The organism is Paenibacillus sp. Soil750, assembly GCF_001428045.1.
Classification (GTDB): Bacteria; Bacillota; Bacilli; order Paenibacillales; family NBRC-103111; genus Paenibacillus_E; species Paenibacillus_E allorhizoplanae.
The window spans coordinates 115,343-203,888 of sequence record NZ_LMSD01000009.1 but is presented as its reverse complement, the minus strand read 5'-3'; the positions used below and the strand labels follow the sequence as shown (position 1 = coordinate 203,888).

The 88,546-nt window shown below is 44.8% G+C and carries 68 protein-coding genes (1 of these 68 only partly in view); 27 read left to right on the top strand and 41 right to left on the bottom strand.

Annotated features, from left to right (window positions below; genetic code table 11):
* Nucleotides 1–131: 131 nt before the first annotated feature.
* From ASL11_RS10405 to ASL11_RS10395, 3 genes are all read right to left on the bottom strand, one after another.
* Entirely contained in the window at nucleotides 132–1,091 is a 960-nt protein-coding gene (locus ASL11_RS10405) for a glycosyltransferase family 4 protein (RefSeq protein WP_056613206.1), read from the bottom strand.
* A gap of 33 nt (nucleotides 1,092–1,124) precedes the next feature.
* The gene (locus tag ASL11_RS10400) at nucleotides 1,125–1,964 is read right to left on the bottom strand and encodes a glycosyltransferase family 2 protein (protein ID WP_056613205.1); all 840 of its coding nucleotides are present in this window, start codon (nucleotides 1,962–1,964) and stop codon (nucleotides 1,125–1,127) included.
* Between the two features lie 136 nt (nucleotides 1,965–2,100).
* Nucleotides 2,101–2,940 (bottom strand): phytanoyl-CoA dioxygenase family protein, encoded by an 840-nt coding sequence (locus tag ASL11_RS10395; protein WP_056613203.1) that lies wholly within the window; start codon nucleotides 2,938–2,940, stop codon nucleotides 2,101–2,103.
* A 129-nt stretch (nucleotides 2,941–3,069) separates the two neighbouring features.
* Here ASL11_RS10395 and ASL11_RS10390 point away from each other — a divergent pair, with 129 nt between their 5' ends.
* From ASL11_RS10390 to ASL11_RS10380, 3 genes are all read left to right on the top strand, one after another.
* The gene (locus ASL11_RS10390; protein WP_056613201.1) at nucleotides 3,070–3,867 is read left to right on the top strand and encodes a helix-turn-helix transcriptional regulator; all 798 of its coding nucleotides are present in this window, start codon (nucleotides 3,070–3,072) and stop codon (nucleotides 3,865–3,867) included.
* 88 nt (nucleotides 3,868–3,955) lie between these two features.
* Nucleotides 3,956–5,107 carry an MFS transporter gene (locus ASL11_RS10385; protein WP_056613199.1) on the top strand — a complete coding sequence of 384 codons (1,152 nt, stop codon included), beginning with the start codon at nucleotides 3,956–3,958 and terminating at the stop codon, nucleotides 5,105–5,107.
* Nucleotides 5,108–5,153: 46 nt separating this feature from the next.
* Entirely contained in the window at nucleotides 5,154–5,960 is an 807-nt protein-coding gene (locus ASL11_RS10380; protein WP_082595368.1) for a 3'-5' exonuclease, read from the top strand.
* Between the two features lie 155 nt (nucleotides 5,961–6,115).
* Here the strand turns inward: ASL11_RS10380 and ASL11_RS10375 are convergent, their stop codons facing one another.
* The 6 genes from ASL11_RS10375 to ASL11_RS10350 all read right to left on the bottom strand — a co-directional run bounded on the left by ASL11_RS10375 (nucleotide 6,116) and on the right by ASL11_RS10350 (nucleotide 12,453).
* Nucleotides 6,116–6,490 carry a hypothetical protein gene (locus ASL11_RS10375; protein WP_056613197.1) on the bottom strand — a complete coding sequence of 125 codons (375 nt, stop codon included), beginning with the start codon at nucleotides 6,488–6,490 and terminating at the stop codon, nucleotides 6,116–6,118.
* 129 nt (nucleotides 6,491–6,619) lie between these two features.
* Entirely contained in the window at nucleotides 6,620–7,462 is an 843-nt protein-coding gene (locus tag ASL11_RS10370; protein WP_056613195.1) for a carbohydrate ABC transporter permease, read from the bottom strand.
* Complete coding sequence (locus tag ASL11_RS10365; RefSeq protein WP_056613193.1) at nucleotides 7,452–8,405, bottom strand: carbohydrate ABC transporter permease; 954 nt, start codon at nucleotides 8,403–8,405, stop codon at nucleotides 7,452–7,454. The genes ASL11_RS10370 and ASL11_RS10365 overlap by 11 nt, the downstream gene beginning before the upstream one ends.
* Before the next feature lie 72 nt (nucleotides 8,406–8,477).
* Nucleotides 8,478–9,806, bottom strand: a complete 1,329-nt coding sequence (locus ASL11_RS10360) for an ABC transporter substrate-binding protein (RefSeq protein ID WP_056613191.1) — start codon at nucleotides 9,804–9,806, stop codon at nucleotides 8,478–8,480.
* 140 nt (nucleotides 9,807–9,946) lie between these two features.
* The gene (locus tag ASL11_RS10355; protein ID WP_056613190.1) at nucleotides 9,947–10,687 is read right to left on the bottom strand and encodes a response regulator transcription factor; all 741 of its coding nucleotides are present in this window, start codon (nucleotides 10,685–10,687) and stop codon (nucleotides 9,947–9,949) included.
* A gap of 5 nt (nucleotides 10,688–10,692) precedes the next feature.
* Nucleotides 10,693–12,453 (bottom strand): sensor histidine kinase, encoded by a 1,761-nt coding sequence (locus tag ASL11_RS10350; protein WP_056613188.1) that lies wholly within the window; start codon nucleotides 12,451–12,453, stop codon nucleotides 10,693–10,695.
* Between the two features lie 134 nt (nucleotides 12,454–12,587).
* Between ASL11_RS10350 and ASL11_RS10345 the strand changes: the two genes are divergently transcribed.
* From ASL11_RS10345 to ASL11_RS10335, 3 genes are all read left to right on the top strand, one after another.
* Nucleotides 12,588–14,144, top strand: a complete 1,557-nt coding sequence (locus ASL11_RS10345; protein ID WP_056613186.1) for a hypothetical protein — start codon at nucleotides 12,588–12,590, stop codon at nucleotides 14,142–14,144.
* The gene (locus tag ASL11_RS10340; protein ID WP_056613185.1) at nucleotides 14,141–17,104 is read left to right on the top strand and encodes a DEAD/DEAH box helicase; all 2,964 of its coding nucleotides are present in this window, start codon (nucleotides 14,141–14,143) and stop codon (nucleotides 17,102–17,104) included. Before ASL11_RS10345 ends, ASL11_RS10340 begins: the two co-directional genes overlap by 4 nt.
* A gap of 259 nt (nucleotides 17,105–17,363) precedes the next feature.
* A complete protein-coding gene (locus tag ASL11_RS10335; RefSeq protein ID WP_056613182.1) occupies nucleotides 17,364–18,818 on the top strand; it encodes a stalk domain-containing protein in 1,455 nt (484 codons plus the stop codon).
* Between the two features lie 107 nt (nucleotides 18,819–18,925).
* Here ASL11_RS10335 and ASL11_RS10330 read toward each other — a convergent pair whose 3' ends face one another.
* From ASL11_RS10330 to ASL11_RS10310, 5 genes are all read right to left on the bottom strand, one after another.
* Entirely contained in the window at nucleotides 18,926–19,819 is an 894-nt protein-coding gene (locus tag ASL11_RS10330; RefSeq protein ID WP_056613180.1) for a glycosyltransferase family 2 protein, read from the bottom strand.
* 12 nt (nucleotides 19,820–19,831) lie between these two features.
* Complete coding sequence (locus ASL11_RS10325) at nucleotides 19,832–20,635, bottom strand: hypothetical protein (protein WP_056613178.1); 804 nt, start codon at nucleotides 20,633–20,635, stop codon at nucleotides 19,832–19,834.
* A gap of 15 nt (nucleotides 20,636–20,650) precedes the next feature.
* Nucleotides 20,651–21,226: a glycosyltransferase family A protein gene (locus ASL11_RS10320; protein WP_082595366.1), complete on the bottom strand. Its 576-nt coding sequence runs from the start codon at nucleotides 21,224–21,226 to the stop codon at nucleotides 20,651–20,653.
* A gap of 55 nt (nucleotides 21,227–21,281) precedes the next feature.
* Nucleotides 21,282–21,992: a hypothetical protein gene (locus tag ASL11_RS10315; protein WP_056613176.1), complete on the bottom strand. Its 711-nt coding sequence runs from the start codon at nucleotides 21,990–21,992 to the stop codon at nucleotides 21,282–21,284.
* 269 nt (nucleotides 21,993–22,261) lie between these two features.
* Nucleotides 22,262–23,761, bottom strand: coding sequence for a DHA2 family efflux MFS transporter permease subunit (locus ASL11_RS10310; protein ID WP_056613174.1), 1,500 nt, complete (start codon nucleotides 23,759–23,761; stop codon nucleotides 22,262–22,264).
* Nucleotides 23,762–23,902: 141 nt separating this feature from the next.
* Between ASL11_RS10310 and ASL11_RS10305 the strand changes: the two genes are divergently transcribed.
* A complete protein-coding gene (locus ASL11_RS10305; RefSeq protein WP_056613172.1) occupies nucleotides 23,903–24,553 on the top strand; it encodes a TetR/AcrR family transcriptional regulator in 651 nt (216 codons plus the stop codon).
* 4 nt (nucleotides 24,554–24,557) lie between these two features.
* A complete protein-coding gene (locus ASL11_RS10300; protein WP_056613170.1) occupies nucleotides 24,558–25,397 on the top strand; it encodes an AraC family transcriptional regulator in 840 nt (279 codons plus the stop codon).
* Nucleotides 25,398–25,813: 416 nt separating this feature from the next.
* Here ASL11_RS10300 and ASL11_RS10295 read toward each other — a convergent pair whose 3' ends face one another.
* The 4 genes from ASL11_RS10295 to ASL11_RS10280 form a co-directional block, all read right to left on the bottom strand.
* Nucleotides 25,814–27,247, bottom strand: coding sequence for a HEAT repeat domain-containing protein (locus ASL11_RS10295; protein WP_056613168.1), 1,434 nt, complete (start codon nucleotides 27,245–27,247; stop codon nucleotides 25,814–25,816).
* A 160-nt stretch (nucleotides 27,248–27,407) separates the two neighbouring features.
* The gene (gene trhA / locus ASL11_RS10290) at nucleotides 27,408–28,052 is read right to left on the bottom strand and encodes a PAQR family membrane homeostasis protein TrhA (RefSeq protein ID WP_056613166.1); all 645 of its coding nucleotides are present in this window, start codon (nucleotides 28,050–28,052) and stop codon (nucleotides 27,408–27,410) included.
* Between the two features lie 241 nt (nucleotides 28,053–28,293).
* A complete protein-coding gene (locus tag ASL11_RS10285; protein ID WP_056613164.1) occupies nucleotides 28,294–28,920 on the bottom strand; it encodes a glycerol-3-phosphate acyltransferase in 627 nt (208 codons plus the stop codon).
* Nucleotides 28,917–30,011 carry a glycosyltransferase family 2 protein gene (locus tag ASL11_RS10280; RefSeq protein WP_056613161.1) on the bottom strand — a complete coding sequence of 365 codons (1,095 nt, stop codon included), beginning with the start codon at nucleotides 30,009–30,011 and terminating at the stop codon, nucleotides 28,917–28,919. The genes ASL11_RS10285 and ASL11_RS10280 overlap by 4 nt, the downstream gene beginning before the upstream one ends.
* Before the next feature lie 173 nt (nucleotides 30,012–30,184).
* Between ASL11_RS10280 and ASL11_RS10275 the strand changes: the two genes are divergently transcribed.
* Both ASL11_RS10275 and ASL11_RS10270 read left to right on the top strand, forming a co-directional pair.
* Nucleotides 30,185–30,442, top strand: a complete 258-nt coding sequence (locus tag ASL11_RS10275; RefSeq protein WP_056613159.1) for a hypothetical protein — start codon at nucleotides 30,185–30,187, stop codon at nucleotides 30,440–30,442.
* Nucleotides 30,443–30,479: 37 nt separating this feature from the next.
* Nucleotides 30,480–31,232: a hypothetical protein gene (locus ASL11_RS10270; protein ID WP_056613156.1), complete on the top strand. Its 753-nt coding sequence runs from the start codon at nucleotides 30,480–30,482 to the stop codon at nucleotides 31,230–31,232.
* A 464-nt stretch (nucleotides 31,233–31,696) separates the two neighbouring features.
* On the opposite strand, the gene ASL11_RS10265 is transcribed toward ASL11_RS10270, so the two are convergent.
* Nucleotides 31,697–32,314, bottom strand: a complete 618-nt coding sequence (locus tag ASL11_RS10265; protein WP_056613154.1) for a S1C family serine protease — start codon at nucleotides 32,312–32,314, stop codon at nucleotides 31,697–31,699.
* A gap of 321 nt (nucleotides 32,315–32,635) precedes the next feature.
* On the opposite strand from ASL11_RS10265, the gene ASL11_RS10260 reads away from it, so the two are divergent.
* Nucleotides 32,636–33,490, top strand: a complete 855-nt coding sequence (locus ASL11_RS10260; protein WP_235550438.1) for a helix-turn-helix transcriptional regulator — start codon at nucleotides 32,636–32,638, stop codon at nucleotides 33,488–33,490.
* Between the two features lie 248 nt (nucleotides 33,491–33,738).
* Here the strand turns inward: ASL11_RS10260 and ASL11_RS10255 are convergent, their stop codons facing one another.
* From ASL11_RS10255 to ASL11_RS10210, 11 genes are all read right to left on the bottom strand, one after another.
* Nucleotides 33,739–34,647 carry a phytanoyl-CoA dioxygenase family protein gene (locus ASL11_RS10255; RefSeq protein ID WP_056613152.1) on the bottom strand — a complete coding sequence of 303 codons (909 nt, stop codon included), beginning with the start codon at nucleotides 34,645–34,647 and terminating at the stop codon, nucleotides 33,739–33,741.
* A 62-nt stretch (nucleotides 34,648–34,709) separates the two neighbouring features.
* Nucleotides 34,710–35,507 (bottom strand): response regulator transcription factor, encoded by a 798-nt coding sequence (locus ASL11_RS10250; RefSeq protein WP_056613150.1) that lies wholly within the window; start codon nucleotides 35,505–35,507, stop codon nucleotides 34,710–34,712.
* A gap of 1 nt (nucleotide 35,508) precedes the next feature.
* Entirely contained in the window at nucleotides 35,509–37,290 is a 1,782-nt protein-coding gene (locus ASL11_RS10245; RefSeq protein ID WP_056613148.1) for a sensor histidine kinase, read from the bottom strand.
* Between the two features lie 131 nt (nucleotides 37,291–37,421).
* Nucleotides 37,422–38,249 carry a carbohydrate ABC transporter permease gene (locus ASL11_RS10240; RefSeq protein WP_056613145.1) on the bottom strand — a complete coding sequence of 276 codons (828 nt, stop codon included), beginning with the start codon at nucleotides 38,247–38,249 and terminating at the stop codon, nucleotides 37,422–37,424.
* Nucleotides 38,250–38,253: 4 nt separating this feature from the next.
* Nucleotides 38,254–39,123: a carbohydrate ABC transporter permease gene (locus tag ASL11_RS10235; RefSeq protein ID WP_235550437.1), complete on the bottom strand. Its 870-nt coding sequence runs from the start codon at nucleotides 39,121–39,123 to the stop codon at nucleotides 38,254–38,256.
* Nucleotides 39,124–39,204: 81 nt separating this feature from the next.
* Nucleotides 39,205–40,533: an ABC transporter substrate-binding protein gene (locus ASL11_RS10230; protein ID WP_056613142.1), complete on the bottom strand. Its 1,329-nt coding sequence runs from the start codon at nucleotides 40,531–40,533 to the stop codon at nucleotides 39,205–39,207.
* Nucleotides 40,534–40,680: 147 nt separating this feature from the next.
* A complete protein-coding gene (locus tag ASL11_RS10225) occupies nucleotides 40,681–46,581 on the bottom strand; it encodes an S-layer homology domain-containing protein (protein WP_056613140.1) in 5,901 nt (1,966 codons plus the stop codon).
* Between the two features lie 743 nt (nucleotides 46,582–47,324).
* The gene (locus tag ASL11_RS36370; RefSeq protein WP_157256877.1) at nucleotides 47,325–47,495 is read right to left on the bottom strand and encodes a hypothetical protein; all 171 of its coding nucleotides are present in this window, start codon (nucleotides 47,493–47,495) and stop codon (nucleotides 47,325–47,327) included.
* 67 nt (nucleotides 47,496–47,562) lie between these two features.
* On the bottom strand, nucleotides 47,563–48,399 hold the full coding sequence (locus ASL11_RS10220; RefSeq protein ID WP_056613139.1) for a helix-turn-helix domain-containing protein: 837 nt from the start codon (nucleotides 48,397–48,399) through the stop codon (nucleotides 47,563–47,565).
* 65 nt (nucleotides 48,400–48,464) lie between these two features.
* The gene (locus ASL11_RS10215) at nucleotides 48,465–49,211 is read right to left on the bottom strand and encodes a phytanoyl-CoA dioxygenase family protein (RefSeq protein ID WP_056613137.1); all 747 of its coding nucleotides are present in this window, start codon (nucleotides 49,209–49,211) and stop codon (nucleotides 48,465–48,467) included.
* 116 nt (nucleotides 49,212–49,327) lie between these two features.
* Nucleotides 49,328–49,774, bottom strand: a complete 447-nt coding sequence (locus ASL11_RS10210; protein WP_056613135.1) for a DUF1761 domain-containing protein — start codon at nucleotides 49,772–49,774, stop codon at nucleotides 49,328–49,330.
* Between the two features lie 338 nt (nucleotides 49,775–50,112).
* Here ASL11_RS10210 and ASL11_RS35715 point away from each other — a divergent pair, with 338 nt between their 5' ends.
* Together ASL11_RS35715 and ASL11_RS10200 are read left to right on the top strand one after the other, a co-directional pair.
* Nucleotides 50,113–52,272, top strand: a complete 2,160-nt coding sequence (locus ASL11_RS35715; protein ID WP_082595361.1) for a CotS family spore coat protein — start codon at nucleotides 50,113–50,115, stop codon at nucleotides 52,270–52,272.
* Between the two features lie 19 nt (nucleotides 52,273–52,291).
* On the top strand, nucleotides 52,292–53,434 hold the full coding sequence (locus ASL11_RS10200; protein WP_056613133.1) for a glycosyltransferase family 4 protein: 1,143 nt from the start codon (nucleotides 52,292–52,294) through the stop codon (nucleotides 53,432–53,434).
* A 277-nt stretch (nucleotides 53,435–53,711) separates the two neighbouring features.
* Here the strand turns inward: ASL11_RS10200 and ASL11_RS36365 are convergent, their stop codons facing one another.
* Nucleotides 53,712–54,131, bottom strand: a complete 420-nt coding sequence (locus tag ASL11_RS36365) for a hypothetical protein (RefSeq protein WP_056613132.1) — start codon at nucleotides 54,129–54,131, stop codon at nucleotides 53,712–53,714.
* A 238-nt stretch (nucleotides 54,132–54,369) separates the two neighbouring features.
* Between ASL11_RS36365 and ASL11_RS10190 the strand changes: the two genes are divergently transcribed.
* The 4 genes from ASL11_RS10190 (at nucleotide 54,370) to ASL11_RS10175 (ending at nucleotide 58,609) form a co-directional block, all read left to right on the top strand.
* On the top strand, nucleotides 54,370–55,359 hold the full coding sequence (locus tag ASL11_RS10190; RefSeq protein ID WP_056613130.1) for a sugar phosphate nucleotidyltransferase: 990 nt from the start codon (nucleotides 54,370–54,372) through the stop codon (nucleotides 55,357–55,359).
* The gene (locus ASL11_RS10185) at nucleotides 55,356–56,648 is read left to right on the top strand and encodes a UDP-glucose dehydrogenase family protein (RefSeq protein WP_056613128.1); all 1,293 of its coding nucleotides are present in this window, start codon (nucleotides 55,356–55,358) and stop codon (nucleotides 56,646–56,648) included. The genes ASL11_RS10190 and ASL11_RS10185 overlap by 4 nt, the downstream gene beginning before the upstream one ends.
* Nucleotides 56,649–56,675: 27 nt before the next feature.
* Nucleotides 56,676–57,629 carry an NAD-dependent epimerase/dehydratase family protein gene (locus ASL11_RS10180; protein WP_056613126.1) on the top strand — a complete coding sequence of 318 codons (954 nt, stop codon included), beginning with the start codon at nucleotides 56,676–56,678 and terminating at the stop codon, nucleotides 57,627–57,629.
* Nucleotides 57,630–58,066: 437 nt separating this feature from the next.
* Complete coding sequence (locus ASL11_RS10175; protein WP_056613124.1) at nucleotides 58,067–58,609, top strand: hypothetical protein; 543 nt, start codon at nucleotides 58,067–58,069, stop codon at nucleotides 58,607–58,609.
* A 302-nt stretch (nucleotides 58,610–58,911) separates the two neighbouring features.
* Here ASL11_RS10175 and ASL11_RS10170 read toward each other — a convergent pair whose 3' ends face one another.
* The 3 genes from ASL11_RS10170 to ASL11_RS10160 all read right to left on the bottom strand — a co-directional run bounded on the left by ASL11_RS10170 (nucleotide 58,912) and on the right by ASL11_RS10160 (nucleotide 65,500).
* A complete protein-coding gene (locus ASL11_RS10170; RefSeq protein ID WP_056613122.1) occupies nucleotides 58,912–60,786 on the bottom strand; it encodes an LTA synthase family protein in 1,875 nt (624 codons plus the stop codon).
* Nucleotides 60,787–60,981: 195 nt separating this feature from the next.
* On the bottom strand, nucleotides 60,982–62,022 hold the full coding sequence (locus ASL11_RS10165; protein WP_056613120.1) for an S-layer homology domain-containing protein: 1,041 nt from the start codon (nucleotides 62,020–62,022) through the stop codon (nucleotides 60,982–60,984).
* A gap of 160 nt (nucleotides 62,023–62,182) precedes the next feature.
* Nucleotides 62,183–65,500, bottom strand: a complete 3,318-nt coding sequence (locus ASL11_RS10160) for a discoidin domain-containing protein (protein WP_063795533.1) — start codon at nucleotides 65,498–65,500, stop codon at nucleotides 62,183–62,185.
* A 370-nt stretch (nucleotides 65,501–65,870) separates the two neighbouring features.
* On the opposite strand from ASL11_RS10160, the gene ASL11_RS10155 reads away from it, so the two are divergent.
* From ASL11_RS10155 to ASL11_RS10115, 9 genes are all read left to right on the top strand, one after another.
* Entirely contained in the window at nucleotides 65,871–67,190 is a 1,320-nt protein-coding gene (locus ASL11_RS10155; protein ID WP_056613118.1) for an extracellular solute-binding protein, read from the top strand.
* A gap of 72 nt (nucleotides 67,191–67,262) precedes the next feature.
* On the top strand, nucleotides 67,263–68,138 hold the full coding sequence (locus tag ASL11_RS10150; RefSeq protein ID WP_056613115.1) for a carbohydrate ABC transporter permease: 876 nt from the start codon (nucleotides 67,263–67,265) through the stop codon (nucleotides 68,136–68,138).
* A gap of 19 nt (nucleotides 68,139–68,157) precedes the next feature.
* Nucleotides 68,158–69,033: a carbohydrate ABC transporter permease gene (locus tag ASL11_RS10145; protein ID WP_056613112.1), complete on the top strand. Its 876-nt coding sequence runs from the start codon at nucleotides 68,158–68,160 to the stop codon at nucleotides 69,031–69,033.
* Between the two features lie 40 nt (nucleotides 69,034–69,073).
* Entirely contained in the window at nucleotides 69,074–70,846 is a 1,773-nt protein-coding gene (locus tag ASL11_RS10140) for a sensor histidine kinase (RefSeq protein ID WP_327205096.1), read from the top strand.
* Nucleotides 70,827–72,410 carry a response regulator gene (locus ASL11_RS10135; RefSeq protein ID WP_056613110.1) on the top strand — a complete coding sequence of 528 codons (1,584 nt, stop codon included), beginning with the start codon at nucleotides 70,827–70,829 and terminating at the stop codon, nucleotides 72,408–72,410. The genes ASL11_RS10140 and ASL11_RS10135 overlap by 20 nt, the downstream gene beginning before the upstream one ends.
* Before the next feature lie 31 nt (nucleotides 72,411–72,441).
* On the top strand, nucleotides 72,442–74,952 hold the full coding sequence (locus tag ASL11_RS10130) for a beta-mannosidase (protein WP_056613109.1): 2,511 nt from the start codon (nucleotides 72,442–72,444) through the stop codon (nucleotides 74,950–74,952).
* A 251-nt stretch (nucleotides 74,953–75,203) separates the two neighbouring features.
* A complete protein-coding gene (locus ASL11_RS10125; protein ID WP_056613107.1) occupies nucleotides 75,204–76,292 on the top strand; it encodes a GerAB/ArcD/ProY family transporter in 1,089 nt (362 codons plus the stop codon).
* Nucleotides 76,289–77,761, top strand: a complete 1,473-nt coding sequence (locus tag ASL11_RS10120; protein WP_235550436.1) for a spore germination protein — start codon at nucleotides 76,289–76,291, stop codon at nucleotides 77,759–77,761. The genes ASL11_RS10125 and ASL11_RS10120 overlap by 4 nt, the downstream gene beginning before the upstream one ends.
* Nucleotides 77,758–78,906, top strand: a complete 1,149-nt coding sequence (locus tag ASL11_RS10115; protein ID WP_235550435.1) for a Ger(x)C family spore germination protein — start codon at nucleotides 77,758–77,760, stop codon at nucleotides 78,904–78,906. The genes ASL11_RS10120 and ASL11_RS10115 overlap by 4 nt, the downstream gene beginning before the upstream one ends.
* Nucleotides 78,907–79,006: 100 nt before the next feature.
* On the opposite strand, the gene ASL11_RS10110 is transcribed toward ASL11_RS10115, so the two are convergent.
* The 3 genes from ASL11_RS10110 to ASL11_RS10100 all read right to left on the bottom strand — a co-directional run bounded on the left by ASL11_RS10110 (nucleotide 79,007) and on the right by ASL11_RS10100 (nucleotide 82,908).
* A complete protein-coding gene (locus ASL11_RS10110; protein WP_056613218.1) occupies nucleotides 79,007–80,668 on the bottom strand; it encodes an FAD-binding dehydrogenase in 1,662 nt (553 codons plus the stop codon).
* A gap of 128 nt (nucleotides 80,669–80,796) precedes the next feature.
* Complete coding sequence (locus ASL11_RS10105) at nucleotides 80,797–82,527, bottom strand: AAA family ATPase (protein ID WP_082595360.1); 1,731 nt, start codon at nucleotides 82,525–82,527, stop codon at nucleotides 80,797–80,799.
* 90 nt (nucleotides 82,528–82,617) lie between these two features.
* A complete protein-coding gene (locus ASL11_RS10100) occupies nucleotides 82,618–82,908 on the bottom strand; it encodes a hypothetical protein (protein ID WP_056613105.1) in 291 nt (96 codons plus the stop codon).
* A gap of 527 nt (nucleotides 82,909–83,435) precedes the next feature.
* On the opposite strand from ASL11_RS10100, the gene ASL11_RS10095 reads away from it, so the two are divergent.
* Nucleotides 83,436–85,601, top strand: a complete 2,166-nt coding sequence (locus ASL11_RS10095) for an S-layer homology domain-containing protein (RefSeq protein WP_056613103.1) — start codon at nucleotides 83,436–83,438, stop codon at nucleotides 85,599–85,601.
* Between the two features lie 308 nt (nucleotides 85,602–85,909).
* On the opposite strand, the gene ASL11_RS36360 is transcribed toward ASL11_RS10095, so the two are convergent.
* The 4 genes from ASL11_RS36360 to ASL11_RS10080 all read right to left on the bottom strand — a co-directional run.
* A complete protein-coding gene (locus ASL11_RS36360) occupies nucleotides 85,910–86,098 on the bottom strand; it encodes a hypothetical protein (RefSeq protein ID WP_157256876.1) in 189 nt (62 codons plus the stop codon).
* A 15-nt stretch (nucleotides 86,099–86,113) separates the two neighbouring features.
* Complete coding sequence (locus ASL11_RS10090; protein ID WP_082595359.1) at nucleotides 86,114–87,220, bottom strand: rhamnogalacturonan acetylesterase; 1,107 nt, start codon at nucleotides 87,218–87,220, stop codon at nucleotides 86,114–86,116.
* An 18-nt stretch (nucleotides 87,221–87,238) separates the two neighbouring features.
* A complete protein-coding gene (locus tag ASL11_RS10085; protein WP_157256879.1) occupies nucleotides 87,239–88,435 on the bottom strand; it encodes an FG-GAP-like repeat-containing protein in 1,197 nt (398 codons plus the stop codon).
* A gap of 95 nt (nucleotides 88,436–88,530) precedes the next feature.
* A protein-coding gene (locus ASL11_RS10080; protein WP_056613101.1) for an exo-rhamnogalacturonan lyase family protein crosses the window boundary here: on the bottom strand, nucleotides 88,531–88,546 show its 3' end. Its footprint extends 2,552 nt past the window's final position; only the last 16 of its 2,568 coding nucleotides appear in the window; its start codon lies off the right edge, out of view; it ends in the stop codon at nucleotides 88,531–88,533.

Here is an 88,546-nt window from a genome sequence, read left to right as displayed (position 1 = left end):
TTTCTTCCTCCGCTCCATTCTCATAGTCTGATTAAAACACAAATGACCCGTAAGAGGGCACTTTTTTCAAAGTGTCCATCTTACGGGTCACAGTTCAATTTACGAGGTGCAGCCGCTGTTTATCGTTTAATTCAACTTTCTTCCTCAATAATGCTTTGGTAAATCTCGAGATATTTATCGGTCATCCCACTTGTTGTAAAATGCTCGAGTACATATTCGCGAAGCTCATAAGGGTCGGGAAGCGTCTCATGGATCAATTTATTCGTCATCACTTCGACTGAGCGGCATATCAATTGAGGAAATCCGCTCATTACTTCAGGAACAGATCCATTTGGCAAGGCCAAGACAGGAGTTCCACATGCCATAGCTTCCGTCATGACAAGCCCAAATGGCTCCTCAACCAGTGTCGGAAATAACATGCATCTGGCATGCTTCAATAAATCTTGTCGAGCTTGCCCTCCGACTTCTCCGACATATTGAATAGATGGATTCGATAGGGTCTTGGAGAGAATCTCTTTATGGAAATAGTCATGATCATAGACAGGTCCAGCTATTATTAACTTTTGTCCCGCCCGCTCTGCCGCTTCAATCGCATGATGGACGCCTTTATAAGGAATAATTGCACCAATGAAAAGCAAATAATCACTTTTTTGATCAGAGAATTGAAATTCATCCGGGTTTAATCCGTTATAAACGACGTGATCATGAGGGTTGCCGAACAAGTCCCGATGTCTTTTACTCAAATAGACGGCATGTTTAACCGGATTGGTTAATGGATTATGAATCGTACAAACCGTAGGTACTGCCAGTTTCTTTTGGCCGACAACGGAAAGCTGTGTATGGTCATGAATGATATCAACACCTGGTGGCAAAGTTAGCTTGACAAAACCAGGAATTCGCCACATATCGTGCCCCACATGTAAATAAGGCATTAGCTTTCCTCGAATCTGACTTCCAAAGGGCGCATATAGAATGACTTCATGCCCCCGTTCAACAAGCTCCTCTGCCAGCGTATAAACAACTCGCTCTATGCCGCCGTATTTTACGGGTGGGACAGGAAGATAATCGGGACTTATCAGTGCAATCCTCATTCCTTTTCCTCCTACAAGATTCCCAATGAGATACTACTTCTTATTAATAGGTATATAATGTCGTTCTATTCGGAAAGGCTTCTCTCTCTCTACAAGCTCTGAGGGATTGTATCCGAACTGATCCAGCTCTAAACCCGTTATGCCTAACGACCACTTTTTGGAAAATCGTTCAGCATTCGAGTAGGCGCTTGCTGAATAATTCGTTTTATTCGTTTGAAACGTACTTCCTCCATAGTGATGAACGTAAACGTCATTCGCAACCCACAGAATTTGACCGCTGACGCGGGCTCGCAAACAGAAATCATCATCTTCATAATTCCCTGGGAAAAACCTTTCGTCCAGCCCACCTATTTTGGTAATAAGATCTTTATGAAAAAGCATGCAATGCCCGATTAATTTATGCGGAAAAAAGCCTTGATCTTTATGCTGCAGCGACCAATGGGAGGCAAAAACCTCCATCTCCGCTGAGGACTTATAGGGGACATTGTAGACGAGCTGCGACCAAGCGACATTATTAGAACGTGGCCCAACGATGGCGATATTTGGATTCTTTTGAAGGCATCCCAGTAAACGAATCAACCAACCTTCGGTAACAACGGTATCGTTATTCAGCAAACAAATGTATTCACCGTCAGCTTCCGCGATCCCTTGGTTGTTTCCAGCTGCGAACCCTTTATTATCCTGATTACATATGAGCTTAGAGGAAGGAATTGTTTGTAAGTACTCCACAGTACCATCTGTCGATCCATTGTCTACAAACACGAATTGAATCTCTATGTTGTCATCGGCATGTCGCAAAATACTTTCAACGCATTCTTTCGTAAATTTCAATCCATTCCATGTCAGCATGACTATTGAAATAAGTGAAGGCATCCCATTTCCCCCTTTCAACTCGCCATTTATAAAATGACCATAATATAAGTATTCATTTGATTTTCATATGGTGCAGGCACGTTGGAACATGAAAAAAAGCCCCCTTTCCATCTATCGGAAAGAGGACTCACTTATCCTAGCATTCTGCACCGCTCATCTCATTTGTAAAAAATCGTTTATACTCTTTTGGCGTAAGTTTAATAGCTGATTCGCCTACATAATGGAACTGCAAAGCGCGACGTTTCTTCGTAGAGAGATTATAAGGAGTACCGTGCTTGAGTAACCCGTGGAACAATAGGATACCTCCAGGTAATAGAGGCACAGCAACATCTCTTTCTACCTGTACATGGGCATCACATAACTGCCAATCTCGAATGGCATAATGTGGTGTTGCCCCATCGGCATGCGAACCAGGTATGACATGCATACAGCCATTATCAAGCGCTGCTTCATCTAGTGCGATCCACACACCAACCACGGGTTTCTCATACGCCAAATTCCCATAGGCCATATCTTGATGCCACGGCTTCTCCCCTCCACCATGCGGAGGTTTAAGCAATGCCATATCCTGAACAAGCCGCGGCGTTTCACCCAGAATATCTTGCACGATGGCAAGAATCGCAGGATGCTCTGCAATCCCTCGCAAGCGTTCGTCCACCTTAACGAATTCGTGTACCTTCCTTACCGCTAGTTCCTTTTCTTCGTCCGTTTTCAATTCACTTTTCGGCTTCGAGAATTGGATGATTGCCCCTTTATTATCTTTAAAAATAAGCTCATACAAAGCTTCTTTCGAATTCTGAATATCTTTTTCATCTAATACATGTTCGATCGCCGCGAAGCCATTTCTCAAATAATCGGCGAGAGATGACTCGTTCCAATTTTCCCCACCGTCAATTTTATCTGCAATACGGTCGTAACGGTAAAGCTTTGCCGAAATTTCTTCAGGCGATTGCTCGGTTGGTTCAGTTTTAGGCATAACGGTAACCCCTCCGTTTAAATAATTTAGCCATTTACATCTTTATTATATGAATAGAACATAGTAAAATAAATGCATTCAGACACTATATAATTTGCACTATTTTACATAAAGGAGCTGTGAGCCTTCATGTCCGTTTTCACATCCCAAGCCATTCAGCTTAATCCTTATTTCGGCAAAACGATCTGTGAAGTGAATTGGAAATGGAGCCGCCGCGAGGATGATCCTTTCCAAGACTTCGATTTCTGGTATGTATGGGATGGTGAAGGAGAGGTCACCTTAAATAGCAAACGTTACCATGTAAGTGCTGGCGATTGTTTCTTGTTTAAGCCAGGGGACCTGTCCAGTGCGAAGCATAATCCAGAACGTCCGCTTACCGTTACGTATATCCATTTCTCTGCAGAAGGGGATCATTCGTATCCGATGTCACTGCCTTCTTTCGTACATTTCGATCCCGCTGAGTTCCACGAGAGCTATCTAGATCGTTTCGTTCAAGTACGACACACAGAAACGTATGGACATGAAGAAGAAGCGAAAACGTTGCTAAAGCTCATACTTTTGCTTTTTGAACGTCAAGCACCTGACCATCAACCTCAGGGTGATCCGGCACGGCGCTCGATGAATCGAGTGATGATGGATATCGCGGCTCACATTCGGCAAGATCCTGGGCGGCAGCATAGCATTCAAGATTTAGCCAAAGAGGCGCATCTATCTCCACGTTATTTCTCTCTAAAATTCAAAGAAATCATGGGCCAGACGATTGAATCGTATCTCATTCAGTCCAGAATTGAACGTGCCTCCTATTTGCTCAAACTAGGGATGAATGTCAGTGAAGTCGCTGAAGCGCTGGGTTATCGAAGCATTTATTTCTTTAGCCGCCAATTCAAAAAAGTAACAGGAACGAACCCCTCTCAGCTTCGCTCTTGATAAATTTTTTTTGCAACTTTGGCTGAGCGTGATAAAATGTACATTCATGACAGCATCGCGCTAGTACATCAAGGAAGGTTAGGTCATCATGCATTCATCCAATTTATTACGCTCGTTTAACTTTTTGTATTTCGCATTACTTGCCCTCTTCGTCTCTTTTCTACCCGTCTATTTGGACGCACAGGGACTTTCTACATCACGAATTGGTCTCATCATCGGGACTGGTGGTTTCATCGCCATCTTTTCGCAGCCATTATGGGGCATGATCAGTGATCGTACGAAAACGATCAAAAAAATCATGTTACTTCTTCTCTTCTGTTCCACCATCATCGGGTACTTGCTGTACGATTCCAAGAGTTTTGTTGTACTGCTTCTATTTACTATGCTGCTTTACTTTTTCTTAATGCCGCTGGATCCATTGACAGAAAGCCTTAACTTCCAAACCGCGGAACGCCTTGGCACGAGCTATGGTTCCATCCGTACATTCGGAGCTGTCGGCTACGCAGTGATGTCGTTAATTGTTGGCTATGCGGCGCAGTACTTCGGCATTCATAGCTTGGCCTACCTGTTTGGCGGCATTGGTATATTGAGTTTGATCATATGCTTCGCGTTGCCGGATGCTCCTGTGATTGGGAAACCAATCTCCCTGCGCAGTCTGCGAAATTTTCTAAGTAATAAAGAAACCATTTGGTTCATGGTCTTAATCTTCATTTGTGCAGTCCCGCAGCGGATTAACGATACGTTTCTTGGTGTCTATATCCGTGAATTAGGCGGCAGCAATCATTTGGTCGGGATTGCCTTCTTCTTAGCAGCTGGGAGTGAAATTCTAGTATTCGCGTTAAGCTTCTGGTGGCTTCGAAAAGGTAGAGAATTAGCGCTTATTTCATTCGCTGCCTTCTTCTATTTCTTGCGCTTCTTAGTCAGCGCTTGGGTAACGGATCCGCATGTACTTGTTGCGATTCAGCTCCTCCAGACGTTCACATTCCCTATTTTTTACTCAGCTGCGATTCAGTACTTGTATCAGATCGTTCCTGAAGAATGGCGTGCAACTGGACAGACCGTCCTAGCTATCATCTTCTTCGGGGTCTCGGGTATCGTCGCTTCTTATCTAGGTGGATGGTTCTATCAAGCCTTTGGTGTACACACGTTATTCATCTGGGTGTCGGTCATGTCATTCACTGGATTCATGTTAAGTCTGGTGCTGCGTGCGGTCTATCGTAAACAGAAGCTGGCAACCTAAGCTTTTTCTGCTAAAATGATAGGATAGGATGAAACGGGGGCACATCATGGATTACATTATATTAGATATCGAATTTAACGGCCGCAAGTTTGCCAGTGATTTACCTATGGAAGTGATTGAGATCGGCGCTGTTCGTTTAGATGCTTCTCTGAATCAAGTTGATGAATTCTCAGCCTTGATTAAGCCTGTATATTTCTCTAAATTGAATGCCTTTATTAAGAAAAAAACAGGGATTCCCCAAGAAGATATTGATGAAGCGGCTGGTTTCCGCAAAGTGATTGCCGATTTCTTGACTTGGCTTGGACGGAGTAAAGAATTGTTGCTTGTTACTTGGGGTGGCGAAGATCTCAAGCGGATCGTGTTTGATACGCGGATGCACAAATTAGATGATGCGTATTGGATGGCTGCTCACTATTTCGACTTATTGAAAGGGTTCACCCGCTTCAAAAAAGTAACGAATGACGTCAGTGTCGAAGCCGCGCTTATGGATTTGAACATCGTTGCTGAGGGTACGGCACACAGAGCGTTGGACGATGCGAAGATGACTGCGGAGGTATTCCGCTCGATCTTCAACGATCTTGACTTTGAACGCAAGCAGCAATACGTGGACATGTACACCAATGCCAAGGAACGCAGGCTGATCAAAACAGCTGTAAAAACCATCCATACGCAAAAAGTCGTCCCCACCTGGGAGCTATTTGTTGAAAAGTATTTCGCGGATAAAATAGAGGCAGCTGACGCTAAGAAAGTCTCTGAAATGCAGACCTTATTCGCTGCGGAAGTCGCGAAAGGCGTGCCCGTCGCGAAGCCCGCGGCGAAAACGGCAGCTAAGGAGAACACAGCTTCTCAATAGTGGCGCTATGCTGTCTCAGATCCCTTTCGGAGGGAACGAGGGTTCACGATGTCATACCCCCCACTCCAGCACTGGCAATAACGAAAAAGCCAATCCGACCGATTAACCTTGCTAAGCAAGTTATCGATTAGATTGGCTTTTTATTATTTCAACCATTACAGTTGATCCACACCTAGACGGTTCGCATAGAAACCGGAGAACTCTTTCTCTTTGGTCGTCTTGGATCCGTTAGACTGTAAGGCGAATAAAGTATCGGTTAGCTCCATAAACCACATCTCATCCTTGATGCCAAGAGCAATGTCGATCATACTGCGCACGCCATCTTCTGAATCAAGTCCGCTTATTGGCAGTGCCTTCACACTGGAGAGTTTCACTTCAATTTGATGACCAATAATTTCATCTTGATCGGAAGCAATGACATGAACGAAGGCGATACCATGCTGCCAAGCGATCGCTTCCACATACCCATGAACCATTTCATCTTCACTTGTTGTTGCGACTACCCAATCACCAATTGCAACGTTCAACATACGCCTCGCCACCTTCACTCGAATTGTTACTGCATACTGTAATTATAATGATTACAGTATATAATGTCAAGTGAAGGTTACATAAACAAAAGGCATCCACATTACATGGATACCTCCCTTATTTACAACTTATTTCAAGCCAGTCGTTGCAATCCCATCAATAAATTTCTTCTGTGCGAAGAAGAATACGAGTAAGAGTGGAACGGTAGCCATTACAGATGCTGCCATGAGTAAGTGCCAGTCCGTCCCTGCTGTATCCGTGAATAATTTCATCGCAATCGGTAGTGTGAACAATTTCGACGAGGAGATGTAAATTAACGGATCGAGGAAATCTTCCCAACTGTGTAAAAAGGTGAAAATCGATAGCGTAGCGAATGCTGGTGTTGCCATCGGCACCATGATGCGCCAGAATGTTTGCCAAGGTGTACTCCCATCAATTTCAGCGGCTTCATCCAGATCCTTCGGAATCGTAATGTAAAACTGACGCAGCAAGAACACACCGAAGATTCCGCCTGCCCCTAGCATAGGTGGGATGATTAACGGGAAGTGATTATTTACGAGCCCTAACTTAGAGAACCAGATAAAGTTTGGAATAATTGTAACCTCATTGGGGATCATCATCCCGCTTAAGAGAATAAGGAAGCAAACATTTTTGAATGGAAAATGAATCTTAGCAAAAGCAAATCCAGCTAATGCTCCAAAAATACACGTTCCAACCGTTACGACAATCGCGATGTACAGACTATTCGCATAATGCGTTATAAATAAGGGCTGTGTCGTAAACACTTGCGAATAATTGGACCATACAATCGGACTCGGAATCCACTGGGGAGGAAACGAAAATATTTTCGTTTGATCCTTGAGTGATGTGGTTAACATCCAGACAAACGGCATTAAGATAACAGCGGAGACTATCGTTAGAAACACATACGTTAACACATTACCCAACATTCGGATGGATTTATTGCTCATGATGCACCCACCTTTTTCTGAAGCTCCACTGCACCATGGTAAGTACGAGTACTAAGAAGAAGAGGATAAAGGCAACAGCAGATGCGTAACCAAGATCATAGGTTTTAAAGGCTAGCTTATAGATGTAGTATACGAGTACACTTGTACTATTCCCAGGACCACCATCGGTCATAACACTAATCTGAGAGAACACTTTCAGTGAACCGATTAAGGTTATGATTAATGTTAGAAATAGTGAGGGCGAAATCATCGGTAATGTAATTTTCGTGAACTGTTTCCATTTCGATGCACCATCAATTGTAGCGGCTTCATAATACATTTTGGGTACATCCTGAAGTGCCGCGAGGAAGATGACCATATTCATTCCCACTTTTTTCAAAACACTAACTAGAATAACGACTGGCATCACTAACGTCGTATTGTACATCCAAGCAGGTCCAGTTATGCCGAAGAAATGCAATATTTGATTCACCAGCCCGGCATCCGTTGCGAATACATATTTCCAGACGATCGCCCAAACGATGATAGATGTGACGACCGGAGTAAAGATCGCGGTACGAAAAATGCCAACACCCGGAAGTTTAGTCGACAATAATAAAGCAAGTCCTAAAGCTAGCATGAGATTGAGCGGGATCAGTCCTGCTGAGAAATACAATGTATTCTTTACAGATGACCAGAACAGTTCATCCTTCGTTAATACTTGCACATAGTTATCTGCACCAACAATTTTCGTTGCATGTAGAAGCGAATAATCGGTAAAACTAAGTCCAAACGCACTAATAATCGGTCCTGCCATAAAAATTAAGAACCCAAGCATCATCGGTGCAATAAACAGATACCCATAGATCGCATTTCTGCGTTTAATTTGACTGAAGGCGTTTCGTTTCTTCGTAACTACCGTTGATGTTGACACCTCGATGGGGACCGTTCTATACGTATCCATGGTGTTCGCTTCACTCCTTTGTGAGACAATGGCCAAGCTAATCAGCTTGGCCACAGTTCTAGTCCAATCCGATTATTGCGCTAGAATCGCATTGACATCCGTTTCCAACTTTTTAAAGATATCTGGAACTGTCCCTGCTTGCGTATAGATAGCATCAAAGTGCAGCTTCATTTTGTCATCGATTTTTTGGAAGTTAACGAAACCTTGACGTACACGAGCAGCTGCCATTTGATCCAGTACCGCTGTTTTCATGCTCTCAGGAGATGGACCTTGCTTCAAGAAACCGTTGGAATTAAGAACAGATTTACGGCTTGGCACGAAGAATTGGGACGTGATCGCCATGTTTTCTTTGTTGCTTAAGTACTTAACAAGCTCAATTGCTTCAGCTGTGTTGGCGTTGCCTTTGGGAACCATGTAAGCGGCATAACCAAGCGTTGTTCCTTGACCGCCTGCTGCTTTCGGCATAGGAGCGATATCCCATTCGAAATCTTTGATTGCTTTGGCTTTGCCCATATAGCTAAGCAAATCTTGTTGCATACCGATTTTGCCTGATTCAAACGCTGTTTGGTCTCCTGGCTTCGGATGAACCTTCGTTTTGAACATAGCATCACTGAAGAATTGAAGTGCTTGCTGACCTTGTGGTGTGTTCAAGGCTACTTTCTTACCATCTTTGGTGAAGAAATCAGAACCATATGCCCAAACCAATGTTTGTAGCGACTCGATCCAGCTCCGTCCCCATCCGCCTGGACGAATCAAGTTCATTCCGTAGATCCCTTTATCCGGTTGAGAAATTGCGATAGCCGCTTTATTCATTTCATCATAAGTCCAGTTGCCTTCTTTATAGAGTTCTGTAGGCGTTTTCAAGTTTTTCTCTTTGAATAAATTTTTATTGTAATACATCATATTAGGAGGAGTTGAGAAAGCCACACCGTAAAGTTTATCTGCCTTTGTCACTAAGTCTAATGTAGATGGAATGAGATCGCTTGCATCGTATGCCGTATCAGTTTTGATGGCTGAAATGTCTTCCATTTGCCCTGCTTCAAGAAATTGTGGAATGCCTCTTTCGAGCATCCAGATCACATCTGGTGCTGTTTTGGAAGCAAGCATTACGGACATCTTCTGTAAGTAATCTGCGGATGGAATAATCATGATTTCGACACTGACGTTTGGCTTTGCCTTCCTATAATTCGCGATCATGTCCTCATACATTTTTTTGTGCTCGTCAGTTCCCCAAATGCTGAATGAAAGCTTAACGTCCTTCGCTGGTGCTTTCGTAGCATCTGCTGCTTTGGAGCTGGCTGGTGATGTTGTTGTAGAAGCTGTTTCTTTCGTTGAGCTGCAGCCTGCAATGAAACTACTAACTAACAAAACAGATGTCGTTAAGAGTAGTGCTTTCTTCATCGTATTTAGTCCCCTTTTTTCTTCAAGTGGTGTGAAGCGCTTACATACTCTATTATAAACCGTGCTCATTTATAGAATAACGCCAAAAAATCTATAAAAGGTTCAAAATAGCAAGGTCTTTTGTCTCTAGAACAAACCAACTACTGATCTCGGAACTCGGACGGTGTACATCCCGTATGCTGCTTAAACAGGGAAGCAAAATATTTATGATTGGCTATACCACACATCATCGCGACCTCAGAGACCTTCAGTGTCGTTTCTTTCAACAATTTTCTCGCCTTCTCCATGCGGCGCTCTGTCACGAAGTCAGACAAATTCTGTCCCGTTTCCCGTTTGAACATATTAGACAAATATTTCGGGTTGAGATAGACGCGCTCCGCAAGAAACTGTAATGAAATATCCTGATTTAGATATTCATTGACGAGCTCTCTTACTCTCCGAATTAATAAACGATCCGATTCATCAGGCACGTCGGTCTCTGTAGCTTTGGAGTTAGGCTGCTTGGTCAAATTAAGCTGCACACTAATTTTCTGAAGCACTTGTGCTAACTCCACACGTTCAATGGGTTTCAATAAGTAATCACTTACCCCATAACGCAAGGCATCTCTCGCGTAAGTAAACTCATCATACCCACTGATGACAACGAAAAGGAGATTGGGATGCGACTCCTTCGCTCTTTTGATCAAATCGATCCCGTTCATTTCACTCATGCGAATATCCGTTATGATCAGATCAACCTGATCATGTGTTTTCAGCCAATCCAACGCCTCACGGCCGTTACTTGCTTCCGTAATTCGCAGTTTCGAGGTAATGACATCTTCAATGATTTTCTTAAGTCCTTGCCTGATTTTCAACTCATCTTCGACTAATAAAATATGCATGTAAACTATTCCTCCCACTGAAATGGTATACGAATGCAGAAGGATGTACCTTCAGGACCCGTGTGTGCAATAGACAACCCGTACGACTCGCCATATAAAATCACAAGACGCTGATGAATGTTACGCAGGGCAAAACCTTTTGATTTCTTATCTGAAAGGAAGCCTGATTGTTGACGTTCTGGTTCAATTAAGCGTTGCTCAACGAGTTTCCGGCGCTCTGGATTAATGCCTTTACCGTTATCTGTGACATATACATAGAGATCCTGCCCCTCGGCTTTGGAGGTAATCTGTATCGTAATCGGCTCCTTGCCAAGACCGTGTTCGATCGCATTCTCCACTAAAGGCTGAAGAATAAGCTTCGGTAACATCGCATACTCGTGTGAGAAATCCACAAGGATTTCTGTGCTCAGTTGATCTTCTAGTCGGAAGCTTTGGATATTCAAATAGTTTTGGACAAACGCCAACTCATCCTTCAAATATACGAATCTTTCCTGTTTATCCACTGTATACCTCAGCAGCTTTCCTAAACTCGTGATAACTTGAGATAATTCGTTATTCCGTTCTTTCACCGCGACCATATTGATGGATTCCAATGTATTATAAAGAAAATGAGGATTGATCTGACTTTGCAGCGCACTCAATTCCGAATCCTTCTCCCGTAACCTGAGCTCATACATCTCTTTAATCATGATATCTAGCTGAGAAACCATGCTGTTAAAACCTTCCGTCAAGGAACCAATCTCATCATTTGAATAAACAATAGCTCGTTCTTGAAAATCGCCACCTTGAACACGCCGCATTTTGCGTTGTAAATGATGGACTGGCTTAACCAATCTGTCCGATGTAAACAGTGCGGCAGCAAAAGCAAATACGAGCGAAACGACTGAAATCCATAAGGTGAAGCTCGTCAGCTTGCGCGCATCCGTCAGGAGATCCTCCTTAGGAATCGTACCGATAATCTGCAGGCCACCGTACCCCGTGGTACGCAAGGATGTGATGATATCCGAAGAACTTGTCCCTACAATTTCATCGTAGGAAGGAAGAGGAGCTTCTTTGGTAAAAGGGTAGATCGGTTGCAAACTTTCATTGAAGACGTACAATTTACTGTTTTTTGAAACTTTCACAGAGGATAAAATTTTCTCAAAACCTTTACTCGTCAAATCGACCTTCACATAACCGAGCTCGCGATTCGTAAGTGGATCCTTAATCAATCGCGAAAAAGACAATGCTTCCTTCGGTTTATTCAAATAATAATTCCACGCCACAGGAGGAAGAATAACCAATCCACCGTCCTTCTGCTTGACTTGCTCCATCCAAGCCGAGGTATTAGGCTCCCAGTTTCCCTTGATCGTTTCCATCAGATTGCTGAACAACGTCCCGTCCAAAGCAAAAATGAATACACCTTCTAACTCCGTCCGATCAATTATGATGGAAGCAATGAGCTGACTCATTTTGATCTGCTCTTCAATACTTTTGTAGTTGCCGCTAACTGTAGCGATTTTATGTTTTTCTAAAATTTGCAATAAATTCGCATCATAGTACATCGCAATTGTAATTCGCTCGATATCCTTCACATAACGTTCTAGGTTAATCGACAACTGCTCCACAATTTGATCGGAGTATGTTTTAGCCTCTCGCTCGACATTGGCCGAATACTTCTGATAGGTTAAATAACCACTAAATAAGAATGGTAGCGTTATCATAAAACAAAATAAGACCAGAAATTTCGTCCGTAAGGACACGAACGGCGATTTATTTATCCTCACAAGCTTCCCCCGCTTCAAATGAGTGCTAGTATTGTAGGAAAGTATAAATTGTCCCTGTTAAATTTACAAGTGAGTTCTGACATTTTATAATAGAGACATGTGTTCTTATCGTTGGTATCTAAAGGAGTTTACTAATGTCTTCTACACCCGTTTTAAATGATGCCCAATGGTCGAAATTGCTCGAATATATTGCCGAAACGTATAACGAAGTTACGCTAAGTCGAGGCTTTCATTTTTATAAACAGCAAATGGTAACATCTATGAATATTGCTACAGAGCTTAGGAAGGTTAACGCCGTCGTGGAAGAGTTTGGCGAGAAATGTCAGGTTGCGATTGACCTGAATCAATTGAAAGCCAGCTCTTGTACCTGCCCTGTTAAGACTTCCTGCAAACATGTGGCGGCAACCTTAATGGAAATGGCAGATCGCCAAGGCTATCCAGCCTCGCAAATCATGAATGCCAAGATGGCGTTGAAGCGCGTAGCTGCGCAATCTTCCAACGTGTCCAATTTGGAGCAACTTCCTGGGATGACTGTGGATGGTTGGCACAAGTTCATGGAGCACTACACCTTTCATCTCAAACCCTCTTATGATCAATGGAACTACGTTGAATTACTGCGTGGGCAATTCGCGAATCTCAAGCGAACACCAATTCCGTTCTCTGAAACGGACCTGTTTTACTTCGAATTCCATCAGCGATTGTTTATTTTACGCAAAATCGTGGAACAGAACGCCCAAGCTGGTGTTACCTTTTTCACGGCTGCAACCGTCTATCATTTGAGTGATGAGCTGGATGAGTGGTTAAAAGAAACAGCCAAGACGTTGAATGATGGGCAGCATGAAGGGAGATTAACTCAGACTTCCGCTTATCTTCGCGCGCAAATGGCGATCGAATCGCCAAAGAAGCTGCATCACTTCAGGGTGTTTACGACGTTCTGGGCTTACCATGTCCCAATTGTAGCAAGCCTTATCGCTTCAGAGATAACGGCTTTCGAAGAGATGGAAGCGGCAGATCTCTCCTTTTCCCTATGTGCAGGACGAGCGTATCTGTATCTTCGTCAAGGGAACTCACGTCAGGCCTGGGATACATTAGTATCACACGCAACATTCAAGGAAGCGCCTACTCTTCTGTTCGTACCTTTCCTTGACTACATGAAGCACGCTCATGATTGGCAAGAAATGGTTCAATGGTTGCGAAGATTGAGTTCTTTCTATCAAGGAAAACGACATCTCGAAGTTGACGTCTACGTCTCCTATTGGAAGCTGGTCGTCGCTGAACTGCCTGAAGCCGAAGCTGACATGTGGCAATCGTTAGGAGAGCTTTTGCCAACCACGTACCGTATCATTGAAAACCTCTATTATGAGAAGCGCCAATGGAAGCCGTGGATTGAAATGCAAATTGCGCAGGGCTACGACCCTTTTACACATCGCGTAAATGTATTGCAGCCCATTGAGAAGGAGTCGCCTGAGCTACTACTACCTTATTATCATCAAGCGGTGGAGCACTATATCCGACTCAAAAATCGTCATGACTACAAATCGGCAGTACGGCTCCTGAAACGATTAGAAAAGGTATATAAAAAAATGAAGCAACCCGAACGATGGGAAGCGTTCTTCACCCGATTCGTCAGTCGGTTCAGCAGGCTGCGCGCTTTGCAAGAAGAATTGAAGAAAGGGAAGCTGCTAGAATGAGCACCAAACTGCACGAAATGTCGTTATGCATGTCCCTAACTGATAGCGGAGATGCCTTGCTCTGGGGCTTCAAAGATGGCCGGGATGTCTCTGGCGACCACTTCCGTAAGCTCTTATTCACATGGCATGAGCCTTCGCTCTATGGCACTTTATTAGAAACGCAGCAAGCTGGCGAGCTTGTCGTGACGATTCTCCCTGCTGAGCAGGTACTTGCTTTCTTTGCCGAACCGAATTTCATGGATATTGTAAGCTGGGAAATGGGTACAGAATCTTCAAAGACGATGCTGCGTCTTGCTCCACTTCTCTATGAAGCCGCTCAGAAAGGGCACTATATACCGAGCTATGAGGATTTCCGCAATGGTCAGTTAGTATGGACTTGGGATCGGAATGCGGATAAGCTGGCGGACGTAGATTCACGAATGCTCGAGACCATTGATGACCTTGGCGAGACTGGATTACGTGCTGCCTTTTCGGCTGCAGTGGTAGAGGCTCATTATGCGGATGCTACCGCAATGTCTGATTTACGTCGCGATTATCCGGCTTTATTTGCAACGAATCGGAAGACGAACACAGCGGACGATTCTCCCGCAGCTTTTACGGAAAATGAATGGCTCTCTACCATGGGGTGGCGACCAGACTTAGCACCATTCCGCCCTGCTCTGCAGCTGCTTGAGCCTGATGAGCTTGAAGAAGACTGGCGATTGCGACTCGTCTTGCAAGACAAGCACGACAGCACCCTGCTCACACCGATTCGACTGCATGTGGATGGTACAGCTTCAGGCCAATGGGCGTCGGAATGGACGCCACATGTGGTGGAGCGTGCCCCCGGCTGGGTAACACGCTTATTGGAAGCACTGCCACGTATGGCCGATGACGGGGAACTTCTCGCTCATCCGATGAGCGATGACTCAGCATGGACGTTCCTGACTAAGGATAGCCGCATTTTGCTGGAGGACGGCTGGAACGTTATGCTGCCGGCATGGTGGGAAGCCGCAGCGAAGCGGAAGCCTCGCCTGAGTGCCAAAGTCGCTGCAGAAGCAGGCAGCGGTGCCGGAGGTGGTGGCAAAAGCGAGTCCTTATTCGGCATGAACTCGCTCGTCAATTTCGATTGGCGAATCGCCATCGGGGACTCCGAATTAAGCGAAGCGGAATTCAACAGCCTGCTTACCCGCAACGAACGGCTAGTTCGTTTCCGAGGGCAATGGATCTATCTGGATCCAGCTTTCTTAGAACAAATCCACCGACTCATGGACAGTATCGACCCGGCTGAGGGATTGTCGCTGCAAGATATTTTCCAGCTGCACCTCTTGAGTGAGTTAGAGCGAGATAAGGTGAAATCCTCCTCATGGGACGGGGATCATCTGGATGAGGTTGATCCTGAAGAAGAAGCTCGCTTACAACTTGAGGTTGAACTGAACGGACATCTGCTTAAGTTGGTTCGGCAGCTAGGACAGCCTTCTGATCTTGAGCTCATTCCCGTGCCCCAAGGGCTTCGCGCCGAGTTGCGCGGATATCAGCACCAAGGGTTTACTTGGTTAACCTATCTGCGAAAGTTCGGCCTCGGTGCCTGCTTGGCAGATGATATGGGACTTGGTAAAACTGTCCAATTTATCACGTATCTCCTGCATCACAAGCCGGTTTCTGAGCAGCCAGCGCTGCTCATTTGTCCTACTTCTGTACTAGGTAACTGGCAGAAAGAGCTTGCGCGCTTCGCACCTGAACTGAATGTTATGCTGCACTACGGCAAAGGTCGTTTAGGCGGAGCCGCACTGGATGATGCATTGCAAGGAGTCGATATTGTCCTGACTTCCTACACGACAGCACTAATGGATCAAGAAACACTTCAGCCATACATGTGGAGCTCCCTCTGCTTGGATGAAGCTCAAAATATTAAAAATGCCCAAAACAAGCAGTCTGCCGCCATCCGCTCATTAAACGCTGTTCATCGTATAGCTCTCACGGGTACGCCGATTGAGAATCGTTTATCAGAGCTGTGGTCCATCTATGATTTCCTGAATCCAGGTTATCTCGGGAACCAGCGCGGTTTCCAAGTTCGCTTCGCGAATCCGATCGAGAAACATCAGGATACCGAACGGACTGCGCAGCTTCAACAGTTGGTGAAACCTTTCATGCTGCGCCGCAAAAAGAAAGATCCAGCCATCCAGCTCGATTTGCCGGATAAGCTGGAAATGAAGGTCTACATTAACTTGACGGCCGAGCAAGGCGCGATGTATGAGCAGACCGTCAAGGATTTGATGGAGCGCATGAAGAAGCTCGAGGGCATGGAGCGCAAAGGTGCGATCCTTGGCGCTTTGACACAGCTGAAGCAGCTGTGTGATCATCCTATGCTGCTTACGAAGGAAGCGGAGCTGGCTGAGGAAATGGCTGCCAGCGAGGAAAGCCGCGCTGAGTTGGTGTTGCGCTCGGCGAAGCTAGAGCGGCTTGTAGCGATGGTCGATGAGCTCCGCGATGAGGGCGATTCGTGCTTGATCTTCACGCAGTATGTGGGCATGGGCCGCATGCTGGCAAGTGTGCTCTCCGCGCAGCGCGGAGAGCCGGTGTTCTACCTCAACGGGAGCACGCCTAAGCAGGAGCGCGACCGCATGATTGAGCGGTTCCAAGCCGCTGACGGCGAGGGACCGAGTATTTTCGTGCTGTCGCTGAAAGCCGGCGGCGTCGGGTTGAACTTGACCGCTGCGAACCATGTGTTCCACTTCGACCGCTGGTGGAATCCCGCGGTCGAGAACCAAGCGACCGACCGCGCGTATCGCATGGGCCAAACACGGAACGTGCAGGTCCACAAGTTCATTTCGCTCGGCACACTGGAAGAGCGGATCGACGAGATGCTCGAGAGCAAAATGAGCCTCAGCGACAATGTCATCTCCTCCTCTGAAGGCTGGATTACCGAGCTTTCGAATGATGAGCTGCAGGATTTGTTTACGCTGCGCAAATCTTGGTAATTGGAAGCTGCCGCAAAGCAGTGAAGCACGTCTTAAGGCCGAAATAGGCCTTAACGGCACTTGCTCTAGCACGCGAACGGACAATAGCGCCCCAAAAGGGCGCTATTTCCTTTAGTTCGCTGCCTTTGCGGCGGCAGCCCCCTCTCGCGACTTAGTTCCACCTGCGTCTAAAACACTACAACTCATCCGAATGTTATAATCGACAGTATATATTCCATCAAATTTCGACATTAGCTTTTACTAAAGGAGACCCTACCTTATGTTTCATTTGAAACTTGTTATACCTGCCACTGCTCTGCTCCTAACGGCAGCGCTTCTCTCGGGCGGTGCGTCAGCATCCGCTGCTTACTCCCCATCCGTTAACGCGTCAACGAAACTCGTGTATGCTTCCGGCAAAAACTTCACAGTTAAAACCGTCACGGTTGACCTCACCGATCCAACGCTTGAACTCGTCCCTGCCTTATCCGATGGTGGTATCGGACACGACGACGCCATGCAATCTATTGTGGAGCGAGAGAACGGTGTTGCAGCGATTAACGGGACATTTTTCAACGCCTACGAGTCTGACCCTTATATTCGCTACCCCAACGGGACGCTGCTGAAGTCTGGTGAGCCGATGCATTCTGGGGAAAATCAGACGCTTTTTCTAAACAAAGATAAGGTGCCTGACATACAGTTCGTCAATCTCGACATTGCCATTCGCACTAGCGAGGGCGGCGGTACCTACACCATTAATCCATGGGGTATTAACAAATATTACGGAGACACGAGCACCGACCAGATCGTCTGGTACACGTCGGATTTTGGCCGATGGATCGGCTTCCCCAATGGCACCAAAGTGGTGATCAGCGATGGACTGGTCACACGGATTACGCAGGATTCCGTTTCGGTTCCTGAAGGTGGTTATGTTTTATTCGTCGGCAACAGCGTCAACAATAAGCAGAATGTACTGACCAAGCTGGACGTAGGTGACAGAATCACGAAGGATATTCTTGCAAAAGGTGAAGGCGGGAGCAATCTCGACGCTAAAACCTGGCTGTCCGCGATCGGTGTAGGTCCGAAGCTCGTAACGAACGGCTCCTCGGATATCAACGTGAGTAGAGATGGCTTTACGGATCCGAAAGTCACACAATCCTCCGCGGCTAGAAGTTTTGTTGGGATCGACGGCTCTAATCGTCTAGTCATGGGCACCGTACCAAGTGCTACCTTATCAGAGCTTGCTGCGATTTCAATTGCACTTGGATTAAAAGAAGCGATGAATATGGATGGCGGTTCCAGCTCCGGCCTTTATGCAAATGGTACTATGATGACTTATCCTGGACGGAAACTTAGTAATGTACTTGTCGTCCGCAAGCTGGATAAACCTAAAGTACAAATTGATATTAACGGACAATATATCTCGGAGTTCACCGGTTTCATCGATAAAGAAACAACTGTTGTACCTATTCGTCCTTTTATCACAGCCATGAATGCCAAATTTACCTGGGATGCGTCAACACGAACAGCCACAATTACGAATGCTGGTGTTACGTTGAAGCTGCAGGATGGAAGTTCTGTCGCTACCGTGAACGGCAAATCCGTTTCTGTCCCTGTTCCCTTGCAAATCATGGGCGACAGCCGGATGTATGTCCCGCTTCGCCTCGTTGCCGAGTCGCTCAAAAGCACAGTCGACTGGAATAGCAAGCTATATCGCGCATCGGTGCGTTTGCCTTAATTCCATACTATAGTTACAAAAAAGCTGGTAGTTCAAACATGAGAAAATGTTTGAACTACCAGCTTTTTATTAGGAGATGATCTGGCTCTAATCAGCATTAGAACTCTTCACAAATCGGAGATGATGGCTTCGATCTTTTTCTGTTGTTCGTTGATTTTCGGAACATATTCCGAAAAAGACGGTAACATTTTATCTTCAGCTAGCCTATTCAGTTGTAACTCAAGCGCAGCCTTGTACCGGTCCGAGTCCTGTAAGAAACCTGCCTCTCTTGCAGCTATCGTCAATTCACTCCAATCTGCAAATGAAGATACGCCGAGAGTGCTTTGATTTTGTCCGAAATGAATGCGGAAATAACTGAGGGGCTCAGGTAAATAGACGGCGTTGCCCCGAACAAGAAGCGAGAGCCATGTCGCCAAATCATTGAGGGTCGTAAACTGTCTGCCGGAAAGAATGCCGAACGGTTCTTTTAAATCTTTTTTTCGAAAAAGGACTGTAGTCGGCTCTCCGATCACATTATGTCCGTCACTCAAAATGTCATTGCCAAAATCAATTCCGTTCAACACCGTCGTCTCATTGTACAATCTTCGTGTTGCATATACAGCAGATCTTTCGTTCCCGGATCCATCGATCAATTGGCGGTAAGAAGTAACTAGCGCAACATCCGGTTTCTCTAGATAGCATGCCATCATTCGTTCAATTTTCTCAGGGTGAAACAAATCATCATCCATTAAATAATTCACATATTCACCAGAGGATAGTTCATAACACTTGTTCCAATTTTTCACAAATAGCACCGTGTCGTTTTTAACATACTTGATATGCGGGTATTGTGCCAGATAAGGCTGCATCATAACCCATACGCCCATGTCCGTGCTATCATCACAAATGATAATTTCAATATTCGGATAGGTTTGATGAATGGCACTTTCTAGCGCTAACCTCAAATAATGAGGCCTGTTATATGCAGGGATCAGAATACTGACAAGCGGCTTACTTTCCATATCATTCCTCCATCACTGATTAAATCTGTATTTATGATCCATTTGTTTCGATAACATGCTCATAAATGTAAATGATTCTCCTTTAATTGGATGAATCCAATAATAATGAGGAGCTATTTTTGCCGCCTTCATTTCATCGAAAGTAATAGGTTTTACAGTACGCACGTATTGCAGGCTTTCATCATAATTCCAAGGATACTCCCGGCACTTTCCTCCATATTTCATAGCGAGTGTGGCATAGAGCATTTCTTCCATTGCAAAGGTATCCGTTGCCGCCAACAATTGCTCGAGTTGATGAATATCGGTTTCATCCAGTATTTTCCTAACTATGGAACGGCGATAAACTTGTGCGGGATTAAAAAAGCGTACAAAGTAGTCTGTCTGGAAGAACGGTTGCCAGCGATGCCATTCGTTCCACAGCGTAACCCCCGGATAAAATTGCGGATTATCATGTACGGAATGTTGTATTTGCATATGAGCTCCCATACAGTCAAAGCCTTCCATTACCTCTTCGATGAACGACTCAAAACCGTGCTTGATAAAAAGCACGTCAGAGTCCAGGTTAATGAAGTAGTCGTATTCAATGTTCGTTTCTTCCAGCCAATTCATAACATCATATAGAAATCTACCTAATTTTCCGTATTGTAAGGGCCTGCTGTACGGACAAATTGGAATGCCTTGGCAACTGCCGAAGTCCTTATTTGTCCCTCCGTTGTATAAGACAATCCTGGCATTTGGAATGTAATGTCGAATATTTTTTATTTGCTCCGTTAGTACTCTTTCGTCCTCATGTGCCAATATTGTAAAACAAATCATATAGGATCACATCTTTCAAGATAGATTGAACCAGCTAGATGGTTTGGTAAGATCGCAATCATAATGGTATAAAACAGCTGGAATTCTTATTTGTTTCACAATATCCTCCGATACTCTTCCGCCCCATTCATCATCTTCGCCGCCACTTATATCCTTAAATTTATGACTAGATGCAATTCTTTTGGCATAACACATAAGGTGATTAGGCCTTCTATAGTAGAAAAATTGATCTTGGCCGTTTGAATACTCATTGCCATACTTGCACAGCTTGATAAACTGTCCGTTGAAATACACGGCTACGTCAAAAACGATGCAATCCGCGTCTGGCGTCGATTCGATTTGCGTCAACAAAGTGCTCACATAATCGGGTACCAGACGATCGTCATCATCTACAAAAACGATATATTCGCCCTTTGCTTGTTCGAGCAGCAAATTTCGTTTTGCACCTATGGTGCTTTTTTTATTGTCCATTAATACGAGGATTTCTACAGGTCTACCTTGCGTTTGTTGAGATAACTCTTGGATCATTCGCGATAAAAAATCCATACGTTCGGGTACGGATGGAATCAGGACGGATAAGGTAATATTCATTTCACTTGTCACACCCTTTTTCAATCTTATTAGCGGATTGTCGCTACCATTTGTTTTAAGTAAAATTACGGTGAATGTAGCTGCCGTGTTTATACGTTATTCTTAAATATTGATGGTTCCTCATCCATGAGTCCACCCGTTTCTCGAACAATTCACCACCGTATGCTGGGTACCTTTGCGATGCCGGATGTTTTTCATTGTAGATGCGCGCTCTGAAATCCTCGGTACGAATCAGATAGCATTGATCAGAAAATCCATACCCCAGATAAAAACCATCATTCTCTTCTACAGATTCCTGCTTTGCATACTCGTAGCTAAAGTTCCAGGTCGGATTTGCAACCTTGATTCTGGGGTCATCTTCCATATTCTGAAGCGCTGGCCCCACCCATTCGAGCGGCCCCGCTAGGATCGAGTCACTGGAGAAATGGAGCAAATAATCTGTTCGGCACAAGTAAATAGCGACGAGCTCGGAAATGGAATAATAATAGCCTCCATTAAAGCTGTCCTTATCGATTGAAAAGAAGTCCAGCGCCTCACTTGCATAACGATCAACGAGGGTATAGGAAGTGAGCACGCCGCTTTGAACCAGCTTGTCGGCATAAAAGCTAACCTCTTCTGGATCGTTCACGTTATTGATGTATAAAACTGCTTCCTTGAACTGAAACCGATTGTAGCGAAGATTTGTTTCCAGTCTCGGTGTTTGAAGAAGGTGACGCCAGTCCTTTTCATAGCATTTCGTCTCAAAGGTCACGTTCCACTGTTTCATATAACGCCTCCTTTCTCAGACACCCTATCCCTTTGAAGGACTTCACGTTCTTGGAGCCTAAATCGAATACGAAAACCTTGCTCATAAGATATGCCCTGGCAGGTCCGCCTGCAACGGCTAGAACCCCATAGTTCATCCAATAACTCCCAAGAAGGGGCTTGTCTATACTTACCTGTGCTCCTCGACATAAAAAAGACAGCCTGTAGAGGAATCTACATACAGGCTGTCTTTTGGTATCTAACATATATGGCCTACCCAATCAATCTAGCTTAGTGCAAACCTTCTAAGGCAACGTCTGCTCGTGCTTCTTGATGCGCTTCTGTCTTACCGCGGCGTAGGAAGAGTCCAAGAACAACTCCGCACATCGCGATAATCATCATACATGTGAAAGTATACCCGAATGCATCAGGAGCTACGGATAACATCGACTTTTGCATATCTGCAGGTGAACTCATAGGAAGCTTCTGCTCGGTAATCAACGTTGTCACACGTGAAGTCAGAATGGTCACGACGATCGCAACCCCGAAGGAGCTAATTACTTGCTGCATCGCACTTGTCAACGAAGTAACGCGGCTGACGAGGTCTTGCGGAGCTTTTTTGATCAAATGGGAGTTGATTGGCATCATCATGAGCCCCATACCGGCCCCAGCCATCGCTAGCGGTAGAATGAGATCTGTTCTTTGTGTGGTCAGATCCAAATGAGAATATTGGAAAATCGCCCCTGACACCAGGGTAAGACCGATGACAACTAACCAACGAATACCGATTCTATCAAATAAATAACCGCCAATTGGCATCATAAGTCCAGACGCGATCGCCTGTGGGAACAGGGTCAAACCTGTATCAAATGCACCGTAACCACGGGCTTGCTGCAGGAATTGCGGGAGAAGGAAAATCGCGCCAAACATACAGAATTGGATCACCCATTGAATGAATATACTAAAGGAAAAATCGAATGATTTGAAAACGCGAAGCTCAAGCAATGGAATTTTCGTTCTGAGCTCAACGATGACGAAAGCAATCAATGCAACGGCACCAACGATGATACCGCCAAGCGCTTTATCTGACGTCCACCCTGAAGCACCTTGTGAAATACCATAAGATAACGAAGCGAATGCAATCGGACCCAGAATCATCCCTGGCAGGTCGAATCCGGCAACTTTTTTACGCGCCACAACAGGTAATTTCCATAATCCGAAAATTAAGCTGAAAATACCGACAGGCAAATTAATGAGGAAAATCCAGTGCCACGAATGGTATTCAACTAACCAACCTGATAAGATTGGCCCAATAGCTGGTGCTAATAAAATAGGTACGCCAAGCATACCCATAACTTGCCCAATCTTGTTAGGCGGACTAAGTCTGTATACATACGCCATAGCGACTGGCATCACAAAGCCTCCGCCTAAGCCTTGCAGAATGCGGAAAAAGATCAACATTTCAGCTGTATTTGGCGTCGCACATAAAAGAGATGCAATCGTAAATAAAAATACGGATGTAAGGAAAACATTTTTCGCTCCAAAACGGTCAGATAACCACCCCGCTAATGGAATTACTGCAGCGGATGCCAGCATATAGCCTGTTACCGCCCATTGAATTGTAGGTAGATCAGTTTTGAAGTCAACCACTAACTTCGACAATGCAACGTTCATTGCTGTCGTGTCGAGGATAACCATGAATATGCCTGTGATAATAGCGATTAACGGCACCAGAATGCTCGTAATCTTAAATTCCGGCTCATTTCCACCGGATACAGCCGTTTGACTCATCCTAACTCCTCCTTAGACAATCTCTCTCTTCACGTGTTACAATATAGGGGACAATTGTCCGCTACCTCATATTACGGACAATTGTCCGCAAAGTCAAATAAATTTTTTATGGACGATCTTTCTACCAGGAGGAACGAAAATATGAAACATCCAGATGAACATCAAGGAATCTGTGAACTTATACAAGAAGCCATTCCAGCAAGCAATCGCCGTGGAGAACGCGATACGGAGTATCGTCGTCGCATCCTTTCTGCTGCTCGCATGCTTTTAGAAACGAATGATATAGAATCCGTCACGATGCATCAAATTGCGAAGGAATCCGGAGTTGGCCAAGGAACCTTATACCGCCGCTATACGCATATTGGTGATGTGTGCAGCGATTTGATCAAATCTACGACTAATCGGTTTATTGATATGATGGAGGAGAAGTACCGCATTGCTGGACCTGTAGAATCAGGACTAGCGCAGCTATCCGCTTGTATCCATGATGTCATTGATTTCGTTGACGAGAATGTCAGCCTGTTGTCTGTCATCTCTTCCATGCATGCAGACAAGCGCAACTACAGCATTCACAAAAAGCCTTTTTTTGTCAGACTCCACAATATCCTAGCTCCACTCATCCAATATGCCATTCAAACTGGCGAGATCGAGGACATTGACATCACATTGACGATCAATACGTTGCTCATTTCCCTTTTTCCAGAACAGTACACGTACCATAGAGACGTACTTGGCTATACGAAACAGCAGTTTACTGAAGGCATATGTCGACTCTTTGTAAAAGGAATATAAATCGATGAAATCAGATATGAATGCGAGCCAGCGTACCTTTTGGAAGAAATACATGGCGAAAGCCAGAATCGATGTCGAGTATGCGGCTTATACGAAAGTACCGCGAAGCTGGAACGATGAGATCCCCTCGTGTCCTGTCAATCGGCTGTATTTTATTATGGAAGGCGAAGGTTTTGTTAAAATAGGCAATCAAACCTACAATCCGCGCCCTGGCGAGCTCTACCTTCTTCCTGCGGGCAGTGACCAAGCCTATGGCACAATTAGTGAGGATACCTTCGGCAAGTATTGGTGCCATTTTACCGCGAAAATCGGTGATTTGGATCTCTTTCAGATTTTGCACACGAGCCCGTCAATTGTGGTCAAGGACTCTTTAGCGCTTGGGCAAACGTTCGAGAAGTTGATTGCACATCGTCGAAGTGATGCTTTATCTGCAGAATTCCGGGTAACAGGCATCCTCCATGAACTCATCGCGGATTTCATAGATGGCAATGCTTCCGTGAAGCTGAATTTAGCTACAACCCCAACCCACGAGAAAATGAATGTTGTGCTGCGCTATATGGAACAGCATATGGCGGATCAGGTTTCGATTGAAACGCTTGCCCAGCTCGCTCATTATCATCCGAATTATTTCATCAATGCGTTCAAACAATTCACGGGGTACTCCCCGATCCAATATATGAACCATCTGCGCTCGGAAAAAGCCAAAGATTTGCTCCTGACGACGGAGCTGAATGTCTCTCAAATTGCCGATTCGTTCGGCATGGAATTATCGTATTTCTCCCGAATGTTCAAGGAACAAACGGGATTTAAACCAACGGCGTTCCGCGATTTGCGGCCGCGGTGAGTTGTGGATGTGATTGTAGAGTATAAGCAAGAATAAGAATAAGCGCAAGCCAACACCCGCTCACACCTACTCCTGTTCCTGTTCCTGTTCCTGTTCCTGTTCCTGTTCCTGTTCCTGTTCCTGTTCCAAACCACCGCCCCGACAAATTTAACTGTATATTAGGTAGTTAATTTCTTGTAAAACAAGTTAAGAAGCGAAATAGATGGACAACCTCCATCTATTTTCGAGAGATTTCCCCTTTTCAGATGAAAATGCCTGGATTAGCTGTACTTTTTCCATTTATTTCATTTAAAATGATAATTTCGAGTAAATCAGATGTATGTTTTCCATCTATTGGTGGTGGGAGGCGCACCGCTCCTCCCCATAAAAGAAAGCAGCCCCCATCACATCGATGGGGGCTGCTTCTCGTTAATACCTTACGGATAAAAAGCATTTTTCGCCGTCGTAGTTGGACACCAACGCGCGTTAAGCAGGAACTTAATGAGTGTATCTTTCGCACGCTCCGTGCCAACATAGCGCAAGGATTCCGCCGCATGCGCACGCACGTAGCGGTTCTCATCGTCCAGAGCGCTTTCCAATTGTGGAATCGCTGCTTCTGCGCTTGCCCCTAGTCGGGACAGCGCCAAGCTAGACATGAACCGCACCTGTGCGCTTTCATCCCGCAGCGCATCCCCTAAGCACGCCACTACTTGATCGTGGCCAGCTTCCATAAGACCAAGTGCATCAACAACAGCGCAGCGGATCGTCTCCGACGGATGCTGCATCAAGTTAACAAGTGCAGGTACCGCCTCACTTGCAAGTCCTCTTAATTCACCAAGCGCGAACACAGCATTCGCGATGATTTCCTCGGCATTGGCTTCTGCAGCTTCATTCTCCACTGCCGCCAATGCTGCAACCAACCCGCTAACAGCATCGCTTCCCGCTACGGATAAGCCATATGCAGCAAGTCGCGATACATTTTTATCCTCGCTATGAATGGCTTGAAGCAAAGCGTCTACACCACTTTCACCACTTGCCGCAAGCTCGTAAGCCGCATTTATCGCATCGGGCTCAAAACGGCTCAACCCCGCGCTCAATTCCGCGATCCGTTGCGAATCAGAACTAACCGTGTTCGCGATGCTGCCAACTTGTCCCGACAGCCAATTCCACGTCTCTTCCCACATCAGATCGTGCTGCGCAATAGGCAGTTGTAATGCCTCCGGTTTACGCCATTCGCTCTCTTGGTTGTTCCAGCTTGGCGATAGTGGCAGCTCAGTACGCATAAATTCAAACTTCAACATATAACGGGGCTGACCCAACACATTCGGAGTGGAGCGGTGCCAAATATCATAATGAATCAGCGCAAAAGTTCCCGCTTCCCCACTCGCCAGAACCTCACCCTCTGGTTCATTCCCTTCAAAAGTTCGAGATTCATAGTTTTGCGTACCTGGAAGTACGCCTGTCGGCCCTAATTCCACAGGTGTATCCTGTGGGAAATACATAATCATAGCCCATTGCGGGTGATGATTACGCATCCTTTTATAACCCCAATAGCTATCTTTATGCCAACCACCAGCTACGCTTGAAGCATTGAAATGCCCATGGCGATGCGCATGCATCATATAATTAGGTCCTAACACACTCGTCAACGCACCTGTTACAACCGGATGATCGAAAACTTTGCGCAACTCTCGAATTCGAGGTAATAGATTGTTCCCAGGATTGCCTTCTTCGGTGTAAACCGTGTTCAATTGCTCTACTAAACTTTCATGGAATTCACGTGGAAAATCAGTTTTGAGAATCAGGCAGCCATTCGTAATAAACGATCTCATTTGCTCATCAGTCAATAATAAAGGTGTGTTGCTCTGCATTGTCTCTGCCTCCTTGGCATGTAGGAATGAGTGAACCATGCTTTTATTATATGAATGATGATTCGGACATTAAATAAACAATCTTAATCCGTGCTAGCACAAAATTAAGGTATTATTATCCGCCTTACACTTCGCTGCAATAATCTTAAACTTGGTTAGTTTATAATAACGCTGGCATCACATAGCTATAAACGGCAATAAAGTGGCAGGTACTACCCGCCAGAACGAACAGGTGCCAGATCATATGATGATAGCGCAATTTGTGCCATAGGAAAAAAGGTACACCGCCAAGGTAGCTCACCAATCCGAGCCCCAGCCATGTAAATGCCATATGTGGAAGCCGCACATAAAGTGGCATAATGAAGAGCATCATGAAGGCTCCCATGCCCAGATACATGAGCAGTCCCCAGGGCATAAAACGTTGAATAATAACATGCACATACCTTACGCCGCCGAAGGCTAGCGCCCAAATGACGATGAGCAGCTCAATCGCAACTTGGCTATGCCAGGTAATGAGCAGGAAAGGCGTATAGGAACCCGCCATGGCGATAAAAATTGCTGCGTGATCCAACTTTTCAAAGCGCTTCCCCCACTTGGGTGAGCGTACAGCATGCAGAAGCGTCGAGGACACATAGAGTAGGCAAAAGGAAACTCCGAACACAGCGTTGCTCGCGGTGTACAGCCAATCTTCAAAAAGCACAGACCGCTGTAAGAGCAGAATAAGCCCATAGACGCTTAAACACACGCCAATCCCATGGCTAACCGTGTTTAAACGTTCTACTTTGCGTGCAAGTTGTTCCTCCATGGCTAAGACACTCCTTTCGTGTGTTTGTCCTAGTTTTTCCCATGGAGGTGGCGCGTATGTATGGAATGTGGGGCGGCCAACCGTCTCCCACAAAAATAAAACGCCGCCAACTCCAACATTCAGGAGCTAGCGGCGTGTGCTTCACGCTTTATATATTTGCTTCTTCACAACCAAACTCTAGAACACTTCGCAAAACAGACTTAATTCCCCTCCTGAATAACCCTGTTTTATAACGTATATTTCAAAGCGGAGATCCTTCTTTTTCCTTCTTCTTTTTTAGCAGCAAAGCAGCTAACTCTTTATGATGTTTGAACATAATGAGAAGCGTATTCCCCACCCAGATCCACAGCAGCATCGCCGCCGCATCCCTCACATACAGATAAACGCCTAACAGAAGCATCCCGATCACAACTTGCTGACCATCTGCCTCTGACGATATCGGCTTCCATTTGTGAATCACCTTCATCCCACCAAGCATGACTGCCAAAATAACTGCCAACGCAAGTGACACTTCAAATTGTGTCAATCCACTCCAGACGCCGAAGGTGACAGCAATGGCTTTACCTCCTTTTCCACGCAAAAATGGCGAAAACGCATGCCCAAATATCGGTGCTAATGCGATTGGAATCAATCCATACCCTGACATCCCTCCAACTTCCACCGCCAGTAGAATAATGAGATACCCCTTGATAAAATCGAGTAAAACCCCGGCAACCCCTAGCCGATATCCCGCCGCTTTCCACAAATTAAGGGCACCTGGGTTGCCGTCCCCGACGGTTTTTAGGTTTTTTCGAGCTAACCGACCTAACCAGTAACTAAACATGAGCGCACCGGATACAAAAGCACAAATCGTCCAAACGATGATCATTGCTCTCGCCTGCTTCCTACTTTGACGTGCCGACCTTTCCAGGCCACATGCCCTAGAAATACGACCTGATACATCGAGTACAGCATGACCATAATGAAAAACAACGTCGACACGATGTGTAGCACAGGCGTAACAATGCCGAAAATACCAACGTATTTTACAAAATAAAAGAGCTGTGCCATATACAAGAGATAGCCAATTAAAAGCGGAATGCCCCATGATGTCGTTAGGAAAAATGGAAATGCTGTTGAGAGGATCAGCCCAATCGCCCAAATCGCGGTAAGCGTAAGGGTACCTGCTTTGAGTTTAGACGTGCCTAGGACAGCGCCTTTGCCGAAGCCTTGGATCTGGCTTTTTAACCCCTGTGGATACATTCGAAAAGAAACCTGTCCATAGCCGATAAAATTGTTCACTGGAATGCCTGCTCTTGCATACGTAGCACCGAGATTCAGGTCGTCCAGCATTTCCGATTTGATGCCTTCGTGGCCTTTGATCGATTCGTAATCTTCCCTAGTCGTTAAAATACAAGACCCATAGAGGCCTTTCTGCTTATTATTTTTCTCAAAAGGAGACGTAAACGCAAATACACCGAGCACATTGAAGATGAGCGCTAGTCTCTCTCTTAAATTCTCCGTGTAATGGTAGGGTACGATCGACAGTACTCCACCTAATTTATTCCGTGTTTTTACCAAACATTCTAATGCTCGAGGTGCAAATCGAATATCAGCATCCAGGAAAGCAATCAGATCGCCGGTGGCGTGGGAATAGCCGTTCCATACGGCCCAGTTTTTGCCCGTCCACCCGTCAGGCAGCTTAGGATTGGAAATCACAGTAACGCCGTAATATTCAGCGATTTCCTTCGTGTGATCCTCCGAAAAATCATCCACCACAATGACTTCATAGGGTTCCAAGGTTTGGATTCGCAGGGCATGAAGAAGATGAGGGAGATTGTCCGCTTCATTCCTAGCCGGAATAATAATAGACAACTTAACTGCATTCAGAGCTTGATCGGTGCTGCGCGGTAGTACTTGTCTTCTGAAGATCAAGAAACCAGACAGACACCCTAGGATACATATGACTAGTAACGCCATCCTTGGAACTCCTCCTTCATATCCCACTGTTAACGGATCCTAAGCGAGACATTATTTTGATCCGGGAATACAGGCTATATAGATGTATATGAAAGATCAATCGCTTCTCATGCGAACAATTCACTCGGTATGTTATAATATTGCTTATCACCTTATTGGAGGCATCCTTAATTATGAAAATTTATGTCATCCTCTCTTTTGATGGGGAAACACTTGAGAATGTTTATGTCGGTCCCGACGAGGAAAAAGCGCTTGCTTTTAAACCGGCTGATTTTGAAAATTGCGATGCACTCTTTGTGGAAATTTGGGAAGACGGGGAAAAGACCGATGATTTCCGATTAGAAGAAGAGGAAGAATTTGAAGACGATGATGTAGAAGCTGCGGAAGTGGATCTACTTAACGAAGAAGACAATGAGGAAGAAGTGAAATAAGTTTTCCCTCTATATAGCATAGAAAGGTTGATTACATATGGATTATGCGTTCGCCATTGAACCATCTGCGTTTACTCGTTTTGATGATGAGTCCGAGTTGATCGAGCAATGTAAAGAATGGGGTTTAGTTTCTGAAAAAGCGGTAAAAGCGAAAGCCTTTTTCTACAAAGGGAATAGTCTTAATGTGGCATGCACTATCGTCGGTCTCGTGGATCCTATGACGGCTGTCATTGAATTGGATACGAAGCAGCTGCACTGCATTCATCCCTCCTATTTGAAGGAAATGCAAGCTGCGAACTATAGCCAGCGAGGTGCAGCTCTAGCTGAAGATGCAGCTGTTGCCGACGAATTAGAGACGGCTGAGCCGGAAGAAAAGCCAGCTAAAGCATCAAAATCCGCGAAAGCCGAAGCTATTTCAGAAGATGGACAAGCGGCACCTGCCGAGAAAGCGCCTGCTAAGGAAAAAACGAAAAAAGAGAAAGCTCCTAAACTGGAGCTTCCTGAAGAAAAAGTGAAAATGAAGGCCACGGTTACCGAATTTACAACCGTACCGAACAACTTCTCAGACACCGATGATGAAGTCATCATCTATGAAGCTGTATCCATTCTGGATCCAGCCCTAGACATCGGAACTGCGTGGTCGAGCCACAGCGCAACGCTCAAGAAGTTGGAACTCGCCGTCGGCGACACCGTCACCTTCGAGTGCAAAATCGTTGCGAAGAAGCTGAGCAAACATCCAGTGCCGTATAAGATCAACAATCCGGGGAAGATGCAGAAGGTAACGGAATAAGATTGGTATTGTAGCGCTTCAGCCCATCAGGGCTGAAGTTTTTTTGTTTGGCGGGGCGGCATGCGCGGCTAGCAATCGAGCACCGCGGGTGATTCGGGCGAAATAGGGCCCAGAAAGGGATATAGCTTTTCCCTAAATCATTACTGCCTGATATATTTCCAATGACATTGGATGATCCCGAGTAACCACTCGATGGAGCTGTGTAACTTAGTGTTGATGGATTCATATTAGGTGCCGAGCTAGTGTAATTGTAACTTGGTGCAGGAGTTGCGTAGACAGGGGCGCTACTATAACTTGACCCTTGGGATCTTGCTGAGGCGTCGAAGGTGTATATGAAGGTGTTGGAGCAGCAGGTTTATCTACTAGCCCCACTAAGCTGTGACTTTGCCCACTCACCATTGCCGCCTCCTGCTTGTACTAGACTGTTCAGGAAATCGTATTGATTCTGACTAATTGAGGCCATGTCATTTACTCCTCTCGTAAAATCTTTTCACGTCCGCTGCTTTAATCGCGAACCCAACATACTCCACGTCTTTGGCGCCCTTTGAAACTACCCCGATCACTTCACCATTCAGATTAGCTAATACACCACCCGATGATCCGAACGTAACCTTTGCATCAAACTGGATCATGTTCCAACTAAGAGAGCTAACAATTCCCTTGGACAGCGTAAATGGGTACACTTGCGGACTGCCGAAGGCTAATACTGTCTGACCTTCTGTGACGTCTATATTAAGCGTCAATACGGTATCACTGGTGCATGATGAGTGGATGATAGCGAGGTCTAACTTTTCCTCTCGATAACCAACTGTCCCGGTGCACGTGTAACCTGACTTTTTACGGAGAGTAAGCGTGTCCGTGGGCATGTTACGGACTACATGTTCATTGGTGATTACAGTATCAGGGGATATGTAGAAACCTGATCCACCTGTGACTAAACCGGTTTCTACACTAACAGATGCCTTAATCAGCTTCTGTGCAGATGTTATTGCCTTTTCCTCGTCCGTCTGCGTTTCCGCATTTGTAGTAGATTGGCTTAATAATATTAAGATAAATAATATGAATACTAGCTTGTTTTTCATATAACTACCCCCTAGATACTTGTACATTATCTTATGCAGGTACATGAAATAAAAAGCACTACGAGGAATAATCCTGCATAGTGCTTCATTTTATGGTGATGATATTCGAATTTTCGCGTTTGCCAGTTACCTTTTCGACGATGGAGAAAACGCATGAATCGGTGGTAATAGTAGAGTATTTTCATAGTTCACCTCTGTTACGTAAAATGGTACTTAAACATCGATAGCTTCTTCGAATACCACTCCATCTCCTGTTGCCAAAGGCACTCTGCAAAGTCAAACCTACATGCTATAATTAGCACTGAGAAAGGTGCTGATCAGATGGCTCCCAACCTGACAACCATGCAGCCGGCCGAAACGATCGGTATGCTTGCGGATTATCATTTCCCGCCGTACATTACGTTAGCCCATATGTTCCATGCTCCGCAGGGATGGGCGATACGCAACCGAGAGATGACACAGTTCATCCTACAGTATGTCGTCGATGGTTTTGCTCACTATCCTGTTGAAGACATCCCCTACGAGACGCGCCGCGGTGATCTCTTATTTCATCGTCCGAATGAACGTCACTCGATCATAAAAGAAGACCACAGTCCTTATGTATGTATTTCACTTGTCTTTCATTTTGGTACGTCTGCTTTCCCTTACGAGGAACTCTTCAAACATAAGCATCTGCTCGGTAATTTCGCGGATCATCCGGTAGAAACGATGCTATCCCAGCTTGTTTCGCATTATCGTCAGCCAGGACTGGTGCATCAAATGCACTGTCAAAGCTTACTCATGCGCATTCTTGCTGAAGCTGCGCAAGCTTTCGAATCGGGTTCAACCCGCGCCAAAACGGACTCACTCACGATGCCCAAACTCGTCTTAATCAAAAACTATCTCACCGAGCACTACAGCCGCGAAATTCAAATTAGAGAACTGGAAGACGTTTCTGGTCTCAGCAAAAATTACATTTTGACCTTATTCCGCCAACATGTCGGCATGTCCCCTATGCAGTATTTAACGTGGATCCGCATCAACAAGGCCAAAGAGTTGGCCATACACAGCAGCTTATCCTTCAGTGAAATCGCGGATCGTGTCGGCTATTCGGATGTCCACACATTCGGGCGTATGTTCAAGAAAAAAACGGGGCAGAGTTTAACCCAGTTTTGTTCAAATTTGATCTATTCTTAGTTCGTCGGGACGGATGGTTGGGACTGAGTTGGTGGGATGAGGTGACTGGTTGGGAGGTGAACTGGAAAATCTACAGCTATTCCCGTGAAATTCACGTTCCAAATGGATTTAACTGGAATTTATGTAGCTAATTTCGACCCTTCTGTCCATTTCTGCCAAAATGTCACTACTTAACTGTAGATTATCCATCTAATCTGCTTTTGAATGGATTTACCTAGGATTTAACTGTATTAAATCCCGTTATTAACTTAAGCACGCCAATAATCAGAATGCGCATATCGGTACGTCTTCGGCACCTGCTTCGTACCTATCGCGAATGCGCCTTTCGGTTGATAGTCATACGGTGTTTCACCCGACGTATAGGGCGCTTCTTTGCGCTTTTCGATACAATCGATGAGCATATGCTGCTTCAACGATAGATACTCTAGCGTATGCGGCCCAAATTCCGCTTCGATTTCGCCTGGGCGGAACTCGTAGTACACAGTACGGCGAAGTGCGTTGCCATCCCCCTCCGGTGAGCCATGCAGCAGCTGAATATTATGGAAAATGACATCCCCAGGATTCATTGGCACGGGTACAGCATCGCTGACATCGAAGCCTGGCAGTGCACAGCGTTCCTCGGCAGCGTCAGCTGTCCAATGGTTCGACCCAGGAATAACCCACAAGCATGACTTCAGATCCGCCTCATCCAAATAAAAATCAACATTGAAGATTGGCCGTGGATCTGTACAGCCCTTAGGCACTAACGCATCTCGGTGCCAAGGCACGCTGGCCGCCTGATTCGGGATTTTCACAACTAAGGAATCCCAGGTAGGAATGAAGTTAATCCCTTGAATCTTCGCCACAGATCGCAGGATAAATGGATGGGCAAGCAACGCCTTATTCGCCTCTTGCTTGTCGATAATATACTCCGTACGCCAATATTTGCGTTCACCATTTTTCCTCACACGGTACATATAATCCTCATCACCGCTTCCAGCCATGCCAATTTCTACGGCCTTCATCGTTTGTTCCTGTAGGAGTCGAAGCTCTTCTCCAACTATCACATTACGAATAACCAGGAAACCATTTTCTAAGAAAAACTGTGCTTGTTCACTCGTAATTTCATCTTGCAGTAAAGCATCGGCTTCAGGTATATGAATCTTTTGTTGGCTCATGCGAACAACCTCCTCAAATAACTTTCATACCTTTACTTTACTGCAACGGTTCGCGAAAATCTTTAGTCTAAACAGGCATTATGGTTGCCAAAAGCACACTGTCCGCTTTGATATTCTTTTGGTGTCATACCGACAGACTTTTTGAACAGTTTTGTAAAATAAACCGGATCTGAATAACCCACAAGCGATCCTACTTCGTACATTTTCACATCCGGATAATCCTCCAAGATATGCTTGGCTTTCACGATTCTTAGATCGGTCACGTAATCTGTGATCGTCTTCTTCGTCTCTCTTTTGAACAACTTGCACAAATAACTAGGATTCAAACCAACTTTAGCGGAGAGCTCATTTAACTCAAATGCTTGATTAAGATCCGACTCCAGCATGCGAATCACATCTGCAATGATTTGCTTCTTGTGGACCTTTGGCTCAACTAATTGTTGATCCACCATTTCCTTTTCAGATGAATCCTCCACCGCAAAACGCTCCCCAACTCGCTTCAAAACTTGAAATAAATCCTTCTTGTTCACTGGCTTCGACAAATATTCTTCTACACCGAATCGAATGGCTTGTCGCGCATACTCGAATTCATTAAATCCACTTAAAAGAATAATATGAGCATCTGGATAATCCGCCCTTGTTCGTTCGATCAGCTTCATCCCATCCATCATGGGCATTTTGATATCGGTCAGGAGTATCTTGCAATCTGCAGCTTCCCAGCCACTCATTTTATCCATCGCTTGAATCCCATTTGCACATAACCCTATAATTTCAATAGGTAAATCCATCGCCTCAACCATGGCTTGAAGTCCTAATCGAATGCGTTGTTCATCATCGACTATCAACATTTTCATCGTCATCTTAAGCGCTCTCCTTCCATGCTTCCAGAACGGGTAGAACAATTGTTACGGTCGTGCCGACCTCGATTTCACTGCTCACTTGCAAACCATATGAAGCACCATATTGCAAAATAATTCGTTCATTCACGTTAGCAATCCCGATGTTATTGCGATTTTCTTGCCTCAAGCCTTGCATCGCATTCCGAATAATTTTGAGCTGCGAATCGTCCATGCCGCACCCATTATCCCGAACGGTAAAATAGATCGCTTGCTTATCCATGTGAGAACTAATCGTAATTAAACAATTCTCTTCTTTCATTTCAAAACCATGCAGAATGGCATTTTCCACGATGGGTTGAAATAACAGTTTAATAACCGGGTAGCTCAGATGAGCTTCGCTGATGTTCAACTCCAGCTGAATATCTTTGGAGAATCGAAAGTTTTGCAGTGCCAAATATTTCTCCAAATGATCCAATTCCTTATGAATCGTCACCTGATCCGTACCGCGCAAGATGCCATACCGCAGCAACTCCCCTAAATTGTAGGTCATTTCCGAAATCTCATAATCTCGCTTAACTTCAGCCGTCATACGGATCACTTCCAGCGTGTTATAGATGAAATGAGGGTTAATTTGATGCTGCAGCGACCTTAGTTCAGCCTCCCTTTTGCGATTTTGCGTCTGATAGACTTCTTCCACCAGCTCATTAATTCGTCTAATCATATTATTAAAATGCTTCGCCAGTATGCCAAACTCGTCCGAATACTTCACCGGAATTTGAACGTCCAGATTCTCCTTGTTAACCTGTTTCATGGTCCTCATTAACGTACGTAACGGCCGCGTCAACGCGATGGCGATGATCGCAGAAGTCACTAGAGCCACAGTAATCGAAAGCAGAACGAGAATCATCGTGAAATCCCGCGTTACCCGCGTCTCCTCTGTCAGATGATCCACTGGAATGAAAACAATTTGCTTCCACCCCGTTACTGCAGAAGTTGTATAAGAGGTTAGATACGACTTCCCTTCGATCGTCACCTTGAAGCTGCCTTGTGCGCCTACGGCTTTTTGCACGAGTTCATTACTTGCCACATTGGTAGAAATCCATTTCTGCTCGCTATCATAGATCACCGTATTCTGATCATCAAGTACCATCGTTCGGCCTTTGGTCACCTCATCCAACTCACGGACGGCATCCCCGATGACTTGAATTCTCGAGTCAAAGATGATCATGCCAATGCCTTCTAATGAGTTCGTATTCTTTAATTCGCGGGCAATGGAGAAGTAATATTTATCCGTATGACCAACGGTTATTTTCTGTGTCGATATCACAATGGAAGACCCTTGTGCATTCCGCACTTGTTGTCGTAAATCGACGGCCTGCTGCCGGATGTCGGCCCGAATCGTATCATTTTTGGTACTGTCGTACATGTTGCCATAATTATCGAAAATGTACACGGACTCCGTATCATTCTTCAGGCTGTTCAAGCCTTTCACAAAGTTCTGGAGGCGGTTATTTTCTTCCACCGTTTTATTACGATTGGCTAACGACTCCTGAATATCCTGCATATAAATCTGGCTGCCCGTCACACGCTTAATATCCGAGACGTACTGGTCGACCCGCTCCAAAATTTTCTGTGAAATCTGGTTTACATAGAGAGCCGTATTCTTTTCAATCGACTTTGAATAACTCGAATAGGAGATCATAGAGATCGTAACAATCGGCACTGTGATCAAAATGACAAACACCGTAATCAGCTTTTGAGTAAGTGATAGCCTCACAATCCAATGCCATATTTCGCTTCGCACAACAAGTTCCCCCCAGCTCTCCTACAGGAATGTAAGCCCTTTCTCTTAAAAATCCAAGAAAACCCATGGCTCTTAAATAAGGGCCTTGGGTTACTATTTCGACTCACCAGCAGCGGTGTCCTGCTAGCTTTTTACTTCACTGCTCCATTCGTAATCCCAGAGAAAATGTATCGTTGCAGGAACAAATATAATAAAACTGTCGGAAGTAGGATGATAAGAATGGCCGCACAGATCAATTGCCACTCGGCACTATTCGTACCTGTAAATTTCATCAATGTCGTCGAAACAACACCTAGCTTCTGTGATGGCATATACAGATATGGCGTGTACATATCGTTATAAATTGAAATTGTTTTTAAAATAATGACCGTTGAAATGGCTGGTGTTAATAGCGGGATGATAATGCGGTAGAAGATACCATACAGAGATAAACCTTCGATCATCGCATTCTCATCGAGTTCATACGGGATATTGCGAATGAACTGAAGCAAGATGTAAATTTGGACAACGTCCGCTCCAATGTACAAGAGCACTGGTGCGAAATGGGTGTTGAATAATCCTAACCATTTGATAATGGAGAAAATCGCTACTTGAGTTGTAATGGCCGGAATAATCGCTGCTCCGGTATAGAGTCCAAGAATGAGGAAGCGGCCTGGGAATTTGAAGCGCCCGAGCACGTACGCCACCATTGTCCCCATGACGATATTCCCGATCAAGGATAAGCCAATCACAATCGTCGTATTCAGAAACGCCTGCCCGAGATTCCCTCGTTCAAACACGATCTGGAAATTCTCAAAATTTAGAAAGGAGTTTGGCAGTGAAAACGCGCTGGACATGCCATATTCCTTGCTCCCCTTAAACGCATTTATACACAGAATATATAAGGGGAAAAAGATAATGAGACTTGCCACGGATAAAAGCGCGTATTTCACTGTCGATGTGAACGGTCTTGATTTCATGGTGTCACTCCTCCTTTCCTCCAACAATTCTCCGTTGTGCGGATACTACGACAATCACGACAATCATCAGTAGTACACTCATCGCTGAAGCGAGTCCAAAGTTGTTATATTGAAACGCGGTCTCCACTGTTTGCTGAACATACGTTTTACTTGCCGCCAAAGGACCACCTTTGGTTAGGACGAAGGGAAGGTCAAATACCTCCAAAGCCCCAATCACAGTCAGAAACAGATTAAGCTCGATAATTTTCCTCATACCAGGTATTGTGATGTAGCGAAGCACTTGGAATCTTCGTGCACCGTCTATTTTTGCTGCTTCATAGAGATCTTCAGGGAGCGACTGGAGCGCCCCTAAGTACACAACCATATTGAAACCCATAAATTTCCACACACCGATAGAAGCCAGAGATACGTTGACAAGACCTGGCTTACCTAACCAGGAAATCGGATCCATGCCTAGCAAACTCAAGAAATAATTCAATGAACCTGTGTTTGTATCGAAAACATAACCGAACATAAACGCTACGGCGACCCCATTCATAATGTAGGGCAGAAATAACACCGTCCGAAACACGTTACGTCCTTTGAGCTTACTGTTCAACAGAACCGCGAAGAAAAAGGCTACAACATTTTGCAGGATACCACCTACGAAGTAAGCAACATTATGGAGGAAGATATAGAAGACTTCCCTATTTCCCATAATTTCTTTGTAATTTGAAAATCCAACCCACGTTTTAACCGGTGTTAATCCATCCCATGATGTAAAGCTTAAGTATATGAGCCTCAGGGCTGGATAGTAGGTAAATGTCAAAAGCAGCGTGAGTGGCACGATTAGGAAGGATAATATTAAGGTAATTTTTTGTTGTTGGTAGCTCATCTCCATACCTCATTGCTCTTTAATTTGAAAAAGAGGACTGAATGCTTGCAAACTATCATTCAGTCCTCTTACGTTTAACGCTTACTTACCGAGCGCTTTTTTCGCTTCTACCCATTTTTTGTTGTATTTATCAAATACCTTAGCCACGTCCGTTACCGCTACTTCTTGTGCGATATCGTTGAGGTCGATTTGTGCTTTGTTTTGGATCGCCATAGCGTCACTATTATCCGCAGCGATTTCAACGAAATTCAAATCTTTCGTAGCTAGGAAATCAGACAATTGCGTAACAGAGGACTTCTTATCCTTCAAGGATGGAATGAAGCCAGCAAAATCATCATAACCGGAATCTTCAATTAACCATTTCACGAATGCTTTGGCTGTCTTGAGGTTTTTACTGTTTTTGCTAACGGCATAGAAATAATCAGGTGTCATTAGTGTAGTCAACTTACCAGAGTTATCGAAAGGCATTGGGAAGAAGCCAACGTTAGCACTTTCCGTACCATTTTCAATAACTTGTGGGATAACCCAGTTCGGCAAGAGGTACATCGCCATTTTACCAGAGGCTACATCCTTCTTGGATTGCTCCCAGTTAGAAGAGTTGATATCCTTCTCTACGTAGCCCTTGCTGATCATCGTTTTGAGGATGCCTAAGGACTTGGCGAAAGCGCCATTCGGGTCAAAAGCATTCTCCTGCTTAATGCGATCATTCCAGAAGTTCGGATTGCCAGACATCGCTACAGCTACATGCTGCCATGTATAAAGCGGCCATTTGTCTTTGTAGTTAGTTGCAAGAGGGACAATCCCCTTCGCTTTTAGCTTCTCGGATGCGGCATAGAATTCATCGAGTGTCTTCGGAAGCGCAGTAATACCGGCATCAGCGAATGCTTTTTTGTTGTAAACGATTCCTGTCGTGGAACCGCCTGTTACTAGACCATAGGTGCCGCCGTTCGCTGTTTTGTAGTCTTTAAAGCGGATTTTATCATTCAGACCGAGATCATCCAGTGGGGCAAAATAATCAGGAAGCTGTGTATTCGGAATGTTCGGAATCAGAACAACGTCCGGTACTTCAGCCGTGGCCAAGCGTAATTTGATAGCGGCTTCATAATCCTTCAGCGCTTCGAATTCCACGTCGGCATTCGGGTATTTCTTCTTGAACGCTTCCTTGTATTCTTTCAGCTTCGTATCAATTAAGTCTGTGCGGTTCGTTGCGAACACGATCTTACCTTTAATATCATCATTCGGATTCGCTGCTTTGGGAGCTTCTGTCGCTGGAGCTGGCGTAGCCGCTGCCGTCGTTGCTTTCGCTGCCGGTGTTGGGCTAGCTGTCGTTGTTGTTGATTCCGATCCGCATGCTGCGAGTAAAGTTGTAAGTAAACAAATCGATGTTGTGGCTACTAATGTCTTCTTCATCCTATTTCCCCCAATGAACTAGTTTGTGTAGCGCTTACATTTTTATTATAAAACGTCCATGTCTCGAGTAAAATGGCACGCATTTGTTTTTCCTTGTACTGTATTTCCACTTTTCGGTGGAATTTGGGGGCCGAAGCCCCCGTTTTCTTATTTAATAATACCCAGCTTATGCAGCAAGTTATAGAAGACCATGGCAGCTTCCGCACGCGTTGCAACAGCTTGAGGTCGGTAGGATCCGTCCGGGTTGCCGCTCAATAAGCCGGCGGCTGTCGCAAGACGAATCGATGCCTCTGCCCAAGATGACATGGAAGCAGCGTCTGTAAATGAAAGTGTTGCAGCAGGCTTCACCACGTGAGACAGCTTCGTTAATGCCATCGCTCTGCTGAGCATGACAGCCATCTGCTCACGCGTGATGGTCGCATTCGGCTTGAATCTGTGGTCTTCGAAGCCATCGACCAGACCTAATTCACTTGCTGCAAGGACTGCTGAGGCATACCAATCTTGTGCGGCTACATCCGTGAATTTGGCTTGCGTACTCTTCGACGGTACAATTCCCATCGCTTTCACGAGCATCGTGGTAAACTCTGCTCGTGTGACTGCACGGTCTGGCGCGAACGTGGTGTCCGTCATGCCATTCAGCAGCAGCTTGGAAGCTAAGGCTCCAATTGCAGACTGAGCCCAATGTGTTAGCGGAACATCAGTGAAATGAGCTTGATGGGAGACAATGGCATACACGCTATTCCCATTTCTGCTAATTATCGCTTCTACCCCATTTGCTTGGGGCTGGAAGGCTGCAGGAACGAACGTCATGGCGCCTGTTTGTTCGTCAATAACGACAACTGTAGCAGATGATAGGTCGCTAAGGCTGTTCGCGAAGATGCTCCGAGTGACGAATAACGACCCAAAATTATCAATCTCGGTTTGTTTGCCATCACTTGAAACCATTAGACGGAAAGACACCGGCGTACCGATCAATGTGACGCCTTGCTTTTCAGCGGCTTTGCGAACTTGGTCAGCTTGCTCCGCAGATACAGGCGTGATAGCTACATGCAAGCTAGCATCCCCAGTATCTGTACCAATTGCTTTCAGAATGGCTGGGTTTGATAGCATTTGGAGTGGGATCTCGTAAGAACCCGCTTCGTTTTGCAGTGTAACCACTGTCTTGGCTAGTGCAACAGGATTAGCTGCAAGTGCTTTGGACAGTAGAGAACTTGGAATCACAATTTCATCCGTTTCCTTCGTGCTGTATGCCAAAACAAGTGGCGTCCCTTGCTCTTTCGTCAACAGAAGCTCCAAAGCCTTCTTCATATCCGCTTCTTGAATGACGGCTTGACGCACCTCTTTCCCGTTGCTATCAGTGACCGTTAAGCGTTTGAAAGCCTCATTCGTCAATTCGATTTGATTGGCTTTATCCAAAACGGTTGGTGCAGGTATAGCAGCTCCAGGTGAGGATGAGCTAGTATCTCCTTGATCTACAGGGGCAACAGGGTCAACAGGGTCGACAGGGTCGACAGGATCTACAGGATCTACTGGATCTACTGGATCTACAGGATCTACAGGATCGACAGGGTCCAACGGATCTGGTTCCTCCCCAGTCTTATAAACCTTAATCGTATCAAAATACAGCGTCCCTTGGCCGATTGCGCCTCCCGCTCCTTGATTCACATAAATCGAGAATTCTTTAATCGCATCCAAATTGATGACATTGTCACCGCTTGAGCTCCATGGCGCTTTAGTAAACTTACTAAATGGCAGTTTAATAACGCCTGCCTTATCATTATTCAACTCGATATAAGACTCCCAAGCTGAGCCATCTGATTCTAGGAATTGTATCGTCAACTTACGATTGGACGCGTCCTTTTTCAACCAGAAACGTATCCCTTCATACGATCTCCAGTCTAAAGCATCGAGCTTTTTATTCACGCCGGCGAAATTCTTCGATGCCGTTGGCAGCTCATACACATATTTGCCTCCGAAAGATCCAGCTTCTTTCAGATCTGCGACCGGTGTTAATGTAACTGTCCCACCGTCTTTGTTCGTGGAATAGGAACCGCCTGCCACGAGTTCACCGCCGCCATAATAGTCGAAATTATCAATCGTCGGCACTTGATCAATCGCGATTGAATCGATATAGATGGCATTGGATCCCAATTGCCCTGCACCCTTGTTTACAAAAATCGCGTAGGAAGCAATTTCAGTACGATTGAGCTTGCCATCCCCTTTCGACCATGTTTGATTGCGAGCAAAACCACCAAACGGAATTTGAATAACACTTGCTTCCGTTGAAGTCATTATCGTCTGCGCTTCCCAAATATCCCCGTCACTTTCTGTTAATTGGAACGTAAGTCCATGCCCCACTGAATCTGACTTCAGCCAGAAAGATAGCGCGTTGCCACCACCCGCAATATTGTGCTTACCAAGCGTCCGTTTAACACCGGCATAGCCTTTGGCAGCTGTCAATGTGTAGCTGAGTTTAAGCGCATGCCCACCATCTTGTTTAACGCTATTTTCTAGGAAAGCTGTGATCTCAGCGCCGCCTTCATCTTTCACATAGTCCGCTCGGACACCAGCATCGGTTGAATAGAAGTCGAAGTTATCAATCTCACGAAGCGAAGCCGCTTGTATATCGTCCAGATACAGCGTTCCAGCACCATTTCCAATTGAGCCTCTATCCACGTATATCGAAAATTCAGAAACAGAAGCTAAATCGAGTTTCCCATCTACCGCTACCGACTGCCATCCTGCCAGATGGAAGGAACCAAAAGGTATCTTCATCAGGGTGCCATTCGTATGGTTGACATACACCTTGGCTTCCCAATACTCACCGGTTGCGTCCTTTAATTGATACGTAACACCACGTCCAGCTTCTCCTGCTTTCATCCATAGCTGGATCCCATTGTTGGCCGACCAATCCGCTCCTCCAATGGATTTGGTTACCCCCGCGTATCCTTTGGCAGCAGTCAGATCAAAGCTCAGCTTAAGACCAAATCCACCCGATTGTTTGGTATCAGTATCGAGTGTTGCCGTAATGGGATCCCCATCCGAGTTGCGTTTATATTGGGCTTGCAGCTTTGTACTGTCCCCACCATAGTCTTCGTACGAATCAACAACCGGTGACTTATACAGGCGGAAATCATCGAGGTAGACAGAACGTGTAACGTTGGCTGCTCCATCAATGTTGATACTAAATGTCGTAATGGACGAAAGATCCACGACATTGTTCCCGACACCTTGATGCGAGTTTTTCCACCAGTCAGGTACATAAAATTGGTTAAAAGGCAACTTGATTAGCTGCGGTTTACTGCCGGATACGCCAATATCTTTTTTCCAAACCTCACCTTTCGTTGCACTTCCTTCATTAAACTGAATGGAAATACCCGTGTAGGCTTCTGCAGGTTGTACCCAGAAAGAAATCCCACTGTTGCCAGACCAAACCGTATTCGTAATTTGCTTTTCCATGCCACCCCAGCCCTTGCTCAGGGAAGAGGTCAATTTCAAGCTGTAAGTCCCTTCGGATTTATGAACATTATCCAAGTTTAATTGGAGTGGTGAACCCGAGTTATTCACTGTATAGGCGTTTTGTAACATCGCATCTGAGCCTGTGTAGCTCTCAAAGTTTTCAATGACATCACTTTTCACATTGGTAGGCGGCTCTAACTTCTCTGAACCCACGCCAATTTGGATGCGTCCCACTTGTGGACTCCAGTACTCCGAAGCGAAATTCGCTGGGATAACTGGGAACACAATTTTCAAATATTTGGTTCCCGCTGGCAAGGTGTAGGCGGTGTATACCATTCGGCTCCACCAACCCTCGCCTGGCACCTCATCTACACGAACTTGAGTAACAGTCGAGTAATGTTCACCATCCGGCGATGTTAAAAAGGTAAAATTAGGAAGCCGGTATTTACTTGGTTCTTGTCTGGCATAACTCGTCATCACGAAATAGTTCATATCTCCCGCTGTTTTGTACACGAACGATTCCGCATTGTTAGCTGTACGTACTAATCGCTTCAGATCGTTGCCAAAATACGCACCACCCGACTCGAATCCTAGGTTAGGTGAATGGTCGGCTATTTTCAGCATATTATTCATTTCGTCTGTCAACACACCATTGGTGATTGCAACGCTTGAAATCGCATCTTTATAAATAAGCTCTTCACCACTTGTATGGTTGTATACAATTTCAATATCGCCTAACTGAGACTCGCCATCCCCTTCTGGAAAGGTTACTTTGAAATACTTCGCATTCAGAGGCAGCGAATTCGTGCTATACACAATTTTGTGCCAATCGCCTCCGCCAGCATCGGATTTATCTACCTGAAGCTCCGTGTAATTGGTTCCATCCGCAGAAATCCAGAACTTGAATTCATTATTCGGATGATCCGACTTGCGGAAAGCGGTAGTTTTTAATGATAATGCCCGCAGCGCACTCGAGTTCGTAGGTGTCGAAGGAAGCGCATAAGCTACGAACTGATCAACCGCATTCGGCTGCAATTTAAGTCGATAGTGATCTCCTCCGAACAAAGCTGGATCTAGATCATCTGTGGTAAATTTCAAATCCGTTGAGAATTGATACATTTTACTATAATCAATGAGTTCATCCTGAATGGCATGCTTCGCAATGACTGGACCTACTACTGGAGAATATGTGGATTCACCAACGGTATTTCGTGCCTTCGTTCGATAGAAGTACGTAGCACCTGTCACAGTGGTCATATCATCAAATAAATCTGTTTTGTAAGCGTCGTAGACCTGAGCTCCAACAATATCCCAAGGCCCATTCGCATACACGGAACGTTCTACAGTATAGGCCGTTGCACCAGTTGACCCCTTCCATCCGATACGGGAGACCGTATCAATCGGAAGCATAATCGGTGCTTCAGGTAGTGGTAGAGCTGGCTTTGAAGTAATCCCGCGAATCTCATAAGCTTTATCCCGTAACAGCCCCAATACGGATGATTCCTCGAAGCCTTGCTCGCCTGCCGGGAAGCCTGGCCATTTATACGCTTCATAGAAAGTCCCGCCATAGGTGCCTTCCGTATGTCGGAAGAAGCCGCCATCCTCACTGTGATACCGCAGACTCCAGATTAAGGCACCACTGGTACCGTTTTCAATCACATTGGCTAAGAAAGGTGTTAAATCACTTTTAGGAATGAAACCGAATTCCCCAACGTAGAAGGGCTTTTTCCCTTTGGCCATATTCTTATCGATATTTGCTTGAGAAGCAAAGCTAGCGTAATGGTTAGGATAATAATGGTTACTTACGATGTCGATAGGTGAGCTTTCCTCTAGTGAGCTGGCATCAATGCCATATTTACCATCAATCAGCAAGTGATTAGTATCCATATTTTTAATAAAAGCACCTATTTCAGTCGTCCATGCAGAGGATGGAGGTGTTAATTCATTCCCTGTCTCCCAAGCGAGAATGGCAGGATCGTCTTTATAAAGCTTGTTCGTTATGGTATTCCGACGATTCAATACATACGAGATCGTATCTTTAAAATCCTTCTTGATGTCTGGATCCGTCCAGAACGCATCCTTGCTCTTCCCGCGAAACTTGGCATACTCAGCAATTCCTCCCCACCACTCATACTGATCAACGAATGGAATGATAAGACGAATGCCGTACTCGTTGGCAAGTGCAAGCGCACGGTCTAGGGCGACAAACGCTTCTTCATTAAACTGATTAGGTCCAACAACATGGCGAATCATGCCAGGGTAATCGGTATCCTTTTTGACAGAAAGGACATATGTTCTCGTTGCTGTCGCTCCCATTTGCTGCAAAGCTTTAAATGCATCTCGCTGCTCCCATTCTGTGGGAACCTGCCAATACCCATCCTCAACCATCGTTAGCGTAGGCACATTCGCCCCAATAAAACGAAATTCGCTGGCACCATCCATCAATTTATCCCCTGATCGTGTAATAAATTGGGAGATCCCTGGATTTGATTCCGCTTTCATTTTCGGCGTGCCTACAAAACCGCTCATCAGCATAGATACCACTAACATGGCTACTACAAGCTTTGCACACATGCTTTTCAAACGCATACGTTCGCCCCCTCGTATCCTACATTTTGTATCATTTTTAATTATAGGAGGGATGATCGGCGGTTGAAATGTACTGGCTTGGCATTTTATTGGACTCTATTGTCCTTTGATCGATTTCCGTTAATTGGGCATTTGAGAGATCTGTGTTTGTTCCCTGTACATGCGAGGTGTGGTACCGACGACCTGTGTACATCACTATCACCCCAGTCATCTTATTTCGAGGCACTAAGCACCTACAAATTAAGTATACGCTGTTCAAACTGAGATTGAATTGGACTCAGCATCAAAAACTTGACCTTAAACTGGAATCTACGTGTTTGTAGATGCGTAATCTTCGCAGCACTGCAGAGGCAGGCGTCTAAGGCGCAGGTTGGATTGGGGGTACTCAATCTAATTAACTGGAAAACCTACAGCTAATCTGGCGGATTTATTAGAAAATTTGATTTAGATGGAAAAGATGTAGTTAATTCTCCCTGAATTGATCAATTGGGTCGGATATACTGAATTTAACTGTATGAAATCCATTTAATGTCCGTTTAGACGGAATTTCATGGAAATTATCTGGAGGAAATCCATTTATTCGCAGCGAGAATGGCAAATGAGCAATACAAAATTCCACTCTACTCTTAAACCACGACTAGCTGCCCATCACTTCCCATCCCCCACCAACACAAAAAAACACCAGACCATGTCGGGTGCCTCACACTGGGTAGCCCCAGTCATTACTATGTGATTCTACTCGCCTAATGCTTCAATCTTCTTCTCGATTCGAGCTCCTGCTTCAAAGCTTTTTCCACTAGTTCGGCCATCATGTCGAATTTCTCAGCAACCGTGTAGGGTGACAAAGCCCCGCAGTGCGAACAACGCTGCGTATGGATTTCTGTTGGTTTCGAGCACGATTTGCAAGTAATCATGAGAAGTTGTCCCCTTTGTGTAAATTAGATACATCTATTATACACATCTGGAGAGCAACACACACCTTTAGTTCGAGCGGAACGTTCGCGGTGAGCTTCCGTATTTCTGCTTGAACGCTCTCTCGAAATGCGTTAATGTATTGAATCCTGAGGCGAAGCAAATTTCAGTAATTGGAATGTCCGAGGCTTGCAGAAGTGATTTGGCAAATTGCAACCGTAGCCCTTGCAAGTAGATTTGGAACGAAATGCCGGTCATTTTGTGAAAAACGAGACTAAAATAATTCGGCGCCAATCCAGCTTGCTTAGCAGCATCCTCCAACCGAAGTTCTTCCCGAAAATGATGATGCATATAAACAAGCGCTCGTTGAAGCGTTGAGGACTGAGACGGCATGGCCTGCAATTCAGGCTGATCATTACGTTCATGATAAGTTCGAAATAAATACAAAAGGATTCGCTCGAAAGCTCCTTTGATCAGAATAGAATGTCCTGGCTTCTTCATTTGAACCTCATCGCGAATCAGTTGAAACTCAGACTCTATAATCTCATGATGCGTTTCGTTCAGATCTACCATATATTCCGCAACTTGCCCAAACATGAATTCTCGCAGTTCTTGATCCAGCAAATCCTCATCGAACACTAGATTATACAGCTCCATGGGCTCATTCGGATACGAATAGATTTCGTGGAAATCAGCAGGAGTTAACAGAAACAAGCTGCCATTCCGCAGCTCATGCTCTGTTCCATTCACTATATTCATACCTCTGCCTCGAACTACAAAGCAAAGCTCATAGAATTCATGCCAATGAAGTTCATGACGCTCATTGATATACTGGAAGTAAATTTGAAAGGAGGAGGCAGGTTGAATAAATTGTTCATTCGTAAGTCTCACAGGTTGCTTTTTCATCCAAGTCCTCCTCATTCCACATTTCGTTTATCATAAGATTTCCATGAATGAAGTCTAAATCCCTTCTACTTTACGTTCGCATAAATATTTCCTGCTAGATCTTTGCCACGAGCGAGCCAAACTTTGAAGTTTGGATTTTTATCCGCGTAGACCTTCGTATCCGTAGAGAAATAGCGCATCGTGTAGCCACAGCGACGGAATTCGCTCTTGTTCGGATCCGCACCATGAATAATTCGTGAATCATGCAAGGAGCATTGACCTCTTTGCAGTTCAAAATGAACAGCAGTCGATGTGTCCATATTTTTAATCTGCGTACTAAAGAGATTCTTCTCACCGTCTACTTTCTCATATTCGGAGAACCCATTGTTGTGTGTGCCTGGAATAACTTGCATACACCCATTTTCCTTCGTGCTATTATCGATGGCTAACCAAATCGTAATGATATTATCGAAGTTACTAACGCGGCCCTTCCAATAAGCAGAATCCTCATGCCATGGCGTCGCTCGTCCAACGAACGGATCCTTGCATATAAAATGGGAAGACCACAAACCAATGTTAGGTCCGATAATAGGTTCAACGAGATCCAATACTTCATCTGCTAAAAGAAATTGTAATAGACGCTCTTCACGGAAATGCGGTGTGTCTAACTCGTCTGAGAGTTTACTGCCTTTTTGCTTCAGTTGATCTTCAAATAGCTCCGTTAACTCGGCTAATTTCTCTGGGGAGAATACTTGTTTCTCATAAAGAAAATACCCATTCTTTTTATAAAATGCAACTTCTTCTTGTGTTAATTTACTTGTTAATTTACTCATTGTAACCCCTCCTGAAAGTGTGATCTTATCTACACACTAACTATATCCTGAAATAGGATGCGGAGGCTTATCGTAAGCTTAGAAGAAGTTAGCGTATCTTCAGGTTCTTAACATTCTTATACCCAGAACCAGAATACAAGCAACAACATCGTAAAGCGAACGATCTCATAAGAAGTGTCTACAGCCACGACTAGCCAACTTTTGAACTGCCAAACCTTTTTACCCACTGTAAACGGAAGCGTGTAACCTGCTGCTAATAGCATAGTGAACCAAAAAGCATTCATTAGACTATCGCCATCATAACCAAATGCTTGTCCACCTGTTTTCCATAGCTCTAAACAACCTGCGAATGCAATCGAAGTTATGAAAGATACAAGAATATAAATCACAAAAGACTGGATTTTATCCGCTTTACTTACGTTAAGATTGGTTTGTTCTCCCTTGCCGTACATGTGCTTCTGATAAGGTTTGGCCCATATAACAGCCATCCAAAGAAAACCTAACACTAAAGATAAAATCCCCGTAACAAATACGGCCCAATAATTAATTTCTTGAAATAACATTTTCAATCTCCTCTTTACCCATATGTAGTTATACGAAACCTTTTGGTTTCGTTTTTCATTATATACAACCATTTGGTTTCATGTCAATTCCTATTTTTGTAAAAAAGTATGCAGATGTCTAATCGTTTTTCATGAAGTTCCACTCTTGTACATATCAACCATTCACCTAATGACATATGCATAGAATTAGATAAACCTAAACTGGTTTATGTGAGGTGAACTTTCGTATTCACAGTAGTTCGAAGAGGTACAAAAGTGGATCATTTTAGCAATTTCGCAACATTTGTAAGGGCTTAGAACGTACAATTCACTTTAAAATACGTGATGGAGTGATGGTGGTGGAAAATTATCAAGTCGTACCCTGGATAAATGATGTCTTGGATCCAGGTGTCGTTGCTAACATGTATGTTCCTCCTGGTTTAGAGATGCTGGCACGAGAGGTCTTGGGACATTATGACTTTCAAGTCAATGATATGCTCTTGATTACCTCCAAGCCAGATAAAGGCGGAGCTATTTGGAAAATCGGCACAAGTAAGGGCAATCTTAGTATTAAATGTTTGCACAGACGACCTAGAAGAAGTCTTTTCAGCGTTGGTGCTCAAGCCTACATGTCTGGTTTAGGTCACAGGGTTCCATCTTTTATCCCTACGAAAGAAGGCCATTACTACGTTGAAGCAGGTGGTAAACTCTGGATCGTGACAGACTGGATTGAACCCCTGGTGCCCGTATCAAAAATCGACCTAGATGGAGCTTCTCAGCTGTGCTTTGGCTTAGGTGAATTCCACAAAAACTCAAGGGGTTATGTCCCTCCTAGCGGTTCGGAGAAATCCTCACGCATCTACGGCTGGGGCAAATATTACGAAAAAATAATCGCCAAAATCGGATGGTTTCAAGATATCGCTCAGGCTTACTCTGAAACCGCTGCAAGCGCAAGCTTACTTGCCGTCATTGAGGAATTCAAGCGGCAGGCTAACGACATGTACCTTCGTTTCCAAAACTCCCCATACAACGCGATGTTAGCCAAAGGTGAACCCCACTGGGGACTTGCCCATCAAGATTTCGGATGGTCGAACGGTCAAATGGGACCTGGCGGCATCTGGGTTATCGACTTAGACGGCGTTTCCTACGATTTGCCTATACGTGATTTACGTAAATTGATCACAAGTACCATGGATGATATGGGCGTGTGGGATTTAACATGGATTCGTGGCATGATTGACGCTTATCATCGTGCTAATCCTCTTGATCAAGAAACCTTCGAAATCTTGTGGATCGATATGGCTTTTCCTAATGAATTTTATAAGCATGTCAAAGAAATCGTGTTTGATCCGCAAGTATTCCTTGACACTGAGCTTGCTTCGATTCTTCAAAGAGTCATGACTACTGAAGCAAGTAAATGGCAAGCGTTAACGGAGCTTGAAAAAGATAAGGCGAATTACCCTGCTGGAGACTACTCAGCGGATTATGTCAAACCGACCTTACAAAATCCTGCAGTTATTCTTCCTGGCGATGTGTTGACACCTATTTATTCCGATACGCCTACAACACCTGTTACACCAGTTACACCAGTTACACCGGTTACACCTATAACACCTGCTACGCCTGCTGTTGAAGAGATCATGCCAACTCCACTTATGCCAGAACCCGTTTATGCTGAGTTACCTGAAGCAGCAGAACCCGTTTATGCTGAGTTACCTGAAGCAGCAGAACCTGTTTATGCTGAGTTACCTAAAGCAGCAGAGCCTGTTTATGCTGAGTTACCTGAAGTAGCAGAGCCTGTTTATGCTGAGTTACCTAAAGTAGCAGAGCCTGTTTATGCTGAGTTACCTAAAGTAGCAGAGCCTGTTTATGCTGAGTTACCTAAAGTAGCAGAGCCTGTTTATGCTGAGTTACCTAAAGTAGCAGAGCCTGTTTATGACAAGAAACCAGTCGATAAGAAAGTCCTCCCCGTACCTTATATCCAAGAGCCTGTTGCAGTCACCATTCCTTCTACAAGTAAGCCAAAAAGTGACTACGCCAAAACGCCAGCTGTATCTGAACCTGTCTCGATGCCATTTACACCAGAAACTGTATCTGCAGGAGATCCTGCTACTGTTACTGTGCCTCCAATATCATTACCTGCCCCAGCCCTCATCCCTGCTGGTGGACGGAAGCGATTTAAACTCCGTGTTCCAAGAAAGCGGCGCGTATTGAAGAAAACCAGAATCATCAAGAAAACCCGATATCTAAGACGCAGAAAACTAAAGAGACTCACCCAATGGAAGCGCGTCACAGGTATAAAGATTATCTGGGGTTACAAAACATGGCGTGCTAAGAAAAAAGTAAAGTCAATACGACGACCTCTTAAGAAACAAATGAAACGTAAACTGGGACTTAAGAAGCCAGTTAAACGTGCAGTGAAGCCAACTATGAATAAAACACAACAACCACGATCGAACATGAATGTACCGCCGCCGTGGAAAAAAAGGCAGATTCCACCTAGAAAAAGGACTGCTTGAGAAAGGAAGCTGTTAACTTGTGAACATTCTGATGATTTGTACAGAAAAGCTGCCTGTCCCCAACATTCGTGGGGGAGCAATCCAAACCTATATTGACGGTGTGGCTTCGCTACTAAGTAAACATCACAGAATTACCATTTTAGGTAGAACGGACCCTGCTTTACCAAACGATGAAGTCACGAATGGTATCCACTATGTTCGTGTGGAATCACATGGTCTACTTGAAGCTTACGCTACAGGAGTTGTCCAATTTCTACAAAATACGTCGGAACATTATGATATTATTCAAATTTTCAACCGCCCTTTACTAGTCCTTCCTGTGAGGGAAGTTGCACCTACATCACGGATTATTCTAAGTATGCATAACGATATGTTCAATCCCTTTAAGATCGACTTTGCCGAAGGGAATAAAGTTATCGAGCAAACTGAGCGTATAATCACCATTAGTCAGTATATTGGAACAGCTATCTGTGATTACTATCCCCATGCAGCTGGTAAAATTAAACCGATATATTCCGGCGTTGACTTGAATCGATTTGCTCCTTGGATGGAGTCAGAAAGTGCACGAAGTGCACGGGAGAGCCTTAGAGCAGAACACAACCTATCCAATAAGAAAGTCATTTTGTTTGTGGGGAGGCTTACACGCAATAAAGGCCCCCATGTGCTGGTACGTGCAATGTCTCAAATCAATCATCCTGATGCTGTACTCGTTGTTGTCGGTGGTGCCTGGTTCAGCGATAACTCCGTTAGTGACTATGTCGCTTACGTCAGAGCACTTGCCGTGCGCTCACCTCTGCCAGTCATCACAACCGGCTATGTTCAAGCGCAAGATGTTCACCGCTGGTTCTGCGCAGGAGATGTCTTTGTTTGTACATCTATTTGGCAGGAACCGTTAGCACGTGTGCATTATGAAGCGATGGCCGCTGGATTACCCTTCCTTACAACAGCTAGAGGTGGCAATCCAGAGATAGTAAAGAATAATAACGGAATACTCATCAATAACCCTGAAGATCCGAGCGAATATGCACAAAAACTAAATTCGTTGTTGTCTGATATGAACCATGCACGACATATGGGACTTAACGGACGAAGATTGGCAGAACAAAACTTCCCATGGGAACGTGTTGCTCAGGAAATTCTTGCCGTTTGGGAACAACGATAAGTACAAACATGGAGATTGTTAGTTAACTTAACTGGCTGTCCCAAAAGTAGATACTTCTACTTAGGGACAGCCCATTTGTTTGCCTGGCGTCTTAGAGCAAGGCGAATTAGCTACTTAACCTATTTTACAGGAAAAACCCCTTCTACGAGAATGGATCCTCTGCAAAACTAACAGAAGCCATAACAAGAGTAAGAGGTTTTCCATGAATGATTCAAGCAAATAACAAGCAGTCTACTTACTTGACCAAATCTCTTTGATATAAGTTAAATTCTACGATTTATGCTTCCTCTTCATCTTCATCTTCGTCGTCGTCATCGTCGTCATCATCATCATCATCATCATCATCGTCGTCTTCGTCTTCATCTTCTTCGTCTGACTCTTCTTCGCTAATAGCTGACACCGTTACTTCTTCATCTTCTTCATCTTCTTCATCTTCATCGTCATCTTCGTCATTTGATTCTTCATCTTCTTCATCTTCTTCATCTTCTTCGTCATCTTCTGCACCAAACGCCAATTTGGAACCGTCAGCTAATTCAATCTCAGCTTCATCAACTTCTGCCCAATTAATTCCAGTTCTTAAATCAGCGATTTCGGACAAATCAACTTTGTCTTTGTCACCGTTCTCAAACTCCAATGAGAGCTCTGTTACTTCAGGATGCGCTTGTAAATAACTCAATAATTGTTCTAAACTTTCCAAAAAAATCATTCCCCTCGTCATAAATTAGAAACTTTAATGTCTCCATGTATACTATGATATTTCCAACCTCATGCTTAGGCTCTTGATAGAGTAGATTGGCGGATTATGTTTGTCCCCTAGAAGATTTCCCATAAAACGTATACATATCAGCTTATTTTCCCTGTGAATAGCCCTAACATTTCATATTTCTTCATCATAAATTAATAATGTCTTCATATAGACAAGGAGGTAAAAGCTTATGAAAGGATTAATTCTCTGTGCAGGCAAAGGTACTAGACTCCAACCTTTTACCAATATAAAACCTAAAGGTCTGCTTCCAGTGGCGAATAAACCCTTAATTCATTATGGTATTGAAAAGCTAGTGGAATTAGGCATCGACGAGATCGGAATTGTAATACGGCCCAACCTTCATCCCATGTTTATGGATGAAGTAGGTGCTGGCGAAAGGTGGAATGTAAACATCACATATATTTTTCAAATTAATCCTTTGGGTATCTCAGACGCTGTAAAACACGCCGAGCCATTCATGAATAACGAACCCTTCATACTGCTTCTTGGGGATAATTTGATTACCCAAGATCTTCATGGCTTATGCCACGCCATTACACATGATAACCATGATGCAGCCATTCTTCTAAGAAAAGTGATGAATCCAAAGCAATTCGGAATTGCCCAAGTGAATAAAGATCGCATTATTGGTCTGGAAGAAAAGCCTTCAGAACCCAAGTCTGATCTTGCGGTTCTGGGGAGTTATGCGTTTAAACCAAGTATATTTAAAGCTGTAAATGCGATCAGTCCCTCCGCCAGAGGTGAATACGAAATTACAGATGCCATTCAGTGGCTGATTCATCAACAATATTCGGTATCCTATCAAACGACAGATAAAAACTTCTCCGATGTTGGAACTATGGAAGGCTGGCTGGAAGCGAATAGGTGGATGTTAAAGCAGCTAGAGGAGGAAGGTTTGTTAAAGACTCCATCAGAATCAGAATACCCAGGAACTACTATAATCCCACCTGTATGCATCGACCCAAGTGCAGAATTGATTAATTGTGTGATCGGGCCTTACGTGACGATCGGCCCCAATGTCAGACTTGAAAGTTGTATCTTAGAAAACAGCATTTTGCTAGAGTACGCCATTCTTAATCCTAACCACTATCCAATGACGAACTCGATTATCAGTCCACAGTCGGTGTTTGTGCAAAAAGACGGAGGGTCAGGAAAATGAACATATTAATTATGGGAATGGGATATGTAGGCGTTACAACTGGATTGGTATTTGCAGAACTCGGCTGGCAAGTTACGGGGTTAGATACGGATACAATAAAAATTCAAGCATTGTCAGAAGGTAAATTATCCTTTTATGAACCAGAACTGGATCAGTTATTAAAAAAACATATTGCAACTGGTAAAATCAATTTTATATCCTCTTCAGAAAAGGGGATTCGTGAAAATAACATTATTTTCATATGTGTCGGTACTCCTTCCGATAAAGATGGAAGCGCTGATCTCCAGGCTGTTCGTGGAGCCGCCCAAAGTATTGGCACTTACATGAATGACTATAAAATTATTACTGTGAAAAGCACAGTTCCTATAGACACAAATCGTAAATTAGTCGAGTGGGTCAAAGAATCTCAAATCCATCCCCACCCCTTCGATGTTGTTTCTAACCCCGAGTTCCTTCGGGAAGGCAGTGCCTTGTTTGATTCCCTGAATCCGGATCGCATTATTATTGGAAGCGATAATGAGCAAGCTGCTAGTGTCATTCAATCCTTATATGACAGCATAAAAGCCCCCATTTTTGTGACCAAACCTCGAACAGCGGAATTGATCAAATATGCATCGAATGCTTTCTTGGCAACTAAAATTTCCTATGTCAATGAATTAGCAAGACTCTGCGAATCGTTAGAGGTCAATGTTACCGATGTCACCAAAGGAATGGGAATGGATCAACGAATAGGTCCCCATTTTCTAAAAGCTGGGATCGGTTATGGCGGCTCTTGCTTCCCAAAAGACAGTATGGCTCTCTTATATACAGCGAAAGAGCAACAAGTTGAGCTGAGCATCCTTGAACAAGTTGTTGCTGTCAACAACTCACAGTCTTCATACTTTTTGAACATATGGGAACAAAAGCTAGGTGGATTCAGAGGCAAAACCATTGCCATTCTCGGCATTTCCTTTAAACCGAATACGGATGATTTAAGGGAAGCACCCGCACTATCCATTATTCAACAATTACAGCATAAGAAAGTGAACCTCAGAGTTCACGATCCTATTGCCAAGCTGCCTGAAGCTCTTCGCTCGGATACGACACAACAATTCGAAACACTTGCAATCACATTGCAGCAGTGCGACGCAGTCATCCTTTGCTCGGAATGGAAAGCGTATCGGGAGGCAGATTGGCAGCAGTTAAGAGCACTTATGAAAGATTATTATATTTTTGATGGAAGAAATACACTGGTCGGCAAAGAAATGACCAAGCTAGGCTATGCTTACTACGGCATTGGAAATAGATAATCGCTCTAAGATGGGAGGTTTACTGGTATGAAAATACTCGTCACTGGCGCAGCTGGGTTTATCGGATCTCATCTTTGTGAAAAACTTCTCCAGGATCCTAGCAACGAAGTCATTGGATTGGATGCTTTTGTTCAGAAATCACCAACCCCTGTTCTGGTAAGGGAATATAACCTTCGTTATTTACTGCCACATGCTCGATTCACTTTCATTAATCAGGATCTGTTGCATGTTCCGTGGTCGGAGATTCTTCCTGGTGTAGATGTTGTCTACCACTTGGCTGGAATGCCTGGCGTGCGTTCTAGCTGGGGAGAGGATTTCAAAACCTACGTCACCAATAACATCGAAGCGACTGGGCGGCTGCTAGAAGGCTGTCGTACGTATCCTATCAGTAAAATCGTGTATGCATCGACATCCTCCGTGTATGGCGAAAAAACGAATCAAGTGAATGAGGCCGCTACGACGGTGCCGCTCTCGCCATACGGGGTCACCAAACTCACTGGAGAACAGCTCTGTAAGGTTTATGCTACGAAAGATGATCTCCCTATCGTTATTTTGCGATTCTTCACTGTGTACGGTCCTAGACAGCGTCCTGACATGGCGTTTCATCGGTTTATCCAGCATATTCGGCAAAACAAACCCATCCCTATCCACGGGGATGGTCTCCAAACTCGCGACTTTACATTTGTTGGCGACTGTGTAGAAGCCATCGCAGCAACGGCCCAAGCAGAGAATATCATTGGCGAAACCATCAATATCGGAGGCAAAGAACGTGCCTCTGTCCTTGATTGCATCGCAATTCTTGAAGAGCTTTTTAATCGAAAAATAGACAGGCAATTTCTTGGCAAGGCCTCCGGAGAACCTCGTCATACCTGGGCAGATATCAGTAAGGCACAATCCCTTCTCGGTTATCAACCGAAAACCGATTTACGGACTGGATTACAAGCCGAAATCATGGATTTATCTCAGACTCCGTATTTATAAGGAGACGCACACTAACATAAAACTGGATGTTTCTACAATTAAGCGTTTGTAGAAACATCCAGTTTTTCTGTTGAAAACATCGACTATCTCCAGACTGCGTTCTACATAAATTCGAAATTTGGACAAAAAGTTGACTCATTTAACGCCGCGAAATCCATTTATTTGTAAATATAGGTAGAAATCATTCATTTTAGACATATCACATCCAGTTATTTGAAAATATCAAATCTAATCCCCCTTCAAATCGTCACAATTACAAGCGTTTCCATCACTTTTATTAACGTAAATCAGCATTTCCCTGCACATTCACGCTCTCTCACGGTTGCATTTCCCACTCTTATCGTTTATATTTTTATCTTGCTGGCTATCCTATTAGCATAGAATTCGGTTTTTTTAACAATATAAGCCAGTACATAAATTATAATGAGGTGTACCCAATGACATTGAAAAAAACAGCTGCAGGGCTTCTTATACTAACGATGGCAGTTACAGGCGCTGCTTGTACTTCCAAAGATTCTACAACTTCTCCTACACCTGCTGCGACAGCAACAGTAGCTCCGCAAGCAACAGCGGCTGTAACCCAAGATGCAACAAACATGAAAGGCTATATCGCTGCTAGAATTGCACGTGAAAAAGTAGATTACTTATTCGCTGAAGCCAAATCAGCAGACGGGGCTTTCGTCGTTAATCCGATTGCTGCAACAGATAAAGAGACAGCTAAGAAGTTTCTTGCTAGCTACGTCGATGCCGCAATGCTTGATACGTTAGTGAATCATTATGTAACAGATACGAAGGCTGGTGCGACGTACCTTACGAACACGAAGTCGTACTTCACTGACAATATTTTGACGACAAAAAAAGAAGAAATCACGTTTGATAAAGCCAACACACCTGAGCTCGTGAAATTCACGACAAAAGATGGCGTTACGTATACAGCGAAAAAAGTAAACGACAAATACCTTCTTTCCGAAGTGAAATAATACTTTCACTTCAACAATAGCCCAGCCCTAAAGAATGAGGGCTGGGCTTTCTTTTTTAACTAACTAATCTTCCCAAGTCTCCTCTACTTAAATGGGGATATTCTATTCCTCTTTGCAGCTAATATCGAGGATTTTCATCGATAATGGTATATCCATGAAAATTAACTACATCTTTTCCATTTAATTTAAATTTTCAGCCTAAACGAAACAATTTAGATGTACATTTTACAGTTAATCAATTGCCTCCCCCACGCCACTCACACAATAAAGAGCTAAGCATCCGCTTAGCTCTCTTACTTTATCTATTCCTTAAAATAATTGCTCTCGTGCATCCAATCCGCGATTTGGAACGATCGCAGAATATGATTTTTCTCCGCATCCTGCGCCTCGCCAACCAGCGTACCGTTGTTAAGAATAGTGAAATTCCGATTCGTATTCACGAGAATTTTGCCCATCGCGGTTGACTCGAATTTCGCTTTATCTACGCCCATCAGATAAGCAAGTGTAGGTAAGGTGTCGATTTGCCCCCCGATGGTGGGAATCTTCTCCCCTTGCATTCCTTTGCTGTAAATAATGAACGGGAGCTGCAGCGAATGCGTTCTCCAGGCTTCATTTTCTAAGGAAGGAATCGCGTCAACTTGGTCTTGATAGTACTTATGCACACCGGTATGATCGCCATATATGGCAACTACGGATTGATCTAACACCCCTAATTGATCCAACTTGTCTAGGAATGCCCCAATCTGCTTATCTGTATAGTTGATCGCTTGGAAGTAGGCACCCATGATCGTCTTATCCAAGCTTGGATCGAGATGAAGCGATCTTGTTTTCGCCGGTAAATCGAAGGGGCCATGGCTAGACAATGTAATGACATGCAGCATGAATGGGGATTGGACATTTGCCATTTTGTCCCCAAGCTGTCGGAGATAAGACTCATCAGACAAACCAAGACCGACGGTATCGTCTTCCTTATATTTCCGCAGATCCCAACTCGTTTGGTACCCGATATTATGATGGGCCTCAACCCAGTTCCAGCTCCCCGCTGGTTCCGAATGCGTGGAAATCGTCTGATAACCCCTACCTTCCATTAACTTTGGCAACGAATTATACGTGTTGGTTGGATACCGGAAGAAATTCGCACCCGATCGAATGGGGAACACCGATGTCGTCGTCAGCAAATCGCTATCTGAGCTCGTCCCATTGTTAACCTGCTCATAGAATTGGTTGAAATATAAACTATTACCTAGTAAACGGTTTAGGTTCGGCGTAATTTCCTGTCCATTCACCTTTTCACCAAGAACGAAGTTTTCAAGTGATTCTACCTGAATGACAATCAGATTCTTCCCTTGAAACATCCCTTTGTAGCTATTATCTGGAAGGCTTTCTGCGTTCCCTTTAAGCCACTCCTGCACTTCTGTGCGTTCTTGATCTGCAAGCTTGATACTGTTCGATGCACCGAACAGCCGTATCCCATCATACAGATGATAGCCAATCGGTGACATATCTGACATCGATTGAAAAGGAGCCCAGCTCAGATTAAAGAACATCATCTCGCCCTTCGATGTATTCTTAACATCAATACGATAGTGTTCGTAGGAAACAACGCCCACAGCAAGGATAATCAGCAGAGCCGCCAGAATCGGCTGCCTTTTGTTTTCACGTCGGCGCGATAGAATCGGTGTGTTTCTAAAGCGAAAAAGTGCGACCGCAGCAATCACCACAAGATCCACAAAGAACCATAAATCAAACGCGCGTATAAATGTCCACAGATTATAATCGAGAGGATTAAATCCATTGGGATGAGCAAGAAAACGAAGGGATAGAAACGCTGAATAGGCTCTGTAATACACTAAATCGCAAAACAATACTAAACTAAACAGCACCTGTACACAGAGCAAATAGTTGCGACGCCCTCTTTTTTTGAAGAAGAGTCCAAAGGCGACGACAAATACGATGAACATCAGATGTGACATGACAGATGGGATGGTAAAATACATTTTGCCAATATTAATCCCTGCCATATCTGGTGCATGAAGAGCTGCCAACAAGAGCTGGGACTTCCATAGAATTGCAAAGAACGTATACACGGTCAGCTTTTCGCTGCTCAGGACTAACCGAAGAACATGCACAATCGTGTTACGGACGGTCTTTCTTTTATAGGATGATAATTGCAGCAAAAACGGTTCACCTCATACCTCTTGATTTTAAGCCGATTTCCCCATTTTACCACAAGTTATTCGCGTATGTTGCTTACAAATATTGCAATCTAGCGACAAGCCAAGGGCAATAAACCGTTCTCCACATAAAAAAGAACCTGAGACGAGTGCCCCAAGGTTCTTTCAACTGGTACGTTCTCCCATAACAACTAATCGTCACTTGATATAAGTTAACAAATTATAGATCAGTACTGCAGCTTGAGCACGATTCGTCGTCTCCTTTGGAAACACCTGATTGTCATAGCCATGGACCAGCCCTATTTTAACCAACGTAGCAACACTTGTGAACGCATAATCAGATAATAGCGAGACGTCTTCAAATATGGTTAGATCAGATTGATCTCCTGTATGGGTGAGATGATTAGATATGCGTAATGCACGATCTGTGAGCACCATCATATCCTCTCTCGTAATCGAAGCTTTAGGATGAAACTGATTCACTTCGTCTCCTTGCACAATGCCCAACTCTCTTGCAATAGCTACGGGCTGTGCATAATAAACATCAGTTTCAATATCATCAAATGGTTGGCCGACAGTCCCCTTCAAGCCAAGCGCTCTCATCAAAAGCACAAGGAAGTCCGCACGCGTCACCGCCGAAGCAGGACTGAACTGTCTCTCACCAGTGCCATTCACGATGCCTTGGGATGCCAAATCTTCAATCGCCGCCACGGCCCAATCGAAGGAATCAAGATCATCGAAAGCATATGGATGATGTATCGTAAGTGTGGATCTCGTATTGATTTGCTTGGTAAAATTACCAAGATTAGAATCTACAATCTTCACACTGCTTAGTGTAAGTTCATTGTTCCCATTCTGGATCGCTTGAAAATGCAACTTGAATAAAGGTTGCTCACCTTCTAATCCTTTCCCTTTTCCAACCTTTGTATGCGCAAGCTGAATATGTGCGTCCTTCACAATCGGCGGAACAGAGAACCCAGGTGCATCGGATTTGGCATCTATTAATTTTAACCTTGTAGGATCATACTCCAAATTAATTTCGAAAGCATAGACGTCGATTAATTGATGTCCCGCAATGAGCACTTCAATGGTATCGCCATAATTCGGCATTTGTGAGGAAACCTTCATCGTAAATGTGCCTGACTCATCGGCCTCAGAGGCCGAACTGGTTGTAGGAAGAATCCAACTTAAGAAGAGTACAAGTACGAAGCTTACTTTCATCCATTTTCGCAAAACCATGTTCGATTTCCTCCCTCAGCAATCAGCACTCGGTATTCAGAACTCAGAACAATTATCCTTGCAATGTAAGATCGCCCGCCATGAAACTATACGAAATGTATCATAGCGGGCGATGTGGATCCTGCTTAACCTTGCTTACATCTTATTGAAAGATTCACCCTTACTGTTGCAAAATACGTTGTGCTACCGCAGCCAAATCAACCAGATCCACTTTGCCATCCCTGTTGAAGTCAGCTTTCTTGAACTGTGCCCAATCTGAATCTGTGGATGATTTGCCGTAAGCCGCTGCTACGTTTGCCAAATCTACGACGGAGAGGACCCCATCATTATTCAGATCGCCTGGATCGCCAACGTATTTCAACGATTCAAAGACATCTATAGCTTGTTGCAGATTCGCTATCGCTTGCGTCACTTGCGGTTTCGTCACAGCTGGATTCGCAGCAACACTTCTTGCAGCGTCGATCGCAACCTTCAGGGCAGCTTTCGCACCTGGTGCGTATTGACCACTGCTGTAGCCTTCTGTTGCGGCATCATACAAGGATTGCGCCGCTCCAATCTTCCCATTCAAGATCGATAGATCGACAATCGCTTTCACCAGAATCACGTCGGAAGCTGAGCCGAGGTTCGTTGCCGTCTGCAAATCAGCTAAAGCTAGACTGTCTAGTGTGATCGTTGTGGACACATCGTCACTTGGCGTTAACGCTTTCCAGTGAAGTGTCATCAACGGTCCATTGACATCTCCAGCAACCAAATTCGCTGTCAGAATGCGGATATGTCCCGCTCCAATCTTTTGACCAATGATCGTAATGGCAGGATTCAAAGATTCCACCGAGTCAAATTCAAGCAATCCTGTGTCATAAGACAATTGAATATCTTGCGCATACACACTGGAAACGACATCAGACAAACTTATTGTAGTGTCAAAAGATTGCCCGCTTGTGACTGTTGTAGGTCCCACTATGGCGGCTGATGGCGGTACGGAACCGTACACTCTCACCTCATGAACAGACCACCAACTGGAGTTCGTTCCGGTTTGAATCACCTTGAAAAACCTTGCCACCTGTGGAGCAAAATCAATGGAGATAAGCCTGTTGCTACCCACTCCCGTCGCGATCGGACTACCCCAAGTCACACCATCATTGGATACGTATAACGCATATCCACGTGCATAATCATTATTGCTGCCTGTGGAATCCATCTCGATGTTATTGATACTCGTGGGTACCTTCATATCAATGGTGAACGATTGCTCTGGCGTAGGCGCCATTGGCTTGCCCGCACTCCAGCGCGTACCCATATCGCCATCAATGAGATGTGCCGCTGGATCCGCTGATGTCGAGGTCGCTGTCCAGGCGGAGCGATCTAAGGCTCTCTTCGGCGTTGTTACACTTAGGGCTGCACTTAACGCGGAAACGTTATTTCCGCCATCCTTAGCTTTCACCGTGTAGCTGTAAGTTGTCAGTGGTTTTACTGTTGTATCCAAATACTCAGCCGTTGTTGTTTGGCCAATTAACGTCCCATCACGATAAACTTCATAACCTGTGACATTAAGGTTATCTGTTGATGCCGTCCACCCTATTTTGACACGATCGTGTGCAGCCGTCTCTTTGAGGACCAAATTCGTAGGCACACTTGGGGCTTCCGTATCCCCTGCATCTGTTCCATAGAAGTTAATAGTCTGCCTTTGAGCGCTGCCGGATGTCCCATACACACGACCACCGATCCCATTAATGATGTGTGTGATTTCACTGCCAGCTGTCCCATTTAACCAAATGGTTGTTGCATGATGGATTTTGACGCCCGCCGCATTCGGTACTTCAATGGCATTTTCCAGCTTCACCGCTGCATCTCGGAAATAGGAGTACACGCCAAGTCCCCAAGCTTCATGTGTCGTAACGGTATCAGCTACTTTATAAGAGGCATATCCATTCTTGCTTCCGTCCATCCATGCCGCTTGATTCGGAACATCATAAGGAATCTCGGACTGATAGAAGTAAACGCGACCGCCGTTCCCATTCCATAGGGTCTGATACTCATTGTGATGCTCATTAAATAAACCGTATAAGGTCACATCATCACCATTCACGATGAGGCCATTGGTCGAAACATTCTCTGTCCAACCGGCACCAGCACCGTGGTCTGCCCGCCACATCCAGAAGTGATCGCCGATAATGTCATCGCTGTTAATGGTCATTTGCGCTTTATTTTGACCAACAACAGCGCCTCCAGTACGGAAGAATAAGTCATGCAGCGATGTTGGGTTAGCTGCGTGATCTAATGAACTGCCCGTTGGTCCAACTTCCAAAAGTGAAGAAGTAGCATTAGGCCCTGCCTCATACAGCAATCCTGCCAGCTTTACGCCATCCACATCAGCAATCGTCATCGCTGGTTTATCTGTCGTTGGAATTAGCGTTGGCATCCCGATGCCGAGCACAACTGTATTCGCATTATTGATACGAATTGTATCATCAATGTGATAAATTCCCGGCGTAAATAGCAAATTCTTGCCATTCGCCAATGCAGCATTGATATTCGTAGCACTCGTTGTTGCCGGTACATCCGCGCGAACAATGTAGAATTGATCGATACTAATGGAATCTCCTGGTGTTGCGCCATTCGCCCAGCTTGCCCCTTTCGTATTCTGAGAAAGTGATGGGACGAATACTTGATATTCATTAGCATTGTTGATATAGAGATACGGCTTCTCTCTTATGACTGGCGTGTTCTCGACCACTGTATAAGGCGGATCCGGGAAGTTCCCTGTTGGCGTATTCTTGTCACCGACGAACACCATGTTCCAAACCCCATTGGACCAACTCGACCACTGACTGTTCCGCGAGAACCATTGTTGCTGTGAAGCTGGTGTTACTTGACCATCTACGATGGAGTCCGCAAGAAAGCCGCCACTTGCCCATCCAGCGCCCCACCCTGAATCAAAATCGAACAAATTTAATTTTCCTTTAATATGTAAACGCCTTAGTGGTGCTGCTTGTGAAACCGCGATTTGTGTTGTACCTGCTGAAAAATGAGCTGGCGCTGGCGGTGTATAATTGAAAGTCGGATTAATGCTCAGATTCTCAATCCCCCGCCAAAAATTACGTGTCGCATTCCCATTATCCCAATCCGCATTCACATTCAGTCCACCATTGATCAATACATCATCTGGATTGAGACCAAGTCCTGAAGCTTGTGTGTTAAACCCAATAAAGTAATTGCCATTGTATGTTCCTGGTTTAAAAAGAAAGGCATCTCTTTCCGTACCAAATTCATTGGACTCCTGTCTAGTGAATACCGCATTCACAGCACTCTGAATGTCAGCTGCAGGCATATCAGGATCGAATACATACACATTTGGACCAAAAATCGATGAATTGGCATCACCGATTGGTGTTGCTGCACTTGAAACACCAGGACTCCACAAACTAAGAACGATTGCCATCATCGATACAGATGAAACCATTTTTTTCAAACTACGCATTGTATACCTCCCTTAGATTAGAAACGATCTATCCTGCTCCACATTCTATTGGTAAGCGATTACATAATTGCCCCGATCACCCTCTCGTCTTACAAAGTAGGATGCTGACTCGTAGTTGGTATCTCCATCATAGAAAAATACGGATCGTAATGAAAGCGGTAAACTTAAGAAGATTAGGAGAGTTACTTAAGGTTTTGGGATATTTTAACTATAACGGCGACCTTGCCTTATTCTACCTTACTTATGGATATGCTGAAGAATAGCAGGTCGATATCCGATCATTTTCTACCCTGGTCCTTATCCTGTTCACCTTACGAAACATCCGAAAATCCTTAGAATGAAGTAGAGTCAATCAATCAGGAGGTCGAACATGAAAAAACTAACACTTATCTCTACAGCTTTACTTGCTACAACAGTTCTTGTATCCGCATGTGGAAACGGCGAAGAAGCTGCTCCCGCAGATAAAGGTACTTCCGGTGAGAAAGTAAAGCTTACCATTTGGCACAACTGGTCTGGTCAAGATGCGAAAGCTGTTGCTATGCGCAAAATTCTAGATGATTTCCAAGCTCAAAATAAAGACATCACGTTGGAAATTGAAGGTCTTCCAACTGACGGTTTGAAAACGCGACTGAAGACCGTTGCAGCAGCCAATGAAATGCCTGACTTATTCGTGATGTGGCCGGATGCGATGACGAAGGAATTCGTTAGCGGTAACTTGCTTCAACCGATCAATGAGTTCTTGGACAGCAAGCCAGAATGGAAAAACAATTTCATTCCAGGTGCTTTAGACGGATATACGGTAGACAACAAAATCTATTCTGTACCGATGAACCTATCTCCAACTTCCTTTATCTATTACAATAAAGCGCTTCTTGATCAATACAAAGTTGCTGTTCCTAAGACATGGGATGAGCTAATGGCTGTGGTGAAAACGTTCAACGACAACAAAATCATCCCAATCGCGCTGGGTAACAAAGCCAACTGGGCTGCCCAATCCACGATTTTCAGCGGACTAGCTGATCGGATGACGGGTTCCGATTGGTTCCTTAAAGCTGCTAAGCAAGAGGGCGTGAAGTTTACAGATCCTGAATTTATTCAAGCCTTGAAAAAGCTGCAAGAGCTAAGCAATGCCAAAGCGTTCCAAGACGGCTTTAACAGTATTGATCAAAACCAAATGAGACAATTGTTCTATCAAGGTAAAGCTGCGATGTTCATCGATGGTGGTTGGGCAATGGCTGATGTCGTTCAAAATGCACCAAAAGATTTGCTTGCCAACACGCATATTGCTTTAATGCCATCCATCGCAGGTGGTAAAGGTGATCCTCAATCCACTTCTGGTGTTGTTGGAACTGGACTTGGCGTTAGCAAGAAACTTACTGGGGCGAAGAAAGAAGCCGCTCAAAAATTGTTCTACGCACTATCCGGTCCTGATGGTCAACAAGCAACGTTGAACAGTTCCACATTGGTTAGCTACAAAATTGAACTTGATCCTTCAAAAGCAAACCCGTTATTCGTTGAACTTAATGACCTTATGAAAACAACGAAAATCACACCGGTTTATGATGCTAAACTAAGCTCCGCTGCAGTTGAAGTTATCAATAACGGTCTACAAGAGCTTCTAATGGGTGGAAGTGCTGAAGCGATTGCTAAGAAAATTCAAGACTCACAAGCTGCTTCACTAGGTAAATAATCTTGTACTACAACCAGCCCTCCACATCTGTGGCAGGGCTGGCTAATTTCATACATGAAGGAAGTGAGATTGATGAATGCTGCTTACGTCCGCAGGTTTGTTTTTATGAGCCTTGCCCCTGCGATACTTGTTTATGCCTTATTTGTGTTTGTCCCCGTTCTTTGGTCAGGCTACTATAGCTTCTTCGACTGGAAAGGAATTGGTACGGCGAAATTTATCGGTTTGAAAAACTATGTAGAAATTATTCATGATCCTATATTTTGGACATCCTTAAAGAATAACCTTATTTTTCTTGTTGTTGCTGTGCTCGGCCAGCTGCCGGTTGCGCTCATCCTTGCCATTCTGTTGCATAAAAGCAATGCACTGCAACGGTTCATCCGTTCTGCTGTTTTCGTTCCGATGGTCATGTCCTCAGTCGTTATCGGAATGATCTGGCAATATATTTATCATCCGCAAATCGGTATTCTAAACCTTCTTCTAGAGAAGCTAGGGTTAGAATCCTGGAAGCTGCAATGGTTATCAGATCCTAAGATTGCCATCTTCGCATTAGCTCCTCCTCTGATTTGGAGTTTTGTCGGTTTATATCTCATTATTTTCATCTCTGCTTTTCAAAATATTCCTGGTGAAATTCATGATGCTACGCAAATCGATGGCGCTGAAGGAGCACGCAAGTTATTCTCCGTTACCTTGCCTATGATGTGGAGTACGGTACAAATTGCCATTATCCTATGTATTTCTGGAAGCTTGAAATCCTTCGATCTCGTGTATGTCATGACGAAGGGCGGACCTGCTCACGCAACTGAGCTGCTTGCTACGTATATGTATAATTCGACTTTTTCCTCATATCGATATGGATTTGGTAGCGCCATTTCGACAACTATCGTCTTGATCAGCCTTATTTTCATTGGGATTAGCCAATGGGCAACAAGTCGTAAATCCAAAGTATAACGAAAGGAGGAAGCTGACTATGTCTTCTATACCCATTCAAGTAAAATCAACCGCGACAACTCGCAAGTTCTCACTTCAAGGATGGAAACAAGGCGCACTATGGACGTTCTTAACCCTGTATGCGATTCTCACGCTATATCCGTTGTTTTGGCTCGTTATTTCCTCATTTAAAACGAATAGTGAATTCTTTAATCATCCGTTCGGGCTGCCTCAAGTTTGGAAATTCTCCAATTACGCAACTGCATGGAAAGCATCCAAAATGGGTACCGCTTTTCTCAACTCGGTTATCGTTTCGCTGGTCTCACTCGCACTTACGCTATTTCTGAGTTCCTTAGCAGCTTATGTATTAGCGAGAATCAAATTCCGCTTCAAGGGCATTATTCTTGCATTTTTCGTCATTGGGATGTTGATCCCAATTCATAGTACGTTGGTTCCTTTGTTTATACTTATGAAACAAATCGGACTATTGAATACGTACTGGGCACTCATCTTGCCTTACACGGCTTTCGCATTACCGACTGCCATCTTCGTTCTTACCGCTTATTTGTCTTCGGTACCCAAAGAAATCGAAGAAGCTGCCTATATTGATGGAACGAGACTTTGGGGAGTATTCTGGCGCATCATGCTGCCAATCTCATTACCGGCCCTATCGACAGTCGTCATTCTAAGCTTCTTGCATTTCTGGAATGACTTCTCGTTCGCCCTTGTTTTTATTAGCAAAAGCAGTTTAAAAACGTTACCGTTAAGCATTGCTAATTTCGCTGATGGCTATCAAACGGATTACGGTTTAACACTAGCCGCTATGACGATCGCTGTTATTCCAACAATCGCCGTATACTTGGCCTTCCAAGAACAAGTTATGAAAGGTATGACCGCGGGAGCTGTAAAAGGCTAATTAACTTCAACGATCCAGACAACGAGTTAGGAGATGACACGTGTTGCGCGAGTGGTTCGGCTATTCTTTACAGCGTAAGCTATCCTTCATTATGCTTGTCACAACATTAATCCCCCTCTTGTTTCTGGGTACCTTCGCTTTTACAACATCATCGGATATTACCAAAGATAAGGCTCAGCAAGCAGGCTTGAATTCACTCGCTCAAATGGAAGCCAAATTTCAATTCATCCTGAAAGATGTTGAGAATATCTCCATTTTCCTCATCGGGCAACGGGACATTCAATCATATTTGAAGAGAACCGATGAGAACTTGGATGCACAGGCACAAATCCTTGGGTTAATGACGAATCTGGTATACACCAAGGATTACATTTCAAATATCACTATTTATCCCAGCAATAACACGACGCCTCTGTCTACCTCTACGATCTACAACTCGAGTTTGGATAAGGAGATCACGATTAACCAAATTACGGACAAGATATGGACGGGCTTATATCACATTGAGAATTATTTGGGGCAACGTGACGTGTTCTCCTTTATACGACCCATACGCGCTATGAATACCTTCCAAACACTTGGTTGGCTATCGATCAGTGTGGATGAGCAAGTGCTATCTCGCATTTGGTCCGTTCCACAATTAGCCGATGGCTATGGTCAAGTCGCTTTGTTGAATGATCGGAATGAAATCATGTCCTCAACCTCCAAGAGTTGGCTGTCACAAAAAGCCGATAGCTTGTTCCCTGGCATAATGGATCGCGTACGTGGCCATTCTTCCGGTGTATGGACGTCAGGTACCGGGAACACACAACAGAACATTCTATTTTATCGAGAACCGATGATCAACTGGACGATCGTTGGCATTATTCCATCGAAGCTATACAGTGCGCAGAATCGGTACATTTTGCAATTAACAGCTGTTGCTGTGGCGCTTTCCGTTCTTACGAATGTGTTTCTCACCATATTCGTTATTCGCAAGGTCACCACGCCTCTCGGATCATTAACCCGGTTGTTAACTAAAATCAATCCGGATGAACCTTTACCCCACTATCCGGTCTACACATCAGATGAAATTGGGCGATTAGCAGGCAGCTACAATTTGTTAAGCACACATATCGAAGCCTTGAAAAAGCAGCTCATACACAATGAAACGCGTAAAAAAGAAGCAGATATGCGCGCATTGCAAGCCCAAATCAATCCGCATTTCCTATATAACACGCTGTCTTCGATTCATTGGATCGCTTTGCTCAATGAAGAAAATCGCATTGCAGAGATGGTCGGTGCTTTAAGTGACTTCTTGCGTTTCAGCTTGAATAAGGGCAAAGAATATTGCAAGGTCTCTCAGGAGCTAGCCCATATTCGTAATTATGTGCAGGTGCAATCCATCCGTTTCCCAGATGAATTCACCGTGGACTACGTGGTTGACGCCCGACTAAGTGATTCGTTCATGCTGAAATTGTTGCTTCAACCCTTGGTTGAAAATGCGATGATTCATGGCATTCAAATGAAAGAGGAACCAGGTGTCATTTCCATTTATGTCGAGCTTAAGGGCAATTCGATGTATGTCAAGGTGATGGATGATGGCATTGGAATGACCGAGGAACGGTTAAGAGAGGTCACTGAAAGTTTATACCCTGCTGAGGAAACGATAGCAAACGATGCAAGTTATGGGCTGCGTAATGTGCATGAGCGCTTGCAATTGCATTACGGGCTTGATTCGGGGATTAAGATCGAGAGCCGATTAAATGAGGGTACGTGTGTGTCATTTTCGATCCCAGTTTTGGAGGATAACCATGAAAATCTTGATCGTTGATGACGAGGTCATCATCCGAACAGGCTTGGCCAAAGTTATTAATTGGAAAGAGATCGGACTCGAGCTGCTTAAACCAGCTGTTTCAGGTGAAGAGGCGCTGCGCCGCATGCCTGAGGAACGTCCGAATATTTTATTAACGGATATCCGAATGAAGCACATGAATGGTTTAGAACTTGCCCTTAAAGCGAAAGAAATCATTCCCGATATCGAGACGATTATCTTATCTGGGTACGATGATTTCATGTATACACAGCAAGCGATTCGGCAAGGTGTCAGTGACTATCTCTTGAAATCAAGTCGGCCTGAAGAGATTATGAAAACCGTCCTCCAAGTCAAACAGCGCATTGAAGATAAATGGAAGCATCTCAATCAGGATCAATATAAAAACAAAGAAGTTCGCAATCGTTTGTTTGAACGCTGGATCATTGAAGGGGAAACCGCCGCAGTCGATTCACATATGCTGCCGGACTACCTTCCTCGCTTATTTCTCTCACATGAGCATGAGCAACCCAAATTTCAGACCTACGTTGTCACCGCTGAAGGATGGGGAGAAACAGCATCGGAGATTTCACTGCTGCTTTTCGCAGTAGACAATATGCTGCACGAAATATTGCAATGTGAAACGTTGATTTACAGGCAGCGAATTGTCGTGGCGCTTCCGAAAACAAGTGCATCTGACTTCTTCGATCATCCTGATTCTGCGAAGCAAAAGATCGAGCGGCTGCTCAAATGTAAAGTCAGTATATCCGTCGGCGAGGCCGTTCAGCAACAGTCCGATTTATATAAGTCGTATGTCACAGCGGACTATGCTTTTAGTTATAAACATCATCTCGATGAATCTATTCTGATTTATACAGACATTGTTAGGCGTAAAGGTGGCAAAACGGTCTGTACGCACGAGGAGGAGCTAGAGCTCTCTTCGATCTTGTTGGAGGACGACTCCGTCGCATTGAAGAACTGGGTTCAGCGCTATTTGCACTCCGAACTCAGCGACCCTCACATGACGATCGAATCCCTTGAATCGTTGGTTCGTTCAGCTGCCCTGTCCGCACATCGTTGGCTGGAACGTGTATTAACAGCAACAGGACGACAAGGAGCACTGGATGATCAAAATATCGTCTTCGTCGTTAAACGAGATATTGTACTGAAGGATGCGTTATTTCAATATTTATTGACCCTTATGGAGTTGTATCATCATCGATTAGGTAACGGACAAGCTACACATACACAGAAAGCAATGGCCTACATCCATGAGAATTTGGGGAAAGATGTTGGGTTACAGCAGGTCGCTAAATATGTGCATCTGCATCCGAATCATTTGAGCGAAGTTTTTAAAAAGGAAGCAGGTATTACGTTTGGTGATTATGTGACACGACAAAAAATTAATCGTGCCATGGAGATTCTTACCGTTTCCCCTGCCAAAATAGCCGATGTCGCAAGCTCCGTCGGATTTGAAGATATTAAATATTTCAGCCAAGTGTTTAAGAAATTCACCGGCAAAACGCCGAGTGAGTTCCGGGAGGAAGCAGTCCTTCATCCTACTGCTCCCCCTCCAAAATTGTAACAACATCATGGTGTACGAGGAGAAATCACAGATGGAATTATCAGGATTATGGCGATTGCAGCAGTTCGAAGTAGGACAAGCTCGACCACTTGAAGTCGCGGCAGCATGGCTAGATGATCGTTTCTGGATTACAGCGAAAGTTCCCGGGGATGTCCATTCCGCCCTCATTGAACGAGATTTGATTGAGAATCCGTATTTCGGTCATAATGACGCGAAAAGCCGCTGGATCGAACAGAAAGAATGGTGGTACCGCCACTCCTTCAATTATTCATTAGGAAATGTGAACGATGAGAAAGAGAAGCATGAACTTACGTTCGAAGGTCTTGATACATTTGCAACGATCTATGTGAACGGCAAAGAAATCGGAACAACAAACAACATGCTGATGGCACATACCTTCGATGTTACCCGTGTCATTCAAGATGGTAAAAACTCCATTGCCGTGAAGTTTGATCCTTTGCATTTGCATAATAAGGATAAAGAATTATTCCAATGGTCCTCCTATACGAAAGAGCGCCCTTGGCTCCGCAAAGCTGCGATGAACTTCGGCTGGGATTGGGGTCCACGCATGGTCACAGTTGGTATCTGGGGCAAAGTCTTTATTGAGCGTTACCGCCGCGCGAAGCTGGACAGTGTTTTTGCAAGAACACGCACGATCCGTGATACTGGGGCTGAAGTCCAAGTTGATGTCGACGTAACCACACTTCGCAAAGGTGTACAGAAGTCGTGTGACATTCGTTTAGTGGACGCAACTGGTCAAATTGTTGCTTCTGCACAAGGAAATGTGCAAGCTTCTGAATCGTTTACCTTACAAGTTGCTGATCCACAACTTTGGTGGACACATGACCTCGGCAAGCCTTACTTGTACGAGCTGGAAGTTGTCTTATATGCTGACGGTGAGCAAGTGGATGCGTATCGCAAACCGTTTGGTATCCGTACGATTGAGCTGCAAGTGAAAGATGCGGAAGGTCAGAACGCCTTTGCTTTTGTACTCAATGGCGTCAAACTATTTGCCAAAGGCACGAACTGGATCCCTGCGGATCACTTCATCGGTAGCATTCCCGATCAACGCTATAGAGATCTCATTGATCTTTCCGTTACATCGAATCAGAATATGCTGCGCGTATGGGCAGGCGGCATCTATGAGAAGGATGTCTTCTATGAGGAGTGCGACAAGCGGGGCGTTCTAGTTTGGCAGGATTTTGCCTTCGCGAATGCGTTGTTCCCTGATTTCAACCGTGACTTCATGGAGAATGTCCGCAGTGAGGTTATCTACAACATCAAGCGCTTGCGTAATTATACCTCCCTTGCCCTCTGGTGCGGGAACAATGAAATTGACTGGCTGTACGATATGAAATCCGCTGGCGGCGACATCAATTGTCCGTTCTACGGAGAAATCATTTACCACGAGCTGATTCCTGATGCGCTTGAGGAGCTCGATGACAGTCGTGCTTACTGGCCATCTTCCCCATTTGGGGGCAATGATGCCAACGATCCTGATGTCGGCGACCGCCATAACTGGCAGGTGTGGCATGGTTCCGTTTACCCGCGTCAATTCGGTGATGTGCCTTTGCTTGATTACAGTATTCAAGGCGTCACGTTCAAAAACTACAAAAAAGACTTCACCCTGTTTAGCAGCGAATTCGGTATGCATGCCTCAGCTAATCGTTACACGCTAGAGAAAAACATTCCAAATGGCCAATTCTACTGGAACAGTGTTGAAATGGCTTATCGCAACAAAGATACCAATCACCAAAAGGGTATTCTGCTCATGGAAGGATATACCGGTATTCCGACCAACATTGAGGAATATATGAACTTCTCCATGCTGACACAAGCCGAAGGATTGAAGTATGGTATCGAGCATTATCGTCGGAACAAACACCGTACAAGTGGCTCCCTCATATGGCAATTGAACGATAGCTGGCCAGGCACGAGCTGGTCGCTCATTGATTATGAATTGCTGCCGAAGGCTTCCTTCTACTATGCGACGAAGTTCTATCACCCGCTTCTGCTCTCCATCGATCATGAGCCTGGGCAGGACTTGAACGTGTGGGCTGTCAACGATACGTTAGCCACTTTACAAGGTCAAGTTCACGTAACTGTTTATAACTTCGCTGGGGAGATCGTGTTTACGCATACGTTCGATGCTGCTGTAGAGGCGAACACAGCGATCCAGCTGGGAAGTCTGCCAGAAGCTTCCGTATTAAATGGAGCATCGGCGGAAGAAGTTGTTGTCCGCGTTCATACGACAGATTGGGCTGCGCCTGATAACCTTCATTATCTGCGTGATCAGAAGGATCTTCAGTTCCCTGCCACTTCGCTTAGCGTTAACGTCGATGCAGAGTCGCAAGCTGTGCAGATTACAGCCAATGGCGCTCATGCTCGGATGGTGAAATTGGATCTGCCACAAGGTAACATTCGCTTCAGTGACAACTTCTTTGATTTGCGAGCTGGTGAGCAAGTAACTGTGCAGATTAGTGATCCAACTGGTGCCAAAGTAGATTTGAGTCGTTTGAGTGTAAGTGCAATGAATTTATAAAAACAAATAGAGACTAATCATACTTAAAATCTGCTATTATGCTTCTCTTTCTCAAAATATATATCAGCGTATAAAGACAAAACCACTCCGTCCAATGGAGTGGTTTCTTTCGATTGAACATCTCTTTTATTGTTTGCGAGCCACTTGTTCATTGTTCCAACCAATAGCATCCATTTCAGGGAAATTGTATAAACTCCAATAAAGTGCGGCATACTACAGGAACAAATTACTAATAAACATCGGAGGTTTTAATGAAAAATGGTTCCATAACGTTTTTGCAAACATCCATGATGTTTATGCTTTCTGTTGGGCTACTGAACCATGTCATTATCATTCCGTTGGTGTTAGATAAAGCACAACGCGACAGTTGGATCTCCGTTCTGCTTGCAGGCGCTTTTTGTATGATTTGGGTCGTTCTGCTTTATTCGGCTATTTCTAAAAATCGAGAGATACGTTTTTTTCAATGGCTAAAGCTTACCTACGGTGCAACGGTATCCTACCTAATGGCAGGGATTGCTTGTTTGTACCTTCTTACTTTATCAACGATTACGTTAAAAGATACCGTTACTTGGATCCATCTATCATTCGCAACTAGCACGCCAAAAATTGTTTTAGCATCTGCTTTGTTAATTGTTTGCGTTTACAATGCTTATAAAGGGATCGAATCTATAGCAAATACAGCAGTAATCTTTTTACCCTTAGTTGTAATTTTGGGATTTTATGTAAGCACCGCTAATCATCCTAACAAGGATTACTCCTTACTTAAGCCATATTTGGAGCATGGCATGATGCCAGTCTGGCATGGTGTTATTTATGTTGGAGCAGGTCTAATCGAGTTATCATTATTATTATTTATGCAGCATCACATTCGTACTCGCATTTCATTCATGTCGCTTGTGTATCTGGCCTTGATACTATTAGGGCTTACAATTGGTCCTCTTATTGGGTCTATCATCGAATTCGGTCCTAAGCAAGCTTCACATTTGAGGTTCCCCGCCTATGAAGAGTGGAGGCTCGTGACAATTGGCCATTTTATTGAACACATGGACTTTTTAAGTATTTATCAATGGTTTAGCGGGGCATTCCTGAGAATTTCTCTGACTCTTTTTTTGATAACCGACATTCTAAATATTGAAAAAAAAGGGAAAAAGTTGTTATTTCTTTTCCTCATATGCACTATCCAGTTAATAGCGATTAGTTTGCCCTTTAGCGATCCTAAATTTATCAATCTGTTAACAGAAATCTTGTTACCCCTTATATTTTGGGTGATGTCGTGCTATTTCCTAATTGTCATTGGGCTAATTCATTTCGGAGACAGATGGAGAAGAATAAAATCATGACCAATACGTTAGATCAGTTGGATTCTATGAATGATGAAACATTTCAAACCTTTCGGCAACTGTTCAAAGACTGTAGCGATGTTCTCACGAATAAGCTGACTGTTTCGCAAAAGAATGGAACTTCATCCACTTTACTCCTGATATATTGTGAGGGGTTGTGCGATGTTAATCGGATTAATGAGTTTTTTATTCCCCACCTGATTGAAATGTTTAAAAACCATGTCATATCCGATGACGCTGAACTCAGGCAGCACCTGCCATTCCATCTTAACTCCATCCCGCAAGATCTAGATGTGAATTTTATCATAAATAAAGTATTTAATGGTGAATTATTAGCTTATTTTTATGACACAGCCTCCTTATATGCTTGGAATCTGGCCAATGCGCCACAGAGGAAAACGGAGGAAACAAATGCGGAGATTTCGGTAAAAGGTCCTCGAGATGGTTTTATTGAAGAAGCGAAGACCAATGTCGCATTAATTAGAAAAAGATTAAAGACGAATGCTCTGGCAGTTGAAGAATATACAATCGGTACGCAGACGCAGACGAAATCAATGCTACTATATCTGAAAGATAGTATTAATCCAGTCGTAGTAGAGGAGATTCAATCCAAGCTGGCCAAGGTCAAGGTTAAAGGCCTGATTAGCACTACACAACTGGAGGAGCTGCTAGTCGGTAATACGTTATTCTCGAAGTTTGCGTATACGGGCAGACCCGATTTTGCGGTGAACTCACTCATGCATGGCAGGTTTGTCATTGTGGTCGAAGGTTCTCCAACGGCGATCATTGGGCCTATTAACCTGACCTTTTTGTTTAATACTTCGGAAGATGCCTATACACTTAATTTATTTGTCATGTTTACACGGACTTTAAGGCTATTTGGTATCTTTCTTTCTGTATTTCTTCCCGGATTTTGGATTGCATTGCTTACCTATCATCAGGATCAGCTTCCTTTCACTTTGCTAGGAACACTTGTAATGTCAAGGCAAGGTGTTCCGTTGCCGGCGACTCTCGAAGCCGTTGTCATGGTTTTACTGTTTGAATTATTTCGTGAAGCAGGCATGCGCTTGCCATCCACTATCGGACAGACAATATCCGTTGTGGGCGGATTGATAGTCGGACAAGCGGCGATTAGTGCGGGAATGACGGCACCAGGCATTCTTGTGGTGGTAGCCATCTCGGTATTAGCATCGTTTACCATGGTAAATCAAAACATGGTTGGCCTAGTTAGTCTGCTGCGATTAGTCATATTGCTGATTTGCGGTCTGCTAGGATTATTCGGATTATTGATATGTATCTTAGCTATAGCCATATATATGGTCAATCTGCAATCCTTTGGCGTGAAATATTTAAGTCCGATTGTTCCGATCAGCTTCCGAGACCTTTACAAAATTGTATTCCGAATGCCTTGGGGGAAGAAGGAGGAAGTACCAGACTTTACCCGAAATAACGGAGATGAGCAACCGTGAAGATAATACGGCAATCACTGGTTTTTGGACTAGTCTCTCTAATGCTTACCGGATGTTGGGGAGCCAAAGAAATTGAACATCTCGCTTATGTCAATTCGATCGGAATTGATTATGTGAATGGCAATGTCGTATTTTACACCAAAATGATTAGTTTTTCTAATATTGCCAAGAAAGAATCCGGGGCAGTATCTAACAAGGAGCTTGTTTCCATTGGCAAGGGTAAAGGAAAGACAGTGGATGAGGCTATCTTTGATCTCTACAAAACGGCGCAGCAAAGACTATCCTGGAGCCACGTGAAAACTTTGGTGTTTACAGAAGCAGCGCTGCGACAGGATGTCATTCATAGCATTTTAGATCAAATGGACAGATATTTCGAGTTTCGGTACACCATTTGGACGATGGCAACCCGCGGCTCGATCGAGGATATGTTTAACGTATACCCTACCCAAAACATGTCTACCCTTTATTCACAATTAAATAACCCGATTGACCGATATTCTCAAAGCTCGTTGGTTGCTCCTCTATATTTGTACAAATTTATTTGGAAATGGGAAGAAGACGGACAGATATTGCTCCTTCCCGTCTTAAGCGTCAATGAAGATAGCTGGATAGAGAATAAGAAGTCGTCACCACAGCTTCAACAAGATGGTATATGCGCCATTCAAAATAAAAAATTGACTGGGTGTTTTAAACTTGACGATATTAAAGGTCTACGTTGGATGGAGAAAAAAACGGTACGTACCCCTTTAATGCTTCAGGTCGATCAAGAGCCGATAGCGATGATGATTATGTCAAAAATCAAACCTTCCATCGAACCCAAACTATCAGACGGAAAACTAACGTTTCAAATTAACGTCAAAGTGCAAGGTTCGATAACGGAACAGGAAAAGCCTGCTACAGAGAAAGAACTGGTAGATCTCGCAAGTAAGGAAATAAGAAGGCAGATTCAGAAAACGTATCTGATCGGACTTAAATCAGGTACTGATCTTCTTGGTCTTTCCAATATGGTCTACCGATCCAACCCAAAGGAATGGCATCGCTTGAAGGAAGATGGCAAACTACCATTAAACCCTGAATCTTTAGGAGAGATTGATGTGAATGTAGATTTAGTCGATGTGGGGATTGCTAAAATAATTAAAAAATAAGCAGCGTTCAAAAGAACACGTTACAATGAATCAATCTATCTATCAATTAACAAAATCCTTCACTTCCACTTGGGTGGCGGTGAAGGATTCTTTCACATTGCTACAGCTTATTTAGTTCTTTCGCAACAGCTCGTCCCGCTACTCGTCCAGTAAATAAGCATCCTCCGAGGAACGTCCCCTCCAGCGCACGATTCCCGTGAAGACCCCCACCTCCGAAACCGCTTGCCTCACCAGCAGCATAAAGTCCTGGAATCGCCTCTCCCGCCTGATTCAGCACACGACCAGATAAGTCCGTTTGTAATCCGCCTAACGTTTTACGACTAACGATATTCAATCGCACAGCGATAAGCGGTCCATTAGCTGGGTCTAGTAGACGATGCGGCTTCGCAACACGAATTAATTTATCCCCGATATAATTACGCGCACCTCGAATGGCTGTTATTTGTAAATCTTTGGTAAATGGATGCGCAATCTCCCGATCTCTCGCCTTGATTTGCCGTTCAATATGATCAAAATCAAGCAATTTCTCCTCCGTCAACGCATTCATCCCAGCGACCAGCTCAGCCAATGTCGGAGAAACGACGAAATCCTCTCCCTTATCCATAAAAGATTGCACCGGAGCCATCGCTCCTGGCAATGCTCTAGACAACACTTTACGGATGCTTTTCCCTGTTAAATCGGGATTCTGTTCGGAGCCTGACAAAGCGAATTCTTTTTCAATGATTTTCTGGGTCAAAATAAACCATGAATAGTCGTAGCCAGACTTTTGGATCGTCTCTAACGTGCCTAATGTATCAAACCCCGGGAAGTTAGGGGCTGGAAAACGCTGACCACGCGCATCTAACCAGAGTGAGGATGGCCCCGGAAGAATACGAATACCATGATTATGCCACACGGGATTCCAATTCTTGATCCCTTCCGTGTAGTGCCACATCCGGTCGCGATTCACAATTCGACCTCCGGATTGCTCCGTAATGGCTAGCATGCGGCCATCGACATGTGCAGGCACACCAGAGAGCATCCGCTTGGGTGCTTCACCAAGCCGACTCGGCCAATATTGGCGGACTAATTCGTGATTAGCGCCAATTCCGCCGCTGCTGACAATCACCGCTTGCGCATGGTATTCGAATTCACTAATCACCTCACGCGAGCTTGCTTCACCGCGAGCCGCCGTGCTAGCCACAAGCACGGAACCCCTGACCCCCGTGATGGCACCGCCGCTCTGAATAAGCTCGTTTACGCGATGACGCGGTTGGTACACAACGAGTCCATTAGCCATGTGCGCCCTGACTCTCTTCTCAAATGGCTCAACGATGCCTGGTCCTGTTCCCCAAACGATGTGAAAACGAGGTACAGAGTTGCCATGCCCCTCAGCCAAATAACCTCCGCGTTCGGCCCAGCCGACAACTGGGAAGAAGCGGATCCCCAAGGCATGCAGCCATTCCCTTTTTTCACCTGAAGCGAACTCGACATAAGCCTCCGCCCACTTGCGGCCCCAGTAATCCTCGTCGTCTTCACGATCAAAACCAGCTGATCCCTGCCAGTCCTGCCAAGCTAGTTCTTGTGAATCTTTAATTCCTACCCTACGCTGCTCAGGGGAATTAACCAGAAATAAGCCGCCGAATGACCACCAGGCTTGTCCACCAAAGGATGCCTCTGGTTCTTGGTCCAAGAGCAGCACCCTTTTGCCAGAATCCGCAATCTCTACCGTTGCCACTAAACCTGCGAGTCCTGCTCCAACCACAATAGCGTCATAGTTCATGATCGAGTTCTCCTTTGATTCTGTCTCTTCTCTTGCTAGTCTTAATCGATCTTTTGCCAAAAAAATGGCCTCCTTCTGACCACTATAGCCAAAAAGGAGGCAATCCAACGAATGGAATGTCCATCCGATTATGAATCCTTGAGATCTTCTTCCATATCGTCAATGACGATAAGTGATTTTTCAAGCGTAAGCTTTTGCAGAGGCTTCACCTCAATTGCCCTAGGACGCGAGTCGCCATACAGCTCAGTAAAGATCTCTTCAATTTCATCACCTGTCAAATCTTCACGTTTCAGCAGCTCTTCCGCAATCTTGTGGACGAATTCCGTATATTCGTTTACAAGCTTCTTGACCTCGAGCATTTGCTCTTTGAGCAGCTCATTAATTTGTGGTCGAAGTGCTTTAAGTCCATCCGCGCGCGAACCGACCGCTAAGAAGCTGAATAGTTCATCGCCCATCCCCAGCATCCCGAGATACGCACCTGCAATTTGGGTCGCATGCTGTAAATCTGACGTTACGCCGTTTAATTTCTTGTGCAAGAATTCATCTTCAACCGCACGGGCAGCCAGACAAACCTGAATCTCTGCCAACATCTCAGAGTCGCTACGGTTATATCGCTCATGTGTCTCTTTGGTAGCCGAAAGTCCAAGAGCACCGCCACGCCTAACAATCGTCACTTTCCATACACGTTCATGAGGCTTTAAAAGAAATTGTGCTACCGCATGCCCCGCTTCGTGATAAGCAACATTCCGCTTCTCATCATCGCGCATTGAGCGCAGCGGTTGTTTGAGCCCCCACTCATAGGTTTCCATAGCTGCTCGGAAGTCTTCATAGCTCGCCGCCTGTGCACCACGTTGATGTGCGATAACAACAGCTTCATTGACGATATGCTTAATTTGAGCTGGGCTGTAACCAATGGAATCTAGACCTGCTTTTTCCGCGGTTAGTGTTTCGTCCAGCTTGACCTTTTTCAGATAGTATTGGAAAATATCAACCCGACCGTCATAATCCGGGACATCCACCCAGAGTTGTCGATCGAAACGACCCGGCCTGAGCAAGGCTGAATCAAGCACATCAGGCAAGTTGGTAGCAGCTACCGTAAGCACGGGCGGACGTTCTGCCTTTTTACGGCGTAGTCCTAGAGAGCGCAGCATCTTTACAATTTTGGAGGTATCAATATTCGGTGGGTCCATTTGCAGGAGCAACTCGTTCAGAAGACCTGAACCGCCGCCCATCCCCATCATGCCCATCATCCCACCGCCAGCACCGCCGCCTTGTCGGCTCATCCCGATCGCATCAATCTCATCAATAAAGATGATACAAGCACCGTAGACGCGTGCAAGCTTGCGAGCTTTTTTGTAAATCCCCATCACCTTGAGGTTACCTACACCGAAGAACATATTCTGAAAACTTGGTGCAGACGCATAGGCAAAAGGAACTTGTGCTTCATTTGCAATAACCTGTGCTAAGTATGACTTCCCAGTACCTGGCGGTCCACAAAGCAATAATCCGCGAATCGCTTCGCCGCCCATTTCCTTGAACTCTTTGACACCTTTAAGTAGGGTCACAATCCGTTTCGCATTTTCCACAATTTCAGGGTTTCCACGATAATCATCCCATGTCGATCCGGTCTCTCCAGGCAGAATCCAGTACGTTCGTCCTCGAGCCAGGAACCAGAACAGCGCAACAAATTGAATGATCATAAAGGCCATAGCGAAAACGAGTTGCATCAATAAAGTCGCAATACTTATCGCTATTCCCCAAGCGGTCGGCCCACCTGCCCATAACAGCCCGCCAAACAACACGATGGCTGCTAGCCAGAGGATGAACTTTCGCCATCTAATCCATTGATATCTCCTCATGGCTACACTTCCTTCATATGATTAAGTTTGAATATCCCTATGAAAAAAACAAAATTCTTGGCCCCGCAAGAAGCAGGGCCACAGCAACGATTATCGGAATTTTTTAATGATATCGATCACGTACTTGGCCATCACAGCAAGACCGCAAATGAAATAAAAAATCACCACAATCCACCCGGTTGGATCGAAAGAAATCATAGATAATAGAACCGTCAGTGGCAGCACATAGTATAGGACATCTTTCAAATAACCTAGCACGACTGTAGGTCCAAAGGAGCCAACCCAGAAGGATTTGAAGAACGCAATAAGAAAATCAATCAACATAAAGCCAAAAATGCCCCAAATCGTGTAAATTATCCAGCCCTCAATTGTATTTGTCACTTTTCATCACCACCTTCCTACATACTATGCTAGGATTACTGACGGGTGAGAGATCAGTGGGCAACAAGCAATTAGCCTGAAATATTTACCTTCTATTACTTACTTCATTCAGCTTTATTTTCCTTCTCAATTCGGATTGTTTTAAGAAAAATATATTACTTTTTTTTGAAAATAAGACCGAAGAATGCAGCGGAATCTTTGAAAATCCACCAAGAAATAGCCTCTAAATCGCGAAAGCGCAACCAAGCTAATGATATTCAGTGATAGAAACTGGTTGAGCTTCGTGGTGGAGCTATGGTGGCAAGCTCTCCTACAAGTTCGATAAGAGTGGATAAGCATAGCATCCCGATATCAAACTCCCCTTTTCCCCAAACACGCGAGTCGATGCTTTTTTCCTTTTTTTACAAATCAACACCCAGAAAAACCCATCTATTCCCGAATACTGTGAAGTAAGATTGATCAACTCAGACACGCTCCGCACAATCGCAATTTCTACTCATTTATTTTATTAAGGAGAGAAGAAAAAGATGAAGCATTCGCGAATGAAAAAACTGCTTATCCCCACTCTAGCCCTCACACTTGTAATGACGACTGGCACAACTGCTTTCGCTCAGAATGGTCGGGACCACAAGGATGATGATCGTAACAACAACGCGCGCCAAATTTTTGATAAACGCCCACAAGCAGCCATCAAATTTGACTTCAAAGACATCAAGGGCAAAGAATTCGAATGGGCTTTAAGCTACATTATGAGTCTAGTCTCTAGACGTATTTTCGATGGGTATCCCGATGGTACCTTTAAACCACAAGAAACGGTCACACGGATCGAGGCCATTACGGCAGCTGTTCGGTTAATGGGACTCCGAGATCAAGCTGAATCCGATGCAGAAAAAGCCACCAAATTGAATTTCAATGATGCAGCGAGTGTGCCTTCGTGGGCCGTCGGTTATGTAGCAGTCGCATTGGAGAACGATCTTTTCGCCGAATCAGATACGAACGTCAACCCGAATCAACCAGCTGATCGCCTCTGGGCCACCACGCTCCTCGTGAAAGCTTTGAAGCTTCAAGACGAAGCTGAAGCCAACATGAATGCAAGACTCCCTTTCTCCGACTCATCTAGTGTACCTGCAGGTTCGGTGGGTTACGTTAAGGTCGCCGTAGACAAAGGTCTCGTGAACGGATTTGAGGATAATACATTCCGCCCTAAACAACTCGTAACTCGTGCACAAATTGCAGCCTTATTGGATCGCGCAGGCAATCAATTGCCGGGCAGCATTGACGGACTCGTGACAGGAACTGTCGTGGCGCCAGTCAGTGGTAATGTACTAACCGTCCGAACGAACGGCCAGAACATCAATTTGACATTAAATCCCGATGTGTTTATTTATCGAAATGGTGCCAAAGTCAGTCCTTCCGCCTTGCAAATAGGGGACGTCCTGAAGATTCGTTCCAATGACAATTCCATCATTTATATCGAAGTCTCTCAGCCAAACGGAGGCAACCCGACAACACCTACTCAAGCCGTTGGTGTCAAGACGGGGATGGTCACTTCCGCGATAACTGGCAATACACTCACCCTTTTAAGTAATGGGCAAACGATTTCCCTTCCTTTGAATAGTAATGTTCTTTACTTCCGTAATGGCGCTCAAACGACGGCCGCAGGCTTGCAAGTAGGTGATATTGTAAGCACGCGCTCCTACAACTATGGCATCAGTTATGTAGAAGTAACGCAATCTGTGGGCACCGTCGGGACGCCAACGAATTTCGCTTCTACGATTACTGGCACAATGACTTATCCGATCAGCGATAACACGTTACTTCTAACCACGTCTACTGAGCTTCAAGGCGTTTCACTGAACAGTAATACCATCGTTTACAAAAATGGTGCATTTACAACTCTTTCAGCGCTTCAGGTTGGCGATATCCTAACAACGTACGCCTATAATCATACGGCTGCTGTTATTGAAGTAACCAAAAGTGTGTCCCCGGTAACGACGACAGGTGAGATGACGGGAACTATTTCTGGCCAGATCAACAACAACTTAATCACGCTCACGAGTGGCGGACAATCTTACAGCCTGCAGCTGCACGCAAACACCTCTATCTACTCCGATGGTGTTCAAACGACGAGCGGCGTATTGCTGCCAGGTCAAGTCATTAAAGTGCATTACTATAACGGCGTTGTACTGCATGCCGAAATCCTTCAGCGTGCTGATGGCACCTCGGTTACACAGCCAACTATTGCCCAACTCACTGGTACGATCATTTCAGCTACGAACAATCTTATCGTTCTTGTAAGTGGCAATCAGGCACAAGCGATTAATCTGAACGACAAAGCTTTCATCTATCGCAGCGGTACTCAGGTCAGCGGTTCAGCGTTGCAACCAGGTGATATTGTCAAAATCCGCTCCTACAATAATTCAGCCATCTATGCGGAAGTCACACAGCTCACTAACGGTAACACTCAGAACTTTAGTGTGTCTGGAACTTTTAACAGTGTAACCTTTACGAATCAAGGTAAAATCGCTACAATCACTATCAACCAAACAGGATCCAATGGAAGCAACGTAACAACGACTTACAACGTGTCCTCATCCGTAAGTATTACTGGCAACATGTCAAATTTGGTGTCAAATCACGCCATAACGCTGCAAGGCACAGGTGCGTTGATTACGAGCATCAACATTCAGTAGTCAAAGAAAAGAGGGTCTCCCAAAAGCCATGGAAGTGGCGGGCGGGGGCCTTTTTTTTTTTGAAGAGCTACAAGAAATCGTAGCAACTACGTACGATTCACCTGGAAGATACACCTCCAACGTTGCTTGTTTAGGTTGTGGAGTCAGCTGTGGAGCTTCAAAAATGCAAAAGAGCATCCTTTTGACTCGAAGTAACTTAGCTAGCTGAAAATGCTTGCGAATAGGCAACAATTTCTGGAGGTTTGGCTCATTTTGGAGCTTTTTGGTCCAAAAGGTTGTATTTTTGCACTAATTCATCTTAATTCAGGCTACTTGCTTAAAATGTTTTTCACCGTTACAGCGCGGGGAACCGCGATTCGTGCGCTTATCGCCGCTGTAGCGTGTTTTTCACCGCTACAGTGCGGGAGGATGGTGGTTTGCAGCTTCTCGCCGCAGCCACAAATTCGCACAAAAAAAGGAGCTAAGCGCAAAACACGCTTAGCTCCTTTTCCACGCAACAGTGCCCACCTGCATTACCGCAAATACAAGCTAAGCGGCTGTAGCTTTAAATCCTTCAAGCCGGCATGAACCAGCTTCGCAACTTCAATCCCGCCCAACTGCTGGAAATGCGTGTTGTCTTCCACGCCATCCGGGAAATTCATGAACTCACCTGGCGCAAGCCACATGAATAATCGCTTCGTCCCCTCAGTCCCTAACGCTTCAAACAACGCCTTGCTGCTTGCCGCAAGATCGATTAAGGGCACTTCTTCCGCCGCAGCTAACTCGCGCATCGCAACCAGATAGTCGCCGTGCGTATCACGCAGCGTACCGTCTTCCTCGAAAAAACGTCGTTGCACAGACGTGATCAGAATCGGATATGCGCCTCGCTGCCGAGCGCCGTCGATATAGATTTTCAGCGTTTCCTTGTAGGTGGAAAATGGCTCCGTAAACCGCGCTTCATCCGGTTTCTGGTCATTATGACCGAATTGGATGAGCAAGTAATCGTGGGGCTTGATTTTGCTCCAAATGGTATCCAATACCCCTTCGCCTATAAAACTCAAGGAGCTCCGACCCGACAAAGCATAATTGGCTACTGCCGCATCTGCTTTGACGAATAGTGGAAGCATTTGTCCCCAGCCCGAGTACGGATACCCGTCTGTCGGCTGATCGGTCACGGTGGAGTCTCCTGCGAGAAACAGTGTACAAGCTGCAGGCACAGGCTCGATTTCCAACGCATTAATGCGCGGTGCTCTGCCCGTGAACGTAAGCTTTAGCTGTGAACCTGTCACCCATACGGAGAAGCTCGAACGGACAAAATGCCCCGCAGAAGTGCGTTGCTTATGAAGCACAAGTCTTCCTTCACCTGTAGTGATCGTCGTTTCCGTTTCAGCGATTTCATCACCTAACAGGATCGAAACGCGATAGGTCCCGTCAGGAACATCCACCAGAAACGAAGTATCCAACGGAATGCAGAAATCTCTGCGTAATGCGCTAGGCTCGTCTCGATCCTTGGCATGAACATTTTTCACATTACTAAATCCATATCCAACTGATTTCTCATACTCGGCTGCCGGAGTAATCTTGGTGTAACCTGACTCCGGGTTCCCGACCCCGAAATCAAACTTCAACACGTGTGTCATGGTAGATTTCCTTTCTCTTTACAACGGAATTTCGCCGCCAGGATATAAGGTTGAGCTGGACAAGCGTTTGGGTTGCGGTAACTGTACACCGGATAGTCCTTCTCGCAATGCAAGCGGCCTACTTGCATAAATGGCGGCTGTATCGTCATTATAAATGATTACTTGCTCTGTCCCACTACCACATACATCAGCATGTACAGCATATCCGTTTAGTGGAAATTCAACAACAACGTTCATTTCCCCATCATACAAAGATGGCCACACGCCACCGCCTCTGCGGTAAGCAAGGATTAAATCCGCGGAATTGAGCTCCCATCCGCGAAGTGGCTCGATAATCGTCAACCAACCATCCGTTTGGCGATCTTCCTTCCAGATCTCTTGACCTTCGCTGTCCAGCAAAAACAAGCCGTCCTTCCCTTTCAATCCCTTCCCATCATCCTCACGAACGAGTCGATCCAATCCTGCTATTTGCAACCCTGGCTTTTCGCTGCAGAACCTGCCCAAAGCGATATGCTGCGATTCAATCGAGCCTTCATAGCGCCATAATTCTTTCCCGAAGCGGTCATACATCACCGTAACACTTCCGCCAATCACAAGCTCGGGCTGTCCATCGCCATTCACATCTCCGACCCAGATACAGTCGGCATGATCCTCGAGATTCTTACAGCTCCACAGCTTCTGACCATCATGATCCAAGAGATCATAACCAGCCATGACCTCGTCTTTCCCATCGCCATCCAAATCATAGACCCATGGGAAATGTCCAGGATTGCCTTCATGTGTCCATAGTAGATTAAAATGACGATCGAGCGCCCACATCCTGTGGTAGCGATCTTTCAGGATAATGTCGCTGGCGTATTCCCCGCCAGTCAAATTCGCCACGATGATGCAATCATGGGCATGCTCATGCGGCAGCTCGTACGAAGATTTCACCTCGCCAGTCCCCCCGTTCAGGATGAGAAACCGCCCATCCATCACGCACAGCACTTCTAACTGACCATCGCCGTCGATGTCAGCGATTTGGGCAGGATAGTCGGACCCTGCACTTCCTGCTCCCGAATCTGGCTTGCCAGTCTGCCACAGCAGATTGCCCTCCAGATCATAGGCCGTCAGGCATTGCACCTGATGGGGAATATATCGAACATCCTGCCGGTTGTCAGGATGCACCAATAGCATCTCCATACGACCATCACCGTTCAGGTCGCCTAGGAGCATTTTACAGCGCGGACCAGCCGCACGAATGTCTATTTTGCCTGCCAGATAAGGCTCCTTACTCGTGTGTCCCACTGTTATTTCCTCCTCTAATTCGTCTATTGGGGTAGCCAA

Bases quoted from the DNA above. Each gene is read 5' to 3' on its own strand.
- ASL11_RS10405 (WP_056613206.1), bottom strand. From the start codon at position 1,091: ATGAGGATTGCACTGATAAGTCCCGATTATCTTCCTGTCCCACCCGTA.
- ASL11_RS10400 (WP_056613205.1), bottom strand. From the start codon at position 1,964: ATGCCTTCACTTATTTCAATAGTCATGCTGACATGGAATGGATTGAAA.
- ASL11_RS10395 (WP_056613203.1), bottom strand. From the start codon at position 2,940: ATGCCTAAAACTGAACCAACCGAGCAATCGCCTGAAGAAATTTCGGCA.
- ASL11_RS10390 (WP_056613201.1), top strand. From the start codon at position 3,070: ATGTCCGTTTTCACATCCCAAGCCATTCAGCTTAATCCTTATTTCGGC.
- ASL11_RS10385 (WP_056613199.1), top strand. From the start codon at position 3,956: ATGCATTCATCCAATTTATTACGCTCGTTTAACTTTTTGTATTTCGCA.
- ASL11_RS10380 (WP_082595368.1), top strand. From the start codon at position 5,154: ATGGATTACATTATATTAGATATCGAATTTAACGGCCGCAAGTTTGCC.
- ASL11_RS10375 (WP_056613197.1), bottom strand. From the start codon at position 6,490: ATGTTGAACGTTGCAATTGGTGATTGGGTAGTCGCAACAACAAGTGAA.
- ASL11_RS10370 (WP_056613195.1), bottom strand. From the start codon at position 7,462: ATGAGCAATAAATCCATCCGAATGTTGGGTAATGTGTTAACGTATGTG.
- ASL11_RS10365 (WP_056613193.1), bottom strand. From the start codon at position 8,405: ATGGATACGTATAGAACGGTCCCCATCGAGGTGTCAACATCAACGGTA.
- ASL11_RS10360 (WP_056613191.1), bottom strand. From the start codon at position 9,806: ATGAAGAAAGCACTACTCTTAACGACATCTGTTTTGTTAGTTAGTAGT.
- ASL11_RS10355 (WP_056613190.1), bottom strand. From the start codon at position 10,687: ATGCATATTTTATTAGTCGAAGATGAGTTGAAAATCAGGCAAGGACTT.
- ASL11_RS10345 (WP_056613186.1), top strand. From the start codon at position 12,588: ATGTCTTCTACACCCGTTTTAAATGATGCCCAATGGTCGAAATTGCTC.
- ASL11_RS10340 (WP_056613185.1), top strand. From the start codon at position 14,141: ATGAGCACCAAACTGCACGAAATGTCGTTATGCATGTCCCTAACTGAT.
- ASL11_RS10335 (WP_056613182.1), top strand. From the start codon at position 17,364: ATGTTTCATTTGAAACTTGTTATACCTGCCACTGCTCTGCTCCTAACG.
- ASL11_RS10330 (WP_056613180.1), bottom strand. From the start codon at position 19,819: ATGGAAAGTAAGCCGCTTGTCAGTATTCTGATCCCTGCATATAACAGG.
- ASL11_RS10325 (WP_056613178.1), bottom strand. From the start codon at position 20,635: ATGATTTGTTTTACAATATTGGCACATGAGGACGAAAGAGTACTAACG.
- ASL11_RS10320 (WP_082595366.1), bottom strand. From the start codon at position 21,226: ATGAATATTACCTTATCCGTCCTGATTCCATCCGTACCCGAACGTATG.
- ASL11_RS10315 (WP_056613176.1), bottom strand. From the start codon at position 21,992: ATGAAACAGTGGAACGTGACCTTTGAGACGAAATGCTATGAAAAGGAC.
- ASL11_RS10310 (WP_056613174.1), bottom strand. From the start codon at position 23,761: ATGAGTCAAACGGCTGTATCCGGTGGAAATGAGCCGGAATTTAAGATT.
- ASL11_RS10305 (WP_056613172.1), top strand. From the start codon at position 23,903: ATGAAACATCCAGATGAACATCAAGGAATCTGTGAACTTATACAAGAA.
- ASL11_RS10300 (WP_056613170.1), top strand. From the start codon at position 24,558: ATGAAATCAGATATGAATGCGAGCCAGCGTACCTTTTGGAAGAAATAC.
- ASL11_RS10295 (WP_056613168.1), bottom strand. From the start codon at position 27,247: ATGCAGAGCAACACACCTTTATTATTGACTGATGAGCAAATGAGATCG.
- trhA (WP_056613166.1), bottom strand. From the start codon at position 28,052: ATGGAGGAACAACTTGCACGCAAAGTAGAACGTTTAAACACGGTTAGC.
- ASL11_RS10285 (WP_056613164.1), bottom strand. From the start codon at position 28,920: ATGATCATCGTTTGGACGATTTGTGCTTTTGTATCCGGTGCGCTCATG.
- ASL11_RS10280 (WP_056613161.1), bottom strand. From the start codon at position 30,011: ATGGCGTTACTAGTCATATGTATCCTAGGGTGTCTGTCTGGTTTCTTG.
- ASL11_RS10275 (WP_056613159.1), top strand. From the start codon at position 30,185: ATGAAAATTTATGTCATCCTCTCTTTTGATGGGGAAACACTTGAGAAT.
- ASL11_RS10270 (WP_056613156.1), top strand. From the start codon at position 30,480: ATGGATTATGCGTTCGCCATTGAACCATCTGCGTTTACTCGTTTTGAT.
- ASL11_RS10265 (WP_056613154.1), bottom strand. From the start codon at position 32,314: ATGAAAAACAAGCTAGTATTCATATTATTTATCTTAATATTATTAAGC.
- ASL11_RS10260 (WP_235550438.1), top strand. From the start codon at position 32,636: ATGGCTCCCAACCTGACAACCATGCAGCCGGCCGAAACGATCGGTATG.
- ASL11_RS10255 (WP_056613152.1), bottom strand. From the start codon at position 34,647: ATGAGCCAACAAAAGATTCATATACCTGAAGCCGATGCTTTACTGCAA.
- ASL11_RS10250 (WP_056613150.1), bottom strand. From the start codon at position 35,507: ATGACGATGAAAATGTTGATAGTCGATGATGAACAACGCATTCGATTA.
- ASL11_RS10240 (WP_056613145.1), bottom strand. From the start codon at position 38,249: ATGAAATCAAGACCGTTCACATCGACAGTGAAATACGCGCTTTTATCC.
- ASL11_RS10235 (WP_235550437.1), bottom strand. From the start codon at position 39,123: ATGAGCTACCAACAACAAAAAATTACCTTAATATTATCCTTCCTAATC.
- ASL11_RS10230 (WP_056613142.1), bottom strand. From the start codon at position 40,533: ATGAAGAAGACATTAGTAGCCACAACATCGATTTGTTTACTTACAACT.
- ASL11_RS10225 (WP_056613140.1), bottom strand. From the start codon at position 46,581: ATGCGTTTGAAAAGCATGTGTGCAAAGCTTGTAGTAGCCATGTTAGTG.
- ASL11_RS36370 (WP_157256877.1), bottom strand. From the start codon at position 47,495: ATGATTACTTGCAAATCGTGCTCGAAACCAACAGAAATCCATACGCAG.
- ASL11_RS10220 (WP_056613139.1), bottom strand. From the start codon at position 48,399: ATGAAAAAGCAACCTGTGAGACTTACGAATGAACAATTTATTCAACCT.
- ASL11_RS10215 (WP_056613137.1), bottom strand. From the start codon at position 49,211: ATGAGTAAATTAACAAGTAAATTAACACAAGAAGAAGTTGCATTTTAT.
- ASL11_RS10210 (WP_056613135.1), bottom strand. From the start codon at position 49,774: ATGTTATTTCAAGAAATTAATTATTGGGCCGTATTTGTTACGGGGATT.
- ASL11_RS10190 (WP_056613130.1), top strand. From the start codon at position 54,370: ATGAAAGGATTAATTCTCTGTGCAGGCAAAGGTACTAGACTCCAACCT.
- ASL11_RS10185 (WP_056613128.1), top strand. From the start codon at position 55,356: ATGAACATATTAATTATGGGAATGGGATATGTAGGCGTTACAACTGGA.
- ASL11_RS10180 (WP_056613126.1), top strand. From the start codon at position 56,676: ATGAAAATACTCGTCACTGGCGCAGCTGGGTTTATCGGATCTCATCTT.
- ASL11_RS10175 (WP_056613124.1), top strand. From the start codon at position 58,067: ATGACATTGAAAAAAACAGCTGCAGGGCTTCTTATACTAACGATGGCA.
- ASL11_RS10165 (WP_056613120.1), bottom strand. From the start codon at position 62,022: ATGGTTTTGCGAAAATGGATGAAAGTAAGCTTCGTACTTGTACTCTTC.
- ASL11_RS10160 (WP_063795533.1), bottom strand. From the start codon at position 65,500: ATGCGTAGTTTGAAAAAAATGGTTTCATCTGTATCGATGATGGCAATC.
- ASL11_RS10155 (WP_056613118.1), top strand. From the start codon at position 65,871: ATGAAAAAACTAACACTTATCTCTACAGCTTTACTTGCTACAACAGTT.
- ASL11_RS10150 (WP_056613115.1), top strand. From the start codon at position 67,263: ATGAATGCTGCTTACGTCCGCAGGTTTGTTTTTATGAGCCTTGCCCCT.
- ASL11_RS10145 (WP_056613112.1), top strand. From the start codon at position 68,158: ATGTCTTCTATACCCATTCAAGTAAAATCAACCGCGACAACTCGCAAG.
- ASL11_RS10135 (WP_056613110.1), top strand. From the start codon at position 70,827: ATGAAAATCTTGATCGTTGATGACGAGGTCATCATCCGAACAGGCTTG.
- ASL11_RS10130 (WP_056613109.1), top strand. From the start codon at position 72,442: ATGGAATTATCAGGATTATGGCGATTGCAGCAGTTCGAAGTAGGACAA.
- ASL11_RS10125 (WP_056613107.1), top strand. From the start codon at position 75,204: ATGAAAAATGGTTCCATAACGTTTTTGCAAACATCCATGATGTTTATG.
- ASL11_RS10120 (WP_235550436.1), top strand. From the start codon at position 76,289: ATGACCAATACGTTAGATCAGTTGGATTCTATGAATGATGAAACATTT.
- ASL11_RS10110 (WP_056613218.1), bottom strand. From the start codon at position 80,668: ATGAACTATGACGCTATTGTGGTTGGAGCAGGACTCGCAGGTTTAGTG.
- ASL11_RS10105 (WP_082595360.1), bottom strand. From the start codon at position 82,527: ATGAGGAGATATCAATGGATTAGATGGCGAAAGTTCATCCTCTGGCTA.
- ASL11_RS10095 (WP_056613103.1), top strand. From the start codon at position 83,436: ATGAAGCATTCGCGAATGAAAAAACTGCTTATCCCCACTCTAGCCCTC.
- ASL11_RS10090 (WP_082595359.1), bottom strand. From the start codon at position 87,220: ATGACACACGTGTTGAAGTTTGATTTCGGGGTCGGGAACCCGGAGTCA.
- ASL11_RS10085 (WP_157256879.1), bottom strand. From the start codon at position 88,435: ATGCTCCTAGGCGACCTGAACGGTGATGGTCGTATGGAGATGCTATTG.